At 71.4% G+C, this 113,269-nt stretch carries 102 protein-coding genes and 1 pseudogene (2 of these 103 running past the window's edge); 67 read left to right on the top strand and 36 right to left on the bottom strand.

The window, feature by feature from the left end; all coding sequences use genetic code 11:
- The 5 genes from OHS70_RS27300 to OHS70_RS27280 all read right to left on the bottom strand — a co-directional run.
- Window positions 1-2,903 carry the 5' portion of an efflux RND transporter permease subunit gene (locus tag OHS70_RS27300; RefSeq protein ID WP_328401534.1) on the bottom strand. The gene continues 235 nt to the left of window position 1, outside the view, so the window shows 2,903 of its 3,138 coding nt (coding positions 1-2,903); the start codon lies at window positions 2,901-2,903; its stop codon lies beyond the left edge, outside the window.
- A gap of 155 nt (window positions 2,904-3,058) precedes the next feature.
- The gene (locus tag OHS70_RS27295) at window positions 3,059-3,745 is read right to left on the bottom strand and encodes a response regulator transcription factor (RefSeq protein WP_328401532.1); all 687 of its coding nucleotides are present in this window, start codon (window positions 3,743-3,745) and stop codon (window positions 3,059-3,061) included.
- Window positions 3,742-4,974, bottom strand: a complete 1,233-nt coding sequence (locus OHS70_RS27290; RefSeq protein ID WP_443062664.1) for a sensor histidine kinase — start codon at window positions 4,972-4,974, stop codon at window positions 3,742-3,744. Before OHS70_RS27290 ends, OHS70_RS27295 begins: the two co-directional genes overlap by 4 nt.
- Before the next feature lie 135 nt (window positions 4,975-5,109).
- Window positions 5,110-5,388: a PspA-associated protein PspAA gene (gene pspAA / locus OHS70_RS27285; RefSeq protein WP_328401528.1), complete on the bottom strand. Its 279-nt coding sequence runs from the start codon at window positions 5,386-5,388 to the stop codon at window positions 5,110-5,112.
- A 19-nt stretch (window positions 5,389-5,407) separates the two neighbouring features.
- Window positions 5,408-6,205 (bottom strand): PspA/IM30 family protein, encoded by a 798-nt coding sequence (locus OHS70_RS27280; RefSeq protein ID WP_328401526.1) that lies wholly within the window; start codon window positions 6,203-6,205, stop codon window positions 5,408-5,410.
- Between the two features lie 284 nt (window positions 6,206-6,489).
- On the opposite strand from OHS70_RS27280, the gene OHS70_RS27275 reads away from it, so the two are divergent.
- Window positions 6,490-7,086 (top strand): DUF3043 domain-containing protein, encoded by a 597-nt coding sequence (locus tag OHS70_RS27275; protein WP_328401524.1) that lies wholly within the window; start codon window positions 6,490-6,492, stop codon window positions 7,084-7,086.
- 140 nt (window positions 7,087-7,226) lie between these two features.
- Window positions 7,227-7,937 (top strand): class I SAM-dependent methyltransferase, encoded by a 711-nt coding sequence (locus OHS70_RS27270; protein ID WP_389262606.1) that lies wholly within the window; start codon window positions 7,227-7,229, stop codon window positions 7,935-7,937.
- Window positions 7,938-8,387: 450 nt separating this feature from the next.
- Here the strand turns inward: OHS70_RS27270 and OHS70_RS27265 are convergent, their stop codons facing one another.
- From OHS70_RS27265 to OHS70_RS27255, 3 genes are all read right to left on the bottom strand, one after another.
- Window positions 8,388-10,475: a bifunctional polysaccharide deacetylase/glycosyltransferase family 2 protein gene (locus OHS70_RS27265; protein ID WP_328401520.1), complete on the bottom strand. Its 2,088-nt coding sequence runs from the start codon at window positions 10,473-10,475 to the stop codon at window positions 8,388-8,390.
- Complete coding sequence (locus tag OHS70_RS27260; RefSeq protein ID WP_328401518.1) at window positions 10,472-10,927, bottom strand: hypothetical protein; 456 nt, start codon at window positions 10,925-10,927, stop codon at window positions 10,472-10,474. The genes OHS70_RS27265 and OHS70_RS27260 overlap by 4 nt, the downstream gene beginning before the upstream one ends.
- Before the next feature lie 261 nt (window positions 10,928-11,188).
- Window positions 11,189-11,398, bottom strand: a complete 210-nt coding sequence (locus tag OHS70_RS27255) for a hypothetical protein (RefSeq protein ID WP_328401516.1) — start codon at window positions 11,396-11,398, stop codon at window positions 11,189-11,191.
- A 92-nt stretch (window positions 11,399-11,490) separates the two neighbouring features.
- On the opposite strand from OHS70_RS27255, the gene OHS70_RS27250 reads away from it, so the two are divergent.
- The 3 genes from OHS70_RS27250 (at window position 11,491) to OHS70_RS27240 (ending at window position 14,793) form a co-directional block, all read left to right on the top strand.
- Window positions 11,491-12,690 (top strand): bifunctional adenosylcobinamide kinase/adenosylcobinamide-phosphate guanylyltransferase, encoded by a 1,200-nt coding sequence (locus tag OHS70_RS27250; RefSeq protein ID WP_328401514.1) that lies wholly within the window; start codon window positions 11,491-11,493, stop codon window positions 12,688-12,690.
- A 30-nt stretch (window positions 12,691-12,720) separates the two neighbouring features.
- Entirely contained in the window at window positions 12,721-13,782 is a 1,062-nt protein-coding gene (gene cobT / locus OHS70_RS27245; RefSeq protein ID WP_328401512.1) for a nicotinate-nucleotide--dimethylbenzimidazole phosphoribosyltransferase, read from the top strand.
- Between the two features lie 120 nt (window positions 13,783-13,902).
- Entirely contained in the window at window positions 13,903-14,793 is an 891-nt protein-coding gene (locus OHS70_RS27240; protein ID WP_443062663.1) for a hypothetical protein, read from the top strand.
- Here the strand turns inward: OHS70_RS27240 and OHS70_RS27235 are convergent.
- On the bottom strand, window positions 14,742-15,500 hold the full coding sequence (locus OHS70_RS27235) for a hypothetical protein (RefSeq protein ID WP_328401510.1): 759 nt from the start codon (window positions 15,498-15,500) through the stop codon (window positions 14,742-14,744). The genes OHS70_RS27240 and OHS70_RS27235 overlap by 52 nt on opposite strands.
- 68 nt (window positions 15,501-15,568) lie before the next feature.
- On the opposite strand from OHS70_RS27235, the gene cobS reads away from it, so the two are divergent.
- Window positions 15,569-16,369: an adenosylcobinamide-GDP ribazoletransferase gene (cobS, locus tag OHS70_RS27230; protein WP_328401508.1), complete on the top strand. Its 801-nt coding sequence runs from the start codon at window positions 15,569-15,571 to the stop codon at window positions 16,367-16,369.
- Between the two features lie 56 nt (window positions 16,370-16,425).
- Window positions 16,426-17,628 carry a hypothetical protein gene (locus OHS70_RS27225; RefSeq protein ID WP_328401507.1) on the top strand — a complete coding sequence of 401 codons (1,203 nt, stop codon included), beginning with the start codon at window positions 16,426-16,428 and terminating at the stop codon, window positions 17,626-17,628.
- A 7-nt stretch (window positions 17,629-17,635) separates the two neighbouring features.
- Here OHS70_RS27225 and OHS70_RS27220 read toward each other — a convergent pair whose 3' ends face one another.
- From OHS70_RS27220 to OHS70_RS27205, 4 genes are read right to left on the bottom strand one after another with little or no spacing between them, the layout of a single operon-like run.
- Window positions 17,636-18,262 carry a spherulation-specific family 4 protein gene (locus OHS70_RS27220; RefSeq protein WP_328401505.1) on the bottom strand — a complete coding sequence of 209 codons (627 nt, stop codon included), beginning with the start codon at window positions 18,260-18,262 and terminating at the stop codon, window positions 17,636-17,638.
- 19 nt (window positions 18,263-18,281) lie between these two features.
- Entirely contained in the window at window positions 18,282-20,144 is a 1,863-nt protein-coding gene (locus OHS70_RS27215; protein WP_328401503.1) for a hypothetical protein, read from the bottom strand.
- Window positions 20,141-21,661 carry a GT4 family glycosyltransferase PelF gene (pelF, locus tag OHS70_RS27210; RefSeq protein WP_328401501.1) on the bottom strand — a complete coding sequence of 507 codons (1,521 nt, stop codon included), beginning with the start codon at window positions 21,659-21,661 and terminating at the stop codon, window positions 20,141-20,143. Before pelF ends, OHS70_RS27215 begins: the two co-directional genes overlap by 4 nt.
- Window positions 21,662-21,696: 35 nt before the next feature.
- Entirely contained in the window at window positions 21,697-23,733 is a 2,037-nt protein-coding gene (locus OHS70_RS27205; RefSeq protein WP_328401499.1) for a hypothetical protein, read from the bottom strand.
- 310 nt (window positions 23,734-24,043) lie between these two features.
- Here OHS70_RS27205 and OHS70_RS27200 point away from each other — a divergent pair, with 310 nt between their 5' ends.
- From OHS70_RS27200 to sucB, 3 genes are all read left to right on the top strand, one after another.
- Window positions 24,044-25,555, top strand: a complete 1,512-nt coding sequence (locus OHS70_RS27200) for a leucyl aminopeptidase (RefSeq protein WP_328401498.1) — start codon at window positions 24,044-24,046, stop codon at window positions 25,553-25,555.
- 303 nt (window positions 25,556-25,858) lie between these two features.
- Window positions 25,859-27,247, top strand: coding sequence for a dihydrolipoyl dehydrogenase (gene lpdA, locus OHS70_RS27195; protein WP_328401497.1), 1,389 nt, complete (start codon window positions 25,859-25,861; stop codon window positions 27,245-27,247).
- Window positions 27,248-27,300: 53 nt separating this feature from the next.
- Entirely contained in the window at window positions 27,301-29,034 is a 1,734-nt protein-coding gene (gene sucB / locus OHS70_RS27190; RefSeq protein WP_328401495.1) for a 2-oxoglutarate dehydrogenase, E2 component, dihydrolipoamide succinyltransferase, read from the top strand.
- A gap of 141 nt (window positions 29,035-29,175) precedes the next feature.
- On the opposite strand, the gene OHS70_RS27185 is transcribed toward sucB, so the two are convergent.
- The 3 genes from OHS70_RS27185 to OHS70_RS27175 form a co-directional block, all read right to left on the bottom strand.
- A complete protein-coding gene (locus tag OHS70_RS27185; protein WP_328401494.1) occupies window positions 29,176-29,382 on the bottom strand; it encodes a DUF397 domain-containing protein in 207 nt (68 codons plus the stop codon).
- Window positions 29,379-30,212 carry a helix-turn-helix domain-containing protein gene (locus OHS70_RS27180; protein WP_328401492.1) on the bottom strand — a complete coding sequence of 278 codons (834 nt, stop codon included), beginning with the start codon at window positions 30,210-30,212 and terminating at the stop codon, window positions 29,379-29,381. The genes OHS70_RS27185 and OHS70_RS27180 overlap by 4 nt, the downstream gene beginning before the upstream one ends.
- A 111-nt stretch (window positions 30,213-30,323) precedes the next feature.
- Window positions 30,324-31,586: an RNA-guided endonuclease InsQ/TnpB family protein gene (locus OHS70_RS27175; protein WP_328401490.1), complete on the bottom strand. Its 1,263-nt coding sequence runs from the start codon at window positions 31,584-31,586 to the stop codon at window positions 30,324-30,326.
- 128 nt (window positions 31,587-31,714) lie between these two features.
- Between OHS70_RS27175 and OHS70_RS27170 the strand changes: the two genes are divergently transcribed.
- From OHS70_RS27170 to OHS70_RS27145, 6 genes are all read left to right on the top strand, one after another.
- Entirely contained in the window at window positions 31,715-32,299 is a 585-nt protein-coding gene (locus OHS70_RS27170) for a hypothetical protein (protein ID WP_328401488.1), read from the top strand.
- Between the two features lie 300 nt (window positions 32,300-32,599).
- Window positions 32,600-33,223: a GntR family transcriptional regulator gene (locus tag OHS70_RS27165; RefSeq protein ID WP_328401486.1), complete on the top strand. Its 624-nt coding sequence runs from the start codon at window positions 32,600-32,602 to the stop codon at window positions 33,221-33,223.
- A gap of 729 nt (window positions 33,224-33,952) precedes the next feature.
- Window positions 33,953-36,652 carry a pyruvate dehydrogenase (acetyl-transferring), homodimeric type gene (gene aceE, locus OHS70_RS27160; protein ID WP_328401485.1) on the top strand — a complete coding sequence of 900 codons (2,700 nt, stop codon included), beginning with the start codon at window positions 33,953-33,955 and terminating at the stop codon, window positions 36,650-36,652.
- A 134-nt stretch (window positions 36,653-36,786) separates the two neighbouring features.
- Entirely contained in the window at window positions 36,787-37,605 is an 819-nt protein-coding gene (locus tag OHS70_RS27155) for a MerR family transcriptional regulator (RefSeq protein ID WP_328401483.1), read from the top strand.
- A 19-nt stretch (window positions 37,606-37,624) separates the two neighbouring features.
- Complete coding sequence (locus tag OHS70_RS27150; protein ID WP_328401481.1) at window positions 37,625-38,605, top strand: helix-turn-helix transcriptional regulator; 981 nt, start codon at window positions 37,625-37,627, stop codon at window positions 38,603-38,605.
- 11 nt (window positions 38,606-38,616) lie between these two features.
- Complete coding sequence (locus OHS70_RS27145; protein ID WP_328401479.1) at window positions 38,617-39,141, top strand: hypothetical protein; 525 nt, start codon at window positions 38,617-38,619, stop codon at window positions 39,139-39,141.
- On the opposite strand, the gene OHS70_RS27140 is transcribed toward OHS70_RS27145, so the two are convergent.
- The gene (locus tag OHS70_RS27140; RefSeq protein WP_328405928.1) at window positions 39,132-40,064 is read right to left on the bottom strand and encodes an SDR family oxidoreductase; all 933 of its coding nucleotides are present in this window, start codon (window positions 40,062-40,064) and stop codon (window positions 39,132-39,134) included. The two genes, OHS70_RS27145 and OHS70_RS27140, sit on opposite strands and share 10 nt — an antisense overlap.
- A gap of 181 nt (window positions 40,065-40,245) precedes the next feature.
- Between OHS70_RS27140 and OHS70_RS27135 the strand changes: the two genes are divergently transcribed.
- Window positions 40,246-40,767 carry a DUF4240 domain-containing protein gene (locus OHS70_RS27135; protein WP_328405926.1) on the top strand — a complete coding sequence of 174 codons (522 nt, stop codon included), beginning with the start codon at window positions 40,246-40,248 and terminating at the stop codon, window positions 40,765-40,767.
- A gap of 4 nt (window positions 40,768-40,771) precedes the next feature.
- Here OHS70_RS27135 and OHS70_RS27130 read toward each other — a convergent pair whose 3' ends face one another.
- Window positions 40,772-41,278 carry a GNAT family N-acetyltransferase gene (locus OHS70_RS27130; protein ID WP_328401477.1) on the bottom strand — a complete coding sequence of 169 codons (507 nt, stop codon included), beginning with the start codon at window positions 41,276-41,278 and terminating at the stop codon, window positions 40,772-40,774.
- Between the two features lie 44 nt (window positions 41,279-41,322).
- Between OHS70_RS27130 and OHS70_RS27125 the strand changes: the two genes are divergently transcribed.
- Both OHS70_RS27125 and OHS70_RS27120 read left to right on the top strand, forming a co-directional pair.
- Window positions 41,323-42,213 carry a TIGR01777 family oxidoreductase gene (locus OHS70_RS27125; protein WP_328401475.1) on the top strand — a complete coding sequence of 297 codons (891 nt, stop codon included), beginning with the start codon at window positions 41,323-41,325 and terminating at the stop codon, window positions 42,211-42,213.
- Between the two features lie 183 nt (window positions 42,214-42,396).
- Window positions 42,397-43,716, top strand: coding sequence for an NAD(P)/FAD-dependent oxidoreductase (locus OHS70_RS27120; RefSeq protein WP_328401473.1), 1,320 nt, complete (start codon window positions 42,397-42,399; stop codon window positions 43,714-43,716).
- Between the two features lie 479 nt (window positions 43,717-44,195).
- Here the strand turns inward: OHS70_RS27120 and OHS70_RS27115 are convergent, their stop codons facing one another.
- On the bottom strand, window positions 44,196-45,653 hold the full coding sequence (locus OHS70_RS27115) for a regulator (protein WP_328401471.1): 1,458 nt from the start codon (window positions 45,651-45,653) through the stop codon (window positions 44,196-44,198).
- Window positions 45,654-45,892: 239 nt separating this feature from the next.
- Here OHS70_RS27115 and lipB point away from each other — a divergent pair, with 239 nt between their 5' ends.
- From lipB to OHS70_RS27095, 4 genes are all read left to right on the top strand, one after another.
- Entirely contained in the window at window positions 45,893-46,690 is a 798-nt protein-coding gene (gene lipB / locus OHS70_RS27110) for a lipoyl(octanoyl) transferase LipB (RefSeq protein WP_328401469.1), read from the top strand.
- 123 nt (window positions 46,691-46,813) lie between these two features.
- Window positions 46,814-47,794: a lipoyl synthase gene (lipA, locus tag OHS70_RS27105; protein ID WP_328401467.1), complete on the top strand. Its 981-nt coding sequence runs from the start codon at window positions 46,814-46,816 to the stop codon at window positions 47,792-47,794.
- A 227-nt stretch (window positions 47,795-48,021) separates the two neighbouring features.
- Window positions 48,022-48,231 (top strand): SCO2195 family GlnR-regulated protein, encoded by a 210-nt coding sequence (locus OHS70_RS27100; RefSeq protein WP_328401465.1) that lies wholly within the window; start codon window positions 48,022-48,024, stop codon window positions 48,229-48,231.
- 19 nt (window positions 48,232-48,250) lie between these two features.
- Window positions 48,251-48,958 carry a DUF4191 domain-containing protein gene (locus OHS70_RS27095; RefSeq protein WP_328401463.1) on the top strand — a complete coding sequence of 236 codons (708 nt, stop codon included), beginning with the start codon at window positions 48,251-48,253 and terminating at the stop codon, window positions 48,956-48,958.
- A 98-nt stretch (window positions 48,959-49,056) separates the two neighbouring features.
- On the opposite strand, the gene OHS70_RS27090 is transcribed toward OHS70_RS27095, so the two are convergent.
- Window positions 49,057-49,524 (bottom strand): RDD family protein, encoded by a 468-nt coding sequence (locus OHS70_RS27090; protein WP_328401461.1) that lies wholly within the window; start codon window positions 49,522-49,524, stop codon window positions 49,057-49,059.
- 221 nt (window positions 49,525-49,745) lie between these two features.
- Between OHS70_RS27090 and glnA the strand changes: the two genes are divergently transcribed.
- Window positions 49,746-51,155: a type I glutamate--ammonia ligase gene (gene glnA, locus OHS70_RS27085; RefSeq protein WP_328401459.1), complete on the top strand. Its 1,410-nt coding sequence runs from the start codon at window positions 49,746-49,748 to the stop codon at window positions 51,153-51,155.
- 233 nt (window positions 51,156-51,388) lie between these two features.
- Here glnA and OHS70_RS27080 read toward each other — a convergent pair whose 3' ends face one another.
- The 4 genes from OHS70_RS27080 to OHS70_RS27065 form a co-directional block, all read right to left on the bottom strand.
- Window positions 51,389-53,215, bottom strand: a complete 1,827-nt coding sequence (locus tag OHS70_RS27080; protein WP_328401457.1) for a choline/carnitine O-acyltransferase — start codon at window positions 53,213-53,215, stop codon at window positions 51,389-51,391.
- Window positions 53,212-54,057 (bottom strand): class I SAM-dependent methyltransferase, encoded by an 846-nt coding sequence (locus OHS70_RS27075; protein WP_328401455.1) that lies wholly within the window; start codon window positions 54,055-54,057, stop codon window positions 53,212-53,214. The genes OHS70_RS27080 and OHS70_RS27075 overlap by 4 nt, the downstream gene beginning before the upstream one ends.
- A 75-nt stretch (window positions 54,058-54,132) precedes the next feature.
- Window positions 54,133-55,002, bottom strand: a complete 870-nt coding sequence (locus OHS70_RS27070; protein WP_328401453.1) for a HalD/BesD family halogenase — start codon at window positions 55,000-55,002, stop codon at window positions 54,133-54,135.
- Between the two features lie 271 nt (window positions 55,003-55,273).
- Complete coding sequence (locus OHS70_RS27065) at window positions 55,274-56,239, bottom strand: CapA family protein (protein WP_328401451.1); 966 nt, start codon at window positions 56,237-56,239, stop codon at window positions 55,274-55,276.
- 94 nt (window positions 56,240-56,333) lie between these two features.
- Here OHS70_RS27065 and OHS70_RS27060 point away from each other — a divergent pair, with 94 nt between their 5' ends.
- From OHS70_RS27060 to OHS70_RS27045, 4 genes are all read left to right on the top strand, one after another.
- Window positions 56,334-57,650 carry a phosphoribosyltransferase gene (locus OHS70_RS27060; RefSeq protein ID WP_328401449.1) on the top strand — a complete coding sequence of 439 codons (1,317 nt, stop codon included), beginning with the start codon at window positions 56,334-56,336 and terminating at the stop codon, window positions 57,648-57,650.
- Window positions 57,651-57,703: 53 nt separating this feature from the next.
- The gene (locus OHS70_RS27055) at window positions 57,704-57,871 is read left to right on the top strand and encodes a hypothetical protein (RefSeq protein WP_328401448.1); all 168 of its coding nucleotides are present in this window, start codon (window positions 57,704-57,706) and stop codon (window positions 57,869-57,871) included.
- Between the two features lie 158 nt (window positions 57,872-58,029).
- The gene (locus OHS70_RS27050; protein ID WP_328401447.1) at window positions 58,030-58,197 is read left to right on the top strand and encodes a hypothetical protein; all 168 of its coding nucleotides are present in this window, start codon (window positions 58,030-58,032) and stop codon (window positions 58,195-58,197) included.
- Window positions 58,198-58,314: 117 nt separating this feature from the next.
- Complete coding sequence (locus OHS70_RS27045; protein ID WP_328401445.1) at window positions 58,315-58,770, top strand: hypothetical protein; 456 nt, start codon at window positions 58,315-58,317, stop codon at window positions 58,768-58,770.
- 124 nt (window positions 58,771-58,894) lie between these two features.
- Here the strand turns inward: OHS70_RS27045 and OHS70_RS27040 are convergent, their stop codons facing one another.
- On the bottom strand, window positions 58,895-59,197 hold the full coding sequence (locus OHS70_RS27040; RefSeq protein WP_328401443.1) for a hypothetical protein: 303 nt from the start codon (window positions 59,195-59,197) through the stop codon (window positions 58,895-58,897).
- Between the two features lie 122 nt (window positions 59,198-59,319).
- Here OHS70_RS27040 and OHS70_RS27035 point away from each other — a divergent pair, with 122 nt between their 5' ends.
- On the top strand, window positions 59,320-59,682 hold the full coding sequence (locus OHS70_RS27035; protein ID WP_328401441.1) for an arsenate reductase family protein: 363 nt from the start codon (window positions 59,320-59,322) through the stop codon (window positions 59,680-59,682).
- Between the two features lie 106 nt (window positions 59,683-59,788).
- On the opposite strand, the gene OHS70_RS27030 is transcribed toward OHS70_RS27035, so the two are convergent.
- Window positions 59,789-60,265, bottom strand: coding sequence for a carboxymuconolactone decarboxylase family protein (locus OHS70_RS27030; protein ID WP_328401439.1), 477 nt, complete (start codon window positions 60,263-60,265; stop codon window positions 59,789-59,791).
- Window positions 60,266-60,312: 47 nt separating this feature from the next.
- Here OHS70_RS27030 and pdxR point away from each other — a divergent pair, with 47 nt between their 5' ends.
- From pdxR to OHS70_RS26995, 7 genes are all read left to right on the top strand, one after another.
- Window positions 60,313-61,713, top strand: a complete 1,401-nt coding sequence (gene pdxR / locus OHS70_RS27025) for a MocR-like pyridoxine biosynthesis transcription factor PdxR (RefSeq protein WP_328401437.1) — start codon at window positions 60,313-60,315, stop codon at window positions 61,711-61,713.
- Window positions 61,714-61,843: 130 nt separating this feature from the next.
- Window positions 61,844-62,797: a hypothetical protein gene (locus OHS70_RS39150; RefSeq protein WP_443062662.1), complete on the top strand. Its 954-nt coding sequence runs from the start codon at window positions 61,844-61,846 to the stop codon at window positions 62,795-62,797.
- Between the two features lie 357 nt (window positions 62,798-63,154).
- A complete protein-coding gene (locus tag OHS70_RS27015; protein ID WP_328401435.1) occupies window positions 63,155-64,570 on the top strand; it encodes a hypothetical protein in 1,416 nt (471 codons plus the stop codon).
- Complete coding sequence (locus tag OHS70_RS27010; protein WP_328401433.1) at window positions 64,567-65,754, top strand: ARPP-2 domain-containing protein; 1,188 nt, start codon at window positions 64,567-64,569, stop codon at window positions 65,752-65,754. The genes OHS70_RS27015 and OHS70_RS27010 overlap by 4 nt, the downstream gene beginning before the upstream one ends.
- Before the next feature lie 108 nt (window positions 65,755-65,862).
- Window positions 65,863-66,894 carry a glutamine synthetase gene (glnII, locus tag OHS70_RS27005; RefSeq protein ID WP_328401431.1) on the top strand — a complete coding sequence of 344 codons (1,032 nt, stop codon included), beginning with the start codon at window positions 65,863-65,865 and terminating at the stop codon, window positions 66,892-66,894.
- Window positions 66,895-66,963: 69 nt separating this feature from the next.
- Window positions 66,964-68,721 (top strand): hypothetical protein, encoded by a 1,758-nt coding sequence (locus OHS70_RS27000; protein WP_328401429.1) that lies wholly within the window; start codon window positions 66,964-66,966, stop codon window positions 68,719-68,721.
- A 292-nt stretch (window positions 68,722-69,013) separates the two neighbouring features.
- A complete protein-coding gene (locus tag OHS70_RS26995; RefSeq protein ID WP_328401427.1) occupies window positions 69,014-69,592 on the top strand; it encodes a winged helix-turn-helix domain-containing protein in 579 nt (192 codons plus the stop codon).
- Window positions 69,593-69,656: 64 nt separating this feature from the next.
- Here the strand turns inward: OHS70_RS26995 and OHS70_RS26990 are convergent, their stop codons facing one another.
- Window positions 69,657-71,096 (bottom strand): PepSY-associated TM helix domain-containing protein, encoded by a 1,440-nt coding sequence (locus tag OHS70_RS26990; protein WP_328401425.1) that lies wholly within the window; start codon window positions 71,094-71,096, stop codon window positions 69,657-69,659.
- 45 nt (window positions 71,097-71,141) lie between these two features.
- The gene (locus OHS70_RS26985; protein WP_328401423.1) at window positions 71,142-71,654 is read right to left on the bottom strand and encodes a hypothetical protein; all 513 of its coding nucleotides are present in this window, start codon (window positions 71,652-71,654) and stop codon (window positions 71,142-71,144) included.
- Between the two features lie 242 nt (window positions 71,655-71,896).
- On the opposite strand from OHS70_RS26985, the gene OHS70_RS26980 reads away from it, so the two are divergent.
- The 4 genes from OHS70_RS26980 to OHS70_RS26965 all read left to right on the top strand — a co-directional run bounded on the left by OHS70_RS26980 (window position 71,897) and on the right by OHS70_RS26965 (window position 76,862).
- Window positions 71,897-72,898, top strand: a complete 1,002-nt coding sequence (locus tag OHS70_RS26980) for an NAD-dependent epimerase/dehydratase family protein (RefSeq protein ID WP_328401421.1) — start codon at window positions 71,897-71,899, stop codon at window positions 72,896-72,898.
- 348 nt (window positions 72,899-73,246) lie between these two features.
- Entirely contained in the window at window positions 73,247-74,515 is a 1,269-nt protein-coding gene (locus OHS70_RS26975; RefSeq protein WP_328401419.1) for a sensor histidine kinase, read from the top strand.
- Window positions 74,500-75,162 carry a response regulator transcription factor gene (locus OHS70_RS26970; protein ID WP_328401417.1) on the top strand — a complete coding sequence of 221 codons (663 nt, stop codon included), beginning with the start codon at window positions 74,500-74,502 and terminating at the stop codon, window positions 75,160-75,162. Before OHS70_RS26975 ends, OHS70_RS26970 begins: the two co-directional genes overlap by 16 nt.
- A 158-nt stretch (window positions 75,163-75,320) precedes the next feature.
- Window positions 75,321-76,862 carry a DUF1996 domain-containing protein gene (locus OHS70_RS26965; RefSeq protein ID WP_328401415.1) on the top strand — a complete coding sequence of 514 codons (1,542 nt, stop codon included), beginning with the start codon at window positions 75,321-75,323 and terminating at the stop codon, window positions 76,860-76,862.
- Window positions 76,863-77,101: 239 nt separating this feature from the next.
- Here the strand turns inward: OHS70_RS26965 and OHS70_RS26960 are convergent, their stop codons facing one another.
- Window positions 77,102-77,593, bottom strand: coding sequence for a hypothetical protein (locus OHS70_RS26960; RefSeq protein WP_328401413.1), 492 nt, complete (start codon window positions 77,591-77,593; stop codon window positions 77,102-77,104).
- 239 nt (window positions 77,594-77,832) lie between these two features.
- On the opposite strand from OHS70_RS26960, the gene OHS70_RS26955 reads away from it, so the two are divergent.
- The 5 genes from OHS70_RS26955 to OHS70_RS26935 all read left to right on the top strand — a co-directional run bounded on the left by OHS70_RS26955 (window position 77,833) and on the right by OHS70_RS26935 (window position 83,631).
- Complete coding sequence (locus OHS70_RS26955; protein WP_328401411.1) at window positions 77,833-78,639, top strand: tyrosine-protein phosphatase; 807 nt, start codon at window positions 77,833-77,835, stop codon at window positions 78,637-78,639.
- A gap of 217 nt (window positions 78,640-78,856) precedes the next feature.
- A complete protein-coding gene (locus OHS70_RS26950; protein ID WP_328401409.1) occupies window positions 78,857-80,818 on the top strand; it encodes a hypothetical protein in 1,962 nt (653 codons plus the stop codon).
- 98 nt (window positions 80,819-80,916) lie between these two features.
- Window positions 80,917-81,801: a metal-dependent hydrolase gene (locus OHS70_RS26945; protein WP_328401407.1), complete on the top strand. Its 885-nt coding sequence runs from the start codon at window positions 80,917-80,919 to the stop codon at window positions 81,799-81,801.
- A gap of 1 nt (window position 81,802) precedes the next feature.
- Window positions 81,803-82,870 carry a PDR/VanB family oxidoreductase gene (locus tag OHS70_RS26940; protein ID WP_328401405.1) on the top strand — a complete coding sequence of 356 codons (1,068 nt, stop codon included), beginning with the start codon at window positions 81,803-81,805 and terminating at the stop codon, window positions 82,868-82,870.
- Between the two features lie 38 nt (window positions 82,871-82,908).
- Window positions 82,909-83,631, top strand: coding sequence for a TetR/AcrR family transcriptional regulator (locus OHS70_RS26935; protein WP_328401403.1), 723 nt, complete (start codon window positions 82,909-82,911; stop codon window positions 83,629-83,631).
- On the opposite strand, the gene OHS70_RS26930 is transcribed toward OHS70_RS26935, so the two are convergent.
- Complete coding sequence (locus OHS70_RS26930) at window positions 83,616-83,966, bottom strand: 5-carboxymethyl-2-hydroxymuconate Delta-isomerase (protein WP_328401401.1); 351 nt, start codon at window positions 83,964-83,966, stop codon at window positions 83,616-83,618. The genes OHS70_RS26935 and OHS70_RS26930 overlap by 16 nt on opposite strands.
- 39 nt (window positions 83,967-84,005) lie before the next feature.
- On the opposite strand from OHS70_RS26930, the gene OHS70_RS26925 reads away from it, so the two are divergent.
- The 3 genes from OHS70_RS26925 (at window position 84,006) to OHS70_RS26915 (ending at window position 86,637) form a co-directional block, all read left to right on the top strand.
- A complete protein-coding gene (locus OHS70_RS26925; RefSeq protein ID WP_328401399.1) occupies window positions 84,006-84,524 on the top strand; it encodes a GNAT family N-acetyltransferase in 519 nt (172 codons plus the stop codon).
- A 37-nt stretch (window positions 84,525-84,561) separates the two neighbouring features.
- Entirely contained in the window at window positions 84,562-85,638 is a 1,077-nt protein-coding gene (locus OHS70_RS26920; RefSeq protein WP_328401397.1) for a LacI family DNA-binding transcriptional regulator, read from the top strand.
- A 99-nt stretch (window positions 85,639-85,737) separates the two neighbouring features.
- Window positions 85,738-86,637 carry a phosphatase PAP2 family protein gene (locus OHS70_RS26915; protein WP_328401395.1) on the top strand — a complete coding sequence of 300 codons (900 nt, stop codon included), beginning with the start codon at window positions 85,738-85,740 and terminating at the stop codon, window positions 86,635-86,637.
- 66 nt (window positions 86,638-86,703) lie between these two features.
- On the opposite strand, the gene OHS70_RS26910 is transcribed toward OHS70_RS26915, so the two are convergent.
- Entirely contained in the window at window positions 86,704-89,694 is a 2,991-nt protein-coding gene (locus OHS70_RS26910) for a bifunctional [glutamine synthetase] adenylyltransferase/[glutamine synthetase]-adenylyl-L-tyrosine phosphorylase (protein ID WP_328401393.1), read from the bottom strand.
- Window positions 89,695-90,329: 635 nt separating this feature from the next.
- On the opposite strand from OHS70_RS26910, the gene OHS70_RS26905 reads away from it, so the two are divergent.
- The 3 genes from OHS70_RS26905 to OHS70_RS26895 all read left to right on the top strand — a co-directional run bounded on the left by OHS70_RS26905 (window position 90,330) and on the right by OHS70_RS26895 (window position 93,540).
- Entirely contained in the window at window positions 90,330-92,486 is a 2,157-nt protein-coding gene (locus OHS70_RS26905) for a PIG-L family deacetylase (RefSeq protein ID WP_328401391.1), read from the top strand.
- A gap of 71 nt (window positions 92,487-92,557) precedes the next feature.
- Window positions 92,558-93,079: a pyridoxamine 5'-phosphate oxidase family protein gene (locus OHS70_RS26900; protein ID WP_328401389.1), complete on the top strand. Its 522-nt coding sequence runs from the start codon at window positions 92,558-92,560 to the stop codon at window positions 93,077-93,079.
- Between the two features lie 29 nt (window positions 93,080-93,108).
- A complete protein-coding gene (locus OHS70_RS26895) occupies window positions 93,109-93,540 on the top strand; it encodes a VOC family protein (RefSeq protein WP_328401387.1) in 432 nt (143 codons plus the stop codon).
- Between the two features lie 153 nt (window positions 93,541-93,693).
- On the opposite strand, the gene OHS70_RS26890 is transcribed toward OHS70_RS26895, so the two are convergent.
- The 3 genes and pseudogenes from OHS70_RS26890 to OHS70_RS26880 all read right to left on the bottom strand — a co-directional run bounded on the left by OHS70_RS26890 (window position 93,694) and on the right by OHS70_RS26880 (window position 95,280).
- A complete protein-coding gene (locus OHS70_RS26890) occupies window positions 93,694-93,885 on the bottom strand; it encodes an antitoxin (protein ID WP_328401385.1) in 192 nt (63 codons plus the stop codon).
- A gap of 125 nt (window positions 93,886-94,010) precedes the next feature.
- Window positions 94,011-94,163 (bottom strand): annotated as a pseudogene (locus OHS70_RS26885) (DUF2267 domain-containing protein); the annotation flags it as partial.
- A 160-nt stretch (window positions 94,164-94,323) separates the two neighbouring features.
- A complete protein-coding gene (locus tag OHS70_RS26880) occupies window positions 94,324-95,280 on the bottom strand; it encodes a LysR family transcriptional regulator (RefSeq protein WP_328401383.1) in 957 nt (318 codons plus the stop codon).
- A gap of 114 nt (window positions 95,281-95,394) precedes the next feature.
- On the opposite strand from OHS70_RS26880, the gene OHS70_RS26875 reads away from it, so the two are divergent.
- Genes OHS70_RS26875 through OHS70_RS26850 form a run of 6 tightly spaced genes read left to right on the top strand, consistent with a single transcriptional unit; the run spans window position 95,395 to window position 102,125 of the window.
- Window positions 95,395-96,267 carry an FAD binding domain-containing protein gene (locus OHS70_RS26875; protein ID WP_328401381.1) on the top strand — a complete coding sequence of 291 codons (873 nt, stop codon included), beginning with the start codon at window positions 95,395-95,397 and terminating at the stop codon, window positions 96,265-96,267.
- A 1-nt stretch (window position 96,268) separates the two neighbouring features.
- Window positions 96,269-96,790: a (2Fe-2S)-binding protein gene (locus OHS70_RS26870; RefSeq protein WP_328401379.1), complete on the top strand. Its 522-nt coding sequence runs from the start codon at window positions 96,269-96,271 to the stop codon at window positions 96,788-96,790.
- Entirely contained in the window at window positions 96,787-99,159 is a 2,373-nt protein-coding gene (locus OHS70_RS26865) for an aerobic carbon-monoxide dehydrogenase large subunit (RefSeq protein ID WP_328401377.1), read from the top strand. The genes OHS70_RS26870 and OHS70_RS26865 overlap by 4 nt, the downstream gene beginning before the upstream one ends.
- Before the next feature lie 9 nt (window positions 99,160-99,168).
- Window positions 99,169-100,092 (top strand): XdhC family protein, encoded by a 924-nt coding sequence (locus OHS70_RS26860; RefSeq protein ID WP_328401375.1) that lies wholly within the window; start codon window positions 99,169-99,171, stop codon window positions 100,090-100,092.
- The gene (locus OHS70_RS26855) at window positions 100,085-100,993 is read left to right on the top strand and encodes an AAA family ATPase (RefSeq protein WP_328401373.1); all 909 of its coding nucleotides are present in this window, start codon (window positions 100,085-100,087) and stop codon (window positions 100,991-100,993) included. Before OHS70_RS26860 ends, OHS70_RS26855 begins: the two co-directional genes overlap by 8 nt.
- The gene (locus OHS70_RS26850) at window positions 100,986-102,125 is read left to right on the top strand and encodes a vWA domain-containing protein (protein ID WP_328401371.1); all 1,140 of its coding nucleotides are present in this window, start codon (window positions 100,986-100,988) and stop codon (window positions 102,123-102,125) included. The genes OHS70_RS26855 and OHS70_RS26850 overlap by 8 nt, the downstream gene beginning before the upstream one ends.
- Before the next feature lie 79 nt (window positions 102,126-102,204).
- On the opposite strand, the gene OHS70_RS26845 is transcribed toward OHS70_RS26850, so the two are convergent.
- Window positions 102,205-102,480, bottom strand: a complete 276-nt coding sequence (locus tag OHS70_RS26845; protein ID WP_328401369.1) for a hypothetical protein — start codon at window positions 102,478-102,480, stop codon at window positions 102,205-102,207.
- A gap of 204 nt (window positions 102,481-102,684) precedes the next feature.
- Complete coding sequence (locus tag OHS70_RS26840) at window positions 102,685-104,046, bottom strand: glutamine synthetase family protein (protein WP_328401367.1); 1,362 nt, start codon at window positions 104,044-104,046, stop codon at window positions 102,685-102,687.
- 239 nt (window positions 104,047-104,285) lie between these two features.
- Here OHS70_RS26840 and OHS70_RS26835 point away from each other — a divergent pair, with 239 nt between their 5' ends.
- The 10 genes from OHS70_RS26835 to OHS70_RS26790 all read left to right on the top strand — a co-directional run.
- Window positions 104,286-104,654: an ArsR/SmtB family transcription factor gene (locus OHS70_RS26835; protein ID WP_328401365.1), complete on the top strand. Its 369-nt coding sequence runs from the start codon at window positions 104,286-104,288 to the stop codon at window positions 104,652-104,654.
- The gene (locus OHS70_RS26830; RefSeq protein ID WP_328401363.1) at window positions 104,651-104,905 is read left to right on the top strand and encodes a hypothetical protein; all 255 of its coding nucleotides are present in this window, start codon (window positions 104,651-104,653) and stop codon (window positions 104,903-104,905) included. The genes OHS70_RS26835 and OHS70_RS26830 overlap by 4 nt, the downstream gene beginning before the upstream one ends.
- Before the next feature lie 197 nt (window positions 104,906-105,102).
- Window positions 105,103-107,283 (top strand): MMPL family transporter, encoded by a 2,181-nt coding sequence (locus OHS70_RS26825; protein ID WP_328401361.1) that lies wholly within the window; start codon window positions 105,103-105,105, stop codon window positions 107,281-107,283.
- A gap of 120 nt (window positions 107,284-107,403) precedes the next feature.
- Entirely contained in the window at window positions 107,404-107,784 is a 381-nt protein-coding gene (locus OHS70_RS26820) for a hypothetical protein (protein WP_328401359.1), read from the top strand.
- Window positions 107,785-107,883: 99 nt separating this feature from the next.
- Window positions 107,884-108,531, top strand: a complete 648-nt coding sequence (locus OHS70_RS26815) for a DUF3105 domain-containing protein (RefSeq protein ID WP_328401357.1) — start codon at window positions 107,884-107,886, stop codon at window positions 108,529-108,531.
- Between the two features lie 5 nt (window positions 108,532-108,536).
- Window positions 108,537-109,193, top strand: a complete 657-nt coding sequence (locus OHS70_RS26810; protein WP_328401355.1) for a DUF305 domain-containing protein — start codon at window positions 108,537-108,539, stop codon at window positions 109,191-109,193.
- A gap of 182 nt (window positions 109,194-109,375) precedes the next feature.
- Window positions 109,376-109,792: a CBS domain-containing protein gene (locus tag OHS70_RS26805; RefSeq protein WP_328401353.1), complete on the top strand. Its 417-nt coding sequence runs from the start codon at window positions 109,376-109,378 to the stop codon at window positions 109,790-109,792.
- A gap of 97 nt (window positions 109,793-109,889) precedes the next feature.
- Window positions 109,890-110,291: a hypothetical protein gene (locus OHS70_RS26800; RefSeq protein WP_328401351.1), complete on the top strand. Its 402-nt coding sequence runs from the start codon at window positions 109,890-109,892 to the stop codon at window positions 110,289-110,291.
- Between the two features lie 88 nt (window positions 110,292-110,379).
- A complete protein-coding gene (locus OHS70_RS26795) occupies window positions 110,380-112,047 on the top strand; it encodes a multicopper oxidase family protein (RefSeq protein WP_328401349.1) in 1,668 nt (555 codons plus the stop codon).
- A 129-nt stretch (window positions 112,048-112,176) separates the two neighbouring features.
- Window positions 112,177-113,269, top strand: partial view of an NAD+ synthase gene (locus tag OHS70_RS26790; RefSeq protein ID WP_328401347.1) — the 5' portion only. Its footprint extends 692 nt past the window's final position; only the first 1,093 of its 1,785 coding nucleotides appear in the window; its start codon is at window positions 112,177-112,179; its stop codon lies off the right edge, out of view.

Below are 113,269 nucleotides of genomic sequence, written 5' to 3'. Positions count from 1 at the left end.
ACGCCCAGCGCCATCGGGAGCAGGGCGAAGATCGTCGCCAGGGCCGTCATCAGGATCGGGCGCAGCCGGTGCCGGCCGCCCTCGACGACCGCCTCCACCACGCCCAGGCCCTGGGCCCGGTACTGGTTGATCAGGTCGATCAGCACGATCGCGTTGGTGACCACGATGCCGATGAGCATCAGCATGCCGATCATCGCCGGGACGCCCATCGGGGTGTCCGTGGCGACCAGCAGACCGATCGCGCCGGTCGCCGCGAACGGGATGGAGACCAGCAGGATCAGCGGCTGGATCAGGCTGCGGAACGTGGCGACCAGCAGCATGAAGACGATGGCGATCGCCGCCAGCATCGCGAGGAACAGGTTCTGGAACGCATCCTGCTGGTCCTCGGTCACACCGCCGATGGACGCTGTCGCGCCCTCCGGCAGGTCCAGCGCGTTGATCTTCGACTGGAGCGTGGCGTTGACCGCGCCCTGGTTGTCACCGGTCGGCTTCGCCGTGATCGTCGCGGCCCGCGAGCCGTCGATGCGGGTCATCGAGACCGGTCCCGGGACCAGCTTCACATCGGCGATGTCGCCGAGTTCGACCGGGCCGAGCCGCAGGGCGCGCAGCTCCGCGATCGTCTTCGCCGGCTTGGCCGAGGTGATGACGATGTCCCGCTCGGTGTCGTCCACGAGCGCCTTGCCGGCGGGGGTGCCGCGCACCGCCTGGGCGACGGCCATACCGAGCGTGGCGTCGGTGAAGCCGGCCTCGGCCGCCTTCGGGGTGGCCGTGACCGAGATACGCGGCACGCTCTGCGCCAGGTCGCTCTGCACGTCGGTGACGTCGTCGAGCCCCGCCACCTCGTCGCGCACCACCTCGGACGCCTTCGCCAGGACGTCCGCGTCGGCTGCCTTCACCACGACGCTCAGGTCCTGGTTGCCGAAGCCGTCGCCCGCCGCGATCGTCGTGTCACCGATCCCGTCGAGCTTGCCGAGCTCCTCGTCGATGCGGTCACGGGTGCGCTCGTAGGACGCCGAGTCGTTCAGCGTCAGCTGGTACGAGGCCTGGTTGGCGCCCGTACCACCGCCGAAGGCCGCCATGAAGCCGGAGGAGCCGACAGTGACCTGGTAGTCCTTGATCTCGTCGAGTCCGTCGAGCACCTTCTCCATCTTCTTCGCCGAGGCGTCGGCCGCCTCCAGGCTGGTGCCGGGGGCCAGCTCCTGCTTGATGGACATGACCTCCTGCTCGCCCTGGTCGAAGAAGTTGGTCTTGAGCATCCCGGCCATGCCGAAGGTGCCGAAGAGCACGGCGAGGGCGAGGACGACACTCGTGAGGCGGCGGCGGGTCGCGAAGCGCAGGACGGGGACGTAGGCCCGCTGCAGCCGGCTCTTCGCCTCCTTCTCCTCCGCCGTGCGCCGGGCCTCGTCCGGGTCCATGCCGCGCACGGCCTTCGGTGCGCGCAGGAACCAGTAGGACAGGACGGGAACCACGGTCAGCGAGACCAGCAGGGAGGCCAGCAGGGCCGCGGTGACGGTCAGGCTGAACGAGCCGAACAGCTCGCCCACCATGCCGCCGACCAGACCGATCGGCAGGAACACCGCGACCGTGGTCAGGGTGGAGGAGGTGACCGCGCCGGCGACCTCCTTCACGGCGGTGACGATGGCGCTGTGGCGCTCCTCGCCGTAGCCGAGGTGCCGCTTGATGTTCTCCAGGACCACGATCGAGTCGTCGACGACACGGCCGATCGCGATGGTCAGGGCACCGAGCGTCAGCATGTTCAGCGACAGGTCGCGGGTCCACAGCACGATCAGCGCGAGCACCACCGACAGCGGGATGGAGACCGCCGTGACAAGGGTGGAGCGCAGCGAGGCCAGGAAGACAAGGATCACGATGACGGCGAACAGCAGGCCGAGTGCGCCCTCGGTGGTCAGGCCGGAGATCGCCTTGGAGACCGCCGGGCCCTGGTCGGAGACGACCGTGAGCTCCGCACCGGAGCCGAGGTCCGCCCGCAGCTCGGGCAGCTTGTCCTGGACGGCCTCGGAGATGGCGACGGCGCTGCCGTCGTTGTCCATGGTGGCGAGGACGGCGAGGCTGGGCTTGCCGTTCGTACGGGTCAGGGAGACCCGGGTGGACTCGGTCTGCTCGACCTCCGCGACGGCACCGAGGCGGACCGGCTTGCCCTTGCCGGGCACGACCCGCAGGTCCTCGATCTCCTTCAGCGACGTGAAGGCGCCGCCGACCTGGACGGTGCGGCTCTTGCCGTCCTCGGAGAACGACCCGGCCGGGACGGTGGCACCACCCGTCTGGAGGGCCTCGGCCAGCGAGGCGGTGGTCAGGCCTGCGCGGGCGAGCTTCTTGTTGTCCGGGGTGACGGAGACCTGCAGATCCTGCACGCCGTCGACGGTCACCTGGCCGACACCCTCGATGTCCTCGAGCGCCGGGACGACGGTCCGCTCCAGCTGGCCGGCCAGCGCCTGCTGGTCCTTGTCGGAGGTCACGGCGAGCACGACGGCCGGAATGTCGTCCGTCGCACCGGCCACGACCTGCGGGTCCACATCGTCGGGCAGCTGGGCGCGGGCCCGGTTCACGGCCTGCTGGACATCGGCGACGAGCTGCTTGGCGCCGTCCCCGTAGTCGAAGCCGACCGTGATCACGGCGTTGCCCTCGCTCGCCGTGGCCGTGACGCTCTTGATGCCGTCGACGGCCTTGAGCGAGCTCTCGATCGGCTCCACGACCTGCTTCTCGACCACATCGGGGGACGCGCCCTGGTAGGGGGCGAGCACCGACACCATCGGAAACTCGATCGAGGGCAGCAGCTGCTGCTTGAGCTGCGGGATGGCGATCGCCCCGAAGAGGATCGCGACGAGCGATATCAGCCCGACAAGGGCCCGTTGCGACAGGCTGAATCTGGACAGCCAGGACATGGGGTCTCTCTTCTGTGGCGTTCGCGGAAGCGGAAGGGGGCGGGCACGGGCAGGTGCCCGCCTATACCTTCGGGCATCCCGGAAGGCCGATCCGTAGGCCCCAGGTCCCGTTCCTCGTCGCGCGCATACCGCAGCTGGAGTACATCCGGAACGACTCAGTCCACCCTTGGACGTACCAGGCCCGACTCGTACGCCGTCACCACCAGCTGGGCCCGGTCGCGGGCGCCGAGCTTGCCCATGGCCCGGTTCACATGGGTCTTGACGGTGAGCGGGCTGACCTCGAGGCGGTCGGCGATCTCGTCGTTGGAGTGGCCGCCGGCGACCAGTACCAGCACCTCGCGCTCCCGGCCGGTGAGCGCGTCCAGCCGCTCCGCGTACGCTCCCGGCTCCGGAGCGTCGTCCGAACTCCCGCCCTGCGCGAGGAATCTGGCGATCAGGCCCTTGGTCGCCGCCGGGGACAGCAGCGCCTCGCCCGCCGCCGCGATCCGGATGGCGCTCAGGAGCTCCTCGGGCTCCGCGCCCTTGCCGAGGAAACCGGAGGCCCCCGCGCGCAGCGACTGCACGACGTACTCGTCCACCTCGAAGGTGGTGAGCATGACCACGTGCACCCCGGTCAGCTCCGGGTCCGTGCTGATCATCCGGGTGGCGGCAAGGCCGTCCGTACCGGGCATCCGGATGTCCATCAGGACGACATCGGCCCTGGCCGAGCGGGCCAGGGCGACGGCCTCGGCACCGTCGGCGGCCTCGGCGACGACCTCCATGTCGGGCTCGGAGTCCACCAGGATCTTGAACGCGCTGCGCAGCAGTGCCTGGTCGTCGGCGAGCAGCACCCGGATCGTCATGCGTCCTCCCCCGTACGGGTCTTGATCGGCAGTATCGCCTGGACGCGCCAGCCGCCCCCGTACCGGGGCCCGGCGTTCACCCTGCCGCCGAGCGCGGTGACCCTCTCACGCATGCCCAGCAGTCCGTGGCCGCCGCCGGGCGCCTCGGGGCTCCCGGGCCCGGCGCCGTTGTCCAGCACGGTGATCTCCAGGCTCGCGCCCACCCGCACCACGCTCACCTCCGCCTTGGCGTCCGGGCCCGCGTGTTTCTGCACATTGGTCAGCGCCTCCTGGATGATCCGGTACGCGGCGAGGTCGACGGCCGCGGCCGGGGTGACGCCGTCGTCGGCTCGCGCGACGTCGACCGGCAGACCGGCCTGCCGGAAGGTGGTCACCAGCTCGTCGAGGACGGCGAGGCCGGGGGCGGGCTCGGTCGGGGCCTCGGGGTCGCCGGACTGACGCAGCAGACCCACCGTCGCACGCAGTTCGTTCAACGCCGACCGGCTCGCCTCCCGGACATGCGCCAGAGCCTCCTTGGCCTGGTCGGGCCGCTTGTCCATGACATGGGCGGCGACGCCTGCCTGCACATTGACCAGGGCGATGTGGTGGGCGACCACGTCATGGAGGTCGCGGGCGATCCGCAGCCGCTCCTCGGCGACCCGGCGCCGGGCCTCCTCCTCGCGGGTGCGCTCGGCCCGCTCGGCCCGCTCGCGTATGGCGTCGACGAAGGCGCGCCGGCTGCGCACGGCGTCACCGGCGGCGGCCGCCATGCCCGTCCACGCGAAGACGCCCAGGTTCTCCTGGGAGTACCAGGGCGCCGACCCGTAGAACATCGCGGCGCCGGTCAGCCCGCCCATGGTCAGCAGGCCGACCCGCCAGGTGGTGGGCCGGTCGGTGCGGGAGGCGACGGTGTACAGCGCGATCACCGCGCTCATCGCGACAGGTGCCGCGGGATCACCGGCCACCAGCTCGACCACCGAGACCGCGCCGGTGACCATGAGCACGGCCATCGGGTCGCGCCGCCGGAAGACGAGCGCGCCGGCGGCGACCAGCATCAGCAGAGCGCTGCGCACCTCGGGGGTACGGGTCCCGAAGGTGGGCCCGTGCGGCCCGCCCGGATCGGCGAAGGAGCCGGCGACCATGCAGATCAGTACGGCCACGGCCAGCCCGGCGTCGAACGCGAGCGGATGCGCGCGGAGCCAGCGCTTGGTGCGGTCGAACCGGTCGGCGAGTGAGGTCACGTCGGGCAACGTTACGGCGTGCCGCTCGCAGGCGGGTACGTCGTGACAGCCGCAGGACTTCGGCCCCGAAGCGCCGCGTGCCCCGCCCCCTCAGTTCGGAGGGCGGGGCACGCGGCGGTGTCGGAGTGGACGGCCGGCCCGGGATCAGCCGGGGATCAGACCGTCGTCGCCGAGGAGTTCGCGGACCTCCTCGAGCGTCGCGTCCGCAGAAGGGAGGATCAGTTCGGACGGTTCCAGGGAATCGTCGGGCAGGGGCTCGCCGAGCTCACGGACCTTGTCGAGCAGCGACTGCAGCGTCCGGCGGAAGCCGGGACCGTCGCCGCTCTCCATCTCCTTGAGCAGTAGGTCGTCGAGCTTGTTCAGTTCGGTGAAGTGGCTGTCGTCCAGCTCCACCTGGCCCTCCCCCATGATCCGCACGATCATGACGAGTCCCTACTGTCGGTCACTGCTTGTCGAACTTGGGCGGGTTGCTGGGCTGCTGCGCGGTGTTCTGGCTTCCGCCGCTGCCGCCCTCGATGGCCTGCTGGGAGCTCGAGCCGCCCGCGAGTTCCGCCTTCATCCGCTGGAGCTCCAACTCGACGTCCGTGCCGCCGGAGATCCGGTCCAGCTCGGCCGCGATGTCGTCCTTCGCCATCCCGGACGGGTCGTCCAGGGCGCCGGAGGCGAGCAGCTCGTCGATGGCACCGGCCCTGGCCTGCAGCTGGGCGGTCTTGTCCTCGGCCCGCTGGATCGCCAGCCCGACGTCGCCCATCTCCTCGGAGATGCCGGAGAACGCCTCGCCGATCCGGGTCTGTGCCTGCGCCGCGGTGTAGGTGGCCTTGATCGTCTCCTTCTTCGTGCGGAAGGCGTCGACCTTGGCCTGCAGCCGCTGCGCCGCGAGGGTCAGCTTCTCCTCCTCGCCCTGCAGGGTCTGGTGCTGCGTCTCCAGATCGGTGACCTGCTGCTGGAGCGCGGCCCGGCGGGAGAGCGCTTCGCGCGCCAGGTCTTCACGGCCGAGCGCCAGCGCCTTGCGGCCCTGGTCCTCGAGCTTGGACGACTGTCCCTGCAGCTGGTTCAGCTGCAGCTCGAGCCGCTTGCGGGAGGTCGCCACGTCGGCGACTCCACGGCGCACCTTCTGCAGCAGCTCGAGCTGCTTCTGGTACGAGTAATCGAGGGTCTCGCGCGGGTCCTCGGCCCGGTCAAGGGCTTTGTTCGCCTTCGCGCGGAAGATCATCCCCATACGCTTCATGACACCGCTCATGGGCTTCGCGCGCCCCCTTCTGACTATGCAGCTTCAGCAGCACTCCAACAGAACCCACAGTACGGGCCCTGCATCCATTACCGCACTGTTCGGGCACGGATGCGGTCATCCCCAAGGACGACTGCGTACCGGTTCCGATCCGGCGCAAGGAGTAGGTGGCCGTCAGGGATCCGTCACACAGCGTCCGCTCTGTTCAGCTTCTGTCCCCTACGGACGCACGCCGTTGCGGGATCGTTCCCCACGGGGCTGTGGTCCATGCTCCGCACCCCGTACCCTTGGGCTTTGTGTTCCGTAGCCGTTCCAAGGAAGAGAAGGCCCCCACCGACAAGGTGACGGCGGACCTCTCCAAGCAGCCCCGCGACCCCGAGGCCCCCAAGGGCCGCCCCACGCCCAAGCGTGCCGAGGCGCAGAATCAGCGCCGCCGCGCGTCCAGCGCGCCGGCGGACCGCAAGGAGGCGATGAAGCGACAGCGTGAAGCACGCCGCTCCGACCTGGCCCGTCAGCGCGAGGCCCTCGCGGGTGGCGACGAGCGCTACCTGCCGGCCCGTGACAAGGGCCCGGTGCGTCGCTTCGTGCGCGACTTCGTCGACTCCCGCTTCTGCGTCGCCGAGTTCTTCCTGCCGCTCGCGGTGGTGATCCTGGTCCTGAGCATGGTCCGGGTCGCCCAGCTGCAGAACATCGCGCTGCTGCTCTGGCTGGGTGTCATCGTGCTGATCGTCATCGACTCGATCGGTCTGGTGATCCGGCTCAAGAAGCAGCTCAAGGAGCGCTTCCCGGACGAGCCCAAGCGCGGTGCCGTCGCCTACGGTCTGATGCGTACGCTCCAGATGCGCCGGCTGCGTCTGCCCAAGCCGCAGGTCAAGCGCGGAGAGCGGCCCTGACCGGACACGCCTCGCAGACCGCGCCGGACCCCGGGGGCTCAGCGGGCTCGCTGCCCGCACCGCGCTCCCGCTTCAGCGGGGGCTCCGGCGCGTGGCTCGCCGGGGTGGGCGGGCTGCGCAACACGGTCCGTCAGGAGCTCGTGGCCCGTCAGCTCGACGACCAGATCACCTCCCGCTACCCGGTCGGCCGGCGCCTGCGGGTGCTGGACGTGGGCATGGGTCAGGGCACCCAGGCACTGAGGCTGGCACGCGGCGGGCACACCGTGACCGGTCTGGAGTCCGACCCCACGATGCTGGAGGCCGCCCGTGACGCGCTCGCGGGCGAACCGGCCGGGATCCGCGAGCGGGTGCGGCTGGTCGAGGGCGACGGCCTGGAAACCGGTGTGCACTTCCTGCCCGGAAGCTTCGACGTGGTGCTGTGCCACGGCGTGCTGATGTACGTCGAGGATCCGGACGCGATGCTCGCGGGACTGGCCAGGATGCTGGCGCCGGGTGGTCTGCTGTCCCTGCTCGTACGGAACGCGGATGCGCTGGCCATGCGGCCGGGCCTGGCCGGCGACTGGCAGGGGGCGCTGACCGCCTTCGACACGACCGCGTACACCAACCGGCTCGGCCTGACCGTACGCGCGGACCGGCTGGAGGCGCTGACCGCGACGCTGGCGGGGATCGCCGCGCCGCTGCACGCCTGGTACGGAGTCCGGGTCTTCACGGACAACGTGGGCAACGAGGTCGAGCTGCCCGCCGCCGACGAGCTGGACCGGCTGCTGACGGCGGAGGACCGGGCGGGGCGCACGGATCCGTACCGCGGGGTGGCGGCGCTGCTGCACCTGTGCGGAGTGCGCCGCAGCTGACACGAACACGAAACCCCCGGCACAGGCGGCCGGGGGTTTCGCACGTCCTCGGTGGCGTGAGTATCGGGACGACAGGCGGGCGCAGGCCGCCGGGACACAGAAGTGTTCCGCCCGTGAGACCTGGCGCGCGAGCCCTGTACGTACACGTCCGCCCGCACCGCCAGGTCGTGGCGCCTCGGAGCAGTCCCGGCCCTGATCGGTGCCGCGAGCAAGCGGCTGCTGCGGCGGCCGCTGAGGTTGCCAGGGACGTGACAATGCCGGTGGTCGCGCACCGGCTGTCGGCGGTGGCGCCGACCGGATCGTTACGCGTCAGTTCCCGGCAACGGCACCGGGGCCAGCCTGACCGGGCGCGGGAGCGGACCTGTGAGGGCCGGGACCATGCCCCGACCCGAGTGAGGGAGCGGCGGTTTCGGACCCGCGCATCATGTGCCGCACATGACTGCCGGCGAGTCAGGCACTCATCGCGCGACGGTCCTCCAGCACGTCCGTGGCCGAGCCGGTGCGCTGCATTCGCTGCCACCGCAGACGGTTGCCCATCAGTGCCGTGACCACCGACTGGACGACCACCAGGTACATCAGCTGCCGATAGACGAAGATCTGGAGCGGCAGGGTCCACAGGGGCTCGAACTTCTCGCGGTCCAGGCGCAGCGCGTACACCGCGCTGAAAATCTGGACCGCGGTGAAGGCCAGCCAGACCGCTGCCGCCTGACCCGCGCCCTGGAACAGCAACCCGTACAGGGCGAAGACGTCGACGAGCGGGGCCAACAACGGCAGGACCGTCTGGAACAGCAGCAGATAGGTGAGCCCGCGGCGGCCGAGCTTGCCTCCGGCTCCCCTCTCCACCAGCGCGCCGCGGTGCTTCCACATCGACTGCAGCGTGCCGTAACACCAGCGGTAGCGCTGCTTCCACAGTTGGCGCACGGTCGAAGGGGCCTCGGTCCAGGCGATCGCCGACTCCTGGTAGACCACCCGCCAGCCGGCCCGGCACAGGGCCATGGTGAGGTCGGTGTCCTCGGCGAGGGTGTCCTCGCTGACGCCTCCGACACCGACCACGGCATCCCGGCGGAACGCTCCGATCGCGCCGGGCACGGTGGGCATGCACTCCATGACGTCGAACATGCGGCGGTCGAGGTTGAAACCGATGACGTATTCGAGGTGCTGCCAGCGGCCGAGGACACCCTGCCGGTTGCCGACCTTGGTGTTTCCGCTGACCGCACCGACACGCGGGTCGGCAAGCGGCTGGATCAGACGGAAGATCGCGTCGGGCTCGAAGACCGTGTCGCCGTCGATCATGACGACAATGTCGAAGTGGGCCCAGGCGAGACCGGTGTTGAGAGCAGCGGCCTTCCCGGAGTTGGGCTGACGCACCACCATGACCCGGCGGTCGCCGATCGCCTCGGCGATCTCGAAGGTCCGGTCGGTGGAGCCGTCGTCGACGACGATGATCTGCACGGCCTCGTGGGTGGAGGCGAGCAGCGACCGCACCGTCGCCTCGATGCCCGCTTCCTCGTTGTACGCGGGGACGATCACCGAAACCGGGTCGGTCAGCGGCGGAACGCGCAGGGCGCCGCGGCGCCGGGAGCGATTGCCCCGGACCCGTTTCACATGGACACGGGCGACGGTCAGCAGCATCAGCAGCCGCGCCGCGGTGATGGCGCCGGCCGCGAGCAGGAACCAGGTCATTCCGTCGGCGAAGGCGCGGGACGCCTGCTGTGCGCGGACTACCGCGGCGCCCTTCCACTCGGCGGCCGTGCCGACGTCGTACATCGTGCCCGGGAGACCGAGACCGGCGCCGACGGTCGTGAATGTGACCTGGTCGCCGCGGTCGGCGCTCAGCAGCCGCCCGGTCTCGGCAACGGCGGCCGCCGAGCCGGTGAACTGGCGCACGGCGCCCTGGTCGGGGGTCCGGGCGGGCTCGTCGGCAACGACGACGACATAGCCGTCGCCGATGGCGCGCCGGGCGGCCTCGCCCATGTCGTCGCAGAGCGATGCGGCACCCTCGGTATGCGGAAGGCGCAGCAGATGGGTGCCGATGCCCGCGGTACCGGCGAGGACGTTCTGGGTGAGGGCGAGCTCCAGCCGGACGCGGGGCCCGGACAGATCGGCGAGGCTCGCGTCCGTATAGGTGTGCGAACCGATCTCGTGGCCTCCCTCCTTGATCCGGCGTACGAGGTCGGGGTGGGCGGCGGCGCGGGTGCCGGTGAGGAAGAAGGTGGCCTTGGCCCGGTGCTGCTTCAGCAAATCGAGCAGACGTGGGGTCCAGGCCGGGTCGGGGCCTCCGTCGTAAGTGAGGGCGACGGTGCTTGCGGGCATCCGGGCTGCGCGGACTCCGCCGGTCTTCGGGTCCTGACGCATGACGGGCCCGTTCGCGAACGGCACCTCCGGCTCCGCCGGGCACCGGGCGGTCGGCGCGGCGGTCGCGGCTATCTCGTGCCGCCCGTAACCGCTGAAGAGCAGCGCGGTGGCGACGACGGCCAGGGTGAGGCTCAGGAGCACCCAGTGGGCACGGGGATCCCGGCGCAGGGCGTGCCGGGTCACTTCGGCCCCTTGCCGTCCGCGGCAGGACTGCGCCGGGGGGCGTTGCCGGAATTTCCGGGAGGAGCGCTCGATGTCGGGGCGGACTCAGGCGGCGCCGGCGCGGCTCCGGGACCGGTTGCGTCGGCGCTGGGGCTTTGCGATGCGTCGGCGCTCTCGGTGGCGGAGGCCGAGGAGGAGGCCGCGTCGGAGACCGGTTCCGCACCGGCTTCTTCGTCGGCGGCTTCCCCGGACTCGGCCGTGGAAGGCGTTGGTTCGGCGGTGGGCGTGGCCGGATCCTGTCGGCTCTGGCTCCACGGCAGCGGCCCGCCGCTCGGCCCGGCACCGAAGAGCCCGGCCAGAACTATGACGACAAAACAGACGCACGCGGCACCTACGACAATGGACACATACCTCATGAGGCGGCGCCGACGCCCCGAGGCATCGACGAATACCGCGTTCTTCTGTCGGGTCACAGCCGCGGATTCTAGGGACTGAAGGGCTCCGTTTCGAAGCCGGGTGTGAAATCCGACATTCTTCTGTGCCGTGAAAGACGGCGGCCGGGGTCTCCACGTACACTGCCGCGGCCCACTCGCCCGCACACGGTCCGGCACAAAGGCTCGGGCCGGCCGAAGTCCCGGATCCGGGCCCTCGCCGGCTGCGCCCCAGCCTGCGTGCGCAAGCGCGACGCCCGAGGGGCCCGGGGGTCGCGTACCCCCGGCGCCCCGAGGCCCGTCCTACGCCTCGCTCGCGTCCAGGCTCATCGGGCCGTAGATCTTCGTGGCGTCCTCCGACAGCACCACCTGGTCCGCGCCGCCCTCGAGAAGTTCCTTCCAGTGCTCACCGATCCAGGACTCGGCGTCGCCCTGGGTCGTGAACTCCTCGGGCTCCACCGCCGGCTGGACCTCCGTACCGTCGGACTCCTCGAACCGCCACGTCCATGCCATGTGCGCCTCCCACGTCCCGCCAGCTGATCGGTTTGCTGCCCGCAGCGTAGCCGGGCGCGCACGCGCGAGGGGGACGCGGGAGGATCAGAGGTGTGGAACTGACTCTGCTCGGCACCGGCACGCCAGCCGGACTCCCCCGGCCCGACTGCCCCTGCGCCGTGTGCGCCACCGCACGCGGGTCATCGGCGCGGGCCGCCACCGCGCTGCTCGTGGACAGTGCGCTGCTGCTCGATCTGACCCCGGGGGCCGCTCTGGCCGCCGCGCGGGCCGGGCATTCGCTCGTCGGCGTACGGCAGGTGCTGCTGACGCATCCGCACGACGGACCGGCCGTGGATGTGCCCGCCGGGCTGCCGGCGGCCGGGCGGGTGCCGGACGGACGGGAGTTGACGCTGATCAGCGGTCACCGGGTGCGGGCCATGCCGATGGATCACCCGGGCACGGGGTACGAGGTGACATCACCCGAAGGCGAGCGGCTCCTCTACCTGCCGCCCGGCGCCGCGCCGGCCGGACTGGCCGAGGGGCTCGCCGCGTACGACATGGTCGTCGGCGATGTGATCGGACGCCCCGATGCCGTCGCCCGCCTGCGCGCCTCGGGCGCGATCGGTGCCACGACCGATGTGATCGCCGTCCACATCGACCACGATGTGCCCGGCGGCCCCGAGCTGGACCGGCGGCTCGCGGCGGCGGGCGCCCGGGCCGTGCCGGACGGGACGACGCTGATCGTGGGCGAGTACGAGGCGGTGCCGGACGTGCCGCGCCGCACGCTGGTGACGGGAGGGGCGCGGTCGGGCAAGTCGCTGGAGGCCGAGCAGCGGCTGCAGACCTTCCCCGACGTCGTGTACGTGGCGACGGGCGGCGCCCGGGACGGCGATGCGGAGTGGGCGGCCCGGGTGTCCGCACACCGCGAACGCCGGCCCGGTTCCTGGCGGACCGTCGAGACCTGCGACCTCCTCCCGCTGCTCACCGCCGACGGGCCGCCGCTGCTGATCGACTGTCTGTCGCTGTGGCTCACCGAAGCGATGGACAAGGCGGGTGCCTGGGACGACGGGCACTGGGCGGCAGGGGGCGAGACGGAGCTGCGCGCCCGGGTGACAGAGCTGGTGGCGGCGGTCCGGGCGACCTCCCGCACGGTCGTCGCCGTGACGAACGAGGTCGGCTCCGGCGTCGTCCCCGCCAGCGCCTCGGGGCGCCGCTTCCGGGACGAACTGGGCCGTCTGAACGCCGCCTTCGCCGACGAGTGCGAGCAGGTGCTGCTGGTGGTGGCGGGCCAGGCACTCGTCCTGCGCGGCTGAGCCGGGACCGGTGCCGGTACTGTTCGGCGAATGAGCAGGCTGAATCTCGACGACTTCTCCGATCTGATCGAGCGCCCCGACAGCGGCACCCGGCGTGACGCCGAAGAACGCCGGGAACGGCTGATCGTTCCGCCCGGTTCGCTGGGCCGTCTCGACGAGCTGGGCGAGTGGCTCGCGGCCGCGCAGGCCGCCGTTCCGGTCCGGCCCGTCGAACAGCCGCGGGTGGTGCTGTTCGCCGGCGATCACGGGGTCGCCGAACTGGGCGTCTCCGGCCGGGAGTCCGGCACCGCGCACGAGCTGGTACGCGCCGTGCTGGACGGCGCGAGCCCCGTCGCCGTACTGGCCCGCCGATCGGGCGTGGCGATCCGGATCGTGGACGCCGGTGTGGACTGCGACCCGGAGCTGCTGCCCGAGGACGTCGTACGGCACCGGGTGCGGCGCGGCAGCGGCCGTATCGACATCGAGGACGCGCTGACCCTCGAGGAGGCGGAGGAGGCCGTCCGCCTCGGGATGGCGATCGCCGACGAGGAGGCCGACTCCGGCACCGACCTGGTCGTGCTCGGTGATCTGAGCGTCGGCGGCACCACGCCCGCGTCCACCCTGATCGCCGCGCTGTGCGGCACGGACGCCTCGGTGGTGACCGGTCGCGGAGGGACGGCGATCGACGATCTGGCGTGGATGCGCAAGTGTGCTGCCATCCGCGACGCGCTGCGGCGGGCCCGGCCGGTGCTGGGCGACCAGTTGGAGCTGCTGGCGGCGGTCGGCGGCGCGGACCTCGCCGCGACGACCGGGTTCCTGCTGCAGGCCTCGGCACGCCGTATGCCGGTGATCCTGGACGGTGTCGTCTCGGCGGCGTGTGCGCTGGTGGCCCAGCGGGCCGCGTTCCGGTCGCCGGACTGGTGGCTCGCCGGCCAGCTGAGCGGTGAGCCGGCGCAGGCGAAGGCACTGGACCGTATGGCGCTCAACCCGCTGCTGGACCATGGCATCACCGTGGGCGAGGGCACCGGGGCACTGCTCGCCCTTCCCCTCGTCCAGGCCGCGGCGGCGTTCGCCGCCGAGCTGCCCGAGCGCACGGAGAAGACCGGGGGCTGACCCGCGGGTGCGGCCGGGCGGGACCCGGCCACCCGGCGAGCCTGCCTGCCGCGCGACGCTCCATATGATCGCGTTTCAAAGGAAAGGTCCGGTCGCCCGGCAGGAGAAGCGGACGACGAGATGTGGATCACCCATGTCCCGCTCAACTTCCCGGCACTCGCACGGGTCTTCGGACGGGAGCTCGACGCCCGGCGCGGGACCCGCGCCGGGACCGCGGCGCTCGCCGCCCGGCTTCTCACGCCGGGCGGCAGGCCGGGTTCCCGGACCGCGTCGCCTCCACGTACCGAAGTACCGAACGACCCGGAGCGGACGATGAACACTGCCTCCGCCTTCGCGCGCCGCGAGTGGGGACCGCTGTACGACGCCGTGCAGCCGGCACTCGCCACCAAGAGGTGGCGGGCGATCCCGCTGACGCTGACCGGCATCGCCCTCACGGCCCTCTTCCATCTCCTGCAGCACCAGTCCTGGGGGCTGCGGCTGGTCCATGACATCGGCTTCGTCCGCGCCGGGGACCCGCTGTGGCTCACGCTGCTGCGTACCCCCCTCTCGCTGTTCGTGCCCGCACTGGATCTGCCGGTATGGGGCGCGCTGGTGCAGATACTGCTGGTCTTCGGCATCGCGGAGATCGCGATCGGCCCACGGCGCACGCTCGCGATCGCCTACCTGTCGACCCTGGCCGGCACGACATACGCCCGGATCGGCGTCGCCGTGGGCCCGGGCGGCCCGTTCGGGCTGCCCGCGTCGGACGGCGAGATCGTGGACACCGGCCCGTCGGCGGCGGTCGTCGGACTCGCGGTCTTCGTCTGCTACCGCTATCAGTGCTGGGTCACCGCGGCCCTGGTGATCGTGGCGATGATCGTCGAGGTGATCGTCAAGCCGAACCTGGCGGGCAAGGAGCATCTGGCGGCGATCGCGGCCGTGCTGGTGGCGTGCGCGGTCGACGCGGTGTGGAAACGGCGTCAGGGTCTCGGCGCCGACCGCCGGTCGGGCCTGCCGCCGATGAGGTCCTGAAGTTTGCGGCGCGGCCGGTCCCAGCGGCGGTCGTGGCGGTACGAGCGCAGCCTGGATCGTGCGCGGGCCTTGGGTCTGCGCCGGTAGAAGCGGCGCGACCAGGGCGATCCGGGCCGGGCGAGGCGGATCGCAGCGAAGAGCGCCACCATGGGCACCAGGGTGCCGAAGATCGCCATGCGCAGCTTGCCCTTGAACAGCGCGATCAGGACGAAGCAGAAGTTGAGGCCGAGGGTGAGCAGGAAGATCCGGCGGTCCTCGCGCTCGTCGGCCGTCAGATCGTTGACGCCGAGCGGTGCGTACCCGCCGAGCATGAGCAGCAGCAGGGCCACGGTGAGCACCACGACCTCGACGCTCTTGCGGCCGGCTTCGCTCCAGTACACGTCGTCGAGATGAAGGATCAGCGCGAACTCGTCGAGCAGGAGTCCGGCACCGATGCCGAAGATCACCGCGCAGACACTGGCGCCGATGCCGCTGTGCTGGCTGGTGGCCACGGCCCCGAAGCCGCCGACCACGGTGAGGACCACGCCCGGGACGACATGGTGGATGTGCAATCCGCCGGAGCTGACGTTCCGGAAAGGGCCCTTCCCGGCTCTGATCATCCGGGTGATCGTCCGGGTGATCAGGAAGGTGAGCACGAACGAGGCCAGCGCGAGCAGCAGGGGGAGCTTCCCCGGCTCCACGATGTTGCGGTAAAACCAGTGACCCATGCCACGCGCTCCCGTTTTGTCCGTTGTGCGCAATCTACCGTCGCGGCGCACCGGCTACCCTGCGCGCGGTGACCTTCAGGACGACAAACGGCGGCCCGGTGGCCGGTATACGGTTCGCGTTCGGCACCCTGACCGTGCTGCCGGTCCGCGTCACCCGCTGGGACCGGGACGCGGCCCGCGCCGGCATGCTCTGTGCGCCGCTCGCCGGCCTGGTGGTGGGCCTGTTCGCGGCGGCGCTCGGAGGGGTGCTCACACTGCTGGGCTCCGGTCCGCTGCTCGCCGCGGTCGCCACCGCCGCGGTGCCCGCCGCACTCACCAGAGGCCTCCATCTCGACGGCCTCGCCGACACGGCGGACGGCCTCGGCAGCGCCAGACCCGCCGAGGACGCGCTGCGGATCATGAAGCAGTCGGACATCGGCCCCTTCGGGGTGATCACGCTGGTGTTCGTGCTGCTCGGTCAGGTCGCCGCGCTGTACGAGCTGTACGCGCAGAGCTGGGCGCTCGGGGCGAGCGGCGCCGCCGTCGGTGCGGTCACCGCACGCCTGGCGCTCACCCTCGCTTCCCGTACGGGCGTCCCGCCGGCGCGTCCCGAGGGCCTGGGCGCGGCGGTCGCCGGTGTCGTGCCCGTACGCATGGCCCTCCTCGCGGCGGTCCTGACCGGGGCTGCCTGCGCGGGCGCGGGAGCGCTGCTTCGGCCGTACGGGGTGCTCCACCACGCGGTGGCGGTGGCTGCCGGGCTGGGGGCGGCACACCTTCTGCTGCGGCACTGCGTGCGGCGCTTCGGCGGGGTGACGGGTGATGTCTTCGGGGCGCTGGCCGAGACGGCGGCGACGGTGACACTGGTGGCGCTGGTGCTGGGACAGGCGTAACGGATCCGTGACCGCCGGGCGGGCAACCGTACATGGTTCCGGCGGGTCGAACGCTTGTGATCATTCGCCACCGTATTCCGCTCCTCGCCGCCGCGGCGGCACTGGTGCTGACCGCCTGTTCGGGCGGCGGCGCAGCCGCCGGGAAGCCGGCACACCCCGTGTTCGACGCGCCCGTCCAGGGGCAGCCGCGCAAGGCGCTGCTGGCAACGCAGAAGGCGCGCAGTGCGAGCTTCACACAGACGCTGACGTTCACCTCCCGGCACGGTGGGACCGTGCTGACGTCCAAGGGCCGACTGGACTTCCCCGGCTCCCGGGCGTCCGGCTCCCTGGCCTGGAAGCTTCCTGCCGGTCTGCCCGGCAGCACCAAGGAGGCGCTGCTCGGCACCGCGCTGGCCGACCACACCTCCGCATCCGCGCTCCGGGTCGCGATCGATCCGGGCACCGTCCGCATACGCCCCGGCAAGGCGGACTACTGGCTCCGCTACGACGAGTCGGACCCCTGGGAAACCAGCTCGATCGACGGTCTGCGGGGTTCCGAGGCGGCGTTCGGCGGCACGCTGCTGGAGATCGTGAGCGGTGCCGGGGAGGTGAAGTGGTCGGCTGCCGCCGACGGAGGCCGGCGTTACCGCGCGCAGGTCTCGGCCTTCAACGCGCTGGACATGTTCGCGCAGGACATCAGAGCCGAACTCAACAGCTCGATCTCCCCCACCAGCACGGAGAACCGCGTCGCGCTGGATCTCACGACGGACTCCCGGGGGCGGATCACCCGCGCCGAGGCCGACCTCACACCCTTGCTCCGCAAGGAGGACAGCGCGCTCTCCTCGATGAACGAGCTGCGCGCCGTGCTGACGATGAACGGTTACGGGCCTTCCGAAGCGCCCGCACCGGCGCCGTCGGAGCCCACGCTCGCCGCCAAGGAGACCGTACGCCCGATCGCCGACGTCCCGCGCGGCGCGTGCGTGGACGGCAGCACCGGGATACGGAACCCGGAAGGGACCATGGTCGTGCAGGTGAGCTGCCAACAGCCCCACGACGCCCGGGTCTTCGCGCACCCCGGGCTGGGTGGAACGGACCACCCGGGGGAGGAGGCCGCCGAGCGGCAGGCCCATGCCGCCTGTGAGCGTGCCCACGACTCGGCGCCGTCCTCCTGGACCCGTGAGTCGGTGGAGTCCGGGGCCTATTGGCTGACCTGGCCGACCAGGAGCGAATGGGGCGTCGGCCAGGAGCCGAAGGCGACCTGCTACGTCATGTCCCGCTGACGGCGCTTCAGCGCCGGAGCCCGTGCGGGAGCGTGCCCCACGGATGCGCCCCCGTCCCGGGAACGACGCAGTGCACCGCCGCACCGGCGCGGGCGTCCGGCGGGGCGGCGTACACCAGATGGCAGAACCGCTCCGGCGGATGTGCGGCGGTCCAGGAGGGCACGCCGGATGTGCGGTACGCGTCCCAGGGGCCTTCGAACGTGACCAGCAGGTCGGCGAGTTCCGCGTACGCCGGGTCGGGGTGGACCCCGTGGTTCAGGACGAGTGTGGCCGCGCCGACCGCGCGGACCGCGATCTGAAGACGGCGGTAGTGGTCCAGGGCCTCGGGTCCGGAACTGACCTGGTCGAGGAACGCCCCGTCGGTGCCGTACCACGTGCGGTGGCGCAGCAGGTCGGCCACGACGGCGGAATGCGGGCGGCGGCCGTAGTCGGTGTCGGCGTAGCCGAGCACCCGGACGCCGGCCGCGCGCAGACGCCCGGCGACGGCGGCGAACGCAGGGTCGGGGGCGGCGCCCGGGCCGCTCGCGGGATTGAGGATCACGCCGTAGAGCCGGGGCGCCGCCGCGACGACGGCGTCCCAGGCGTCGGGGCGGGCGGCGGGATGCTCGTAATACGGGACCAGCAGTCTCTTCACGGGCGTTTCCTGGGTGGTGTCATACGCGGTGGGCGGTGGCCCGGCCCAGCAGTACGCAGACGAGCCCGGCCAGCAGCGCGGCGGCGACGGCCGCGACGCAGAGCCCGACGGTCCGTGGGCCGCCGGTGCCGGTGATCAGGGCGGCGCTCTGGACGAGCGCCGCGCCACCGCACACCGCGGCGGCGGGCGTGACCGCTCCGAACGACTGGAGCAGCAGCCCGGTCCACAGCACCGTGCCGATGAGCAGCAGCGTGGCAAGGCGTACGCCGCCGAGCGCGGGGGCCGCGGGCCACAGCAGGGTCCCCACGAGGGCGAGGGCGAACAGGACGGCGAGATACAGGGCGAGGCACTCGGCGAGCACGGCGGCGGCGATGCGCCTGAAGTCGCGCGCGGTGGTGCTGGCCCGCAGCCCGGCCAGGCTCCCGCTCCGGAAACGCAGCAGCAGCCACTCGGCGGGCCCCGTGCTCAGGGTCAGCGCCACGGCGGACGGCGCGGCGACGACAGCGCCGTCACGTCCGGCGAGCACGTCCCCGAGGGCGGTGTGGAGCACGATGAGCCCGGCCCCGAGACCGAACACGCCGTAGGGCACGGAGGCTGCGAGGCGCGGCCCGGCGGACGGTCCGCCGCCCCGGCGGTCCCTCGGCCCTTCGCCGAGACCCCGGGCACGAGGCCACCGGACGGCCCGGCGGACCGCACTCAGCAGCACCCGCGCCGGGCCCCCGTGCCACATGACACCGACGGCCGCACCACCGGAGTCCGCGGCCCCGGACGACACGAGCCCCTTGTCCCCGCGGCGGGACCGCCTCGACTCCGACACGGCGCGAACCCCGGCAGCGCCCACCGCGTCGACACCGACCGCACGGCGCCACCGGACGGCCCGACGGGCGTCACCCGGCCGCGCCCGCCCGGGACCCGGCTCGCCACGGCGCCGGGCGCGCGGCAGCGGACCCACCGCGCCGGTGACGCCGCACAGCCTCGGCCGCCCGCTCCCGGCCGCGCCCGCGCGTGGCGCCGGCGGGGCGCAGCCGGTCCGGGGCCGGCCCGGGAGCCGGCGGGACGGCTGCGACGCGTGCAGCGCCCGCGTGGCCAGTGCCGTTGCCGCCAGCAGCGACACCAGCAGCAGCGATGTACGCACCGTCGTCGGCAAGCCGTGCAGCAGGACCGCTGTCGCCCCCGCCGCCACGGGCAGCAGTGCACCCAACAGCGCCCGCTCGCGGTCCAGGACCAGCAGTGCCGTCGCCGCCGCCAGGTACAGCGCCTGGGCCGTGGCGAACGCCGCCGCCGGCCAGCGGCCCGGGGCCGTGGAGGCCTCGGCCGCCAGTGCCGCTGCCGCACCGCCGAGGAACGCGCCCGTCGGGGCGCCGCGCAGCAGGCACAGGGCCGCCGCCGGGCGGTCGCCGAGGGCCAGCCAGGAGTAGGCGCGGTGCGACAGCGCCTGGTTCCACACCCAGCCGGTCAACGCCCCCGCGAGCAGCGGGGCCAGAGTGGCGCCCTGCAGCAGCGGAGCGCCCAGCACATAGGCGAGACCCGGCAGCGCGAAGACCAGACCCCGCAGCAGGCACTCCAGCAGCCCTGCCCGCCACGGGTCCGCCGGCGGGCCGGGCGGTTCCGCGTGGCGGCGCGGGACCCGCGCGTACAACTCCTCCGCCAGTGTGAAGGAGTCCTGGCGACCGTACGTCGACCGGATGTGATCGTCCGTCATACCGTCCGACTCGAGGATCGCCGCGATCTCGTCCGGGTGAACGGCCTCTGCGATCACGTCCTCCATCCGGCAGGAGAGTTCGGCCATCGGGTCGGCCGCGGCCGACCCTCCGCGCGGCCGGGGCAGTGACGGCAGCGTGTGGCTGTGCTGTCCGGGGCCTTGCCACAGCGGGCCGCTCACCGGCGCGCCCCCGTGACCGCCGCCGGGACCGGGCCGAGGTCCGCGCCCTGCGTGTCCGCCGGCTCCTCCGTCTCCGTCAACTCCTCCGTGTCCGGAGGGAATCCGGCGAGTTCGAGGTAGATCCGGCGGAACCCGTCCACGGACCGCCGCAGGGTGAACCGGTCGATGACCCGCTGCCGGGCCCGCCTGCCCAGCTCCGCCCGCCTCGCGTCGTCCCTCAGGAGCGCGAGCGTGGCCTCGGCCATCAGCGCGGGCTCGCGCGGCGGCACCACCAGGCCGGTGTCGCCGACCGCCTCCCGCACCCCGCCGACGTCGGTCGACACCGTCGCCCGCCCGCACGACATCGCCTCGATCAGCGAGAAGGGGAACCCTTCGCTGATGCTGGAGAGCAGGACCACGCTGCCCGCCGCGTACGCCCGGGCGACATCGCTGACCCGGCCCTCCCAGGCGATGCCGTCCACGACCCCGAGATCGGCCGCGAGTTTCTCCAGCCCGGTGCGGTACTTCTCACCGCCCGCCGGCACCCCGCCGAACAACCGCAGCCGCACCTCCGGCAGTTCGGCGCGGACCATGGCGTACGCCCGGATCAGCGTCCGGAGGTCCTTGATCGGGTCGATCCGCCCGGCCCAGGCGATGGCCGGTACGTCCGGTTCGGGTCCTGCCTCGGGGAAAGCGTGCGGGTCGACGCCGTTGTAGACGGTGCGGATGCGTTCCGCCGGAGCGCCGCCCCGTTCCTCCCACCTCCGGTTGTACCGATTGCACGGCGTGATCAGGTCGGCCTGGCGGTAGCCGAGCGAGTTGAGCTCCCGGTAGAAGCTGAGCATCAGCGTCTTCACGGGAGCGCGCTGCGCCTGGACCCGGTAGCCGAGATAGCGCTCGCGCAGATAGATCCCGTGCTCGGTGAGCAGGAACGGCACCCCGTCGAAGTGCTGGGCGGTCAGCGCGGGCAGGGTGGCGAGCCCGGCGCTGACGGCGTGGGCGACGGCGTCGTCCGGGATGCGTACGGCCAGCGGCCGCAGCGCATGCTCCAGCAGATCGGTGGCCGTCAGCGCGTCGTGCACGGTGGGCCGGGCCGCCGAGGTGTCCAGGTGCGGCATGGTCCATATCCACATCAGCAAGCGCACCGCGGATTCCGAGCGCAGAGCGCCGGTCAGCAGCCCCGCCCTTGCGTAAACGGCGAGTTCGTACAGCTCCTGGCCGAAGTCGCAGTCGGCTGCCGGGTCGAGCATCGAGAGCAGCCATCGCTCGTACACGTCGAGGAAGCGCCGGCGCTCCCGGGACGGGAGCCGCCGCCGACCCGGCTCGGGCCCCCACAGCGGGACGGCCCGGTGCCGGTACACGTTCGGCGGCAGCTCCCAGGTGACCGGCTCACGGCCGCTGCCCGTGAGGGCGACGACCTGGAAGTCGACCTCCGGCATGCCCCGTACGAGCTGGTCGCACCAGGTGGACACACCCCCGTGGACGTGCGGATAGGTTCCTTCGGTGAGCATGGTCACATGGCGGCCAAGGCTCAGCATGGTCGTCGTCCCCCCAGGACAGCGGTCGGTGGCACTCAGGCCGGGAGCTTGAGCGTGATCGCCGACTGGAGCAGTTCGGGCGTGGTCCAGGCGGACCTCGCCCCGGCGTAGGCGGAGCCGAAGACCGCCGTGCTCAGGAGCAGTTGCTTCCGGGTGCCCTCGGGGGCGGTGACGGGGGCGCTGACGCCCGACGGCGCCTTGACGGTGACGGTGTCGCCGATGCGGTACGCGGTGACCTTGCCGTCGGCGAGCGCCTTGTTCCAGGCTTCGCGCCGCTGGAGTTCCGTACCGATGTCCCGCTGACGGGGGTTGACCAGCGGGGCGCTGTCGGCGAACAGGGCACGGTAGTCGGCGAGCACGTTGTCGAGCACCGGGTAGAGGATGCGCTCCTCGGCCAGGTTGGACTGGTGGACGTAGTGCGGGCGCGGGTCGCCCGCCACGACGTGGCCCAGCGCGATACGCGTCTCCTGCGGAACGATGTGGTCCGCGTAGCCGGTGGCGGTGTCGAGAGGTCCGGGCAGACAGGTGGAGGCGGGGTTGGTCTCGCAGATCCCGCTGCCCCCGTCGGCCGCCGAGGTGTAGATCCAGTTGTACTCGTCGGCCATCTCCGCGGCCGTTCCGGTGTTGTAGTACACGTTCATGGGGTGACGCGGCACGGTCAGCGCCGAGCCGACGGAACGCTGCTGCGCCTCCCGGGAGTTGTCGCTCCCGATCCACTTCACGCCGTTGTCGGCGAGGGCGCCAGCGAGGTTCGGGTTGTCCTGGGGCTGCTGCGGCAGGGTCTTCAGGCCGGAGTGCTCACCCGTGACCAGCTCGCTGCGGTCGACCGGAAGTCCCTTGCGCACGGCCCAGTCGTGGTTGTCGCGGATCTGCGAGGAGATTTCGGAGCGGCTCGTCCATCGGGTGTTGCCGGCCCCGTCCGCGGCACACTTCCAGGGCACGACCGACACGTCCTGGACACAGCCGAGGAAGGGGTGCGTGTACGTGTGGTTGATCCACCGGTACTGCGCCCGGTCCGCCAGCAGGCGGTCGGTGAGCGGGTCGCTGCCGCCGTGCTCGGCCTTCCACTCCTCGCCCGCGCCCGCGTTGTGCACCATGTCGAGGGTGAGTCCCGACGAGCGCTGCCAGGCCGCCGCGTACTCGGCGTCCGCGGCGGTCATCCGGATCGGGTCGCTCTCCTCGCCGCCGCCGACGCAGTCGATGTCGCCGGGGGTGCAGTTGCGCTCGGTGTCCCAGCGCGCGTCCGGCGCGAAGACGTCGTCGACGTGCACGGAGAAGTAGTGGCGGCTCTGGCCGAGGTGGATGCCCTGGGTGAGCCATTCGACGATTCCGCGGGCCAGCACCCGGAACTGCCGCTGATGGCGGTTGTACGCGAAGGTCACCACCAGCTCGCGGCGGCCGTCGTGCCCGTACTCGCCGATCAGGCTGGCGCGCCCCCCGCCGTCGCCGACGGGGGTGTCCAGATAGCTGGTGAAACCTTCCCTCGGCCTGCCCGCATAGCCATAGCTCTCGGTGATCAGCGGCGAGTTGTCCTCGAAGGCGACAGGGCCGTCGAGGTAGCCGAAGGGGCCGCCGCGCCCGGCGGCGGTCACCGCGCTCCCGGCACCGTCCAGTACGCCCGCGTAGCCGCCGTTGTCCGTGTACTCCAGGCCGACGCCGGGGTGGGCCCACGTGTACGCGTCCACCTGCCGGATGGCGAAGGTCCGCTCGTACGCGAAGAGCGCGGCGTTCTCCGCGGCCCCGGCGGCCGTGTCCGCACCGAACGGGTCCTCGTCGGGGACGACCACCCCCTGGTACTTGGCACGCGGGCGGCCGCTCACGGTGTCGCTGAGGAACGCGGCGTTCACGACCGGGCGGTCCGGGTCGGTCAGATCCACGGTCCGGTACGGCACGCCGGTGTTCTGAAGTTCGGAGACGATCGCGTCGACCGCGCCGCCGCCGTCGTCGACGACCAGCACCGTCAGATCGACACGCGGCGCCGGGGCGGCCGCCGCCGACGCCGGGACGGCGGCCGCCAGCGTGGCGGCCGCGAGCGCTGTCGCGGTGGCTCTCGCCACGGTGATCGCGGGCATGCGTCGTCCGTACTGCTCCATCGATGTCCCCCCTCGGACTCCTCCTCGATGCGGTCCGCGAACGAGGAGGAACTGTGCAGATGATGCAAAAGGGCGCGCGCCGCCCCTTGCCGGAATGAAGCGAGTGTGGCCGAGGTCTCACCATCTGCGGGACAAACACGAAAGAGACGCCACGGACGAGTGAACCGCCGCCGCCGTGAGCGACACATATGGCCACGCGTAGGCTCTTGTCCGGCAAGGGGTTGCCGATCCACCCCCTTCGACGCCCCTCTACGGCACCCGAACTCAACGGAAGCGAGATTTCACCACCGTGACTGCTCTCACTCTCAGCACTGCCGGCGCGGCAACGCTGCGCGCCGACGCCCTCGTCGTGGGCGTTGCCAAGGGCGCCAAGGGTCCGGTCGTCGCGCCGGGCGCCGAGGCAGTGGACAAGGCGTTCGACGGAAAGCTCGCCTCCGTCCTCGAGACCCTCGGTGCCGGCGGTGGCGAGGGCGAGATCACCAAGCTGCCCGCTCCCTCCGGCCTCAAGGCGCCGGTCGTCGTCGCGGTCGGGCTCGGCAAGGCACCGGAGGCGGACGAGGCGTACGACAGCGAGGCGCTGCGCCGCGCCGCGGGCGTCGCCGCCCGCGCGCTGTCCGGTGCGAAGAAGGCCGCGTTCGCGCTGCCGATCGAGGCCGTCGAGGACGCCGAGGCGATCGCCGAGGGCGCGCTGCTGGGCGCGTACGCCTTCACCGCCTACCAGGAGAACGGCAAGGACGCGAAGAAGCCGCTGGCCGAGGTGGCGCTGCTGGGTGCGAAGCCGCGCGACAAGGCGTTCAAGGCCGCGGCCGAGCGCGCCCTCGCGCTGACCGAGGAGATCAACCGCGCCCGCGACCTGATCAACACCCCGCCGAACGACCTCACCCCCGAGGCCTTCGCCGCCGTGGCCAGCGCCGCCGGCAAGGAGCACGGCATCAAGGTGCAGGTGCTGGACGAGAAGGCACTCGCCAAGGGCGGCTACGGCGGCATCCTCGGCGTCGGCCAGGGCTCGCAGAACCCGCCGCGCCTGGTGAAGCTGACCTACACGCACTCCAAGGACGCCAAGCACCTGGCGCTGGTCGGCAAGGGCATCACGTACGACTCGGGCGGCATCTCGCTCAAGCCGGCCGGCCACAACGAGACGATGAAGTGCGACATGAGCGGTGCCGCCTCGGTGTTCGCCGCGGTCGTGGCCGCCGCCCGGCTCCGTCTCGCGGTCAATGTCACCGGCTGGCTGGCGCTCGCCGAGAACATGCCGTCCGGCAACGCCACCCGCCCGGGTGATGTGCTGCGCATGTACAGCGGCAAGACCGTCGAGGTGCTCAACACCGACGCCGAGGGCCGGCTCGTGCTGGCCGACGCGCTGACGAAGGCCTCGGAGGAGAACCCGGACGCGATCGTCGACGTGGCGACGCTGACCGGCGCGATGGTGCTGGCGCTGGGCAGCCGCACCTTCGCGATCATGTCCAACGACGACGCCTTCCGCACCGAGATCCACGAGATCGCGGAGGAGGTCGGTGAGGCGTCCTGGCCGATGCCGCTCCCGGCGGACCTGCGCAAGGGCATGGACTCGCCGACCGCCGACATCGCCAACATGGGCGAGCGGATGGGTGGCGGCCTGGTCGCCGGTCTGTTCCTGAAGGAGTTCGTGGGCGAGGGCATCACCTGGGCCCACCTGGACATCGCGGGCCCGGCCTTCCACGAGGGCGCGCCGTACGGCTACACCCCCAAGGGCGGCACCGGCACCGCGATCCGCACCCTGGTCAAGCTCGCCGAGCGCACCGCCGACGGCGACCTCGGCTGAGCCCTGCGTCACAGCGGCCGGCCCCGGGCATACGTCCGGGGCCGTTCGTGTTCGCTTGCTACGTTCACTTTCGACGTAACGAGCACATCACCCGTACGTTCGTACGGGTCAGTAACCGTCCGGGACGGCCCACCGGCCGTCTCAGACCCCGGCCCCGCGTCCCGCCTTCCGTCAACAAGTGCGAAGATGGGTTCTCGGCAGGACAGGGCCCCCACCACAGGGCCGAAGATTAAGCGGCCGAACACCAGCCGCCGCGCGGTCAGTGAGGACCGGCGAACGGCGCACATGCATGGAGGACGTGACGTGGCGAACGACGCCAGCACCGTTTTCGACCTAGTGATCCTCGGCGGTGGTAGCGGCGGTTACGCTGCGGCGCTGCGTGGGGCTCAGCTGGGCCTGGACGTCGCCCTGATCGAGAAGGACAAGGTCGGCGGCACCTGCCTGCACCGGGGGTGCATCCCCACCAAGGCCCTGCTGCACGCGGGCGAGATCGCCGACCAGGCCCGCGAGAGCGACCAGTTCGGTGTCAAGGCCACCTTCGAGGGCATCGATGTCCCGGCCGTGCACAAGTACAAGGACGAGGTGATCTCCGGCCTGTACAAGGGTCTGCAGGGGCTGATCGCCTCCCGCAAGGTGACCTACATCGAGGGTGAGGGCCGGCTGTCCTCCCCCACCTCCGTCGACGTCAACGGCCGCCGTGTCCAGGGCCGCCACGTCCTCCTCGCGACCGGCTCCGTGCCGAAGTCGCTGCCGGGCCTGGAGATCGACGGCAACCGCATCATCTCCTCCGACCACGCGCTGGTCCTGGACCGCGTCCCGCAGTCCGCGATCGTGCTGGGCGGCGGCGTGATCGGCGTCGAGTTCGCCTCGGCGTGGAAGTCCTTCGGTTCCGACGTCACGGTGATCGAGGGCCTCAAGCACCTCGTCCCGGTCGAGGACGAGAACAGCTCCAAGCTTCTTGAGCGCGCGTTCCGCAAGCGCGGCATCAAGTTCAACCTGGGCACCTTCTTCGAGAAGGCCGAGTACACCGAGGACGGCGTCCGCGTCACCCTCGCCGACGGCAAGACCTTCGAGGCCGAGATCCTGCTGGTAGCGGTCGGCCGCGGCCCGGTCTCGCAGGGCCTGGGCTACGAGGAGCAGGGCGTCGCGATGGACCGCGGCTACGTCCTGGTCAACGAGTACATGCAGACCAATGTGCCCACCATCTCCGCGGTCGGTGACCTGGTCCCCACGCTCCAGCTCGCGCACGTGGGCTTCGCCGAGGGCATCCTGGTGGCGGAGCGGCTGGCCGGGCTCAAGAGCGTGCCGATCGACTACGACGGCGTGCCGCGGGTGACGTACTGCCACCCCGAGGTCGCCTCCGTCGGCATCACCGAGGCCAAGGCCAAGGAGATCTACGGTGCGGACAAGGTCGTCGCCCTCAAGTACAACCTCGCGGGCAACGGCAAGAGCAAGATCCTGAAGACCGCGGGCGAGATCAAGCTCGTCCAGGTCAAGGACGGCGCCGTGGTCGGCGTCCACATGGTCGGTGACCGTATGGGCGAGCAGGTCGGCGAAGCTCAGCTGATCTACAACTGGGAGGCACTGCCGGCCGAGGTCGCGCAGCTCATCCACGCGCACCCGACGCAGAGCGAGGCGCTCGGCGAGGCCCACCTGGCCCTGGCCGGCAAGCCCCTGCACTCCCACGACTAGCAGTCCCGGGCGCGACGACCACTTCCGCACATTGTTAAGGAGCAACTGAAACCATGGCGGTTTCTGTAACCCTTCCGGCGCTCGGCGAGAGCGTCACCGAGGGCACTGTCACCCGCTGGCTGAAGGCCGAGGGAGAGCGCGTCGAGGCCGACGAGCCGCTGCTCGAGGTGTCGACCGACAAGGTCGACACCGAGATCCCCGCCCCGGCCGCCGGCATCCTCGCCTCCATCAAGGTCGCCGAGGACGAGACCGTCGAGGTCGGTGCCGAGCTGGCCGTCATCGACGACGGCACCGGTGCGCAGGCTGCCGCGCCGGCTCCGGCCGAGGCCGAGACGGTCGTGGCCGAGGTCCCGGCCGCCGAGGCCCCCGCCCCTGCCGCCGAGGCACCGGCCGCCGCGCCGGCAGCGCCTGCCGGTGGCGCTTCGGGCACCGACGTCGTCCTCCCCGCGCTCGGCGAGAGCGTCACCGAGGGCACCGTGACCCGCTGGCTCAAGGAGGTCGGCGAGGAGGTCACGGAGGACGAGCCACTGCTCGAGGTCTCCACCGACAAGGTCGACACCGAGATCCCGGCCCCGGCTTCCGGTGTGCTGCTGGAGATCGTGGTCGCCGAGGACGAGACCGCCGAGGTCGGCGCCAAGCTGGCCGTCATCGGCGCCCCGGGCGCGGCTCCGGCCGCAGCGCCCGCCCCGGCCGCTCCGGCGCCCGCCCCGGCTGCCCCCGCTCCGGCTCCGGTCGCCCCCGCGGCTCCGGCTCCGGCTCCGGCTCCGGCTCCGGCTCCGGTCCAGGCAACCGCGCCTGCCGCTCCGGCGCCCGCCCCGGCTGCCCCCGCGGCTCCGGCTCCGGCTCCGGCCGCAGTGGACGCCGGCGACGCGTACGTCACCCCGCTGGTGCGCAAGCTCGCTGCGGAGAACGGCGTGGACCTCCGTTCCGTCAAGGGCACCGGCGTCGGTGGCCGTATCCGCAAGCAGGACGTCATCGCCGCCGCCGAGGCTGCGAAGGCTGCCGCCGCGGCTCCGGCTGCTGCCGCGGCTGCTGCGCCGAAGGCTCCGGCCCTCCAGGCGTCCCCGCTGCGTGGCCAGACGGTCAAGATGACCCGCATGCGCAAGGTCATCGGCGACAACATGATGAAGGCTCTGCACTCGCAGGCCCAGCTGACCTCGGTCGTCGAGGTCGACATCACGAAGCTGATGCGGCTGCGCAACCAGGCCAAGGACGCGTTCGCGGCCCGCGAGGGCGTCAAGCTCTCCCCGATGCCGTTCTTCGTGAAGGCGGCGGCCCAGGCGCTGAAGGCCCACCCGGTCATCAACGCCCGGATCAACGACGACGAGGGCACCATCACGTACTTCGACTCGGAGAACATCGGCATCGCCGTCGACTCCGAGAAGGGTCTGATGACGCCGGTCATCAAGAGTGCGGGCGACCTGAACATCGCCGGCATCGCCAAGAAGACCGCCGAGCTGGCCGGCGCCGTGCGCGCCAACAAGATCACGCCGGACGACCTCGCCGGCGCGACCTTCACCGTCAGCAACACCGGTTCGCGCGGTGCGCTGTTCGACACGGTCATCGTGCCGCCGAACCAGGCCGCGATCCTGGGCATCGGCGCCACGGTGAAGCGCCCGGCGGTCATCGAGACCGCCGAGGGCACCGTGATCGGCGTCCGCGACATGACGTACCTGTCGCTCTCCTACGACCACCGCCTGGTGGACGGCGCCGACGCGGCCCGTTACCTGACGGCGGTCAAGGCGATCCTGGAGGCGGGCGAGTTCGAGGTCGAGCTCGGCCTGTAACGCCCCAGGGCCGGTCGGAGACGACCGGTGGTCAGTAGCGCGAGTGCCTCCGCACCGGAGCGATCCGGTGCGGAGGCACTTTGCTGTCCGCCCGGGCGGCGCAGTGCGGCAGCGTCCGCGGAAGAGGACGTCCGACCGTCGTCAGAGCGTCCCGTCCTTGACGGCGGCCACGAACGGCGCCCAGCCGTCGGCGCCGAAGACGAGGGCCGGGCCCTCGGGCCGCTTGCTGTCCCGGACCGGCAGGACGGACGGGAAGCCGTCGGCCACCTCGAGGCACGCTCCGCCCTCGCCGTTGCTGTACGACGACTTCCGCCACACAGCTGCGCTCAGTTCGACTGCGGTGCTCATGGTGTCGTGTAGTCCTTCGCCGCCGACTCAATCAGGGAGAGGGACGCCTTCGGTGACAGCGCGGCGGCCCTGACCAGATCGTATGACCTCTGAAACTTGGCCACCAGCGCTGGTGCATCGATGAGTTGGCCGGTGTGGGCACCCTCGGTGTAGACAACGGACGGGGCGTCGGCGAACGCCATGATGATGGTCGTCCCGTACATCAGCGCGTGCGGGCCGGACGAAAACGGCAGCACCTGCACCATGATGCGGTGGTGGTGACGGGCGCGATCGGCCAACTGCTCCAGCTGGTCCCTCATGACTCCGGGCTCGTCCACCGGCATTCGCAGGGCAGCCTCGTGCACGATGGCCCACAGTTCCGATCCTGCGGCGGTGTCGAGGCGGCGCGCGCGTTCCAGTCGGGCGGCCACATGCCGCTCCACCACGTCGTCCGGTGCAAACGGCAGCGTCGCACGCGTGAGGCCCCGCGCGTACGCCTCGGTCTGGAGCAGGCCCGGGATCAGCATGGGCGTGTAGTCGCTGATCGTTCGGGCGTCCTTTTCCAGCTCGGCCGCGTCCGCGAAGTAATCGGGGTGCTTGGACCCCTGCGCCAGCCTGCACAGCCGCTGGAAGTGCTCGCCCGACCCCAGCACCCCGTCCAGCAGCTTCGACATCTCGGCCTGCGGCCGTCTCGTCGCCGCCTCGAAGAGCCCGATGTACGCCCCGGAGCAGAACACCCGCTCCCCCAACTGCTCCTGGGACAGCCCCGCCGCCTCCCGCAGGCGGCGCAGCTCCGCGCCGTAGAACGACCTCGGTGAGGTGTAAGGGTCCAGTTCCTTCGCGCCGGGCATGGCCGACTCCCCTCCGGTGCACGGCAGTTGCCGACTCGATCCGCCCGACGATCCTAGCTGCGCAGCATCACCCAATGCCTACGGTCCGTAACAGTCGGTCCGCCGGCGGGATCACTGAGGTTCCGCTCCGTTGACGTGCTCCCTGACCCAAGGGCCGGGGATTCCTGCCACGGTCGGCTGACCGTCTCGGTGGCTTCCTGCTTCGACGTGCTGTGCCGGGACTTTCGTCCTGGTCTTACCTGCACTCTGCAAGGCGTTTAGCCTGTCCGCCCGTCCGGCGGCCAGGGTGTTCTTGGACGCGTTGTCGTCACGGTCGTGGACGGTCCCGCACGCCCCGCACGTCCACATACGGATATGGAGGGGTTTGGGGCCGTCCTTGACGCCGCAGGCGGAGCAGACCTGGGAGGTCGGCTCGAAGCGGCCGATCTTCCCCAGGTACCGGCCGTGTTTGACAGCCTTGTACTCCAGCATGGCGACGAAGGCGGACCATCCGGCATCGTGCACGGACTTGGCCAGCCTGGTCCTGCCGAGGCCGGACACCGCGAGGTCTTCCACGTACACCGCTTGGTTGTCGCGAATGATGCGCGTGGATGCCTTGTGGTGCCAGTCGCGGCGACGATCCGCCACCTTGGCGTGCTGGCGTGCGACCTTGATGCGGGCCTTGGCCCTGTTCTTGGACCCCTTGACCTTGCGGGACAGGTCCCGCTGGAGCCGCTTGAGCTTTTTCTCGGCGCGGCGCAGGAACTTCGGGGAGGAGATCTTTGTGCCGTCAGAGAGGACGGCGAAGGTCGCAAGGCCCAGGTCGATGCCGACCTCGGTGTCGAGTTGAGGAAGGATATCCGGCTCGGTGTCCACGACGAAGCTCGCGAAGTACCGGCTCGCGGCGTCCTTGGTGACGGTCAGGGATGTGGGTGCGGTCGGCAGCGGTCTCGACCATGCCACCTTGATGTTGCCGACCTTGGCCACGTACACCGTGCCATCGTCCTGAAGAGAGAAGGCATTGCTGTTCAGCCGGATCGACTGGCGGGAGTCCTTCTTCGACTTGTAGCGGGGCGGCGCTACCTTCGGGCCCTTGCGTTTGCCCTTGATGGAATCGAAGAAGTTCCGGTAGGCCGCATCCAGATCTCGCAGGGATTGCTGGAGCACAACCGCCGACACCTCCGCGAGCCAGGCGCGCGCTTCGGTCCGCTTGGCCTGGGTGATAAGCGCACGGGAAAGCGGAGCCGACGTCAGGTATGGCAGCCCGGCCGCGTGTGCTTCCCTGCGGGCGCGCAGACAGTCGTTCCACACCACCCGGGCACACCCGAACGCCTGCGCCAGCGCACGACGCTGGACAGCGTCGGGATACAGTCGGTAGTTGTATCGCAACTGCATGCACCCGACCCTACGGTGATCGGCCTCATAGATCCGAAGATCTGACCAAAGAGGCCGTCTCGATCAGCTCGATACGGGCCATGAATATGCGGGTGTCTCGGGACCGGGACGTGCTGCATGATCGCGTCATGCCGAATCCCGCTTCATTCCGCGACCAGACCAACTGGTCTGACGGCTACTACGAGCTGGCCATCGAGGTTGGACCAACTGATGACGCCCAGATACAGGCCATCCTGAGCGCTCTGTGGTCCGCTGCAGACGTGCAGGGTTGCTTTGGGCACAGCAACCGTGAGCCGCAGGAGCAGGATCCCGCGCCGTGCACAGTTGACTCCCTGGCCGAGTACGGTCACCTTCGCGATCAGATCCGTCTACCGACCGGCCAGCTGGCTGTGTGCGGTTGCGTGGCGATCCGCGGTGGTGATGAGGGCAGCGACTGGCTGGACCTCTACGTTCCCGTAGGAGCACTGGACAAGGCGGGAATCGCGTACTGGGACGACCGGCCGTTCTTCCGGTCCGCAGTCATGGATGACTGGCTCGCCGCCATCGGGACCGAGACCTTCAAACGCGCGTCCTTCAGCTTGGGTGTCATCGGCTTCGAGGTCTCCGGGTGCACCGACGCTTCAGCTATGGAGGGCAGGCTGCCCGAAGAGCGGACCATCGGATACTTGCTGCCCCAGGGCGAGGTCCTTCACTACGGCGCCGCCAACACCTGAGTCCGGCGATTCCGGATGGACACCAACCCGCGGTCGCAGATCAGGACGCGGTTTAACTACCGCGAGTATCCCGGCAGCATGAACCGCGCCGTGCACGGACACCGTGGTCGCCGACCCGCTTCGCGCCTCACGTGTCGGCGCCCCTCTCCGCCTTCCGCTTGTAACGTCGAGCAGCAACAACGCTCCCTCCAGCCCGTGCATCAGAACATCTTGAGATAATTCATCCTCGGCCTCGAGGTCGACGCTTTCACGGAAGATCACGGTAACCTCGGCCTCGGCCATCCCGTGAGGAGCTCACCCATGACCGTCCCCGTCGTCCACTCGCTGCGCGATCAGATCCGCGAGCACATCGTGGAGGGGATCGTGAGCGGGCGCTGGAAGCCGGGTGAGCGGATCGTCGAGCGGCGTATCGCCACCGAGCTGGAGGTCTCCCAGACCCCGGTGCGTGAGGCGCTGCGTGAGCTGGAGTCGCTGCGGCTGATCGAGTCGGCCCCCAACAAGGGCGTACGGGTACGGAATCTGACCGCGGCCGACCTCGAGGAGAGCTACCCGGTCCGGGCCGGGCTGGAGCAGATCGCCGCGGAGCTGGCGGCGGGGCGGCTGGCCGAGGACTGTTCGGCGCTCGAGCCGCATGTGGCGGCGCTGCACGAGGCGGACCGGGCAGGTGACTCGGCGGCCCAGGTACGGCACACCGTGGCGTTCCACCGTGAGCTGGTGAAGGCGGCCGGCAACGGCGTCCTGCTGCACACCTGGGAGGGCCTCGGCATCGAGGTGTTCACGGCCCTGTCCATCCGCTGGCTCGGCACGGTCCAGAAGTCGTACGCCGAGGAGCACGAGGACCTGGTGGCGGCGTTCCGCCGCCGCGACCCGGAGATCGGCGCCCTGGTGAAGGCCCACGTCCTGGGCTGCGCCCCGCGCGCGTAGCGCGTCCGGCCGGTCCCGCGCCGCTCGGGCCCGGCCCGGTCCGGGAGCGTTGCCCCCTTCGGGGCTCCTGCCTGCCCCCCGGGCGCGGCCGCGTCCATGTCCTGCGCATTCGGGGCGGGCCCGACCTCTCGAGTGGGGCCCGGCCGTGACCGTGGCGTGGGCCGCTCCGGGGCGGTGCCTGGTGGGCAGCGGCCCGGGGTGACGTCCCCCGGGGCGTGGCCGGTCCGTATCGGGGCCGGGCCCCCGCGGGATCGGCCGGGTCCGTCACCGTAGCGTTGGGCCGCTCCGGGGCTCGTGTCCGGGACTGCTTTCCCGGGACTTGCCCCGCTCAAGACCTACAACGCCTTACGCCCCGGACACGACCCCTGCGCGTCCCCGGCCGGGCCGTACGACCCGGTCCCGCACTCACCCCGCGTCCCGCCGGCCGGGACCGGAGACGCTGAACCCATGGGCAGCCCCCGGAGGCGGCCCGCACGCGCCGCGCCCCCCACGCTGCACCTTCGCGCCCGAAAAACCCCATTCGCCGCGGCACCCGGTGCCCGTTTTCGCGGCACGGGATGCCAATTTCTTGGTAATAGCAACTTTTTCCCCCTGAGACTTTGATCGATCATCGATCAGCGACTTACAGTCGACCACGGGTTCACCAACCCTTCGCCCTGTCCTGCCAGACAAGGCACCCCCTTGGCACCCCCCTGTCTCCACCCCCCTCCTGTCCGGAAGGCGGCGATCATGACCGACCCCGTAGGCAAGCTTCCGAGCGAGCTCGACCAGCTCCCGGACCGTGATGCCGAGGAAACCGCCGAGTGGGCGGCGTCCCTCGACGCCGTCACGGAGCACGCAGGCCCGCACCGCGCCGCGTACCTGATGCGCCGCACGCTCCAGCACGCCGAGAAGGCAGGCGTCGCCCTGCCCCGGCTGCTGGAGACGGACTACGTCAACACCATCCCGACCTCCGCCGAGCCCGCCCTCGACGGCGACGAGGCGATGGAAGCCCGGATCACGGCCTGGAACCGCTGGAACGCGGCAGCGATGGTCACCCGCGGCTCCCGGTTCGGCGTCGGCGGCCATATCGCCACCTTCGCCTCCGCCGCCTGGCTCTACGAGACCGGCTTCAACCACTTCTTCCGCGGCAAGGAGGGTGGGGGCACCCCCCAGGCCGGAGGCTCTGGGGGAGGGAGCGGCGACCAGCTCTACATCCAGGGCCACGCCTCACCCGGCATCTACGCCCGCGCCTTCCTCGACGGCCGCATCAGCGAGCAGCAGCTCGACAACTTCCGGCAGGAGGCGGGCGGAGCCGGCCTCCCGTCGTACCCGCACCCGCGCCGGCTGCCCTGGCTGTGGGAGTTCCCCACGGTCTCCATGGGCCTCGGCCCGCTCTCCGCGATCTACCAGGCGCGCTTCAACCGCTATCTGCTGGGCCGCGGGATCAAGGACACGTCGCAGTCCCACGTCTGGGCCTTCCTCGGCGACGGCGAGATGGACGAGCCCGAGTCGACGGCCGCTCTCGCCCTCGCCTCCCGTGAGCGGCTCGACAACCTGACGTTCGTCATCAACTGCAACCTGCAGCGCCTCGACGGACCGGTCCGCGCCAACTTCAAGATCGTGCAGGAGCTGGAGGCCCAGTTCCGCGGCGCCGGCTGGAACGTCGTCAAGTCCCTGTGGGGCTCGGCCTGGGACGAGCTGTTCCAGCTCGACACCACGGGCGCGCTGGTGCGCCGCCTGCGTGAGGTCCCGGACGCGCAGTTCCAGACGTACGCGACCCGCGACGTGGCGTACATCCGCGAGCACTTCTTCGGCGCGGAGCCCGCGCTCGTGGAGCTCGCGAGGCTGCTGACCGACGCCAAGATCGCCGAGTGCTTCCACACCTCCCGCGGCGGCCACGAGGCCCGCAAGGTGTATGCGGCGTACAAGGCGGCCGTCGAGCACAAGGGCGCGCCGACGGTGATCCTCGCGCAGACGGTGAAGGGCTACACGCTCGGCAAGGGCTTCGAGTCCAAGAACGCCAACCACCAGATGAAGAAGCTGACGACCGACGAGTTCAAGGGCATGCGCGACCTGCTCGGCCTCCCGATCGCCGACAGCGCCTTCGCCGACGGCCTGGTCCCCTACGGCCACCCCGGAGCCGACTCCCCCGAGGTCCGCTACCTCCAGGAGCGCCGCGCGGCGCTCGGCGGTCCGGCCCCGGCCCGCCGGGTGCACGCCGTTGCCCTGCCCGAGCCGCAGGAGCGCGCCTTCCAGGCCCTCCACAAGGGCTCCGGCAAGCAGGAGATGGCCACCACCATGGCGTTCGTGCGTCTGGTCAAGGACCTGATGCGGGACAAGGAGACGGGCAGGCGCTGGGTGCCGATCGTCCCGGACGAGGCCCGCACCTTCGGTATGGAGTCGCTGTTCCCGTCGGCGGGCATCTACTCGCCGCTGGGCCAGACGTACGAGCCGGTCGACCGCGACCAGTTGATGTACTACAAGGAGGCCACCGACGGCCAGATCCTCAACGAGGGGATCACCGAGGCCGGTGCCATGGCCGACTTCATCGCCGCCGCCACGTCGTACGCGACGCACGGCGAGCCGATGATCCCCTTCTACATCTTCTACTCGATGTTCGGCTGGCAGCGCACGGCCGACCAGATGTGGCAGCTCGCCGACCAGCTCGGCAAGGGCTTCATCGTGGGCGCGACCGCCGGCCGTACGACCCTGACCGGTGAGGGTCTGCAGCACGCGGACGGCCACTCGCACCTGATCGCGTCCACGAACCCGGCGTCGCTCAACTACGACCCGGCGTTCGCGTACGAGATCGCGGTGATCGTCAAGGACGGTCTGCGCCGGATGTACGGGGAGAACCCCGAGGACGTCTTCTACTACCTGACGGTCTACAACGAGCCCAAGCCTCAGCCCGCCATGCCGGAGGGCGTCGAGGAGGGCATCGTCCGCGGCCTGTACCGCTTCAAGGAGGGCGTGGCCGCTTCCGCCGACTCCCCGCGCCTCCAGCTGCTCGCCTCGGGTACGGCGATCCACTGGGCGCTGGCGGCGCAGGAGCTGCTGGCCGCGGACTGGGGTGTGACCGCCGACGTGTGGTCCGCGACCTCGTGGGGGGAGCTGCGCCGCGACGCCCTGGAGGCCGACGAGGCGCTGCTGCGCGGCGAGCAGCGCATCCCGTACGTCGCCCAGGCGCTGGAAGGAGCGCCGGGTCCGGTGCTCGCGGTCAGCGACTGGATGCGTCAGGTCCCGGACCAGATCAGCCAGTGGGTCGAGCAGGACTGGTCGTCGCTCGGTACGGACGGTTTCGGTCTGTCCGACACGCGTGAAGCGGCCCGCCGCCACTTCGGCGTCGACGCGCAGTCGATCACCGTCGCCGCGCTGGCGCAGCTGGCGAAGCGCGGCGAGGTCCCGGCCTCGGCCGTGAAGGAGGCGCGCGAGCGCTACGGCCTGTAAGGGCCCGCTCCCTTCGAATCCCCGGTGGCGCCCCGCCGCCGGGGATTCGGCCGCTCCCGCTCGCTGAAGCCTGTCGTCCCTGATCGGTGATGCTTGACCCTGACACCGTGTGAACCCGTGCACTGGGAGACGTCATGTTCAGCATCGGAGACTTCGCCAGGCACGGCCGTGTGTCGGCCCGCATGCTGCGTCACTACGACGCGATCGGGCTGCTGCGTCCCGCCCACACCGACCCGTTCAGCGGGTACCGCTACTACACCGCGGCCCAGCTCGCCCGGCTCAACCGTGTGGTCGCCCTCAAGGATCTCGGTTTCACGCTCCAGCAGGTGCAGGAGATCCTCGAGGAGCGCGTCACCACGGACGAACTGCGCGGGATGCTCAGGCTGCGGCAGGCGGAACTGGAATCGGCGATGGCCGCGGCGGCCGCACGGCTGGCCCAGGTCGAGGCGAGGCTCCGTTCGATCGAGAGCGAGGGTCACATGCCCACTCAGGACGTCATGATCAAGAGCACCCCGGCGGTACGGGTGGCGGAGCTCACCGCCGTCGCCGCCGGTTACGGGCCCGAACACATCGGCCCGGTGATCAGCCCCCTGTACGACGAGCTGTTCCGGCGGCTGAAGGCGGCCGGCGTCACGCCGACGGGCCCCGGGATCGCGTACTACGAGGACGCGCCGGAGGGCGACGGCTCGATCCTGGTGCACGCGGGGTGCACGGTGGCCGCGGACCAGCAGCCCGGCCAGGACTTCGAGATCGTCGATCTGCCCGCGGTGGAGCGTGCCGCGACGATCGTGCACCGCGGGCCGATGGACGCGATCATGCCCACGGCGCAGAATCTGGCCCACTGGATCGACGCGGGCGGCCACAGCTCGGCGGGCTACGCCCGTGAGGTCTACCTGGAGTGCCCGCCGGACAAGGAGAAGTGGGTGACGGAGCTCCAGGAGCCGCTCGCCTGAGCTGCGCGATGATGGGGCCATGCGTGCTGCCCGCCTGATCAAGATGGTTCTGCTTCTGCAGGCCAGGCCCGCCATGACCGCGGCGGAGCTGGCGCGGGAGCTGGAGGTGTCGGAGCGGACGGTCAACCGGGACGCCCTGGCCCTGTCGGAAGCCGGGGTCCCGGTCTATGCCGACCGGGGCCGGGGCGGCGGTTACCGGCTGATCGGCGGCTACCGCACCCGGCTGACGGGCCTCGGCCGCGACGAGGCCGAGGCCCTGTTCCTCTCCGGGCTGCCGGGTGCGCTGCGGGACATGGGCCTCGATGACGCGGCGTCCGCGGCACGCCTGAAGGTGTCCGCGGCGCTGCTCCCCTCGCTGAGCGGTGCCTCCGACTCGGCGGCCCGGCGCTTCCATCTCGACGCCCCCGGCTGGTACCAGGAGCCCGAGACACCCGCGCTGCTGCCTCGGATCGCCGAGGCGGTGTGGGGCGACCGCCGGATCCGGGCGACGTATGTCCGCCAGGAGCGGGAGGTGGAGCGGGAGTTGGAACCGTACGGTCTGGTTCTCAAGGCGGGCGTCTGGTACTTGTGCGCCCGCGTGGAGGGAACCTTCAGGGTGTACCGGATCGACCGTTTCTCGGCAGTCGAATGCGAGGGGGACGGCTTCGCACGCGACAAGGACTTCGATCTCCCTGCGTTCTGGTCGGACCGGGCGCAGCAGTTCGCACGTTCCATCCTCCGCACGGAGGTGGTCGTCCGCCTCACCGGGCCCGGCGCGGGCCGGCTGCCGTACGTCACGGACCGCGCCGCGGCCGAGGAGTCCCTGACCGCGGCCGGCCCACCGGAGGCCGACGGCCGGGTGACGCTCACACTGCCCGTGGAGTCCCTGGACGTGGCGTTCACCCAACTCCTGTCGCTGGGCCCGGAGGTGGAGATCCTTCAGCCGCCGCAGCTGCGCGAACGCTTCGCACGGACGGCGGCGCTGATGGGTGAGCTGTATGCGGCGCCACCTGGCCGCTAGGGTTGTCGATCATGCGTTCCAGAACCGGGCTGCCGGCCCTCGCGGTGGCCATGGGCGTCTGTCTGACGGCGTGTTCGACGGACGCCGCGGAGTACCAGGACGACTACGCCCGTCACGAGCCCCTGCACGTCGTCGGCTATCCCTCCACCGGGAGCCTCGATGTGGTGCAGAGGGTCGTCTGGCGGCTCGCGGACGGTGACGCCGAGGCGCTGGCCGCGCTGGCCGTCGAGGACGGCTCGCCCGACGCGACGGCGCGCAACTGGGTCAGGGCCTTCGGTGCGGCAGCCCAGGGCGAGGTGACAGCCGATTTCTACGACGAGGGCTCCCTGCGGCAGGTCGTGGTCCTGTACTTCGCGAAGAACGGCCGTTCCAAGGAGATCGAGGCACGCATCGGCGCCGACGGCTCCTGGGGCATCACCATGGACGAGCCCGACCCCGACGAGGCCGCGGCCACGCCCGGCTGGGCCCCCGACGAGCCCGGCGGAACCGGCTCGCGTTCGGGGGCGTCGCACTCCCCCGCGGCCCCTCAGCGATAGTCCTGGACCGAGGGCTTCTCCCCGGCCTGCTCGGCGAGCATGTACCCCCAGACGTCCGGTCGGCTGCCGTCCGCGTCCGTGATGCCGTACTCCTTCGCCAGCCGGCCGCTGTCCAGCGACTGTCCGTTCCAGCGGGCCCGTTCCGCGTCGGCGGCAAGGGCGGCGACGCCCCGGCCGATGTAGAGGGGGGACTCCGACAGGGCCCAGTGCCGCTGTTTGTCGATCCCGTCGAGCCAGTTGTCCTCGGTGAGCCCGAAGACGTCGAGCATCTCCTCGGAGCGGATGAAGCCCGGGGTGACCGCCACCGCCGTGCAGCCGGTGTTCTTGAGTTCCTCGCCCAGGATGAAGGCCATCCGGATCGGGGCGTTCTTGGCCAGGTCGTAGTAGAAGTTCTCGCGGAATCCTTTGTTGGTCTCCGCCGTGCCGTCGGTGACCTCGATGACCAGGCCGCCGGGCTGCTGTACCAGCAGCGGCAGCGCGATGCTGCTCGTGATGATGTGACTCTTCACGCCGAGGTCCAGCATCCGCAGCCCGCGGTCCAGGGCGACGTCCCACATCCTGGTGTTGAAGTCGAGCAGGAAGTTTCCGCCCCAGATGTCGTTGACGAGGATGTCGAGGCGTCCGTGGTCGCGGTCGACGCGCTCGATCAGCGCCCGTACCTGATCCACCTGGAGATGGTCCGTCGGCACGGCGATGCCCTCGCCGCCGGCGGCGTCCACCAGTTCCGCGGTCTCCTCGATGGTCTCGCCGGCCCGGCCCATCTCGCTCACCTGCTCGCGAGTGGTCCGGCCGGTGACGTACACGGTCGCGCCCGCGGCGCCCAGCTGGACCGCGATGGCGCGGCCGGCGCCCCGGGTCGCGCCCGCGACCAGGGTGATCTTTCCGGCGAGTGGCTCGGCCTTCGTCGTCCGAGTCGCCGTCATGTGCTCCGTCGAGTTCTGCGCCGTGCTCTCTGTCGTCATACCAAGACCGTCGCACTGATACCCGACACCCTCTGTCGCCATTCCTGCGGGCTACGGCGAATGAAGCAGAACGGCGGCAGAAGGGGTCAAAAACGTGGCTCCGCGTGCGCCGTCTGTCCTCAACCACGATGCTTGTCCCGTGATGGACGAGACGGAGTTCTGGGAGATCATCGACAGCACCCGCGAGGCCGCCGAGGGCGACCCCGAGGATCACGCGGATCTGCTGGTCGAGCGCCTGTTGCAACTCGACCCCGACGCCGTGCTGGACTTCGCCCGCCATTTCGAGGCCCGTTACAACCGCGCGTACATCTGGGACCTGTGGGGCGCGGCGGCCGTGCTGCTCGGCGGCGCCAGCGACGACGCCTTCGACTACTTCCGCTGCTGGCTCATCGGCCAGGGCCGGGACATCTTCGAGGGCGCGGTGCACGACCCCGACGCGCTGGCCGAGTTGCTGGACGAGTTCGACGAGGACATCGACGGGGACGGTGAGGAGCTGGGGTACGCGGCGGACGAGGCGTACGAGCAGCTGACCGGCGTCGTCGCCCCGGACCTCGGCATCACGCCGCAGCCCGCCGAACCTGTCGGCACGCCGTTCGACTTCGACGACGACGCGGCGCTGGCGTCACGCTTCCCGAGGCTGTGGGAGCGCTTCGGGGCCGTGTAGCGGTCTATTCGGCCAGGCTACGGCCCATCAGCACATCGTCCACGTACCGCCCGTCGAGGTGGAACTCGCCCGGCAGCACGCCCTCCACCACGAAGCCCTCCGACTCGTACAGCGCCCGTGCGGGCTTGTTGTGGCCCAGCACGCGCAGCGTGATGCGGACCGCGCCCTGGCGTCGCGCCTCGGCGCAGGCCGCGCGCACCAGGGCACGGCCGACGCCGCGCCCGCGCGCCCGGCCGGCCACAGCGAGCCCCTGGATCTGGCGGACATGGCGGTTGCAGGCGAGCGGTGTCGGCGGCACCAGCCGGATGTAGCCGAGAAGCGAGCCGTCCGGGCCCTCGGCCACCAGATGGTGCTCGGGCCGGTCGGCCTCGTCGAAGAAGGGGTCATGGGGCGGCTGCGGCCTCGACTGCACGGAGTGCAGCGTCGACCACACCTCGACGTCCAGTTCGCGCAGCGCCGCGTCGTCGGCATGTCGTGCGGTGCGTATGTGTGACTCGGCTGACTCGGCCATGGGAGCAACTGTGTCATGCGGCAGGGGAGGGGCAGGATGGGCCCATGCGGATCGCAGTCACCGGTTCGACCGGGCTCATCGGTACGGCACTTGTCCACTCGCTCCGCGCGGACGGGCACGAGGTGGTGCGCCTGGTGCGGCGCCCGGCGCGGGCCGGGGACGAGGTGGAGTGGGACCCGGACCGGCAGTACGTCGATGTTGCCGGCCTGGTCGGCTGTGACGGCGTGGTGCATCTGGCCGGCGCCGGGATCGCCGGCCGCCGCTGGACGGATGCGTACAAGCGGCAGATCCGGGACAGCCGGGTGCTCGGCACCGCGGCGATCGCGGAGGCCGTCGCCTCCCTGGCCGCGCCGCCGCGGGTGCTGGTCTGCGGGAGCGCCGTCGGCTTCTACGGCGACTGCGGTGACCGGGTGCTGGACGAGAACTCGCCGCCCGGGGACGGGTTCCTGCCGAAGGTGTGCGTGGAGTGGGAGGAGGCGGCGGCCGCGGCCGAGGAAGCGGGCGTACGGACGGCCTTCGCGCGCACGGGGCTGGTGGTGTCCCGGCGCGGCGGCGCTTGGGGACGGATGTTCCCGCTGTTCAAGGCGGGGCTCGGGGGGCGGCTGGGAGACGGCCGGCAGTACTGGAGCTTCATCGCCCTGCACGACGAGATCGCCGCGCTACGGCACATTCTGGACACGGAGTCCCTGTCGGGTCCGGTCAATCTGACCGCGCCGAACCCGGTGACCAATGCCGAGGTGACGGCCGCGATGGGCCGTGTGCTGCACCGGCCGACGCTGTTCACGGCGCCGACGCCCGCGCTGCGCGTGGTGATGGGCGAGCTGGCGGCGGAAGTGCTCGGCAGCCAACGGGTGCTGCCGAAGCGGCTGCTGGAGTCGGGGTTCACGTTCGCCTTCCCGACCGTCGACGAGGCGATCCGGGCGGCCCTGCGGTAAGGCCGGAGCTGCCGGCCGGGGCCGGGGCGCACAGCGCGTGCGCCCCCGCGCTCCGGTGCACCGCGCTGTGCGCGATCTCCCACGGACCCACGGCTGCCTACTCTCGCATCGAACTCGGGTATTCCCGGAGCATGTTGGGGGCATGAGCCTCCCACCAGCCGCGCCGACCTCGGGGAGGGGCACGTGCTCAGCACCGCTCATCATGCGGACGTCGTCATCGTCGGGGCCGGGATCGCCGGCCTCTCGGCGGCTCATCAACTGACCAGCGCAGGCGTCACGGTCAGCGTCCTGGAGGCCGCCCCTGATGTGGGCGGCAGGATGGCCACCGAGCAGATCGACGACTTCCGGCTCGACCGCACAGGCCAGTTGCTCACCACCGCGTATCCGGAGCTGCGCCGTACGACGGGGCTCGCGGATGCCGTCCTGCGGACCTTTTCGCCCGGTGTGCTCGTGCACAGCGCCGGGCGGCTGCAACGGACGGGCGAAGTCGGGAGCTCCCCCTTCGCCCTCCGGGGCGTAGGGGGCGCATTCACGGTTGCGCGCGCTCTCGCGAGCGCCCCTCGGCCTCGCCAGCTCGACCAGGCCAGGCTCGGGGCGTCGTTGGCGCGCCTCGCCGCCGCGCCCGTGCCGAGGGTGCTGGCGCGCCCCGAGCAGCCGGCGGCGGAAGCGCTGCATACGCGCGGGCTCCCGGCTCGTACGGTGCACGGCTTCCTGCGGCCGCTGCTCTCGGCGCTGCTGGGCGCCCCGGAGCTGACGGCGACCTCCAGCCGCTGCGCGGACCTCGCCCTGCACGGCTACGCCCGCGGGCGCCTGTGCGTGCCCGCCGGCGGGGCGGCGGCCCTGCCACAACTGCTGGCGGCCGGGCTGCCGGAAGGGACGGTACGGACGGGGACACGCGTCACGGACATCTCGACGACACGCGTCACGACCGAGCAGCACGGCGAGATCCGCTGCCGTTCGGTCCTGGTGGCCACGGACGCGCGCGCGGCGGCCGAACTGCTGCCCGGCCTGCGGGTGCCGTCCTTCCACCCGGTGACCGTGCTGCACCACACGGCACCGGCACCGCCGCTCGCCGACCCGTCGCTGGTCCTGGACGCGGACCGGTCCGGGCCGGTCGCGTACACGGCGGTGATGAGCGAGGTCGATCCGTCCCGGGTGCCGGAGGGCCGGGCGCTGATCACCTCGACGGTGCTCGGCACGCCGCCTCCCGATCTGGACCGGCGGGTGCGGCAGCAGCTCGCCGGGGTCTACGGCACGCCGACCGACGAGTGGGAGCTGCTGACGGTCCACCACACCCGCGACGCGGTCCCGGCGATGCCCGCACCGCACGATCTGCGGCGCCCGGTCCGTGTGCTGTCGGGCCTGTACGTCTGCGGCGACCACCGGGCCACGTCGACGGTCCAGGGCGCGCTGTACTCGGCCCGCCGGGCGACGCGGGCGATCCTGTCGGACTTCGGCATCCAGCCGGGTTACGAGCCGGCGCGGCTGTCGGCTGCCGCGTAAGCCCTGGGGCGGGCCGCGCACACCGGGCGGCCCGCCCGTGGGCGTTGCCCGCAGCGCGCATGGCCGGTGGGCGGTGCGGGGGCCGGGCCCTCCGGTCGTTCCCGGCGGGCAGCCGCCCTTTGCGGGCCGGTGGGGCTTTGGGTCGCCGGGCGGGCCCGTACCGGGTCGTACGCCCCGGCCGGGGACGCGCAGGGGTCGTGTCCGGGACGTAAGGCGTCGTAAGCCTTGAGCGGGGCAAGTCCCGGGAAAGCAGTCCCGGACACGAGCCCCGGAGCGGCCCAACGCCACGCTCCCGGACCCGGCCAAGCCCCAAGAACCCACCGGTTCACGCCGCCCGCCCAAGGGCCCCGCCCCGGAGCGGCCCAACGCCACGCTCCCGGACCCGGCCAAGCCCCAAGAACCTCACCGGTTCACGCCGCCCGCCCAAGGGCACCGCCCCGGGGGGCGCAGCCCGCACCCGCTGCCCGCCCGAGGGCGCCTCAGCCCAGTGCCGCGACGCGGTCGCGGTACGTCCGGACCGCCGACGCGTCGCGGTACGGCTCCAGGCGGCGCTCGAACTCCCGCACATACTCCGTCGCCCGCGCCGACCGCATCTCCGACGCCTGCAGCGCCGCCTCCGCCCCCAGCGCGCACGCCTGGTCCAGTTCCCCCAGGCCCAGCCGCGCCGACGCCAGGACGACCCGGCAGAACAGCCGGCTGCGCGCGAACGCGGGCGCACGCAGCTGGAGCGAGCGCTCCGCGTGGTGCGCCGCGGAGCGGAACTGCTGCAGGTCCCGGTGGCAGTGCCCGAACTCGTCCGCGAGCTGGGCCTCGTCGAAGGAGCGGGCCCAGTGCGGCACGTCGTCCCCCTGCCGCGCCGCCTCCAGCGCCCGCTCCGCCCGCACCAGCGCCGCCGCGCACGCCCGGGCCTCGCCCAGCACCCCGTGCCCGCGCGCCTCCGCCGCATGCAGCATCGCCTGGACCAGCGGCGGCGCCGAGGCGCCCACGCCCTGCTGGGCGACCCTGGTCAGCTGCACCGCCTCACGGCCATGGCCCAGATAGACCGCCTGGCGGCTCATGGTCACCAGCACGTAGGAGCCGTACGCCCGGTCCCCCGCCGCCTGCGACAGCCGCAGCGCCTGCACGAAGTACCGCTGGGCCAGTCCGTGCGCGGCGATGTCGTACGAGGTCCAGCCGGCCAGCCTGGTCAGATCCGCCGCGGCGGAGAACAGCCGACGGCCGGTCACTTCCCCGTACATGCCGCGCAGCATCGGCTCGCACTCGTGCTCGAGGTAGCGCACCAGGGCCTGGCGGGCGTGCCCGCCGCCGTACGCGTGGTCGAGGGTGCGGAACAGCTCGCCGACCGAGCGCAGTGCCGCGATGTCACCGGCGGAGACCTTCTGGCCCGGTCCACGGTCGGTCGTCCGCTCGGGCCCGCGCTGCCGCGGCACGGAGGCCCGCCCCTGCACCGGGATACGGACCGCCGCACCGGGCACGGGCTCGCCCCGGCCCACCCGCTCGTCCGCCCGCCCGATCAGCCAGTCCCGGCTCGGCACGACCAGACCGGCGGGCGTGAACGCGATCTTGCGCAGTTCCGCATGGCTGCCGGAGTCCTTGCGCCACAGGCCGCCGACGATGTCCACGGCCTCCTCGGGTGTGGCCGCGAACTCCAGGCCCGCGTAGACCGGCGCGCAGGCGTCGAGTCCGAGGTCCTGGGCCGACAGGCGCCGGCCGAGCCGCCGGGTGAACACCTCGGCGATCAGTGCCGGTGTCGTACCGCGGGGCTGCTGGCCGCGCAGCCACCGGGTCACGGAGGTCTTGTCGTACCGCAGATCCAGGCCGTGCTCGAGGCCGAGCTGGTCCACGCGGCGGGCTAATCCTGCGTTGGAGAAGCCGGCTTCTGCGATGAGTGCGGCGAGCTGACGGTTGGGGGTGCGCTGTGGGGTGCGTTCTGACATCTGGTGTCGGGTCTCCTGCCTTCCGGGCCAGAAGCAGCCCTCATGGAACGGCGCGAATTTAGCGGCCCTTCCCGGCAGTACCGCCGCCTTCGCCCCACATTCATCCGATCGTGTGAGGATTGACGGCGGCACATGACGGAGGCCCTCCCCCTCCACCTGCCCCGCCACCGTGTTCCGGACCGCCGTACAGTGGCGGGGGCCCTGATGACTGCAGGGTGAATGCTTTAGGAGGCACAGCCGTGAGTGAGCTGCGGTTCGTCCGACTGGGATTCGGCGACGAGGCCGTCGAGTACCAGCAGGCATGGCAGAAGCAGCGCGACATCCACGCCGCCCGCTTCGCCGACGAGATCCCGGACACCTGTCTGCTGCTGGAGCACCCGCCCGTGTACACGGCGGGGCGGCGCACAGCGGACAGCGAGCGCCCTCTGGACGGCACGCCGGTGGTCGACGTGGACCGCGGCGGCAAGATCACATGGCACGGTCCGGGTCAGCTGGTGGGCTACCCGATCCTGAAGCTGCCGCGCCCGGTGGATGTCGTGGCCCATGTGCGCCGCCTGGAGGACGCCCTGATCCGCGCGTGCGCGGAGTTCGGCGTGACGACGTCACGGGTGGAGGGCCGCAGCGGCGTGTGGGTGCTCGGCGACCCGCTCGAGCAGCGCCCGTCGATCGGGGGCCTCTCGCTCGACTTCGACCCCCGCCTGGACGACGAGGAGTTCGACCCGCGCCTGAACGGCCCGGAGTACGCGCCCTCCAACGCCGGCCAGCGCCGCGAGGACCGCAAGCTGGCCGCCATCGGCATCCGTATCGCCAAGGGCGTGTCGATGCACGGCTTCGCCCTGAACGTGAACCCGGACAACACCTGGTTCGACCGGATCGTGCCGTGTGGTATCCGCGACGCGGGAGTGGCCTCGCTCGCGGGCGAGCTCGGCCGTGACATCACCATCGAGGAGGTGCTCCCGGTCCTGGAGCGGCATCTGCGCGAAGTGCTGGAGAACGCGGAGCCGCGGCCCCGCGAGATCGAGAAGGCGTCCGTCTGACGCCCCTGGCCACCGGCCAGGGGAATGGAGACCACTGGCCACAGGTTGGCCAGACGTAAGGACGCACTTTTAACGGGCGTACCCTGGTGTTCGCCGAAGAATCGAAGCTGTAGGGAGCCGGTCGTGTCCGCAGTCGCACCCGACGGACGCAAGATGCTGCGCCTGGAGGTCCGCAACAGCCAGACCCCCATCGAGCGCAAGCCCGAGTGGATCAAGACCCGGGCGAAGATGGGCCCCGAGTACAACCAGCTACAGAAACTCGTCAAGAGCGAGGGCCTGCACACGGTGTGCCAGGAAGCCGGCTGTCCGAACATCTTCGAGTGCTGGGAAGACCGTGAGGCGACGTTCCTCATCGGCGGCGACCAGTGCACCCGGCGCTGCGACTTCTGCCAGATCGACACCGGCAAGCCGCAGGCCCTGGACCGTGACGAGCCGCGCCGCGTGGGCGAATCGGTCGTCACGATGGACCTGAACTACGCCACCATCACCGGCGTCGCGCGCGACGACCTCGAGGACGGCGGCGCCTGGCTGTACGCGGAGACCGTGCGCCAGATCCACGCGCAGACGGCGGACCGGGAGGCCGGCCGCACCAAGGTCGAGCTGCTGATCCCCGACTTCAACGCGGTGCCCGAGCAGCTGGCCGAGGTCTTCTCCTCCCGCCCCGAGGTGCTCGCCCACAACGTGGAGACCGTGCCGCGGATCTTCAAGCGGATCCGGCCCGGCTTCCGCTACGAGCGCTCGCTCGAGGTCATCACGCGCGCCCGCGAGGCGGGACTCGTCACCAAGTCGAATCTGATCCTCGGCATGGGCGAGACGCGCGAGGAGGTCAGCGAGGCACTGCAGCACCTGCACGACGCGGGCTGCGAGCTGATCACGATCACCCAGTACCTGCGCCCGTCCGTGCGACACCACCCCGTCGAGCGCTGGGTGAAGCCGCAGGAGTTCGTGGAGCTCCAGGAGGAGGCCGACGAGATCGGCTTCTCCGGTGTGATGTCGGGCCCGCTGGTGCGGTCGTCGTACCGGGCCGGGCGGCTCTTCCAGCAGGCCATGGAGCGCCGCGGCGCCGTAGCCGCCGCCGGCACCACGGCCGCCGAGACTGTGTGAAATCAGGCACAAGTAGTTACTGGTCAGTAATGGCCGAATGGGCGCGGTTCGTACCCTCCCCGCAGGTCGGGGGCGGCGTACGGACCGCGTCAGTATTTTCCGGTCGCGCGAAAACGTTTCATCGGTGTTTGACCGACCAGTCACACCCTGGTAACACCAATCAGTGACTCTGGTGTCACGCACCGCTCATCCTCAACGCCGATGCCTCTCCTGAGGAGGACCTCCCCATGCAGGCCGCTCCGGTACGTCCCGTAAGCGCGACCGCCATCCCGTCCGTCACCGACGCCCTGCGTGCCATGGAGGCGCTGCTTCTGGGCAGCGGTCAGCGCACTGCCCGCCGCAACGCGTGGAACGCCGTGCTCGAGGACCGGCGCCGGGCCAAGGACCGGGTCGAGGCTCAGCATGTACTGGAGGCCGCGGCTGGCCACCGTTCCTAGGCCACGTAAACTTCAAGGCATGGCGAGGAAGGCAAACACAGACAGCGCTGACGCTGCTGCGAACACTGGGCGACTGAAGCAGATCGCCCTGACGTACAAGATGACCCGGAAGGCCGACCCGAAGGTCGGTCTTGTCGTCGCGGCTGTGGGAATCGTCACCTTCGGTGTCTTCCTCGCGATCGGTTTCTTGATCGACCACCCCATCTACCTGGGGATTCTCGGGTTCCTGCTGGCGTTCCTGGCGATGGCGATCGTCTTCGGGCGCCGCGCGGAGCGGGCGGCCTACGGGCAGTTGGAAGGCCAGCCGGGTGCCGCGGCCTCGGTGCTGCAGAACATCGGGCGCGGCTGGAGCTTCACGCCGGCGGTGGCGATGAACCGGAGCCAGGACGTGGTGCACCGGGCCGTTGGCCGGGCCGGCATCGTGCTGGTGGCCGAGGGCAACCCGAACCGGGTGAAGTCTCTGCTGGCGGCCGAGAAGAAGAGGATGAACCGCGTCGTCGTGGACGTGCCGGTGCACGACGTCATCGTCGGCAACGGCGAGGGCCAGGTGTCGCTGAAGAAGCTGCGCACGACGCTGATGAAGCTCCCGCGTGTCCTCACCGGGCCGCAGGTGACGTCGGCCAACGACCGGCTGCGCGCGATGGGCGACCTGATGAGCAACATGCCGCTGCCGAAGGGCCCGATGCCGAAGGGCATGCGGATGCCGCGCGGCGGAAAGATGCGCTGACCGATACACGGAGAACGCGGAAGGCGGCCGGGACATCGTCCCGGCCGCCTTCCGCGTTCTCCGTGTCCGTCCTCCGGCTCGTTCCGCCGCCGGATCGGCTAGATCCGCACCTGCACGGCGCGGGCGAGGCGGTCGTGCAGCCCGCGCCCGTCGCGGTCCCAGACCAGGGCCGGGATCGCCAGGCACAGCAGCAGACTGCGCACGACGACCCGGCCGACACCGAGCCGCTCGCCGTTCTCGGCGATGACGCGCAGTCCGAAGAGCCGCTTGCCGGGAGTGAAGCCGACGGTACCCACGGTCAGCAGGCTCAGGACCAGGAAGATGATCAGGGCCCGGTTCGACGTCGCCTGCTGGCCACCACCCGTGAACAGGCCGTATGCGATCAGGACGCACAGTCCCCAGTCGACCAGCAGGGCGCCGAACCGCCGGCCGAAGGTAGCCACGGAACCCGGTCCGCTCTCCGGCAGACCGAGCTGCCGGCCCCGGTACCCGAAGTCGACCCCCATGTCCTCGGCGGCCGCGCGCGGCCCGGAGAGCCATGATCCGATTGCTTGCCTCTTGTCCACCCCTACACGGTACTGGGCCAGGTTTCACCCCCCGCGGGCCGGGGTGTTTCCACCGGTTTTGACACAGCACTGACTCCGGTCCGGTTAACGTCTGCGAAACAAATGGGTCATGCTTGAGAAATCCGGTCTGCCTATGGTCGGGTCCAGCGTGTGCCACCGCACTGGCCGCACGGACGAGCTGCAACCCCACCCCTCCCCCGGGTGGGAGTAGGAGGAGTTGGATGTTCCAGAACGCCGACGAGGCCAAGAAGTACATCGCGGACAACGACGTGAAGATGATCGACGTCCGGTTCTGCGACCTTCCGGGCGTCATGCAGCACTTCACGATTCCGGCCACGGCGTTCGACCCGAACGACGAGCTCGCGTTCGACGGCTCCTCGATCCGTGGCTTCCAGGCGATCCACGAGTCCGACATGGCGCTGCGCGCGGACCTGTCGACGGCGCGTCTCGACCCGTTCCGCCGCGACAAGACCGTCAACATCAACTTCTTCATCCACGACCCGATCACGGGCGAGCAGTACAGCCGCGACCCGCGCAACATCGCCAAGAAGGCCGAGGCCTACCTCGCCTCCACCGGCATCGCGGACACCGCGTACTTCGGCCCCGAGGCCGAGTTCTACGTCTTCGACAACGTGCGCTTCAACACCACGGCGAACGAGGGCTTCTACCACATCGACTCCGAGGCAGGCGCCTGGAACACCGGCGCGGTCGAGGACAACCGTGGCTACAAGGTCCGCTACAAGGGCGGCTACTTCCCCGCCCCGCCGGTCGACCACTTCGCCGACCTGCGCGCCGAGATCTCCCTGGAGCTGGAGGCCGCGGGCCTCCAGGTCGAGCGCCAGCACCACGAGGTCGGCACCGCCGGCCAGGCCGAGATCAACTACAAGTTCAACACGCTGCTCGCCGCGGCCGACGACCTGATGCTCTTCAAGTACATCGTGAAGAACGTCGCCTGGCGCAACGGCAAGACCGCGACCTTCATGCCGAAGCCGATCTTCGGCGACAACGGCTCGGGCATGCACGTCCACCAGTCGCTGTGGCAGGGCGGCTCCCCGCTCTTCTACGACGAGCAGGGCTACGCGGGCCTGTCGGACACCGCCCGCTACTACATCGGCGGCATCCTCAAGCACGCTCCGTCGCTGCTGGCCTTCACCAACCCGACGGTGAACTCGTACCACCGCCTGGTCCCCGGCTTCGAGGCCCCGGTCAACCTGGTCTACTCGCAGCGCAACCGCTCGGCGGCCATGCGTATCCCGATCACGGGCTCGAACCCGAAGGCCAAGCGCGTCGAGTTCCGCGCCCCGGACCCGTCGTCCAACCCGTACCTGGCGTTCTCCGCCCTGCTGCTCGCGGGCCTCGACGGCGTGAAGAACAAGATCGAGCCCGCCGAGCCGATCGACAAGGACCTCTACGAGCTGGCCCCCGAGGAGCACGCGGGCGTCCCGCAGGTCCCGACCTCGCTCCCGGCGGTCCTCGACGCGCTCGAGGCGGACAACGAGTACCTCCAGGCCGGCGGCGTCTTCACGTCGGACCTGATCGAGACGTGGATCGACTACAAGCGGACGAACGAGATCGCCCCGATCCAGCTGCGTCCGCACCCGCACGAGTTCGAGCTCTACTTCGACATCTAAGAACGCCACAGGTCAGAGCGGGTTTTCGCTCTCCTGGACCGTCTGTGGGCCGTCGGCCGTGCCCTTCCTTCACCGGAAGGCCTCGGCCGACGGCCCATTGCGTTGCGCGGACGCAGTCCGATTTCCCGGACGGGACCGTACGGCCCCCCTTCCGGGCCCGTCGTCCGCCGGCCGACGACAAGCCGGAGGGGCCGCCACCCTGCTGTGGTGTGACGGCCCCTGCCGGCCGCCTGTCAGTCCGCGGACCGCTCGGACGCCAGCAGCTCCCGCATCTCCTCCAGCGCCCTGCCCAGCTCGTCGGCGAACCTCTCCATCTGGCCGGCCACCGCCTGTGGCGTGCTCAGATAGACGTTGAACCGGTCGGGCAGCAGCACATAGGCGACCCCGATGCACCGGCTGCTCGTCGATCCGAAGCCGAAGTACTGGATGTTGACGGACGGCGCGGAACTGGTGCTCAGGTAGTCGTCCCGCATCGTCAGCCAGCCCGGCGTCCGGTACAGCGCGGGCTGCTCGGTCACACCCAGTTCCGCCCCGCGCCGGCGCTGGATCAGCTCCAGCTCCCACAGGTGCTGCTCGGGCACCTGTCCGGCCTGGCAGTCCTTCGCCCGCGCCACATGCTGGGCGGCTGCGGCCCGGAGGGCGCCGCGCCGGGTGGCTGCGTCCGCCGCCGGGTCGTCCATCGCCGTGACGAACGCCTGCATCTCGGGGGTGACGACGCGCATCGCCTCGGTGCGCCCGTTGCGGTACTGACGGGTGGCGATCGACTCGTACGTGGCTCCCAGATGGCCCTTCGCGCGCTGGTGGGCGAGCTGGTAGGCGACCTGGACGAACGCGTCCGGCGACACCCCCAGTGCCTTGGCCGCGGAGCTGCCGAAGTCCGCGAACGACACCGTCCTCGTCGCCGTGGCCTCGCCGTAGGCGGCGAACGCGTCCGCCGCGGCGCGCACTTGGGCCCGCAGGGCGTCGTCCAGCTCGAACACGATCGGCTCCAGCGCCGGCTGCCCCTGGGAGAGGGCTCCCGAGCGCCGGGAGTGCTCCTCGGCCGGGGTGCCGAGCAGGGCGTCGGTGAAGCTGAGGATGGTGGTCCCGTCCAGCTCGCAGTGCTCGACGTTGATACCCGCCCGGCCGTCCGCGAAGACGATGAAGGTCACGGCCTTGTCGAACCAGCGGTTGCCACGGTCGCCGTACAGCAGCTCGTCGCAGGCGTCCTGGATGCTGTCGGGCGCGAAGTCCTCCAGAGCGACGCAGAACAGCGCGCTCTCCACGTCCTCCAGCGCTTCGGCGTTGCGGGGGTGGCAGGCGAGCAGGGCCTCCCTGGCCGTCGCCCACTCCGCACGGGCCATGGTGGTGAGGTGGCCCACCGAGGTGTCCGCGGCGGGCGGCTCGGCACCGGCCTTCATCACGGCACGCAGCCCCGCCTCGAGGTCGCCGAGGCTGTGCGGAGCGCCGTCCGGACCGAACACGTCCAGCCGGAACATGCCTCCCCGGGAGAACACCACGATGTGCCGGGCGTCGGACGGGCCCGGCCGCTCGGCGCTGTACGGGGCGCGGACGGTGTCCTGCCGCACGCCGGGGATCCGGGTGGCGGAGAAGAGGAACTTGTTCTGCACCATCGACTGGGGAACGCCGCGCTGCACCACCGGCGGGACGAGCTCCTGGTCGAGCTGCCGCTTGTGGGCGAGAGCACCGGCGATGAGCCCGGCCGCCCGCTCCACCTGGGCCCTGCCGGAGTCCTGGAACAGGAAGAAGAAGTTGGCGTTGAGGGCGATCCGGTCCCGGCGGCCCAGGTAGCGGTACGGCCAGAAGGTGTCGAGCCAGCTGTGCACGCCCTCCGTGGCGTCGTACTCCTCCAGCGCCGCGTGCAGCACCCGGCCGGGGCCGTCGGGCTCGAGGAAGGCGGCCACCTCCGCCTCGGTCGCCGCCCGTTCGTCGGCGGTCAGCAACGGCGCGCACCAGGCGAGGAACCTCGCGCAGCTCGCCTCGAGCGTGGGCAGCGGCACGCGCGGCAGGCTGTCCTCCAGGGAGAAGGTCGTACCTGCTGTGCCCTGACTGTTCTTCACTTCTGTTCTCGATTCGGTTCGTCGGAATGCTGCGTGTCGTCCGGCTGGGAAAGGTGGAGCTGTGCGTAGAGCCAGCCTTCCGCTTCCAGGCCCCTCGCATCCACCCCGGCGGCCGACATGCTGTCGAGCACGAGTGCCTGCTCCTGCGGGGAGGCGAACTGCCGCTGCTTGAAGACCTCTTCGACCCGGACGGTCCGGTAGCCCAGGCCGGCCAGGGCCCGCTCGACGGGGTCGAACGGGAACATCCGCAGCACGAAGTGCGCCATCCAGGGCCGGCGTCCGCCCTGTGCCTCGACGACCCTGGCGAGGGTACGCTCGGTGACGTAGCCGATGCAGCCCGTCGAGATGACCAGGTCCGTCCCCGCGAGCTGGTCCCGCTGGTGGGGTGTGGGCTCGTTGTTCTCCAGGTCGGCGTTGACCGCGTCGTCGAGGAACCCGGCCTCGAGGGCGTACGACAGCGCACTGCCGGAAGCGTCGAGGCCGGTGAAGCGTATGCCCTGGGCGGGCCGGCGCGAACGGGACAGCTCACGGTCGCGGGCCAGCAGGACGTCGCGGCTGTCCGCCTCGTGCTCCGGGTCGTCGTAGCGGGCGTACAGCTCGTCCATCGTCGCGTCGTACTTCAGCAGCGCGGCGTTGATCCCGTAGGAGCAGCCGATGTCCAGCACCTTCGGTACGGCCACCTGCCGGGACTCCCGGTACTCCTGGATGAACTTCGCGAAGTAGGGCTTTGCCTGCTGCGGAACGCAGTATCCGAGCGGGCGCAGCACGCGGAAGTAGGTACGCGGATCGGGCTGCGAGTAGATGTGGTCGAGCGTGACTTTTCCGGTGGCGTCGAACTGCACGGGGCTTGCTCCTCCGTGGATCGCAGAGTGTGGGAACGGGAACGGCCTGCAGCGCCTGAACCTCCTCGCCGCCTGCTAGTCCAGCAGCCGGTCCCCCCTGACGGCCCGGCCCTCGGCCGCCAGGTGCTCGGGCAGTACGCGGCCGAAGAGCTGCCGGGTCCGTGCCACGCTGCCGATGACGCCGGGGCGCTCGCTGTAGGCGAAGATCGCGGAGTGACGGGCGGTCTCGCCCCGCACCGGGCTCACCCGGTGCAGCGAGTAGCGGCCCTTGAAAAGCTGCAGGTCACCGGGCTGTAGTGGGAGGCGCCGGATCAGCCGCTCGCCGCGGCCGTCCAGGACGTCACGGACGTCGTCGAAGCGCTCGTCCTGCGCGGACCTGATGTTCGGGCAGTACTCGAAGTCGCCGCCGGACTGAGCCTGCTGGGTGAGCATGCTGACGGTGAACTCGTTGGTGTCGAAGTGCCAGGGGTGCTCCATGCCCGGCTGGACGACGTTGAGGACCAGCCCGGAGAGCGGGTCCGCCAGCTCGTGCAGCTGAGGCAGCCCGAAGCAGCGGGCGATGAAGTGCTGGAACACCGTGTGGGAGTAGAGCCGGCCGACGAGGGCGCCCTCGGGGACACGGTCGCGCGCGACGAACGCGTTGCCCCGCTGGAAGGTCCTGCGGCCGGGGTGGTCCTCCGGCAGGGCGGAGTCCACCGCGATGTTGTAGACGTTGACCGTTTCGACGTCGAAGTGCGCCCGCGGGGCGATGGCCGAACACTCCTCGCGCAGGACGTCGCGCAGGGACGGGCGGATGAAGTCGGGCAGCACGGTGCAGCCGAGGCCGGCCAGTTCGCGCCGGGCACGGGATACGACGGCCTGCGCCTCGGCGCTCTCGGGTTCCGACAGGGGGTACCGGTCCGTGTCGACCACCTGGTCGAAGGTCATGGCTTCCAGGGTGCTCATTCGATCCTCTCCACGTGCGGGCAGACCGTGCCGAGCCTGATGCCCCGTCGGCCCGCGATTCCGGTCCTCGGCCCCGCGGGGTGGACCGATGGGTTTCGCGTGGCGTCCGGTCGTCACCGTCAGCTCGTCAGCAACTCCGATACGAAGCAGCGAAGTTGAAACTCCCACAGGGTCGGTCTGGTTGTCTGTGACACGTCACACTGCGTCGACCATGCGTACGAGGGCGGCGGGGCCCGTGGCATGCGGGGCTGCGTGCGCGCGGCCTTGTCCGTCAGGCCCACCGGGCCGTCAGACAGTCGCCCTCGTCGGTCACCTTCGTGCCGAAGGGGGCGCACGCTCGGGTGAGGCGGGAGCGGATCCACGCGTACTCGTCGGGGGCGGCGGGACGGGTGTGGCAGTAGTCGAGGGCGATGGGGTACGCGTCCACGCGCCGGAGGGTGCGGCCTTCCAGAGTGGCGAGAAAGAGCAGGCCGAGGTCGTTGCGGAGGCGGGGATCGACCGCGTAGTCGTCGATGAAGTCGCCGAGGTCGAACAGGACGCGGCCGGTGAAGCCCTGGAAGACATGGGCGGAGTGGCCGATGACCAGGTCGGCGCCGGCGTCCAGCAGGGTGGGGGCGGAGCGCTCGACGTCGCGGACGGGGCGGGGGGCCATGTTCGGACCCCAGTGGGCGGTGACCAGGGTGATGTCCGTGTCCTCGCGCAGGTCGCGGACGGCTTCGGTGAGCCAGGGCGGTACGCCGTGGTGGAGGTCGGCATAGGCGGTGCCGGGGGTGTCCGGTCCCGCGGCGAACTCCTCGGGGTGGTCGGCGATGCCCAGCAGCCCGATGCGCAGTCCGCCGGCCTTCAGGACCAGCGGCGCACGGGCGCGGGCGGCGTCGGGGCCCGCTCCGACCGTCCCGATGCCCGCGTCGGCGAGCAGTGACAGGGTGTCGTCGAGAGCTTCCGGACCGTAGTCGAGCGCGTGGTTGTTGGCCAGGGTGACGACATCCACGCCAAGGAGTGCGAGGGCCTCGGCGGCGGACGGCGGCGCCCTGAAGAAGAAGGGCTTCCCAGGTATCCGGGCGCGGTGGCCGCGGGCCGAGACGCAGCATTCGAGGTTGAGCAGGAACAGGTCCGCCCGGTCCACGACGGATTTCAGCTCGGGCGCGAAGAGCGAGCCCGGTCCGAACGCGTCGAGGTGGCCGGCGACACCGCGGCCGAGCATCGTGTCGCCTGCCAGGGCGATCGTGAGGGTCATCGTCGGTCACCACCTGCCACCACCAGTGTCGGTCGCCCCGGACCGGGACGGAAGCGCAAGCTGGAGGGGGACCTTCCGGGAGGTGAGATGGACCGTGCTGTTCGTCGATCGTGAGTCGGCCGGGGACCAGCTGGCCGATGCGGTGCTGAAGCTCGGGCTGCGGGATCCGGTGATCCTGGGGCTGCCGCGTGGCGGGGTTCCGGTGGCGGCCCGGGTGGCCCGGGCGCTGGGGGCACCGCTCGATGTGATCGTCGTCCGTAAGTTGGGGGTGCCCGTCCAGCCCGAGCTGGGGTTCGGTGCCATCGGCGAGGGCGGCGTGCGGATCCTGAACGAGGACGTGGTGCGGATGGCGCAGGTCGGGCAGCGCCAGCAGGCTGCCGTGGAGGAGGCCGAGCGGTCGGTGCTGGAGCGGCGGCTGGCCCAGTACCGGGGGCACCGGTCGCGGGTTCCGGTCGAGGGGCGGACCGCTGTCGTGGTCGACGACGGTGTCGCCACGGGTTCCACCGCTGCGGCGGCGTGCCGGGTGGCGCGGGCACAGGGCGCGGCCCGGGTCGTGCTGGCCGTGCCGCTGGCTCCGGCCGATTCGGTGGCCTGGCTGCGGCAGGAGGCGGACGACGTGGTCTGTCTGGCCTCTCCGGGCGACTTCGGATCGGTGGGCCGCTGGTACCAGGACTTCTCTCAGACGTCCGACGAGGAGGTCGGAGCCTTGCTGGCCGAGGCGGCACACGACCCGACGGGTCCCGGGAGCCGGACGCCGGATCCCGAGGGCACGGCCGGCACCGACCCGGAGGTGGTGGTGCGGGCGGCCGGTGTCGAACTGTCCGGCGATCTCTCGCTCCCCCACGACGCGCCCGCGATCGTGGCCTTCGCGCACGGCAGCGGCAGTAGCCGGCACAGCCCGCGCAACCGTGCAGTGGCCGAGGACCTGCAGCGGGCCGGGCTGGGCACGCTGCTCTTCGACCTGCTCACCCCCGGCGAGGACAACGACCGCGAGCGGGTCTTCGACATCCCGCTCCTCGCCGGGCGGCTCACCGGCGCGACCCGGTGGCTGCGGACCGAGTACGGCCTTCCGGTCTGCTGCTTCGGCGCGAGCACGGGTGCGGCGGCGGCCCTGACGACCGCGGCGGAACCGGAGGCGGACATCGCCGCCGTGGTGTCCCGTGGCGGCCGCCCCGACCTGGCGGCCTCCTGGCTCGCCGATGTGCGCGCCCCCACGCTGCTGATCGTGGGCGGCCGAGACACGCTCGTACTCGAACTCAACTACCAGGCGGCTGCCCTCATGGCCTGCGAGCACCGTGTCGAGGTCGTTCCCGGTGCCACGCATCTCTTCGAGGAACCGGGGGCGCTTGAGCAGGTCTCGTCCCTGGCGGCGGACTGGTTCACCGGCCATCTGCCGTCCAGGGCGGCCTGAACCCGGTCCTGGCCGGCGCGCGCTGCCGCTTGCCTGAACCGTGGCCGGACGGCATGCTCGACGCCGCTGGCGGCGCGATCGGTGACATGCGATGCCGGGTCATCAGCGCCGAGGCCCGGATCGAGATCAAGCCGATGATGCCGGTCCGGGTCCCGGGCATGCCACGCCGGGCCAAGGACGGGGAGGACATCGCCCGGCTCCGGTCCGCCCTCGCGGGCTGAACGCACGGCCCGGCGGGCAGAACCGCCGCACGGGTCAAGCGCCGGGCCACTGCGGCCGAGTCCTTGTGGACCGACCGTGCACAGGCGGGGACATCCTGTTCGGACTGCGCCTGGTCCGTCCCACGCCGGCAGCACGGTACGAAGGAGGGGACCGTTTCGTGGTGGAGCCCGCGGACACCACCCCTGGGACCGGGTACGACACGCTCTTCGTCGTGCGTGCCGACGGCCGCCTGGAGCCGGTCACGGAGACTCAGGAGGTCGTTCCGCGCGCTGGTGACATGGTCGTGCGACTCGGCCCCCCACCGCCCGGATCGCTCGAGCCGTAAGGGTGACGACACCCGACGGCCGCCGGTCGTGCGGGTTCATGCTCCCTGCGTGGCGACCGGCCCGTCCTGCGGGTGGCCCGGGTCGCGTCGCGGGACCGCGGGGGTGACTCTGGCCGCATGAGCGAGTCGCGCAACCGGCAGGGCTGGGACACACCGCCGCCCCAGGGCCCCGCGGCCCAGCGGGGCATGCGGTGGCCGTGGGTGGTGCTGGTCGTCGCTCTGCTGCTGGCCGGCGGGTGCGTCGGCGCCGTCGGTCTGGTCGTGAGCGAGGTCTCGGACGAGGTCTGGCGGACCGCGAAGGTGCGGTACGAGGTCACCGGCGACGCGAAGAACGTGACCGTCGCGTACTCCGTCTGGACCGACGGGGACATCGTCATGGATCAGGAGACGGCCACCGCCCTGCCATGGCGCAAGGAGGTGGAGGCCGAGGGCCGCGGCCGCAGCGGCACGGTGGTCGTGACGCTCGGCGTCGGCGGTGGGCGGGCGACCTGCAGTGTGAGCGTCGATGACGGGACGCCCAGGACGGCGACCGCTTCCGGGGCCTTCGCGACCGCCGCCTGCATCGCCTCCTGAGCCCGGCCGCACATACGATCGCCCGATGGCGATCACTGTGCAGAAGCTGACCTACTACCCGGTGAAAGGCTGTGCCGCCACGGGCGGGGCGCCGGCCGAGCCGGCACCCCGCCCGTGACAGCTGTCAGCGTCCGTAGCGGATCAGCGCCCTGACCATCCGGCACGTCGTGTCGGACGGTGCGTGGATGCCGATGCGCTCCGCCGTCTCCCGTATCCGCCGGTTGTCGGCGGTCGCCGGGTGGTAGACACCCGAGTCGAGCAGCGCGATCGCCAGGCGCATGGCCTTCAGACGGCGGTTGTGCGTCACGTACCACTCGCGCGGCTGTCCGGCCGGGAGCGGCTTCTTCTTCAGGGGCTGGTACGTCGCGGATGTCGGCGTGGGCAGAGGCAGGGAAAGGGGCTTCGTCGTGACTGTGGCAACGGCCATCGGCAACCTCCTGGCGCGGTGGCGGGACCATCCCGAACTACTGTTCAGTCTACCGGCAGCCACTGACAATCGTCCCTGGCCAGGCGGTGTTTGAGCGACCGGTGAGCGGTACCGTTGCCGGTATGGAGATCTGGATCAACCCCGCCTGTTCGAAGTGCCGCAGCGCCATCGATCTGCTCGACGAGGAGGGCGCCGCGTACACCGTCCGGCGCTATCTGGAGGATGTGCCGACCCCGGACGAGATCCGCGAGGTGCTGGACCGGCTCGGGCTCGAGCCGTGGGACATCACCCGGACCGAGGAGGCCGCAGCGAAGGAGCTGGGGCTCAAGGAGTGGGCGCGCGACACCGGTTCGCGCGACCGGTGGATCGGGGCGCTGGCCGAGCACCCCAAGCTGATCCAGCGGCCTATCATCACCGCGGACGACGGGACGGCGGTGGTGGGGCGTACGGAGGAGGCGGTACGGGACGCCCTCGGCCGGGGCTGACGGCCGAACAGACAGGGCAGACAGGACGGCCCGGTCCGGTCCCGGCCTTCGCGGAAGGCTTGAGTCGGGAAGCCGATCCGGAACTGATCCGCCTGCGTTCCCGCGCTCAGCGTTCGTCGGTGCCCGCGACCTTGCCCGTTGCCAGGGCGATCCGGTTCCAGGTGTTGATCGTGAAGATCAGGGCCAGCAACTGGGCGAGCTCCTGCTCCTCGAAGTGCTCGGCCGCCTGCGCGTAGACCGCGTCCGGGACCCCGCGCTCCGCCACCAGCGTCACCGCTTCGGTGAGGGCCAGCGCGGCCTGCTCCTTGGGGGTGAAGAAGTGCCGGGCCTCGCGCCAGACCCCGGTCATGTGCAGGCGTTCCTCGCTCTCGCCGGCCTTGCGGGCGTCGCTCGTGTGCATGTGCAGGCAGTACGCGCAGTGGTTGAGCTGGGACGAGCGGATCTGCACCAGCTCGACGAGCGCCGGGTCCAGGCCCTGCCGGGCCGCGGCGTCCAGGCCGATCACGGCACGGAACGCCTTGGGGGCCAGCTTGGCGAAGTTGATGCGGGTGGTGGCCGTCTGCGAGGTCTCTGTCGTCGTCATGGGTACGAATCTAATGACCCGGGCGACCGCTTGTAAGGTGCATTTCCATGGCGGAATCATGGGTCAATTTCGCGGAGCGGCTCGGGGCCGATCTGCATCTGGAGCTGACCGGGCCGGGCAGCCGGCGTGCCGTTCTGATGCGTGCGCTGCGCGAGGCGGTCCAGAGCGGGCGGCTGGCGCCGGGCACCCGGCTGCCGCCGTACCGTTCCCTCGCCGCCGACCTCGGGATCGCCCGTAACACCGTCGGCGACGCGTACGCCGAACTGGTCGCCGAGGGCTGGCTGACCGCGCGCCAGGGCTCGGGGACGCGGGTCGCCGAGCGGGCGGCCCCGCTCACCCCCGTACGCAGCCGGCGCACCCCGGTGCGGCCGGCGAAGCCGGTGTACGACCTGGTGCAGGGGCAGCCCGATCCGTCGGTGTTTCCGCGTGCGGCCTGGCTGGCGTCGGCCCGGCGGGCGCTGACTGCCGCGCCGCACGACGCCTTCGGGCCCGGCGATCCGCGCGGCCGGCGGGAGCTGAGAGTGGCGCTGGCCGGATATCTGGCCCGGGTCCGCGGGGTGCGCACGAGCCCGGAGCGGATCGTGGTGTGCTCCGGGACCGCGCACGCCCTGCGGCTGATGGCGTCGGTCGTGGGCGGGCGATGGGCGGTGGAGTCGTACGGGCTGCCCTTCCACCGCGACCTGCTCGCCGCCGAGAAGGTGACCACCGTGCCGCTCGGTGTCGACGAACACGGCGCCAGATCAGACCAGTTGGGGGACGAGCAAGCTGTGCTGCTCACCCCCGCGCACCAGTTCCCGACCGGTGGTCCGCTGCAGGCGGCGCGCCGTACGGCCGTCGTGGACTGGGCGCGGTCCACGGGTGGTGTCGTCCTGGAGGACGACTACGACGGCGAGTTCCGTTACGACCGCCGGCCGGTGGGCGCGGTGCAGAGCCTGGACCCGGACCGGGTGGTGTTCATGGGATCGGTGAGCAAGAGCCTGTCCCCCACGCTGCGCATCGGCTGGATGGTGCTGCCCGGGCAGCTCGTGGAGGAGGTGGTGAGGACGAAGGGCGAGCGCGAGCAGTACGCGAGCGCCACCGAGCAGCTCACGCTCGCGGACTTCATCGCCTCCGGGGCGTACGACCGGCATGTGCGCAGGATGCGGCAGCGGCACCGGCGGCGGCGCGACCGCCTGGTGTCGGTGCTGGCGGAGCGGGCGCCGCAGGTCCGGGTGAGCGGGATGGCGGCAGGGCTGCACGCCGTAATCGAACTGCCGCGGGGAACGGAGCGTGCCGTGGTGAAGGCCGCCGCCTGGCAGGGACTGGCGGTCGATGGGCTGGCGGGCTACCGGCATCCCGGGTACGCGGGCGAGAGCCGCGACGGCCTGGTGGTCGGGTACGCGACTCCGCCCGAGCACCTGTATCCCGGCGCCCTGGATGCGTTGTGCCGTGCACTGCCACTGGATTGACGGTCCGTCACCTTAAGGAAAGTTAAGGAAGAGACAGGTGAGACGGCTGAATGCTTCCCTCGGGCTACTCGTACGTAGGGGCACAGGAACCATCCGGCCGCCGTTCACGGCCGGGGACAGGAGCCCTTTCGTGTCGCGCAAGAAGACCCTCAGCGGTAAGAAGAAGATCGCCCTCCTCGTCGGAGCCGCAGCCATGGTCGGCGGTACTGCGATTGTCATGACCGGGACAAGCCAGGCATCATCGGCGGCCTGTGACGGCCTCGTCCAGGCGATCCGCAACAACGAGAACTTCATCGCCGGTCAACGGGCCAACCCGGACGCCCAGTCGGCCGCGCGGATCGCCAACCGTGAGGCGGTGATCGCACAGATCAAGGTGCAGCAGAAGGCCGCAGGCTGTGCGGAGGGTGCGGGCGGCGGCGGTGACCAGGCGGCGGCTCCGGCCGAGCCCCCGGCCGAGGCGGCACCGCCCGCGGGCGGCGGCGGTGACGCCGGTGCTGCAGGAGATGTCGTCTGCGCCGGACAGAACCTCACGTTCTCCGGCGACGGCGGCGCACCGGCGGCCTCCAGCGGCCAGTTCCCGATCGGCACCCAGCTCAAGGTCACCAACCTCGACAACAACAAGACCACCACCGTCGAGGTGAAGTCGACCTCCGGAAGCTGTGCGCTGCTGAACGCCGCGGCCTTCGAGCAGGTACGCGAGGCGGGCAAGAACGTGATCCGCAACGTCCGTATCGAGAAGGTCGGCGGCGGAGCGGCCGAGGCGGCACCGCCGGCGGAAGAGCCCCCGGCCGAGGCGGCGCCGCCCGCCGCCGGCGGTGGCGACGCAGGTGCCACCGGTGAAGTCGTCTGCGCCGGCTCGACGGTGACGCTCTCCGGTGAGGGCGGCGCCCCCGCCGCCTCCAGCGGCCAGTTCCCGGTCGGCACCAAACTCAAGGTCACCAACCTCGACAACAACAAGTCGACGACCGTCGAGGTCACCTCGGCGTCCGGCAGCTGCGCGCTGCTCAACAACGCCGCCTTCGAGCAGGTACGCGAGCCCGGCAAGTTCCTGATCCGCAAGGCGCGCATCGAGCGCGTCGGCTGAGGACCCCAGGGACCGGCCCGACCCGTCGGCCGGCCCGCCCGGTCGGCCGCCCCCGAACCCTCGGCCGACCGGGCACACGCCGGACGGCCGGCCACACCTCGGCCTGCCGGGTCCACGACCCGGCAGGCCGGGGCAGGCTGATCGGACAGGCGCGGGAGCCGGCGGCCGTCACCGGCCAGGAAAATCCCGCGGAACGCAGGTCGAACGGTGTTACGTTTCCCCCGCCGGTCGCGGGACTCCGGTGCGACTTCCGGGACTTGCCTATGCAGCAGTGATTTCGCTGATCGCGCCTCCATTCCCCGGCCGGCTCCTGCATTTCCGTGCATCCGCATGGGGGGAAGCGATGGGGGACGGACCATGGCGGAGACCTTCGCCGACCTGATCGCGGCCGAGGACGTGCTGCTGTTCGTCAATGCCGCCGTCACCTCGACCGGGCAGCGCGAATTCCGCTCCCAGGCAGACGAGCAGCGGCTGTCGCTGTCCTTTCTGCACGAGTACGTCCGCGTCAACTACCGGTCCGTGTATGCCGCAGCGCTCGCGCTCGACATCAACGACCACAACGCCGCACTGATCGTGGAGCGCCTGCTGCGCACCGCGGGTGAGGCGAGCGCGGGCGAGAAGCGCACCGAGGGCGCGCTGATCGCCGCCCGGCTGACCGCCCTCCCGCCGCAGCGCGTGTACCGGATCTTCCGCGCGCTGCGCGCCGCCAAGGTCAACAACCGCCGTACCCGCGCGATCATGCGCGACTGGCTGGCGGCACGGCCGGATGCGGGCCATGACGCGGTGAAGTACCGCAGCGGGCTGACGACGCTGGCGCGCCATGCCCATCTTCGGCTCGGAGAAGACGAGTTGGGGGACTTCCTGTTCCGTCCGGGCAAGCGGGCGCGCTATGAGCACGCTTTCCTCGACGCCTACCGCCGCGCCCACTTCGAGCAGGCCGCGATCTATGAGCTGCCGTACACCGTCGCCGAGGGTTTCGCGGCCAAGCACGGCGTTGCGCGCGCGCAGTTCCTTGAGCGGATCGCGCCGCGCATGACCCGGCTCGAGCGGCTGCGCACCCAGCGCTCCGCCGGGACGTCCGCCGAGCTCGGCTTCATGCCGCTGACCCGGCTTGCCCTGTATGTGCTGGCGCTGCCGATCGACGAGCGGGTTGCCCGGCGCGCCGAGCTGACCGGGGCTCTGCGGTCAGCCGCGCGGCGCTCCGCCGGCCCGTACGCCGGCACCTGGGGCCGCGTGGCCGCCGTGCTGGACGACAGCTACTCCGCGTCCGGTTCGTCCGTGAAGCGGCGCCGTCCGCTGGCGGTCGCCCTCGGCTGCCACTTCCTGCTGGAGGCGCTGGCGGAGCCGGGGTCCTACCGGGCGCACTGGACGTCGGGTGCGCGCGATCCGCTGCTCGTACGGCCGATCGGGCCCACCCCGCTGGGCAGCCGCATCCTGGACGCGCTGGAGGATGCTCCGCAGCGGCTGGTGATCGTCTCGGACGGCTGGGACAACGCGCCGCCCGGCCTCGCCGGTGAGGTGCTGCGCGTCTGGCGCACCCGGCTCGATCCCGAGCGGCGCACCAGTGTGGTGCATGTGAACCCTGTATACGACGCCGACGTCTTCGATGTGCGCCGCCTCGCGCCGAGCGTGCCGACGACCGGTATCCGGGACGCGGAGGACCTGGCCGCGCTGGTGGAGATCGCGCAGTTCGCCGAGGGCCGCACCGGAGCGGCCGAACTGCAGGCGTACCTGGACGAACGGACCGACCGCTTCCTGGAAGGAGCATCGTGAACAGACTGGACATGACCGGGCTGCGCACCATGCCCGCCCAGGTGTGGGGCGGCATCCGGCTGGTGCCGCTGGTGCGCGAGGAGCCGGTGGCGGGACTGCGGCTGCACCGCCGCGTCCACGAGGGGTACGGCCGGGTCCAGGTCGCGCCGCGCACGGAGTACTGCTCCTACATCCCGCACGGCTTCGTCGCCGACTGGTCGGGCGAGGACGGCGAGCGGGCGGCGTACGGCACGCAGCTGGACGGGCCGGCCGGCACCCGCGTCCCGGACTGCATCCCCGTGCGGCGCCACCACCGGATGGCCAAGCGGGTCCGCTCCAAGGGCGTGACGGAGAAGCGGCTGCTCCGTGGCGGAGCCACAAAATGTCGCTTTCTGCCGCTGCACCTCGCGCTCGAGGGGTATCTGGCGCTGCACTTCCGCGGACCGTCGATCGTGTGGGACGAGTGGTCCCAGCAGGCGGTACGGCAGGGTCTGTCGCCGCGTTCCGAGGCCGCGTACGGCGGCTGGGCGGTGAGCGGCCTCGCCGAGGTGCTGCGCATCTTCGAGATCCACCCGGGCCAGTGCGGTGTGCTCGTGTACGCCTCCGACGCGCTCGCCGCCGCTTTCGTGGTGCCGCACCCCGACGACTACCGGACCCTGCACCCCACCCTGATCGAGGACATGTACGGGGAGCTGGTGTACCAGTACGCGCACTTCGGGATGCCCGTGGCCGACTTCGCGGCGCACATCCGGGACAGCCCGCTGCTGCGGACGGTCGCGGATCTGCGTACGGCGGCCCGTGCGCAGGAGCGCCTGTGGGCCGAGAACCACGGCACGTTCATGGCGGACCGGCTGCTGGACAGCAGCTACGCCTTCCAACGGGTACACCGGATGGACGCGTTCACCCTGTGGCGCTTCCTGCCGTCGTTCCGGCGCGGTCTGCCGGAGCAGCACATCGGCGAGGTCATCACGGACCACAAGGGCTGTGTCGCGTATCTCAAGACCTTCCGGCTCTCGGCGGCGCAGATCCGGCGCGGCCATCTTCTCGGCACCCTGCACGACAACGACTGGCACCTGGAGAGGACCGCCGCCGCGCTGGGCAGCAGTCATGACGCGCTGGTGGCCCGCATCCGGGACGCGGGCCTCGGATCGCTGCTCGACGCACACGAGGTGGCCCGCCGGTCGCGCCTGGCACGCCGCCGCTGACCGCTGTGTTTGCCACGTAACGTGGGGTTCACACATGGGCAACGGCCGGGAAATCGCGAATTGCGAAGCTGCGCGCCATACCGCTGCACCCGCAAAGGATGAGGCCCCGTGACCTTCAAGGCTGAGTACATCTGGATCGACGGCACCGAGCCGACCGCCAAGCTTCGCTCGAAGACGAAGATACTGACGGGTTCCGCCGCCGGCGTCGCCGAGCTGCCCATCTGGGGCTTCGACGGGTCCAGCACCAACCAGGCCGAGGGTCACGCCTCCGACCGGGTCCTCAAGCCCGTCTTCTCCTGCCCGGACCCGATCCGCGGCGGCGACGACGTGCTGGTGATGTGCGAGGTCCTCAACACGGACATGACCCCGCACGCCTCCAACACCCGCGCCGCGCTGGTCGAGGTCTACGAGAAGTTCGCCGCGCAGGAGCCGATCTTCGGCATCGAGCAGGAGTACACCTTCTTCAAGGGCTCGCGCCCGCTCGGCTTCCCCGAGAGCGGCTTCCCGGCCGCGCAGGGCGGCTACTACTGCGGTGTCGGCTCGGACGAGATCTTCGGCCGTGACGTCGTCGAGGCGCACCTGGAGAACTGCCTCAAGGCGGGCCTGGGCATCTCCGGCATCAACGCCGAGGTCATGCCCGGCCAGTGGGAGTTCCAGGTCGGCCCGCTGGCGCCCCTCGAGGTCGCGGACCAGCTGTGGGTGGCCCGCTGGCTGCTCTACCGCACCGCCGAGGACTTCGACATCTCCGCGACGCTGGACCCGAAGCCGGTGAAGGGCGACTGGAACGGCGCGGGCGCGCACACCAACTTCTCCACCAAGGCGATGCGCGAGGGCTACGACGCGATCATCACCGCGTGCGAGTCGCTCGGTGAGGGCTCCAAGCCGCTCGACCACGTCAAGAACTACGGCGCGGGCATCGACGACCGCCTCACCGGTCTGCACGAGACCGCCCCGTGGAACGAGTACAGCTACGGCGTCTCCGACCGCGGTGCCTCGGTCCGTATCCCGTGGCAGGTCGAGCAGGACGGCAAGGGCTACATCGAGGACCGCCGCCCGAACGCCAACGTCGACCCGTACCTGGTGACCCGCCTGATCGTGGACACCTGCTGCTCGGCGCTGGAGAAAGCCGGCCAGGTCTGAGCCGAAGGCTTCAGGGCAGAGGGGCGTCCGCCGATCCGGCGGACGCCCCTCTGCCGTAGGGTCTTGTCCGTGCTGGAGGGGATCGACGACATCGACTGGGCGGGGCTCGAGCACGCCTACGGGCCCGCGGACGATGTGCCGGACCTGCTGCGTGCCGCGCAATCGGCTGACGAGGACGAGCAGGAGCAGGCGTTCGAGGACCTGTTCTCCTCGCTCTGTCACCAGGGGTCGATCTACTCGGCCACGGCCGCCGCGGTGCCGTTCCTCGCACACCTCGCGCTGCACGGGTCCGGTGACCGGGTACGGATGCTGTGGCTGCTCGGCGGCGCGGCGGACGGCAACGGGCGCGAGTACCTCCAGGTGCGCCGGGCGGTCGCGGAGGTGATGCCGTCCCTGCTGGGCCTTGCCGCGGACGGGGAGGACGCCGTACGCAAGGCCATGGTGTGGCTGATCAGCGTGTGCGACGACTACGCGCTGCCGCTCCTGCCCCTGCTGCGGGCCCGGCTCGACGAGGAGAACGACCCCGGGATCCGGGCGGACATCGTCACGGCGCTCGGTCTGCTGGACCCTTCCGACGACGCCCGTACCGCCCGGGCACGCGCCCTGCTGGCCGCTCCGGAACCGCTGGTGCGCCGGGCGGCCGCCGTCGATCTGCTGCGTACGGCACCGCTCCCGCTCCCGGTGGACCTGGTCGACCTCGCGCTGGACACGTACGACGGCGAGCCCGCTCTCGAGGCCGACGCACCCTGGCCGGAGCACTACCGGTCCCTGGACGAGCGGCTGTTGGACGACCCGGACGCGGCACTGCGGGCGGTCGCGCGGGGGATGCCCCTGGCTTCGGCGATCACGCGCATCTGGCGCGACCGCGAGCAGGATGTGCTGCCGTGGCTCGTGGCATCGGTGGAAGGCCCGTACGACCTGCGGGACATCGCGCGCGAGGCGGCCGCGGTGGACGGCGGCGAACCCGCCCCCTGGCTGGAGGTGCATCTCCGCTCGCCGCAACCGCAGATGCGGGTGGCGGCAACCCTGGTGGCGGTACGGCTGCGGGTGCCGGACGCACTCGGACTCGTGCTGCGGCTGATGGATGAGATACCCGGGACCGAGGGTGTGGCCGACGCCGTACGGGCGGCCGTGGAGGTGTACGGCGCGGCGGCGGAGCCGGTCGCGCTGCGGGTCCTGGCCCGGCCCCGCAGCGAGTGGCTCGGCGTGCTGGGCGACTTCCCGGCACTCGCCGCCGCCTCGGTGGACGACCTCGTCCGACTGCTGCCGCACTCCGCCGGCGTGCTGGGCTCACTCGGCGCCGACGCGGGCCCCGCGGCGACGCGCGCCCTCCTCGGGCATGCGCGCAAGGGCAGCAAGGAGTCGGCGCTCGCCTACGCCCGCGTCACGGCAGACCCGTCGGTCGTGGTGGCGGCCCTGCGCACCGACCTGGCCGAAGGCAACGGCGTGCACACCGCCGGCGCACTCGGGCCCTTGGCTGCCGGGCTGCTGCCGGAGATCGAGGCCCAGCTGGCCAGGCCCTGGTGGCATGTCCAGGCGGCGGCCGCGCTGGCGATCTGGCGGATCACCGGCCGCACCGAGGACACCGCCCCGGTGCTGGCGGAACGCCTCGCCCGCACCGACCAGTTCGCCCCCCATCACCTGGAATGGCTGCGGGCGCTGCGCGACATGGCGCTGCTCCCGGACATCGCCCGCCCCACGGTGGAGCGATTCGCGTACTCCGCCCGGCGCGTCATGTCACCCGACATCCTGAACGGCGCGGCACCGCATGCCGATTACGAGGCACGGGCGCTGGCGCGGGAGCTGCTGGCGGCGGTCGCACACTGACCACAGATGCCGACAAGATCACGTATCAACGTGTGGAAGCACCCTGCGGTGACGGCGGGGGGTCTGCTTCAATGGGGACATGGCCAGCTTCCAGCACATCGCGACAGGTCGCAGCGACCTCGAGCCGTTCTGGCCGTCCCGGCAGCATGACGACTTCGACCGGGTGTGTTGCCGCGCGGTGAACGCGCAGGCCCTCTAACACCGCTCACCCCGGTCTTCGGCCAGCGCGCACGACGTACGTCCGTCTCTCGACGACTCGACGACCTCCTCCGCGCGAAAGAGCTGACCTCTCATGGCGAACACCCGTATCTCCGCCGGATCCTTCTCCACCGCTGCCGCCCCTGCCACTGCCGCGACCGCGCAGGCCCTTGCGGGCCGCCACCGACTGCGTGCCGTCGACCGTGACGAGGTCGTCGATGTCGTCGATGTCGCGAACTTCCTTCCGCCGGGGGCCACCTGGCTGCCCGCACCCCAGCACACCCTGCCCGCGCTGCCGGGCCGGCCGCCGATGGTCGGCTATCTGGTGCTCGTGCCGGCCGATCAGCAGCCCGCACTCGTGCCCGCACCGCAGCCGCAGGCTCCGGCCGGTGACGGTCCGGTGCTGATCGACACGGTGCAGCGCACCGCCGAGGTGGACGGGCGGACGCTGGACCTGACGTACCTCGAGTTCGAGCTGCTCGCGCATCTCGTCGCCCATCCCCACCGGGTGCACAGCCGGGACCAGTTGGTGTCGACCGTGTGGGGCTACGGACATGTCGGCGACGGCCGGACCGTCGATGTCCATGTGGCCCGGCTGCGGCGCAAGCTGGGTGCCGATCACCGGCGCACCATTCAGACGGTGCGGCGGGTCGGCTACAAGTACACACCCTGATACGGCAGACGGGCCTGGTCCCGGATCCGTGCGGATCCGGGACCAGGCCCGATGGCCCTTCCGGCTATGCCTTGGCGCGTGCCTTCGCCGTCACGCCCAGCGCGATGTCGATCACGAGGAACGCCAGCAGGCTGATGCCGAGCATCGGGATGAACCAGCCCACCACGACGGTGACCGCGGCGACCGGAAGCAGCGCCGTCGCCGGCAGCTTGCGCCAGGCGCCGCGCGGCATGGGCCGGCCCGCGCTCAGCTTGCGCTCCTTCGTCGGCCTGCGCAGCCACCACATGCGGTAGCCCCAGACGATGAGCAGGATCAACGCGAGGGCGAGAGCGGCCAGGGCGAGCTGGTTGGCGAGGCCGAACGTCACGCCCATGTGGACGTCGATCCCGAACCGGGTCAGCTTGGCGAGCAGCGGGTAGTCGGCGAACCTGAGCTCGTCCATGACCTTGCCGTCGGCCGGATGGACGGCGACCGAGTCGAGATGGACCGGGAACTGCTTGTCGGTCTCCTTGACGACATAGCCGCTGCCGTCGGCGGGCAGGATGACCGAGATCTGCCCCTCGACGCCCTTGGCGGCCGCCGCCTCGACCACCTTGTCGATGCCGACGTCCGGGCCCTGCTGGGCGACGGAGTCACCGCCACCGCCGTGGCCCTCGTGTCCGTCGCCCTCGCCGCCGCCCGGCGAGAGTTCGGCCGCCACGGACGGGGTCGCGCCGCCGAGCTGCGTCTGGAGCGTGTCGATGTTCTCGCCCGCGTACTTGGACCAGGTCAGACCCGTCGCGGAGAGCACGAGCAGTCCCGCGACCGCCCACACGCCGACCGCGCCGTGCCGGGTCAGGGTCTTGCGGCGGCCCGTGGCGCCGCGCTCGGGAAGGATCAGCTCACGCTTGGAGCGCCGTCTGCGGCCCAGCCACAGCAGCAGACCGCCGAGTGCGACGACCCACAGCCAGCTGGCCGCCATCTCGCTGTAGTTGCGCCCGAAGTCGCCCATGTGCAGGTTGGAGTGGAGTCCGCTGAGCCAGGCCCGCAGCGGAAGAGCCCCGAAGGAGTCGACCAGCTCGCCGCGTATCTCCCCGGTGTAGGGGTTGACGAAGACGGCGAGGGACTCACCCTCCTCGACCTCGGGGGTGGTCATCAGGACACGGGTGGTCGCGCCGTCCTCGTGGGAGGGCCACACGGCGGTCACCTCGCCCTCGGGGTGGGCGGTGCGGGCGGCCTCGACCTGGGCCGAGAGGGGGACGGAACTCTCGCCCGTCGGGACCTGCAGCTCACGGCTGTAGACGAGCTTCTCGGCCTGATGGGAGAGCGCGTAGAGGAAGCCGCTGACGGCGGCGGCCAGAAGGAGCGGGGCGATCAGCAGTCCCGCGTAGAAGTGGAGGCGGAGTACGAGGGGGCGCAGGGCGCTCCACAGACCGGCCTTGGTGGTCTCGGGTGCGGCGCCGCCGGTGGCGGTACCGGTCCCGTCCGCAGGTTCGGTGCCCTTGCTGGGGACGTCGATGGACATGGTGGTCCTAGGGAGTCGGCGTTGACATGGGGAGGCGGCCCCAGGTCAGACGGCTGCTCCGGGGGCCGTGATGCGGGGGACGCGGAGCGCGGGCGGACCCCGCCGCACGAGGGTGTGCGCGAGGACGACCCCGTGCAGCGGGCGCGGGGCGGGCGAGAGGGGGCGCGGCGCACGGTACGTCGCGGGCCCGGGCAGCAGGACGGCCCCGAGCAACAGGCGCACCGGGGTGAAGGCGGCCGCGGCGACGGCGTACGCGAGCTTGAGGAACGCCCTCTCGCCGTGGGCGAGCCACAGGGCGCAGCCGACGGCGGCGAGGACGTGGACGGCGATCATGCCGGCGTCCGCGGTGATGCCCGCGGTCAGGGCATCGGTGCCGTCGTGTTGATGGTGGGCGGCCTCGTGCTGCGGGGCCGGCCAGCGCCCGGTCGTGAACAGCAGATGCAGGACGCCCTGCACGGCGAAGAGTCCCGACCCGAGGGAGCGGACCCCGCGGCGCCGGCCGGCCGCGAGCCAGCCGGCGGCGGCGGTCACCGCGAATGCGGTGAGCAGCGCGGGCACAGGTATGTCATGCGCAGACAGGGACGAATGCCCCACAGCCGCCAAAAGGACAGCCACGGCCGCGAAAAGCGCGGCCCGAAAGGCGCGCAGGGGCGACCGGGCATCCGTCATGAGCTCACATGCTGCCATCCGTACCGTGGGTACGGGGAGAGGGGCCGTTCCTGATCGTTCTGCCGGCAGATCGTTCTCCTCGCAGCGGAATCACTGGTCGTGCCAGGTGAGGGCCGTGCACAGTCGGCCTCATGAGACTTCTGATTCTTGGTGGGACGGAGTTCGCCGGCCACGCGGTCGCCGAGGCGGCGCTGGCCCGGGGGTGGGAGGTGACGGTCTTCCACCGGGGGCGGCACACCGCGCCGGACGGCGTGACCGAACTGCTCGGAGACCGTACGGACGAGGGCGGCCTCGCCGCCCTCGCGGACACAGCGGCCGGGTGGGACGTGGTCGTCGACACCTGGTCGGCGGCGCCGGCCGCGGTGCGGGACGCGGCACGGGCGCTGGCCGGGCGGACCGGTCGCTATGTCTATGTGTCGAGCTGCTCGGTGTACACCTGGCCGCGGTCCGCCGGCTATGACGAGGGAACCCCGGTGGTGGACGGTTCACCGGACGCGGTCGATGTGCCGTATCCGCAGGCCAAGCGCGGCGGTGAACTGGCCGTGCTCGACGCCTTCGGCGAGGAGCGCTCGCTGCTGGTGCGCGCGGGCCTGATCCTCGGTCCGCGGGAGAACATCGGCCGGCTGCCGTGGTGGCTGAACCGGATCGCACGCGGCGGTCCGGTCCTGGCCCCGGGTCCGCGGGACCTGCCGGTGCAGTTCATCGACGTGCGCGATCTGGCCGAGTGGATCCTGCACGCGGCGGAGCACGGGCTGAGCGGCCCGTACAACCTGGCGAGCGAGGCGCGCCATACGACGATCGGGGAGCTGCTGGAGGCGTGCGTACGAGCCACGGGCTCGTCGGCCGAGCTGCGCTGGACGCCTGCGGAGTCGGTGCTGGCGGCGGGCGTCGAGTCGTGGACGGATCTGCCGATCTGGGTCCCGCAGGACGAACTGCCGGAGCTGTACGCCGCGGTGTACGGCCTGGACGTGGCGCGGGCGCTCGGGGCGGGGCTGAGGTGCCGGCCGGCCGGGGAGACGGTGGCCGACACCTGGGCGTGGCTGGAGTCGATCGGCGGGGCGGCACCGCAGCGCCCGGACCGGCCGGTGCTGGGTCTGTCGCCCGAGGTGGAGGCGAAGATCCTGGGCGGGTGAGGCCGGACACCCCCTCGACCCGTCGCGGCGGCCCGGCTGCCGGGCCGCCGCGACGGGTCCGCTCACCACCCGCTCCTCGAACAGAGGAGGCACCGAAGGCCAGCGGCACTCACCGGGTGCGCCGCCGGCGCCGGCAGCACCGCGAGCGAGGCGAAGGCGAACTGCTTCGGCCGGGAGAGGACGGGCCCGAGCACCGCACCCGCGACCGCGCCGCTCTCGTGCACACCCTTCCTGCAACGGCGGTTGAGGTGGTGTCAGGTACACCCCTGTCCGGTGTCAAAGACCAGTGCCTGCGGGCGCCGGCTCCGGCGACACTGGTTCCCGGAACCGGACGGCGAGGGGAAGACGATGAAGGCGACGAAGGCACGCGACGCGGTGGTGGCCGGGGCTCAGGGGTTGGCGCTGACCTTGCTGGCACTGATCGGATCGGTCACGGTCTTCGTCCTGGCAGTGGTCTCGATCGCGCTGATCACCGTGGGTGTGGGTGTGTTCACCACCCCCCACGCCCTGGCCCTGGTGCGGGCCCATACCGGCCGCCGCCGACTGCTGGCGGCGCGGTGGTCGGGCGTACGCATCCCCGCGAATCACCGCCCCTTTCCCCGGGATCTGCGCTCCGGCATCACCGGCCAGGTCGAGCGCTGCGCGCTGATGCTGAAGGACCCGGCGACCTGGCGGGACATGCGGTGGCTGCTGGCGGACATGACCGGGGGCGCGATCGTGGCGATCCTGCCGCCGGCGATGATCCTGGACGGCATCTTCGGGTTCGTGCTCCTCGCGGGCGTGTGGCAGCCGATCGTCGAGGCCGACGGCACGTACTGGTACTCGTTCGTGCCGGTCGACAGCCGGGGCACGGCTGGGCAGGCCGCGCTGCTCGGAGTCGCGTGGCTGATCCTCGCGTTCCACGTCAACCCGTACCTGGTGCGCACCCACTTCCGGCTGGCCGGCACCCTTCTCACCCCGAACCGCGAGGAGGAGCTGGAGCAGCGCATCGGCCGGCTCACCGAGACCCGGCACGACGCCCTGGACTCGTCGGCCGCCGAACTGCGCCGTATCGAGCGGGATCTGCACGACGGCGCGCAGGCCCGGCTGGTGGCGATGGGGATGAACCTCGGCACCGTCGAGGCGCTGATCGAGACGGACCCGGCCAAGGCGAAGGAGCTCATCTCCAAGGCTCGCGAGTCCTCCGCCGAAGCGCTGACCGAGCTGCGCGACCTGGTGCGCGGTATCCACCCGCCGGTGCTCGCCGAGCGGGGTCTGGGCGACGCGGTCAAGGCGCTGGCGCTGCGGCTGCCGGTTGCGGCCGAGGTGGGCGTGGACCTGGCCGGGCGCGCGGAGGCGCCGGTGGAGTCGGCGGCGTACTTCGCGGTGAGCGAGTCGCTCACGAACGCGGTCAAGCACTCGGGAGCGGACCGGGTGTGGGTCGACATCGCGCACACGGACGGCTCGCTGCGTATCGCGGTGACGGACAACGGCAAGGGCGGCGCGGCGGTCGGGGCCGGTTCCGGTCTGCGCGGCATAGAACGGCGGCTGGGTACATTCGACGGTGTCCTGGCCGTCAGCAGCCCTGCGGGCGGTCCCACCATGGTCACCATGGAGATCCCTTGCGTGTTGTTCTAGCCGAAGATCTGTTCCTGCTGCGGGACGGCCTGGTCCGTCTGCTCGAGGCCTTCGGCTTCGAGATCCTGGCCGCCGTCGAGACCGGGCCGGAACTCACCAAGGCGCTCGCCGAGTTGGAACCGGACGTGGCCGTCGTCGACGTCCGGCTCCCGCCGTCGCACACGGACGAGGGGCTGCAGTGCGCGCTGGCGGCGCGCCGGGCACGGCCGGGGCTGCCGGTGCTGGTCCTGTCGCAGCATGTGGAGCAGCTGTACGCACGGGAGTTGCTGGCCGACGGGAACGGCGGGGTCGGCTATCTGCTCAAGGACCGGGTCTTCGACGCCGAGCAGTTCGTCGACGCGGTACGGCGGGTGGCGGCCGGCGGTACGGCGATGGATCCGCAGGTGATCTCCCAGCTGCTGTCGCGGCGTTCGAAGGACACGCCGATGGCCGGGCTGACCCCGCGCGAGCTGGAGGTCATGGAGCTGGTGGCCCAGGGCCGTTCGAACGCGGCGATCGCGACCCAACTGGTGGTCACGGAGCGTGCGGTGGCCAAGCACACGTCGAACATCTTCGGGAAGCTGGACCTTCCGGTGTCGGACGACGACAACCGCAGGGTGCTGGCCGTGCTGGCGTATCTCGACCACGGCCGTACGGCGGGTGACTGACGGTACGCCAACGGCACCACAGACCGAACTCACGGTAACCGGCAGGATGCACCTTTTGGCGCTGGAGATTTCTACGATTTCGCTGCACGACTGAACACGGCCCACACCCGGCCCGTATGGAACGACGCGCTACTTCCCTCCCCCGGGATTGGAGTTCCATGGGACGCAATTCGAGAAAACGCTCAACGCTGGCCAACCGGGCGATCGCCGCTTCGGCTGCCCTGATTCTGGGCGGGGGTGGTCTGATAGCCGCCAATTTCTACGCCTCAGCCGGCGAAGGCTGGTACGGCCGCAGCCCCAGCGACAACCAGGTCAAGAACACGGCACAGTCGGTGTCCACGATCGACTGCCCCGATGTCGGCAATGCGATTCCGCAGGTTCCCCAGCAGGAACGGCAGTCGGTCGACCGTGAACTGGCCACGCTGGACACCCAGATCACCACGGCGTACCAGCGGTTCGCCGACAACAAGGAGCGTGTCCAGAGCGATCGCTCCTTCGCCCAGAACCAGCTTCTGACGCCGCTGAAGAACGAGCGGCTGGTGATCATCCAGCGGATCGTCGCGATGATCGACCGCGGCGCCGAGCGCCCGCAGGGCCTTGAGTCCATGGCACCGTGCACGCTGCGCGCCGACGAGAACGACAACGGCCAGGACCAGGACCAGGGTGACGGCCAGGATCAAGGTCAGGACCAGGGTGACGGCCAGGACCAGGGCCAGGACCAGGACCAGGGTGACGGCCAGGACCAGGGCCAGGACCAGGGTGACGGCCAGGACCAGGGTCAGGGCCAGGCGGGCAACGGCCCCGAGGCCGGCGACTTCGTCGACATCGAGTCGGTGCAGCCGAATGTCCAGAACCCCCGCAAGCTTCGTAACGCCTCCCGCGGCACCTTCTCCACGAAGTGCGGTGTCAACGCGAACGGCAAGTTCAACCCTGACAATGTGATCGTCGCCCCGGGCGTCAGCAACGGCGCGCACCACATGCACGACTATGTCGGCAACCAGGCCAATGACGCGTTCGCGAGCGACGACGACCTGGCAGGCGGCCAGACCACCTGCAACAACCAGGGGGACAAGTCGACGTACTACTGGCCCGTGCTGCGTCTGCAGAACGGCCAGAACGAGAACGACGCGGAGGCGGACGGCGGCGGCAAGGACCAGAACGTCGGCGAGATCCAGACGCCTTCCCAGGTCACGCTGAACTTCGTGGGAAGCCCGGTCGGCAAGGTCACCGCGATGCCCCGCTTCCTGCGGATCATCACCGGTGACGCCAAGGCCTTCGTCAACGGGAACGCGAATGCCAATGCCTCCTGGAGCTGCACCGGATTCGAGAACCGCCAGCTGAAGGACAAGTACCCGATCTGCCCCGAGGGCAGCCAGGTGGTCCGTAGCTTCAAGTTCCAGAGCTGCTGGGACGGTCAGAACATCGACAGTGCCAACCACCGCACGCACGTGGCCTTCGCCGACCAGAACGGCAACTGCCCGAACGGCTTCCAGGCCATCCCGCAGCTGGTGCAGCGGATCGTCTACGACGTGCCGCCGCCGGTCTTCGACGGCGAGAACACCTCGGTCTTCGCGGTCGACTCCTTCCCCGAGCAGCTGCACAAGCCGGTCACCGACCACGGCGACTTCATCAACGTCTTCGACGACAACCTCATGGGGAAGGTGGTGAACTGCATCAACACCGGCCAAAGGTGCCGCTAGTCCCGCTGTCGCCGGAGACGACATAGCAGGACACGCCAGTCAGTCATCAGCAGTCAGAACCATTCAGCACAACGGGACAAACCAAGCGAAGAGCGCAAACGACCGGAGCGATCGGGTCGGCCCGAAGGAAGCGGGCCGGCCCGATCGCGGCTGTACGGCCGTGACTGCCCGCCTGGAACTTGCCGGACGCGGGAGAGGGCCGGTCCCGAACCCCGGCCCTCTCCCGTGGACTTGTCCGTTCAGCCCTTGTGCCCCTCGTGCCCTTCGTGGCCCTCACCGGTGCCACCGCTGCCGTCATGGCCGCCGGACTGATGCTGGGTGCCGGTCTCCACCGTGCCGCCCAGCCGGCCACGCAGAGCCGTGATCGCCTTCTTGTCCCCGGAGGCGACCCACTTGCGGCCGACGAGATACACGCCGCCGTAGTCGTTGGCCTCGTTGATCCACTCGCGCTGGCCGCGGTCGGTGGAGAAGGTCGTCAGGATGTACGCGCCGTCGGCCGTCTTGCAGTTCGCCTGCCGCAGCTCGGCAGCGTCCGTCTGTATGTTCGGCTTGCACGTGGCCTGTTCGGCCAGCTGCTCCAGCGTGCCCGTCGCCGTCTTCGGTTCCTTGCCGTCCGCGCCCTGCCCGTCCTTGTCGCCACCCGAACTGCAGGCCGCCGTCAGGGCCAGGACCACAACCGCCAGTCCTGTCCGCGCCGCCTGCCACGTGCTGATTCCCGTACTCGTCCGCATCCGGCCATGGTGCCCTCCCTCCCCCGCTTCGCGCGACAGAACCCCGGGTATCGCGCGCTCCGCACACCGGCGGTCACACCCCGCAACGCGCAGGGAGCTGCGGCCCGGTGGTCGGTCACGGCCGGTGCCGCGGTCGTCGGCTACCGTGGCCTACAAGACAGGACACAACCGGAGAATTGCTTAGATATCACTCCATGTGACCCCACAGGCAGTCCGAGCCGTCAGGGAGCCGCCGCGCCATGAACGCGATCCCCGCCACCACCGTCGCCAATCTCAGGGACCTCGGCGGCACGCCCCTGGCCGACGGCGGGTCCGTACGCCACGGGCTGCTCTTCCGCTCCGGGCAGCTCGACCGCCTGGACACCGTGGCCGACCCGGCCGTCGCCGCACTCGGGGTGCGTACGGTCGTCGACTTCCGCACCCGGGAGGAGCGCAGCGCCCGCCCGGACCGGATCCCGGAGGGCGGGCGGCTGCTCCTCGCGGATGTGCTGGCCGACCAGGTGACGTCGGGCCGCATGCCGCCGGCCGCCCGGCTGCGGCAGCTGCTGGGCGATCCGGCCGCCACCGAGCAGGAGCTGGGCGGCGGCCGGGCGCGCACGCTGTTCAGCGACATCTACCGCTCCTTCGTCACCGCGGACTCGGCGCGGGCCGCCTACCGGGCGTTCCTCAACGAACTCGCCGAGCCCGACGTCGGGCCGCTGCTGTTCCACTGCACGGCGGGCAAGGACCGTACGGGCTGGGCCGCGACGATCGTGCTCACCCTGCTCGGCGCGACGCCGGAGACGGTCGAGGCGGAGTATCTGTCGGTCAACAGGGCGGTCCGGCAGGCCTTCGCGCCGATGGTGGAGGGCTTCACCGCACAGGGCGGGGACCCGGACACCGCACTGTCGATCGTCGGAGTGGTCCCGGACTATCTGGCCGCGGCGCTGGACGAGGTCGATGCGCGCTACGGCTCCATGGAGAAGTACGTGCGCGAGGGACTGGGCGTCCCGGCGCAGGCGATGGCGCGTATCCGCGCACGCCTCATCGGCGCAGCGGCGCCCTGATGAACGTGCGCCGGGGGCGTCGGCGGTGCTGTCGGCAGGCACGGCGGCCCCCGAGCGCAGCCATCGGTGCAGCGGCCCCGTGATCAGCGCGTGCCGGGCCGGGACGGTGGCTGCCGGCGGGCGGAACGCCGGGCGCGGACCGCACGTGCGCGGTGCCAACCACGGTCCGTGGAAGACCACTTGGTGACCGCAGGGCGATTCGCTCGTTCTGCTGAACGTGCGCCCACAGGATGTCCTCAACACCCCTGCCCCGTCCGCGGCCCCACCCGCCCCCGGCCCCGTCGAGGTCGAACAGGCCGAGGCGGCGCTGATCGAGCACTACCCCCGGCTCGTACGGATCGCCTACCTCGTGCTGCCGCCGTCGCTCGGCCGCAACCGGCGGGTGCTGACCGCGCACGCCATCGCCCAGCGCTCGCTGCCGCGCGGCCGTGCGGCCGCCGGGCCGGCGGCCGTCCCGCGTCCGCGCGGCGCCACGGGCACCGCCGCCGGGCCCGGCTACGCGTTCGTACGGAGCCGGGTGCTGCGCCAGGCGCTGGAGGCCGGACTGCCGCTGCGGCGCCTCGCGAGGCCCCGGCGCGCCCAGCTCCCGCCGCTGCTGCCGCACGTGTGGGGCCTGCGGGTCTTCCCCCGGTCCGGAGGCGCGGACGAACTCGCCCTGGACCAGCGGCTCTCCGCGCTCTCCGGCCCCGCACGGGCCGCTTTCGTGCTGCGCGTGCTGGAGGGGCTGGCCGACGACGAGGTACGGGAGGTGCTGGCGGCCGCCGGGGTCGACGACGTACCGGCGGCGCTGGCGGACGCGGACGGGCTCCCGGACGGGGGCCGTTCCCGGGCGCTGCTCACCTCGTCCGAGTTCGACGTCTGCTCGCTCCAGGTGCGGCCCACGGATCTGATGCGCCGCCGCCAGCACGCCAAGGCGGGCGTGGTGGCGGCCCTGGCGCTCGCGGTGTGCGGGGCGCTGCTCGGTCTGCCGGGCGGCGGCTGGGGCCGGGACGGCGCGGCCGCCCCGCCGTACGCACGCAACCCCGCGGCCGAGGCTGCGCTGGACCCCGGGCAGCTGGCCCGGGTCCCCGCCACGGCGTGGCAGGCCTCGGCCCGCCGCGACTTCTCGGTCTGGCCGGCCCGCGGCTCGCTCACCGGCGACCGCGCGCTGCTGCGCCGCGCCCTCGCGGTCTGGGCGAGGCCCGGCGCCGGCGTCCAGGTCTCCGCCACCCCCGGCACCCAGTCCGGGCCGCCCATGGGTCCGCCGCAGCTGCTGTTCGCGGGCGAGGTGGACCAGGCGCGGGTGGTGCTGCTGTACGACGGGCTGCGGGTGGCCCGGTACGCGGAGGCGGCGGGCGCCGACAGGGGCGGCGCGGCGCTCGACTTCGCACGCACGGACGGCGCGGACACGGCGTCCGCGAGCGCGCTGGTGGCCGGCCGCACCGACGGCAATGTCCGCTATGTCACCGCTCCATGGGTGCGCCGGGCCGCCGTACGCGACCTGCTCGACCCGGCAGGCGCCGCCCGCCCGCTCGACCGCGACGCCGACGGGGTCACGGCCCCGATGCCGAGCCCGGCCCAGGCCCGCGGCTGCCTGGGCTGGGACGCGCTCGAGGTCGACGACGGGAGCGCGGCCCGGACGCTGACGGACCTCGGCGAACTGACCCCGGCCCGGCTCACCTACGGCCCGCCGGCCGCGCCGAAGGACATCTCCGGCGCCGCGGCCCGCGCCTCCTGGGCACGTACGGCCTGTCTGCTGCCCGGCATGCGGGCCCACGGGGTGCGCGACGTGAACTCCTGGCAGTATGCCCAGCAGTCGCTGCCGGAGGCGAACGGCACCGCGGCGTGGCTGTGCACACGCGCGGAGACCTGGCGGGGCATGGGCAGCCGGGTCATGACCCAGTTCCAGGCGCCCGCCGCACGGCCCGGCGCACCCGGCGCCGTCGCGGCCCGCGCCGAGGACTCGCCGTCCTGCGGAGTGCGCGAGCCGCGGGTGCTGGCCGGGGTGCTGTGGAAGTCGCAGGCCGGACAGTGGTACGTGCTGGCGGCGGGCAGCGCACAGTTCGCCTCGCTGGCCGTCTCGGGCGGGCTCGAGGGCGAGACGGCGGGCCGGGTGCTGGCGGTGCGTGCGAAGGCGGGAGCACGGGCGGAGCTCAGCGGCCGCCTCCCGGACGGGAGCCGGGTCGGCGCCCTCGGCTGAACCCGCGCCCGCGGCTTCGCCATTGCCGGGGACGGACGGAGGGCGGAACCTGCCGCACACCTCTGGCCCCGGGCCTTACCCCTCAGTACATTGACACCATGTCTAATACCCAGCCACGTCCGGTCGCGACCGAGCGGATACCGCTCAAGGCACGCAAGGTCGCCTTCGAGTGGTCGGACACACCGTTGCACTGGGTACCCGGAGAGCCCTTCGCGACACACACGATGAATGTGCTTCACCTACTGCTCCCGGCGGGCGAGCGATGGTTCGTCCATGTCTACAAGCAGGTGCTGCCCTACATCAAGGACGATCGGCTGCGCGAGGACGTCATCGGGTTCATCGGGCAGGAGGCCGTGCACTCCCAGGCCCACGACGACGTGCTGCCGCACCTTCGGGAGCTCGGTCTGGACCCGGAGCCGTACACGGCGCAGGTGGACTGGCTGTTCGAGAAGCTGCTCGGGGACCGGACGCTGCCACCGGGCAGGGCGCGCACGTGGTGGCTGATGGAGCGCGTCGCCCTGATCGCGGCGATCGAGCACTACACCGCGTTCCTGGGCGACTGGATCCTGGGCGCCGAGGAGCTGGACCGGCGGGGCGCGGACCCGGTGATGCTGGACATGCTGCGCTGGCACGGTGCGGAGGAGGTCGAGCACCGCTCGGTCGCGTTCGAGCTGTTCATGCACGTGGACGGCAGCTACCGCCGCCGGGTGCGCACCTGGGCGATCGCCTTCTCCACACTGGTCTTCCTCTGGCAGCGCGGCGCCCGCTTCTTCATGGAGAACGACCCCACGCTGCGGGACGGGCGCGCGAGCGTCGGCCAGTTCTACCGCGCGGGCCGCCGCGGCGTGCTGCCCAGCACGCCCGCGATGCTGCGCTCGATCCCCCGGTACCTCAGCCACGCCTACCACCCTTCCCAGGAGGGCAGTACGGCCCAGGCGGTGGCCTATCTGGCCTCCTCACCCGGCGCGAACGGAGGCCGCTGACGTGCCCCGGCTGCGTACCGCCGTCCTGGTCGCCGGCGCCGCCCTGCTCACCAGGCGCGCGCTGCGCCGCCGTGTCCGGCGCTCCCCGCTGTGGCCGCTGCCGGCACTCCCGACACCCGTCTCCGGCCGGGCACCGAGGCGCAACGCCGCATTCCGTGCGCTGGTCACCGAGCGCACCGAACCCGCCGAAGGCGTCGTCCAGCTCAGGCTGGAGGCCGCCGGGCTGCCCGCGTGGCAGCCGGGCGCGCACATCGACGTGGTGCTGCCCTCGGGGCTGGTCCGCCCGTACTCGCTGTGCGGCGACCCGTCCGAGCCGGGGACGTACACGATCGCCGCACGCCTGATCGAGGACGGCCGCGGCGGCTCCCGCGAGGTGCACGAACAGCTCCAGGAAGGCGTGGACATCGAGATCCGCGGCCCGCGCAACCGGTTCCCGCTCGCCGATTCCAAGGCGTACGTGTTCGTCGCGGGCGGCATCGGGATCACTCCGATCCTGCCGATGGTGCGGGCACTCGCGGCCGCCGGCGCCAACTGGCGGCTGCTGTACGGCGGCCGCTCGCGCGCCTCGATGCCGTACGTGGACGAGCTGGCGAAGCTGGGCGCGGACGGCGACCGGGTGCTGGTGGTCCCCGAGGACGAGTCGGGCCTGCCGGACCTCGCCGCCTTTCTGGCCGGTACGGCCCCGGGCACGGCGGTCCACTGCTGCGGACCCGACCCGCTGATGGACGCGGTCGCCGCGCTGCTGCCGGCCTCCTGCACCCTGCATCTCGAGCGTTTCGCCCCCGGGGCGGCCGGGCCCGGCGACGACGTGCCGTTCGAGGTCGAACTGCGCCGCAGCGGCAGGATGGTTCAGGTCGCGCCAGGCCGGTCGGTGCTCTCGGCCGTCCGTGCCGAGCTCCCGGACGTCCCGTACTCCTGCGAGCAGGGCTTCTGCGGCACCTGCCAACAGCGCGTCCTGGAAGGTGAGATCGACCACCGCGACGAGCTCCTGACGGACGGGGAGCGCGACGACTCGATGCTGATCTGCGTCTCCCGCTGCCGGGGCGGGCGGCTGGTGATCGACCTGTAAAGGACGGCGCCCTTCCGCTCAGTCGGTAGGGTGTTCGCATGACGACCGGGGTGCGGCGACGAATGGGCGTCGAGGAGCGCAGGCAGCAGCTCATCCAAGTGGCGCTGGAGCTGTTCAGCCTCCGCTCCCCCGACGAGGTGTCGATCGACGAGATCGCGGCGGCCGCCGGGATCTCGCGGCCGCTGGTCTATCACTACTTCCCCGGCAAGCAGAGCCTGTACGAGGCGGCGCTGCACCGCGCCGCCGAGGAGCTCGCCGCTCGGTTCCACGAGCCGCACGAGGGGCCGCTGGGGGCCCGGCTGCTGCGGGTGATGGGCCGGTTCTTCGACTTCGTCGACGAACACGGGACCGGGTTCTCCGCATTGATGCGAGGCGGACCCGCCGTGGGTTCCACGGCCACCAATGCGATGATCGACGAGGTCCGGCACGCGGCGTACCGGCAGATCCTGTCCCATTTGCGGATCGAGGAGCCGTCCCCGCGGCTGCAGCTGGTGGTGCGCTCCTGGGTGTCGCTCGCCGAGTCGACGGCGCTGCTGTGGCTGGACGGGCGGCGGGTGCCGCGCGCCGAGCTGGAGTTGCAGCTGGTGCACGACTTCGCCGCGCTGACCGCGGTCAGCGCGGCGTACGACGACGAGATGGCCGACATCCTCATCGGCATCCTGGCTGACGAGCCGGCCGACGGACCGTTCGGTGATCTCGTCGGCCGGCTGACGACGCTGGCGCCCGCGATGGTGAAAGTTCCCGCTCAGCGCCTGCGGTAGGACGCCTCCAGGTCCCGCACCTCGGCCGATGCGACCGGCGCGACGCCGCCCGCCGGCCGCAGATACTCGGCCAGCAGATCGAGCACGACCTCGGACAGCTGCGCCTTGACCTCCTGGCTGCGGCCCGGCAGCAGCGCCACCGCGATGTGGACGACGGCGGCCTGGGCCGTGCCGTCCGCGACGACGGTCTCGTCGACACGGCGGAACCGGGTTTTGCAGGCCGCGAGTTGGGTGTCGGCGGTCTTGGCGATCAGCGGGTGCAGCGCGAGCGCGAAGCCCTGGCGGTCGAAGGAGGACTCCACGGAGTGCGAGTAGTCGACGGTGATCTGCGGCATGGCATCGCTCCGGTGGCCGGTCGGTCGTAGTGTCTTCCCATGATCACCGACTCTGCCTTCCGGCTCGCCGCGGACACCGAAGCCGACCTGACCGCGCTGGTCGGCCTCCACGACGGCGCGGCGCGCTGGATGGTGCGGGGCGGCATCGACCAGTGGAAGCCGGGCGACAAGGACACGGAGCACTTCCGCCGCCGGATCGGGGCGGGTGAGGTCTGGCTGCTGGGGCACGGTGGCCGGGCCGCCGGAGGGTACGAGCTGTGGTGGGAGGACGAGCCCGCCTGGGGAGTTCAGCCGCCGGTCGCCGGTTACGTGCACCGCCTGATGACCGACCGGGCCAAGGCTCCGGCCGGATCGGGACGGGCGATGCTCGCCCATGCCGAGCGGCGCATCGCCGCCTCCGGGCGGGAGTTGGCGCGGCTGGACTGCTTGAGCCGCAACCCGCGGCTGCGGACGTACTACGAGGCGGCCGGGTACCGCGTGGTCGGCGAGCAGCCCGTCAAGGTGGCCGCGGACGGTAGCCGTTACGGGGTGCTGTTGCTCGAGAAGTCCCTTGTGTGATGGGCAGCCCGAGCGCCGACCGGTACAGTCCGGTCCTGTGACCGCTCCCGCGCGCCTGGCCGACATCGCAGCCCAGGCGGGGGTCAGCGAAGCGACGGTGAGCCGGGTGCTCAACGGGAAACCGTCGGTCGCGGAGACCACCCGCCAGTCCGTACTCGCCGCGCTCGACGTGCTCGGCTACGAACGGCCCGTGCGGCTGCGGCGGCGCAGCGCCGGACTGGTCGGGCTGATCACCCCGGAGCTGGAGAACCCCATCTTTCCGGCTCTCGCCCAGGTCATCGGGCAGGCGCTGACCCGGCAGGGCTACACCCCGGTGCTCGCGACCCAGACCCCGGGCGGGTCCACGGAGGACGAGCTCACCGAGATGCTGGTGGACCGCGGGGTCTTAGGCATCATCTACGTCTCCGGGCTGCATGCCGACAGCACCGCCGATATGCGGCGCTACGACCGGCTTCGTTCACAAGGCGTCCCGTTCGTCCTGGTCGACGGATTCTCCCCGGAGGTACAGGCGCCGTTCATTTCCCCTGACGACCGGGGGGCGATGCATCTCGCGGTCACACACCTCGTCTCGCTCGGTCACACCCGGCTCGGCCTGGCGCTCGGACCACGGCGTTTCGTGCCCGTGCAGCGGAAGATCGAAGGGTTCGTCGAGGCGGTGCGGGACCGGCTGGGGCTGGATGCGCACACCGTCGGGACGGAATTGATCGAACATTCCCTGTACACCCTGGAGGGCGGCCAGGCGGCCGCGGCGCAGCTGATGGACCGCGGCTGTACGGCGGTTGTATGCGCGAGCGACATGATGGCTCTGGGGGCGATACGGGCGGCGCGGCAGCGCGGGCTCGAAGTGCCCGACGACATCTCGGTCGTGGGTTTCGACGATTCGCCACTGATCGCCTTCACGGATCCACCGCTGACCACGGTCAGGAAACCGGTGCCCGCGATGGGCCAGGCCACGGTCCGCACGCTGCTGGAGGAGATCGGCGGCAACGGGACGTCCGAGGCGCAGCGGAGGGCTCCGGTTCACGGCGAGTTCGTCTTCATGCCGGAGCTGGTGGTTCGCGGTTCAACGGCTTCGGCGCCGGGCTCGGCCCGGATTTCTGCACCCCCACGGTGACCAGGGAACGTAAGTCGTCCGTAAGGTGTACCGAGTGCGGCCCGAACCCGACTGCGGGATGATCTGGGGTGGGCCGTGTTTCTGGCAGACTCTCGTCCCATGGGTGAAGCGACCGTGAAGACTCTGGAAGGCCGAACGGCAACCCCGTCACCCATGGTGGACGACGAGGTCGATGCGCGTGCGCCGCGCAGTCGGCAGCGCACCGCCCGGTCGCCGCGCCGCCCGCGGATCTGGTTCGAAATCCTCTTGATCGCGGTCAGTTACTGGACGTACTCGCTCATCCGCAACGCCGTGCCGGAGCAGAAGAGCCAGGCGCTGCGCAACGCGGACTGGATCTGGGACGTCGAGAAGACGCTCGGCATAGCAGTGGAGCAGACGGTCAACCACGCCGTGAACTCGGTGACATGGCTGATCGTGTCGATGAATTACTACTACGCCACGCTGCACTTCATCGTGACCATCGGTGTGCTGGTGTGGCTCTACCGAGGGCACCCGGGCCGCTACGCGGCAGCCCGGCTCGTCCTGTTCTCCACCACGGGTGTGGCACTGGTCGGTTACTACCTGTACCCGCTCGCACCCCCTCGGCTGATGAACGGGCAGCACTTCATCGACACGGTGCTGGTCCATGAGACCTGGGGCTCGATGGCCTCGGGCAACTTCAAGAACATGTCGAACCAGTACGCGGCGATGCCCTCCATGCACATCGGATGGTCGCTGTGGTGCGGCCTGATCATCTGCACGCTGGCGGCCGCTCCGTGGGCGAAGATCCTCGGCGCGCTGTACCCGACGACGACACTGGTCGTCATCGTCGCCACGGCGAACCACTTCTGGCTCGACGCGGTGGGCGGCATGATCTGCCTGGCGTTCGGCTTCGCGGTCTCCTACGCGTGGTACCGGGCACTGCCGCACCAGCTCCCGCAGCTGCCGGCGCAGCCTACGAGCCTTCCCCGTGACCCGAACGGCGGCCTCCGCCGCTTCCTGCCGGCGGCGCGGACCTGACCCGGGGCCCCGCGACGCCGCCGCGTCCATGGGCGACGGCACCGGGGCCGGCCGCCCGCTCGAGGGCTACGCGCCGTAGAACAGTTCCTCCATCACCGCGCGCGCTCGGCGTGTGATGCGGCGGTAGTCGTCGAGCATGTCGCCGACGTGGCCGGGGCCGTAGCCGAGGTAGCGGCCCACCGCGCCCAGTTCGCGGCCGTCCGAGGGGAAGGTGTCGCCGGCCCGGCCGCGGACCAGCATCACGGCGTTGCGCACCCGGGTCGCGAGGACCCAGGCCTCGTCCAGGATCTGCGCGTGCTCGGTGTCCATGAGGCCCGCGGCATGCGCGGCGGCGAGCGCCTCGCGGGTGCGGGTGGTGCGCAGCCCCGGTTCGGCCCAGCCGTGGTTCATCTGGAACAGCTGGACCGTCCACTCGACATCGCTGAGCCCGCCACGGCCGAGCTTCGTGTGCAGCGTGGGGTCCGCACCCCGGGGCAGCCGCTCGGACTCCATGCGCGCCTTCAGCCGGCGGATCTCGCGCACCGCGTCCTCGCCGAGGCCCTCGGCCGGGTAGCGCAGCGGGCCGATCAGCTCGATGAACCGGCCCGCGAGCTCCAGGTCACCGGCCATCGGGCGGGCGCGCAGCAGCGCCTGGCTCTCCCACACCAGCGACCAGCGGCGGTAGTAGGCCTCGTACGAGGCGAGGGTGCGCACCATGGGACCGCTCTTGCCCTCGGGCCGCAGATCGGCGTCGATCAGCAGCGGCGGGTCCGCGGTGGGCAGCTGCAGCAGCCGGCGCATCTCGGTGACCACTGTGTTCGCGGCCTTCGCCGCCTCCTGCTCGTCCACGCCGTCGCGCGGTTCATGGACGAAGAGCACATCGGCGTCGGAGCCGTAGCCGAGCTCGTGCCCGCCGAAGCGGCCCATTCCGATGACCGCGAACCTGGTGGGCAGCGTGTCGCCCCACTGCTCGCGCACCGCGGCCCGCAGCGCGCCCGCGATGGTCGCGGCGGTCAGGTCGGTGATCGCCTTGCCCACCCGGTCCACCAGCGCGCCCGTGTCGACCTCGGCGGGGCTCTCCTCGGTGCCGTACGAGCCGATGAGATCGGCGGCGGCGGTACGGAACAGCTCCCGGCGGCGCACCCCGCGGGCCGCGGCGACCGCGCCCTCGGCGCTGTCCGCGCGCCCGACGGCCGCCAGCACCTCCTGCTCCAGATGGTCGCGGTCGCGGGGCGCCAGGCCTTCGGGGTCGCCGAGGATGGCGACCGCCTCCGGGGCGCGCAGCAGCAGGTCGGGAGCGAGACGGCCGGCGGAGAGCACCCGGGCCAGGTTCTCGGCGGCGGCGCCCTCGTCGCGCAGCAGCCGCAGGTACCAGGGCGTCTTGCCGAGCGCGTCGGAGACCTTCCGGAAGCCCAGCAGTCCGGCGTCCGGGTCGGCGGAGTCCGCGAACCAGCCGAGCAGCACGGGCAGCAGTGTGCGCTGAATCGCCGCCTTGCGGCTGACGCCCGAGGACAGCGCCTCCAGGTGACGCAGGGCCGCGGCCGGGTCCGCGTAGCCGAGTGCCTCCAGACGCTGTCCGGCCGCCTTCGGGCTGAGCCGGGTCTCGCCCGGCGTGAGCTGGGCGACCGCGTCGAGCAGCGGCCGGTAGAAGAGCTTCTCGTGGAGCCTGCGCACCACCGAGGCGTGCCGCTTCCACTCCTTGTTGAGCGTGGCGACGGGGTCGGTGCGCATACCGAGGGAGCGGCCGAGGCGGCGCAGATCGGCCTCGCCCTCCGGCACCAGATGCGTACGCCGCAGCCGGTAGAGCTGGATGCGGTGCTCCATGGCGCGCAGGAACCGGTAGGCGTCGTCCAGCTGGGCGGCGTCGGCCCGGCCCACGTACCCGCCGGAGGCGAGCGCCCCCAGCGCGTCCAGGGTGGTGCCGCTGTGCAGGGTGGCGTCGCTGCGGCCGTGCACGAGCTGGAGCAGCTGTACGGCGAACTCGACGTCGCGCAGCCCGCCGGGGCCGAGCTTGAGCTCGCGTTCGATCTCGGCCACGGGGATGTTGTCGACGACGCGGCGGCGCATCTTCTGTACGTCGGGCACGAAGTTCTCGCGCTCGGCGGCCTGCCACACCAGCGGGGCCAGCGCCTCGATGTACTCCTCGCCGAGCGCCGGGTCGCCGGCCACCGGTCTGGCCTTGAGCAGCGCCTGGAACTCCCAGGTCTTGGCCCAGCGCTGGTAGTAGGCGAGATGGCTGGAGAGGGTGCGCACCAGCGGTCCGTTGCGGCCCTCGGGACGCAGATTGGCGTCCACCGGCCAGATCGTGCCCTCGACCGTGGTCTCGGAGCAGATCCGCATCAGATGGGAGGCGAGCCGCGTCGCCGCCTGGAGGGCCTTGGCCTCCTCCGCGTCGCCGTCCGCGGGCTCGCCGACGAAGATCACGTCCACGTCGGAGACGTAGTTGAGCTCGTGGCCTCCGCACTTGCCCATGGCGATCACGGCCAGACGGCAGGCGGCGGCGTCCTGCGGGGCTGCGGCACGGGCGATGGCGAGCGCGGCACGCAGGGTCGCGGTGGCCAGGTCGGCGAGCTCGGCCGCGGTCTGGGCGACATCGGTTGTGCCGCACACGTCACGCGCCGCGATGGACAGCAGACAGCGGCGGTAGGCGACCCGGAGCGAGACGGTGTCGGTGGCGTCCGCGAGACAGCGTTCGAACTCCGCGACGCCGGGGTGCAGATCGGACGCCTCGTAGGTGACCAGCGCCTGCCAGTCCCGCGGGTGGCGGGCCAGATGGTCGCCGAGCGCCTCGGACGCGCCGAGGACACCCAGCAGCCGGTCCCGCAGCGGCTTCGCGGTGACGACCGTGTCGAGCAGTCGCCGGCGCTCGCCGGGTTCCTGGGCCTCGACCATGCGCACGAGGGAACGCAGGGCGAGATCGGGGTCGGCGCTCGCGCCCAGGGAGTCGAGGAGCACCGGGTCACTGCGGACGGAGGACATCTCGGGCAGGTCCAACAGCCGCCCGGCGGCGGAGGGGTCCGTGAAGCCGTGCCGCAGCAGTCGGGTGAAAGTGCTGCTCCTGCGCCCCGGCCCCGTCATCCCGGTCTCCGTTCTGTCCGAAACGTCCGAACTGCCCGAACTCTGCGAACTCTTCGATCAAGGTGCGGATTCGAGCCTAGCCGCCGGACGCCCCATCGCACCCTGCGGGCCACGCCCGGCCGCCCGGCACGGGCCCGCGGGCGACGCTGCACCGGGCCGGCACACACATGTCCCATGGCCGGTGCGAACCGGGGGCCGGTGCCGACCGGGACTGCCCGTGCGCAGCGGCTCCGGGGTGCGGCGCCCCGCGCCACCCGAGGGGTGGACGGACGCAGAGCCCGCGCGCCCGGGTCGTACCGGACCCGGCGGGGCAGCGTTGGCGGCGTCCGGTACGACCTGGGACGAGTGGCCACGGCGGGCGGCGGCGGCGCAGGCCGCACGGAGGGACGAGGCCGCAGCGTGGTGCCGTGACGAGGTTTCACCGCGCCCCGAGGACGGCGGACTCGGTGGCCGGCCGGCCGGTCGGCGCCGTCGGCCCCCACCGGCCGGAACGCCGCGTGAGATACGCCATGTTCATTGCCCTTCGACGTTTCCGACCCGCATGCTCTGTATTCCGCTTCCACGGCAGGCTCGCGGCGATCACCCCGATCCCGCGGGCCCGATGCTGCTCTTTTTGACATCGAAGGCAATTCCGCATGCGCACGTCCGGGCCTCGCCGCCGCTCCGCCCTGCTGTCCCGTCGGGGCACCAAGGCCGCCATGATCCTTGCGCCGCTCGTCGGCATCGCCTGGATCTCCGGTGCCGCGATCGCCTCGTCCGACACGCAGTCGGCAGCGGGTTCCTCGGACGCCCGGCGCAAGACCGGCCCCGCGCACTCCTGGCACACGCCTCCCGCGCCACGGCCCGCCCCCGCCGCATCGGTGATGCAGATCGTCTCCCACCCGGACGACGACCTGTTCTTCATGAACCCGGACACCCGCCAGTCGATCACCTCCCGCCGCAGCCTCACCAGCGTGTACCTCACGGCAGGCGAGTCGGACGGGGTCAACGCCGCCCGTACCGGCCCGCTGGCCCCTGCCACGCCGCCTCCCGCGGACAAGGCCCGTTACGCGGAGGCGAGGCAGAACGGCATCCGCGCCGCGTACGCGGAGATGGCCACCGGCGACCGCACCAGCCCCTGGCAGCGGACGGCGATCCCGACGGCCGGCGGCGGCAGCGCCGAGCTGGACACCCTGCGCGCCCGCCCCGAGATCCGCCTGGTGTGGGTGCAGCTGCGCGAGGCGGGCTCCATACTCGGCGACCGTCCCAGCAGCCTGCACGGGCTGTGGGACGGCCGTGTGGACCGCCTCGGCGCACAGCTGTCCTCCGGCACCCCGGTGACGGCGCCCTTCGCGTACACCAAGCAGCAGATGATCGACACGGTGGCCGGCCTGCTGGAGCGTTTTGGGCCCACGCATGTGCGGATGCTCGACCCGACGCCCGGCAAGGTCGAGGAGACGGGCCACGCCTCGGACCATCAGGACCACATGTACGGGGCCCGCTTCACGCAGGCCGCGCTCGAGAGGTACGCGCTCTCCCGGGACCACCACGCCTTCAGCGTGCAGAACTATCTCGGCTACCGCACCGGCGGACTGCCGCAGACGCTCGACGCGGCGACCGCCGCGGCGAAGCTGCACACGCTCAAGACCTACGCGTGGACCGACACCGCCAACTACTGCGCCGACCCGGCGGGCTGCGGCGACCGCAAGACGGCCGCGCGTCCCGAAGGCCACGGCTGGGCGTACTCCGTGCGCTACACCCGGGGCGAGTCGACGTCGTGGATGCAGCCGGGCCGGGACGGCGGGCTGTGGGCGTTCTCGGTGCTCGACACCCGGCTCGCCGTCTGGCACAAGGCGGCGGGTGCACGGGAGACATGGACGGGGCCGAAGCTGCTCGGCGGCGGGGGCATCGACAGCGGTGTCACCTCCGTACGGCTGGCCGACGGCCGGATCGCGGTTTTCGCCACCCGTACGACGCTGGGGCAGGCTCCCGGCGACTACCGCAGGGATGTGGTCACGGCCGTGCAGAACGCGCCCGACGGCGCGTTCGGGCCGTGGCTCTCGCTCGGCACACCGGAGCCGGACGACGCGAGCGGTCTCTCCGACATCAGCGCCCCCGCCGCGGCCGTGGACAAGGCCGGGCGGATGACGGTCTATCTGCGCAACGGCCACCACTCGCTCAGCTCCGCGGCCCAGCGGACGGACGGCTCGTGGATGCCGTGGCGCGAGCGCGGCGGCAGCGATCTGCACGGCGACCCGGTGGTGGCCTCGGACGCCGCGGGCCGTCAGCACGTCTTCGTCCCCACCCCGAGGTCGGTGCTGTCGTGGACCCAGGCGGCCCCGGGTGCACCGCTGAGCGGCCCGACGCCGACCGGTCTGCCGCCGACGACCGTCGCCCTGAGCGCGGTCCCGGACGGGGACGGCGTACAGCTCTGGTTCCGCAGGCCCGGTTCGGGCGCGGTGGGCACGGTCCGGTTCTCCGGACCGCTGGCCTCGCCCGTCCGGGATCTGGGCGGTCCGGCGGGCTTCGGCCCGGTCAGCGCATCGGGGCCGGGCAACGGCGTGCTCGCGCTCCGGTCCGGGACGGGCGTCCCGGGCACGGCGCTGCCCGCCCCCGACGACACCGGGCGGACCGGGCCCGCCGAGGGTCCCGCGGCCTGGCAGGTGGCCGGCCCGCAGTTCGTCGGTGCGCCCGCGGGCGCACCGACCGGCCCGCAGGGCACGACGCTGGCAGCGCTGGGCCAGGACGGCCGGCTGTACTGGGCCGAGACGGACGGCCGCGCTTCGCTGTCCCGGTGGCGTCCGGCGGGCTGAGCCCCGACCGATGACTAGGGGCGGCGGACGCGGTCTACCCATGCGGTGATCCGCGACGAGAGGACCGTGCCATGTCCGTGAAGCAGTCCCTTCCCCTGACCGAGCTCGATGCCCGCTACAGCGACCCGAAGGCCGCGGCGGCCGACTGGACGGAAGCGGTCGGCCGGCTACGGTCGGCCGAGACGTACTGGCTGACAACGGTCCGCCCCGACGGCCGCCCGCACGTCACCCCGCTGATCGCCGTCTGGCACGACGAGGCGCTGCACTTCTGCACCGGCGCCGACGAGCGCAAGGCGCGTAATCTCCGCCACAATCAGGAAGTCGTCCTCACGACGGGCGTCAACTCCCTGAGCGAGGGGTCGGATGTGGTGATCGAGGGCGAGGCGGTCCGGGTGACGGACGAGTCGCGCCTGCGGTCCCTGGCCGGGGCGTATGTCGAGAAGTACGGCAAGGAGTGGGCGTTCGACGTCCGTGACGGCGTGTTCGTGGGCGACGGGGGCGAGGCCCTGGTGTTCCAGGTGGCGCCGCGGACAGCGTTCGGCTTTGCGAAAGGCGAGGTGTTCGGCCAGACCCGCTGGCGGTTCACCCAGTGATCCACCCATCCACTGCAGGGAGTTCACCGATGGACATGACCCTTGAAGTGATCCCGGTCCCGGTCTCGGACCTGGACCGGTCGAAGAAGTTCTACGAGGAGGGCTGCGGGTTCAAGGTCGATCTCGACGACGAGGTGGCGCCGGGGATGCGCATCATCCAGCTCACGCCGCCGGGCTCCCGCTGCTCGATCGCCATGCTGTCCGGCATGCCCGCACACGCCGACCAGCAGCTCATGGCTCCGGGCACGCTCCACGGTCTGCAGCTGTGCGTCACGGACATCGCCGCGGCCCACGCCGAACTCACGGCCCGCTCGGTTCCCGTGACCTCGATCCAGCACGTGGGCGCGACGGGCTGGGAGGAGGGGCCGGGCGAGACGTGGAACTCGTTCATGTTCTTCAAGGACCCTGACGGCAACAGCTGGTGCGTGCAGGAAGCCCCGGCGCCGCTCTCGGAACGCTGAGGCCACCGCGCGGACCGCGGCCCCGTGGCTGACTTCTGCCACAGGGTCGTGGTCTTCGACGGGAACGTCCCGTGCGGCCCCGAGCGGCGCATGTCGGGCGAGGGACGAAGGGTCCGGCTCAGGGTTCAGCGCTCGGACCTCGAGGCTCAGCACTCAGGGTTGCGGCGGCTCCTGCCGGCCCGGTGAACCGTACTGGTCCTTCAGCTTGTCCTGGGCCGTGTCGACCTGGCTCTGGTACTTGCCCTGCGTCTTGTCGTCGGCCATGTCGCCTGCCTTGTCGACCCCCTTGTCGGCCTGCGACTCGTGGCCCTTCAGCATGCTCTTGATCTTGTCCATCATGGACATGGGGTTTTCCTCCTCGCCAGATGGGACCCGTCTCTCCAGGGTCACCGCACCTGCCGTGGTTCGCATCCGCAGGGCACGCGGCAGCCGTCGCGACGGCATCCGACCTGATGGGGGTCGGCGAGGGCTCAGATCTGCTGGGGATGACCGAAGAGGAAGTCGTAGCCCGGAGGCAGCTGAAGCAGGATGCGCCGCGGCAGGTCCGCACCCGCCGCGTCGGAGGCCACGCCGAGTACGGCTCCGACGTCCCACTTGGCGGTCTCCCCGGTGGTTCCCTCGAGTCGGACACCGACACCGACCTGACCTGCTCGACCGCCGAGGAGATTGCCGCCGCTCAGGAGGACGTCGCCGGAGACATGGGCCGGTGACATCGCCACGCTCGGACAGGTCGAACCTCGACGGCAGGTGGTGTCACCACACCGGTGACGTCAACGGGCAAGCTCAGCCGCCCCAGAGCGTGACGTACACCGGGGGCCGGAACTGGGAGGGCGGGACGCCGGCACCGGGCGCGCGCATGATGCGGGTCGCCCCCGGGGTGTGCAGGAAGTGCAGGAATGCGTCGGTGGCCGGGGAGCGGTGCTCGGGCCGCAGGACGGTGGCGTGCCACGTGGCATCCGACGGTGTGGCCGAAGTCTCCAGCATGCGCAGCTCGTCACGCCGGATGCGGGGCGACACCAGATGGACCAAGGCCGGGGCCACACCCGCGCCCTCGGCGGCGGCGGCCCAGGTCGCGGTCTGGTTCGGGAACACCCGCACGTGCCGTTCGGGCACGTCCAGCCGACGCAGCAGCCGCCCGGAGTCCGCCTCCGGATCGGTCCCGGAGGAGTCGACCAGCCACGACCACAGCGGTGGCGGACCGGGAGGCCGCGGCACCCTGGCGCCGGTCACCACGACCAGCTGGGCGCGGAACAACGGCTCGCTGACCAGTTCGCCCCCGCGGACGGCAGCGAGATCCGGCCCGAGCGCCACATCGGCCAGCCGGTTCTCCACCAGCACGCGCATCTCGTTGCCGACGGCCACCCCGAAGGAGGTCTCGGTCCTGCGCCCCGCACGGACGGCGAAGGCCTCCATGAGCGACGGGAGTACGAACTCGGCCAGCGTGCTCGTGGCGACGACCCGCAGTTCGTCGGGCGCACCCCGCGCCGCCCGTACCGCGACCTCGGCATCCGCGCTCAGCGCGACCATCCGCGAGGCGACCGGCAGGAGCCGCGCCCCCGCGGGCGTCAGGCGCATGCCACCGCCGCTGGTGCGCCGGATGAGCGGATCGCCGAAGTGGATGCGCAGCGCGCCGATCGCCTGCGACACGGCTGACTCGCTCACGCTCAGGGTCTGCGCCGCGGCGGCCACCGAACCGAGCCGGGCAACCAGCACGAAGGTGCTGAGCTGCGTGACGGTCACGAACCGATTTTCCTTCATTTGCAGTGATAAGTGAATGCTTATTGTCCCCTTGTACGGCTGGCGCCGACGAGCGCAGCATCGCGACAGGGCGGGGGCAGCGTCCCGGGAGGCCCGATGCAGGTTCCAGCCGCGTTCCAGTACGAGAAGGCCACCAGCCTCGATCACGCGATCGAGCTGCTCACTCGGTACGGCCCCGAGGCCCGTGTGGTGGCGGGCGGCCACAGCCTGCTGCCGATGATGAAGCTGCGGCTGGCCCAGCCCGAGGCGCTGATCGACATCAACAGCCTCGATGAGCTGGCGCTGATCCGGGTGGACGGGCACGAACTGGCCGTCGGAGCGATGGTCCGCCACGCGGAGCTGCTGGCCTCGCCCGTCGTCGGCGAGCACTTCCCCATCCTGCGGGACGCCGAACGGGTCATCGCCGATCCGCTCGTGCGCAACCGCGGCACCGTGGGCGGCTCGCTGTGCCAGGCCGATCCGTCGGAGGACCTGTCCGCGGCGTTCTCGGCACTGCGCGCAACCCTTGTCGCCCAGGGCCCCGGAGGCAGACGCTCCATCGCGATCAGGGAGTTCTTCCTCGGCCCGTACGAGACCGCGCTGGACGACGCGGAGCTTCTGGTGGAGATCCGGGTACCCATCCGTTCGCACGCCAGCGCCTACCGCAAGGTCGAGCGCCGGGTCGGCGACTGGGCGGTCGTCGCCGCAGGAGCGGTGCTGGAGATCTCGGGCGGAGTGATCACCGAGGCCGGTATCGGGCTGACCGCGGTGGGCGCCCGACGGTTCGTGGCCGAGCAGGCCGAGGACTTCCTGCGCGGCGGGCGGCCGGACGACGAGGGCTTCGCCGAAGCGGGCCGGATCGCCTCGCAGGAGTGCCGGCCGGCAGCCGACCAGCGCGGCCCGGTCGACTACAAGCGGCATCTGGCCGGGGAGCTCACCACGCGGGCGCTGCGCGCCGCCGCCGCCCGCGCCCAGGGGCAGGAGGCGTGACATGCGGATCACCGTGACCGTGAACGGCGAGCAGCACACGAGGGACGTGGAGCCCAGGCTGCTGCTGGTGCACTTCCTGCGCGACGAACTCGGGCTCACCGGCACCCACTGGGGCTGTGACACCTCCAACTGCGGGGTGTGCGCGGTCTGGTTGGACGGGACACCGGTCAAGTCCTGCACCGTGCTGGCGGTGATGGCCGACGGCCATGAGGTGCGGACCGTCGAGGACCTGGCGCACGGGGCCGAACTCGACCCGGTGCAGCAGGGATTCGTCGCCTGCCACGGGCTGCAGTGCGGCTTCTGCACGCCGGGGATGATGATGACCGCCCGCTGGCTGCTGGACCACAACGCGGATCCGTCCGAGGAGGACATCCGCGAGGCAATCTCCGGACAAGTGTGCCGCTGCACCGGTTACGAGAACATCGTGCGCTCCATCCGCTGGGCCGCCGAGCACGGCGGCGGGGCGCGGACCGCCGACGCGGGCACCGAACAGGCGCCCGGCCGCGAGGAGGTGCGGGCATGACGACCACCGGGGAACGGCCGGTCGGCTTCGGACGGATGCCCCGCAAGGAGGACGCGCGGTTCGTCCGCGGCCACGGAACCTACGTGGACGACGTCCGGCTGCCCGGGATGCTGTACGGAGCCGTCCTGCGCAGCCCGCTCGCGCACGCCCGGATCGTGGCCGTCGACACCAGCGCCGCCGAGGCGCACCCGAAGGTCAAGGCCGTGATCACCGGGGAGACTCTGGCCGGTCTCGGGCTGGCCTGGATGCCCACCCTCTCGTACGACACCCAGGCCGTGCTCGCCACCGACAAGGTCCGCTTCCAGGGCCAGGAGGTCGCCTTCGTCGTCGCCGATGACCGGTACGCGGCCCGTGACGCCCTCGAGCTGATCGACGTGGAGTACGAACCCCTCCCGCCGGTCATCGACGCCCGCAGGGCGCTCGCCCCGGACGCACCAGTCATCCGCGACGACAAGGAAGAGCAGACCGACAACCACATCTTCGACTGGTCGGCGGGCGACAAGGAGCGCACCGACGAGGTCTTCGCGGCCGCCGACGTCGTGGTGAAGCAGGACATGCTGTACCCGCGGACGCACCCGGCGCCGCTGGAGACCTGCGGCACCGTGGCGGACATGGACGCCATCACCGGGAAGCTGACGGTGTGGTCCACCACCCAGGCCCCGCACGCCCACCGCACGCTCTACGCCATGGTGTCCGGCATCCCGGAGCACAAGATCCGGATCATCTCCCCGGACATCGGGGGCGGCTTCGGCAACAAGGTCGGCATCTACCCCGGTTACGTGTGCGCGGTCGTCGGTTCGATCGTCACCGGCAAGCCGGTCAAGTGGGTGGAGGACCGCTCGGAGAACCTGATGAGTACCTCCTTCGCCCGCGACTACCACATGCACGGGGAGATCGCGGCGACGAAGGACGGGAAGATCCAGGCCCTGCGGGTCCATGTGATCGCCGACCACGGCGCCTTCAACGCGACCGCGCAGCCGTCCAACTTCCCCGCCGGTTTCTTCGGCGTCTTCACCGGCTCGTACGACCTGGCCGCCGCGCACTGCACCGTGACCGGCGTCTACACCAACAAGGCGCCCGGCGGTGTCGCCTACGCCTGCTCGTTCCGCGTCACCGAGGCCGTGTACCTGGTCGAGCGGATGGTCGACCTGCTCGCGGCCGAGCTCGGCGCGGACCCGGCAGAGCTGCGGATGCGCAACCTGCTGCGACCCGACCAGTTCCCGTACCAGTCCCAGACGGGGTGGGAGTACGACTCCGGCGACTACCCGCGGGCCCTGCGGCTGGCGATGGACATGGCGCACTACGAGGACCTGCGCCGGGAGCAGGCCGAGAAGCGCGAGCGCGGCGAGCTGATGGGCATCGGGGTCAGCTTCTTCACCGAGGCCGTCGGCGCCGGCCCCCGCAAGCACATGGACATCCTCGGGCTGGGCATGGCCGACGGCGCCGAGCTGCGCGTCCACCCGACCGGCAAGGCGGTCCTGCGGATCTCCGTACAGACCCAGGGCCAGGGCCATGAGACGACCTTCGCGCAGATCGTCGCCGAGGAACTCGGCATCCCACCAGAGGACGTCGAAGTGGTGCACGGCGACACCGACCAGACCCCGTTCGGGCTCGGCACCTATGGATCCCGCTCGACGCCCGTGTCCGGGGCGGCGACCGCGATGGTCGCCCGCAAGGTGCGCGAGCGCGCGAAGATCGTCGCCTCCGCGATACTCGAAGTAGGCCCGGACGACCTGGAATGGGAGAAGGGCCGCTGGTTCGTCACCGGCGACCCCGACCAGGGAAAGACCATGGCCGAGATCGCCCTCGCGGCGCATTCCACCCTCGAACTGCCGGAGGGCGTCGAGGGCCACCTGGACGCGACCTGCGTGTACAACCCGCCGAACCTCACCTTCCCCTTCGGCGCCTACATCTGCGTGGCCGACGTGGACGCGGGCACCGGTCAGGTCAAGGTCCGCCGGTTCGTCGCCGTGGACGACTGCGGCAACAGGATCAACCCCATGATCGTCGAGGGGCAGGTGCACGGCGGGCTCGCCGACGGCGTCGGCATGGCGCTCATGCAGGTCATCGCCTTCGACGAGGACGGCAACTGCCTCGGCGGGTCCTTCATGGACTACCTCCTGCCGACCTCGGTCGAGTGTCCGTCCTGGGAGCTCGGCGAGACCGTCACCCCCTCCCCCCACCACCCGATCGGCGCGAAGGGTGTCGGCGAGTCGGCCACCGTGGGCTCGCCCGCCGCGGTGGTCAACGCTGTGGTCGACGCACTGGAACCGCTCGGCGTACGCCACATCGACATGCCCCTGACCCCCGCCGCGGTATGGCGGGCCGCCCAGGGCCGGCCGCTGCGCACCGATCTGGCGATCACCTGAGGCCGCGTGATGACGAGCACCGAACTGCTGACCCGCGCGGACGCACTCCGGCACGGCCGGACCCCGTTCGTTCTGGCCACGGTCGTCCGCGCGGAACGGCCCACGAGTGCCAAGCCCGGGGACAGCGCGCTGGTGCTGCCCGACGGCACCGTCGAAGGCTTCGTGGGCGGCACATGCGCCGAGACGACGGTGCAACTGCAAGGTCTGCGTCTGCTGGAGACCGGCGAGTCGCTGCTGCTGCGGATCACGGCCGCCGCGGACGCCGGGGCCGAAGACGCGGAGGCGACGGGCCAGGGCCTGGTGACGGTGGCCAATCCGTGCCTGTCCGGCGGGACGCTCGACATCTTCCTGGAGGCCAACCTCCCGCCGGCACTGGTGCACGTCTACGGACACGCGCCCATCGCCCGAGCCCTGCTCGACGTCGGTCGCGTGCTCGGCCTCGACACTCGGCCCGCGTCGCCCGGGGAGCCGTTGCCGCCCGATCTGGACGTCGTCGTCGTTGCCTCGCACGGCCGCGACGAGGAGCCCGTGCTGATCGAGGCCGTGCGCGCCGGGGTCCCGTACATCGGGCTGGTGGCCAGCCGCAGGCGCGGCGCGGCGGTACTCGCCGGGCTGGGCCTCACCGAGGAGCAGCGCGCGCGCGTCCGGACCCCGGCCGGCCTGGACATCGGCGCACGCACCCCGGCGGAGGTAGCGCTGTCGGTGTACGCCGAGATCACCGCGTTGCGGCGCCCGCGCGCCCGGGCCGTGCGGCCCGCAGGCGCCGCCGGGGCACCCGCCGTCGTCGAGGCGGTCGATCCCGTGTGCGGCATGACCGTCGCGGTCACCCCCGCCACCCTCTCACTGGACCGGGACGGCGGCACGGCGTACTTCTGCGGGCCGGGGTGCCAGCACGCCTTCGCCGACGACCCATCCCGTTACGCACATGCCTGACCTCGACGCCCTCGTACCGGATGTCCCCGCCCTGCGCTCGCGGCTGGACGCCGTCGGCTACCTGGCGGACGACGCCCTGGCCACGGCGCTGCTGCTGGCCGTGCGCATGCGGCAGCCGATCCTGCTGGAGGGCGAGCCCGGCGTGGGCAAGACCGAGGCGGCCCGCGCCCTCGCCGCCGTACTCGACACCCCGCTGATCCGTTTGCAGTGCTACGAGGGGCTCTCCTCGGCCGAGGCCCTCTACGAGTGGAACTATCCGCGGCAACTGCTGGCCATCCGGCTGGCCGAGTCCCGCGGGGAGTCCCTGCAGGACACCGACCTGTTCGCCGAGGACTATCTGCTGCCACGGCCGCTGCTCGCAGCGATCTCCCACCCGGGACCGCGGCCGGCCGTGCTGCTCATCGACGAGGTGGACCGCGCCGACGACGAATTCGAGGCGTTCCTGCTGGAGCTGCTGGCCGATGCCGCGGTCACCATCCCCGAACTGGGGACCCGGAGGGCCACGGTGCCGCCGGTGGCGGTACTGACCTCCAACCGCACCCGGGATCTGCACGACGCGCTGAAACGCCGCTGCCTCTACCACTGGATCGACTACCCGGACACCGCGCGGGTCGCCGCGATCATCCGCAAACGGGTGCCGGAGTCGGCCGGGTGGCTGGCCGCGCGCGTGGCGCACGGTGTGGCGGCGCTGCGTGCCCGGCAGGAGCTCACCAAGCCGCCCGGCATCGCCGAGGCGATCGACTGGGCAGGCGCGCTGCAGGCGCTGGGGCTCTCCGTTCTCGACGCCGATGCCGCGGACCGCACCCTGGGGGCGGTGCTCAAGTATGCCGAGGACCTGCAGACCGTGCGCCGGGCCGGGCTGGCGGAGCTGGTCGATGCGGAGACCGGCACCGATGCCTGACCTGCCGGAACTGGCCGCCTCGTTCACCGTGGCCCTGCGCGACGCCGGGATCGCGGCCGGCCCCGACCGCACACGGTGCTTCGCCCGGGCCGTCACCCTGCTGGCGCCGTCGACGACGCGCGAGTTGCGGCACTGCGCGCTCACCACCCTGGTGTCCGACCGCGAGCAGATCGAGCTGTTCGGCGCGGTCTTCCGCGAGGTCTTCGGCGGCCCGGCCGACCGCGGAGCACGGCGCGGGCAGCCCGGCGACCCGCCCCGGTCGCTCCCGGGCACCGTCCCCGGCGCCGACAGGAAGGCCACCGCGGACGGAGACGGCCGGGAGGGCGACGCGCAGCCGCGGGAGGTGGCCCTACCCCTTGCCGCCAGTCCCCTCGACCACCTCGCCACCCGCGACTTCGCGGCCCTGTCCGCCGAGGAACTGGCGCGCCTGGCCGAGCTGATGCGCACCGTCGCGCTTCGCACCCCGACGCGGCCGTCCCGTCGGCGCCGTCCCGCGCCCCACGGCGAGCAGGTCGACCTGCGCCGGACACTGGCCGTCAGCCGACGCACCGGCGGATATCCCCTGCGGCTGCGCCGCTTCGTACCGCGCACCCGTCCCCGCGATCTCGTCGTGCTCTGCGACATCTCCGGATCGATGGAGCCCTACGCCCGCGCAATGCTGCAACTGCTCTACTGCGCCTCGCGCGCAGCCCGGGCCGAGGTGTTCACCTTCGCCACCCGGCTCACCCGCCTCACGCCCGTCTTCCGGCGGGCCGGGCCGTACGACGCCCTGGAACGGGCCGGGCGGGCAGCCCCGGACTGGTCCGGGGGCACCCGGATAGCAGACTGCCTCGCGGAGTTCAACGAACGGTTCGGCCGACGCGGCATGGCGCACGGCGCCGTGGTTGTCATCGTCTCCGACGGCTGGGACACGGGCGCGCCCGCCGCCCTCGCCACCCACATGGCGCGGCTGGCCCGCGTCGCCTACCGCATCGTATGGGTCAACCCCCGTACGGCAAGCCCCCGTTACCGTCCGCTCGTCGGCGGCATGGCCGCCGCACTGCCCTACTGCGACGCCGTCGTCAGCGCCCACAGCTTCGCGGCCCTGGACGACTTCACCGCCGCCTTGTCCGCCCCTGGCCGCCGACGGTGACCCGGCGCCCCTCCCGTGCCGGTCCCATGACGTTTCGAGGTGGCGGCCCGGCGTCGGGGGGTCGGACATCCGGCGGGCCTCACGCGCGCGGCGTGAAGCGCCAGGCCGTGAGCGCCGCGTCGTCGCGCTTGCGCAGCGCAGCGTTGAGATCGCCGAGCGCGCGGATCACCTCGAGGTAGCCGTCGAGCTCGAGCGCGACGAAGTGGTCGATCACCACGCGGCCACCGGGCTCAACCGCGCGCGTGATCACCGACGCACCGGACAGGAACGTCTGCTGGGGCGCGGCCGGAAAGCCGGTGCGGGCGAGCGCCACCAGCAGCGCCTCGATCCGCGTCGGATCGACCCGGCCGCGCACGCTGCGGACCTCGCCCTCGGCCCGCTGCTGGTAGCCGAGCGTGCCGGCGGTCGTCAGGGTCAGGATCTGCCGGCCCCCGGCGCGTCGGCCGCAGTCGGGTGGCCCACAGACGGCCCAGAGGGCATGAAACGGTGCCGGGCCAGAGACTGACCGTCTCTGGCCCGGAACCGTTTCGGGGCTGGCTCTACCCGCTCCGACCAGCGGCTACAGCACCGGCAGGCTCTTGCGCAGCTCGAAGGCCGTGACCTCGGAGCGGTACTCCTCCCACTCCTGCTTCTTGTTGCGCAGGAAGAAGTCGAAGACGTGCTCGCCCAGCGTCTCCGCGACGAGCTCGCTGCGCTCCATCAGGTCGATCGCCTCGCCCAGGTTCTGCGGCAACGGCGTGATGCCCATCGCGCGCCGCTCCGCGTCGGACAGCGCCCACACGTCGTCGTCGGCACCGGCCGGGAGTTCGTAGCCCTCCTCGACGCCCTTGAGGCCCGCCGCGAGCAGGACCGCGTACGCGAGGTAGGGGTTGGCGCCCGAGTCGAGGGAGCGGACCTCGATGCGGGACGAGCCGGTCTTACCCGGCTTGTACATGGGGACGCGGATCAGCGCGGAGCGGTTGTTGTGGCCCCAGCAGATGTACGAGGGGGCCTCGCCGCCCGCGCCCGCGCTGCGGGTCGAGCCGCCCCAGATGCGCTTGTAGGAGTTGACCCACTGATTCGTGACGGCCGAGATCTCGGCGGCGTGCTTGAGGAGGCCGGCGATGAAGGAGCGGCCGACCTTGGAGAGCTGGTACTCGGAGCCCGACTCGTAGAACGCGTTGCGGTCGCCCTCGAAGAGCGAGAGGTGGGTGTGCATGCCGGAGCCGGGGTACTCGCTGAACGGCTTCGGCATGAAGGTGGCCTGCACGCCCTGCTCCAGCGCGACCTGCTTCATGACCAGGCGGAACGTCATGATGTTGTCGGCCGTGGACAGCGCGTCGGCGTACCGCAGGTCGATCTCCTGCTGGCCCGGGGCGCCCTCGTGGTGGCTGAACTCCACCGAGATCCCCATGGACTCGAGCATGGTGATCGCCTGGCGGCGGAAGTCCATGCCGACGTTCTGCGGGGTGTGGTCGAAGTAGCCGGAGCTGTCCGCCGGGGTGGGCCGGCTGCCGTCGACCGGCTTGTCCTTCAGCAGGAAGAACTCGATCTCCGGGTGTGTGTAGAAGGTGAAGCCCAGGTCGGAGGTCTTGGCCAGGATCCGCTTCAGCACAAACCGGGGGTCCGCGAAGGACGGGGAGCCGTCGGGCATCAGGATGTCGCAGAACATCCGGGCCGTGCCCGGCGCCTCGGCCCGCCAGGGCAGGATCTGGAAGGTGCCCGGGTCGGGCTTGGCGATCATGTCGGACTCGTATACCCGGGCGAAGCCCTCGATCGCCGAGCCGTCGAAACCGATGCCCTCGTCGAAGGCCTGCTCGAGTTCGGCGGGCGCGACCGCGACCGACTTCAGGAAACCGAGTACGTCGGTGAACCACAGGCGCACGAACCGGATGTCGCGCTCCTCGAGTGTGCGGAGCACGAATTCCTGCTGCTTATCCATTTCCACCCATCCTTGCCGGTCACGCCGCCGCCCTGCCTGCCTGCCTGCCACCCTCGAGCATGCCATCTGTGGGTTTCCGGCGCGTTGCGCACCGCGGCTGAGGCCATTGTGGGTCAGGGCACACCCCGAGACGACCCTGAGGGGTCCCTCACTCCACCCCGACATGTGTCAGCTTTCTTTGACACACGTCAGCGGGGTGCGTCAGCCTTGACTCACGGACACCGACGAAGGGGGCCGCGATGGGCGAGTTCCCGGCCGGCGGGCAGCGCGGGGACGGGCCCGACGGCGAGGCATTGCTGAAGGTGCTCACCGCCCTCGGCAACCCGCACCGGATGCGGATCGTCGCGGCGCTGCTGGGCGGCCGTAACTACGTCAGCCGGCTCGCCCGTGAGCTCGGCATCGGCCGGCCGCTGCTCCATATGCATCTGCAGCGGCTGGAGGCGGCGGGGCTGGTCATCGGGGAGCTGGAGCTGTCCGAGGGCGGCAAGGCGATGAAGTTCTTCGAGCTCACGCCGTTCTGCTACGCGCTCACACCCGAGGCCGTCGCGGCGGCGGCCCGCACGCTCCCCGAGGAAGAGAAGGACGCGATGAAGGAGACGGCCACATGAACGCGAATCTGGTGGGAGCGGTCGGAGCCGGCGGGCTCTTTCTCCTCCTCATCGTCATCGTCTGGCAGGTCGCCGCGACCTGGCGGGCTCGCGCGCTGGCCGCCCGTGACGAGCAGTACCGCCAACTGGCCGACAAGTACGCACGGTTGCTCGACGACAGCACCGAACTGCACAGGCGCACCCTCGACGAGCTGACACAGGCCCGGCTCTCGCTGACCTCGATGGAGAAGATGATGCGCGAGGTCGAGTGATGCCCGGCTCGTAGCAGACCGGCTCGTCGACGACCCGGCTCGCACAGGAGCGGTACGGCCAGGAGCTGCAACTCCCGGCCGTACCCATGGAGAACAGATCCCAGGCACGGCCACCCCTTCACCGCGGCAGGTCTTCACACCCTCACGCCACGGTGCGGGTCCCGTGCGCCCCGAACTCCACACACAGGAGATTACTCATGAAAGCGCTGCTCAAGCGCCTGGCCGGTGCGCCGGGCGGCAGTCGCACCAAATGGTTCGTCCTCGTCGGCTGGCTGATACTCGCCGCCGCGCTCGGCCCTCTCGCGGGCAAACTGGGCGAGGTCGAGGAGTCCGGCCCGAACGCCTTCCTGCCGCGCGGCGCCGAGTCCGCGCAGGTCAACACGGAGCTGGAGAGGTTCCGTACGGACGCGGTGATGCCTGCGGTCACGGTGTACAGCGCCGCCGGTCCGGGTGCGACGATCGGCGCGGCCGAGCGGGCCAAGGCCGAGGCGGACCGGACGGCCTTCGCCCGGTACGCCGCCGACGGCGAGCAGGTCTCCCGGGTGCTGCCGTCCGACGACGGCAGGGCCCTGATGCTGGTCGTCCCGCTCTCCTCCGAGGACGGGATCAGCGACAAGGTCGAGGAGATCCGCACGGTCGCCGGGGCAAACGCCCCACCCGGCCTCGATGTCGAGGTCGGCGGACCGGCAGGCTCGCTGGTCGACCAGATCGCGGTCTTCGACTCGCTCGACTCCACCCTGATGATCGCCACCGGCATCGTGGTGGCCGTCCTGTTGCTGATCACCTACCGCAGCCCTGTCCTGTGGCTGTTCCCGCTGCTGTCCGTCGGCTTCGCCGCCGTTCTCACCCAGGTCGGCACCTATCTGCTGGCCAAGTACGCCGGGCTGCCGGTCGATCCGCAGAGCGCGGGCATCCTGATGGTGCTCGTCTTCGGCGTCGGCACCGACTACGCCCTGCTGCTGACAGCCCGCTACCGCGAGGAGCTGCACCGCCGCAAGGACCGGCACACGGCGATGAGGCTCGCGCTGCACCGCTCGGGCCCCGCGATCCTCGCCTCGGCCGGCACCGTCGCCGTAGGCCTCGCCTGCCTCTCCCTCGCCGACATCAACTCCTCGCGCTCCATGGGTCTGGTCGGCGCGGTCGGTGTGGTCTGCGGCTTCCTGGCAATGATCACGATCCTGCCGGCGCTGCTGGTGATCGCGGGCCGCTGGGTCTTCTGGCCCTTCGTGCCGCACGTCACGCGGGCGCCGGTAGCCGGTGCCGCGGACCCGGCCGGCAGGTCGGTCACCGTCTGGTCCCGTATCGGCACGGCCGTCGCCCGGCGCCCGCGCTGGTCCTGGCTGATGTCCGTCGCCGCCACCGGTGTGCTCGCGGTGAGCGCCCTCGGTATCGACATGGGTCTGCAGCAGTCCGAGATGTTCCAGGACAAGCCCGAGTCGGTCGTGGCCCAGGAGCGGATCTCGGCCCACTACCCCTCGGGTGCCTCCGACCCGGCGACGATCGTGACGGACGCCGGCCGCGCGGGCGCGGTCGAGGCGGCGGTCTCGGAGGTCTCGGGCGTGGCCAGGGTCGAGGACGGGGAACGCACTCCGAACGGCAGGCTCGCCACCCTGTCGGTCGTGCTCGAGGACGCCCCGGACAGCCAGGCCGCCAAGGACACGATCGATGTGCTGCGCTCCGAGGTCCGTACGGTCGAGGGGGCAAAGGCCCTGGTGGGTGGTACGACCGCGCAGACGCTGGACACCCAGCGGGCCGCGGACCGTGATCTGCGGACCGTCATCCCGGTGGTGCTGGTGGTGGTCCTGCTGGTGCTGGTGTGGCTGCTGCGGGCGATCGTCGCCCCGGTGCTGCTGCTGGCCACCGTCGTGATCTCCTACTTCGCGGCGCTGGGCGCCTCCAACCTCCTGTTCGAGCACGTCTTCGGCTACGCCGGTGTGGACTGGTCGATCCCGCTGATGGGCTTCGTCTTCCTGGTGGCCCTCGGTATCGACTACAACATCTTCCTGATGCACCGGGTCAAGGAGGAGTCCGTCCGGCTCGGTCATGCCCGCGGTGTGCTGGAGGGCCTGACGACCACCGGCGGCGTCATCACCAGCGCAGGTGTCGTACTCGCCGCGACGTTCGCGGTCTTCGCGGGGCTGCCGCTGGTGACCATGGCGCAGATGGGCGTGATCGTCGGAATCGGAGTCCTGCTCGACACCTTCCTGGTGCGGACGGTGCTGGTGCCGGCGCTCGCCCTCGACCTGGGCCGCTGGTTCTGGTGGCCGGGACGGCTGTTCCGGGCCGCCGGGCCGGACCAGCGCGAGACACCGGAGCACGAGCCGGAGCAAGAGCTGGAGCAGAAGCAGGAGCCGGAGCGCGCGCCCGAGCGGGTCTGACCTCCCGACGCGCCCCCGCGGACCCGTCGCCTCGTCGCGGCGGGTCCGCGGCTTGTTCGCACCGCGCATTCCAGCCCCACATGGCGTACACGGCGCGCGCGCCTACTACGATCGGCCGCCATGGAGGGTTCGCGGACCAGCCGCCTCGATCGCACCGAGCGTCCCACGGCTCTGCTGAGCGCCGTGGCGACGCTGCTCGGTGCGCTCTTCATCTGCCTGGGCCAGGCCGATCCGGGTCCGCACCACCCCACCGCCACCGCCGAACGCGGTGCAGCGGCCGCGCCCGTGACCGCGTACACCTGTCCGTACGACGACGGCGCCTGCGGTCTCCTTCCGGTGCTGAGCCCCGCCGTGCTCACCGCGCCGCCGCTGGATGCCCCGCTCGAGGCGGGCGTCGAGCCCCGATACCCCGGCGAGCCTCAGGCCGCAGGCCGTCCGGACCGCTCCCAGGCGCCCGCCCGCGCTCCCGACCTGCACGTCCTTCAGGTGCTGCGGACGTGACGTAAGGCACCACCGCCCGCACGCTCGCGCGCGCCTGCGCGCGCATCCGAACGCAGATTTCCGCGACTTCCGCAGACCTCACGAAGGACGATGTCCACCATGGCTTCTCGTCAGACGACCAACGACCGCCGGGCCCGAATAGAGCAGATGCGCCGTGCCGAGCAGGCCCACGAGCGACGCAACCGCATCATCACCATCAGCGTCAGCGCCCTCGTCGTGGCCGGCCTGGTCGGCTTCGGCGCCTTCGTCCTCAACAAGAAGTCGGAGGAGAAGGAGCAGGAGGTCGCGGCGGCCAAGGCACCCATCGAGGACGAGCAGTCCTGGGACGCGAAGAAGCTGACCAACAAGCACGTCAAGACCCAGGTGAAGTACCCGATGAAGCCTCCGGTCGGCGGCGACCACAACGAGGTGTGGATGAACTGCAACGGGGACGTCTACAAGGAGGCCGTCCCCGACATGAACGCCGTCCACTCGCTGGAGCACGGCGCTGTCTGGGTGACGTACACCGACAAGGTGTCCAAGGCCGATGTGGACAAGCTCGGCGACCGGGTCAAGAGCACGCCGTACTCGCTCATGAGCCCGTACAAGGACCAGAAGGGCGCGATCATGCTCAGCGCCTGGGGCAAGCAGGTGACCGTTGACTCGGCCGACGACCCGCGGGTGGGACAGTTCTTCACCAAGTACGTGAACGGCCCCCAGACGCCGGAGAAGGGCGCGGCGTGCACGGGCGGGCTGAGCGGGGAGTGACGGGCATGACGCGCACGCACTGGGCCGCCATCACGGCCGTCGTGCTGGCTCTGCTGTTCGCCGGGGCCGCCACGGTCGCCACCGCGGGCAGCGGCGACCCGGCCGCAGCCCGTACCCCGACGGCGGACTCGGCGGACGCCGGCTTCGCCCGGGACATGTCGGTCCATCATCAGCAGGCCGTGGAGATGTCCTTCATCGTCCGGGACCGCACACGGAACGACCAGGTGCGCAGGCTCGCGTACGACATCGCCAACACCCAGGCGAACCAGCGCGGCATGATGCTGGGCTGGCTGGACCTGTGGGGTCTGCCGAAGGTCGCCGCCGACGAGGCGCCGATGGCCTGGATGAAGGGGAAGGGCACGTCCGGGCACGGCGGCCACGGCACCCAGGAGGCCGAGGACGGTCCGCTGATGCCGGGCATGGCGACCAAGGCCGACCTCGAGCGGCTGGGCGGGCTGAACGGCAAGCAGGCCGAGGTCTTCTACCTCCAGCTCATGATCAACCACCACAACGGCGGCGCGGCCATGGCCGAGGAGTGCGCGAAGCTGTGCACCGTGGACACCGAGCGCAGACTCGCTCAGGACATGGTGGACGCCCAGCGCTCGGAGGTGGAGCTCATGGTCGACATGCTGCACCAGCGCGGCGCCGAGGTGCTGACCTGAGGCACGCCCCCGCGTGACCTTCCCGGGCCCGCCCGGTCCGCCGCCGCGCGGACCGGGCGGGCCCGGGGCGTTTCACGGGAACGGGTGGTCCGGGCGTCCGGCGGCTGCGGTCGCGTACCCCGAACGGCCCAACGACAATGGGTTGCGCTCGGGGCCGTACGGCATCCAGGAGGCACACACCCATGACCACCGCCAAGGACATCATGCATCCCGGGGCTCAGTGGATCCCCTCCCACGAGACCCTCGACAGGGCCGCGCAGCTGATGCGTGAGCTGAATGTGGGCTCGCTGCCCATAGCGGACGAGAACGAACGGCTGTGCGGCATCCTCACCGACCGCGACATCGTCATCGGCTGTGTCGCCATGGGTCACGATCCGTCGCAGGTCACGGCGGGCGACATGGCCAAGGGCACGCCGCGCTGGATCGACGCGGGTGCGGATGTGGACGCGGTACTGCAGGAGATGCAGGGCCATCAGATACGCAGGCTTCCGGTGATCGAGCGCAAGCGCCTGGTCGGGATGATCAGCGAGGCCGATCTGGCCCAGCACCTGACGGAGGAGCAGCTCGCCGGATGGTGCGAGCGGGTCTACGCGACCTGACCTGCCCTTCGGATGCGCAACGGCGCCGGCGGCCCGCCGGGACGGACCGCCGGTGCTGCACATGCCATGCATACCCTGAGGGGGTAGGCTCCGGTTCATGGCCGATCATCGGGGTACGCGCTGGGGGCAGTTGATACTGCTCGTTGCGCTGCTCTGCGGGATCGCCGCCATGCACACCACGGGCCATCCGTCGGCGGAATCCGGGCACGCGGCTCACCGGCCCGCGCACACCGGCCACACCTCCGTACAGCCGTATCACGCCCGCGTGGCGGATGTACCGGCCGTCGAGGAGCACGCACCCGTCCCCGCCATGGACCCCGCCTCGGTCTGTCTCGCCGTGCTCGGCGCGTGGGGTCTCGCGCTGCTGGTCGTACGGCGGGCGCTGAGCGGCCGGGTCGATCTGTCGTCCGCGTCCTGGGCCTGGTTGCCGCACACGCTGCGGGCGAACGCACCACCGGTGACGGGTGTGCTCGCCCGGGTGTCGGTGCTGCGGATATAGGAGCGCGTCCACCGCTTGCGCAGGAGCGCAGGCGGGGCACGCGCTTCCTCCGCACACCCTTCGACACCCTCACGAGGTGCAATCAGTCATGCGTAGGCACATCACGCGCCGCTCCGTGCTCGGAGCATCGATCGCCGCGGCCTGTACGGGATTTCTGGCCGCCTGTTCATCCGCCGACGACGGCCACGGAGCAGCTGGCCGGCGCCCCGCGCACGGCCCCTCCCACGGCCCCTCCCACGGCTCCCGCCACGACTCCCCGCCCAACGACGGAGTGGCCAGGCCGAACGGTTATGTCTCCCCCGACGGCAAGGAGGTCCAGGCGGCCGAGGCTGAACGCCACAGCTCGGGCCGGGTACGGAAGGTGCGGGTCACGGCCACCGCGACCACGGTCGAACTCGGCGGCGGCCGGACCGTCAGGACCTGGGCCTACGGGGACGATCTGCCGGGCCGGGAGGTACGGGTCACGGCCGGGGACATCCTCGACCTCACCCTCGCCAACCATCTGCCCGAGGACACCACGCTGCACTGCCACGGCATCAGGATGCGCAACGACATGGACGGTGTGCCGCATGTGACGCAGGCGCCGATCCGGCCGGGTGAGCAGTTCAGGTACCGCTTCACGGTGCCCGACCCGGGGACGCACTGGTTCCATCCGCACACGGGTGTGCAGCTGGACCGCGGGCTGTACACCCCGCTGATCGTCGAAGACCCGAAGGAGCCGCTGTCGTACGACAAGGAGTGGGTCGTCGTCCTTGACGACTGGGTCGACGGGGTCGACGGCTCGACTCCGGACGAGGTGCTCGCCGATCTCAACAAAGGCATGGACCACGCGGGCGGCGGCCACGGCGGCCACGGGGCCGCCAAGTCCGGGTCCCGGGCCGCGTCACCCTCGGCGCACCCCGGCCGGCGCGGCCCGTCCCGGGTGCTGACGGGGTCCCGGAGCAAGCTGCTCGGCGGTGAGGCGGGCGATGTCGACTACCCGTACTTCCTGATCAACGGGCGGACGGCGGAGGACCCCACGCAGTTCCGCGCCAACCCCGGCGACCGCATCCGGCTGCGCATCATCAACGCGGGCGGTGACACGGCCTTCCGGGTGGCGCTGGGCGGTCACCGGCTCACGGTCACCCACACCGACGGCTTCCCGGTCAAGCACGTCACGACCGACGCCCTGCTCCTGGGCATGGGCGAGCGGTACGACGTGCTGGTCACCGCCAAGGACGGAACCTTTCCGCTCACCGCGGTGGCCGAGGGCAAGAAGGCGTCGTCGATGGCCGTCCTGCGCACCTCGGGCGGGGCACGCCCGGAGTCCGGGGCACGTCCGGCGGAGCTCGGCCGGAAGGTGCTGCCGTCGGCCTACACGCTGGAGCCCGACGAGTCGGTGGCCCTCGACCGGCGGGGCAAGTACGACCGCCTCATCAAGATCAAGCTGACCGGCGGCATGAAGAAGTTCGACTGGGCGTTCGACGGGAAGCCCTACTCCCCGGACCGGCGTATCCCGGTGCGCTCCGGAGAGCGGGTGCGCGTGGTGTTCATCAACACCACGGACATGTGGCATCCCATCCACTTGCACGGCCACACCTTCGCGGTGACGGGCGTCAACGGCCGCGGCGCCCGCAAGGACACGGCCGCGATCCTGCCGCACCGGAAACTGGTCGCGGACTTCGACGCGGAGAACCCCGGCCTGTGGATGCTGCACTGCCACAACCTCTACCACGGGGAGTCCGGGATGATGACGACTCTCGCCTACCGCTCGTAGCCCCTGGGGGAGGGGCACGGCACTCCGCCCCTCCCCCAGCCACTCGCCCGGCAGCGGGAGCGTAGGGGGCCGAGGTGGCCCTCACCACACGACGGGACATTGCGTCAGTCAGACGATTACACTGTTTGCGTGCCTCAACTTCGCCTCGCTCTGAATCAGATCGACTCGACCGTCGGCGATCTCGCCGGCAACGCCGAGTCGATCGTGCACTGGACCCGGCACGCCGCCGAGCAGGGTGCGCATCTCGTCGCGTTCCCCGAGATGGTGCTGACCGGCTACCCCGTCGAGGACCTCGCCCTGCGCTCGTCCTTCGTGGAGGCCTCCCGGACCGCTCTGCGGGCGCTCGCCGGACGCCTCGACGCCGAAGGCTTCGGCGAGCTGCCGGTCGTCCTCGGGTATCTGGACCGCTCCGAGTCCGCCCAGCCCAAGTACGGCCAGCCCGCCGGCGCCCCGCGCAACGCGGCCGCCGTGCTGCACCGCGGCCAGGTGGTCCTCACCTTCGCCAAGCACCACCTGCCCAACTACGGCGTCTTCGACGAGTTCCGCTACTTCGTGCCGGGCGACACCATGCCCGTGATCCGGGTGCACGGCGTCGATGTCGCGCTCGCGATCTGCGAGGACCTGTGGCAGGACGGCGGCCGCGTGCCGGCCGCCCGGTCCGCCGGGGCCGGGCTGCTGATCTCGATCAACGCCTCGCCGTACGAGCAGAACAAGGACGACACCCGGCTCGAGCTGGTGCGCAAGCGCGCCCAGGAGGCCGGCTGCACCACCGCCTACCTGGCCATGATCGGCGGGCAGGACGAGCTCGTCTTCGACGGCGACTCGATCGTCGTCGGCGCCGACGGCGAGGTCATCGCGCGGGCGCCGCAGTTCGCCGAGGGCAGTGTCGTCCTCGACCTGGAGCTGCCCGCGGCCTCGGCCGAGTCCTCGACGGCGGGCGGCGGAGCCGCTCATGGACGCATCGTCGACGACGGGCTGCGCATCGACCGTGTCGTCCTCTCCGAGGAGCCGCTGCCCGCGTACGAGGCCGAGCTGGCCGGCGGCTACGCCGAGCGCCTGGACGACGACGAGGAGGTGTACTCGGCGCTGGTGGTGGGCCTGCGCGCGTACGCCGCCAAGAACGGCTTCCGCTCCGTGCTGATCGGTCTGTCCGGCGGTATCGACTCCGCGCTCGTCGCCGCGATCGCCTGCGACGCGCTGGGCGCGCAGAACGTGTACGGCA

The sequence above is a fragment of the Streptomyces sp. NBC_00390 genome, from assembly GCF_036057275.1.
Taxonomy (GTDB): Bacteria; Actinomycetota; Actinomycetes; order Streptomycetales; family Streptomycetaceae; genus Streptomyces.
This window is presented reverse-complemented; position numbering and strand designations above follow the sequence as displayed.

What these genes read in the sequence shown, in the direction of transcription:
- OHS70_RS27295 (WP_328401532.1), bottom strand. Translation starts at nt 3,745, where the DNA reads ATGACGATCCGGGTGCTGCTCGCCGACGACCAGGCACTGCTGCGCAGC.
- pspAA (WP_328401528.1), bottom strand. Translation starts at nt 5,388, where the DNA reads ATGATCGTGCGGATCATGGGGGAGGGCCAGGTGGAGCTGGACGACAGC.
- OHS70_RS27280 (WP_328401526.1), bottom strand. Translation starts at nt 6,205, where the DNA reads ATGAGCGGTGTCATGAAGCGTATGGGGATGATCTTCCGCGCGAAGGCG.
- OHS70_RS27255 (WP_328401516.1), bottom strand. Translation starts at nt 11,398, where the DNA reads ATGGCATGGACGTGGCGGTTCGAGGAGTCCGACGGTACGGAGGTCCAG.
- cobT (WP_328401512.1), top strand. Translation starts at nt 12,721, where the DNA reads ATGAGCAGGCTGAATCTCGACGACTTCTCCGATCTGATCGAGCGCCCC.
- OHS70_RS27240 (WP_443062663.1), top strand. Translation starts at nt 13,903, where the DNA reads ATGTGGATCACCCATGTCCCGCTCAACTTCCCGGCACTCGCACGGGTC.
- OHS70_RS27235 (WP_328401510.1), bottom strand. Translation starts at nt 15,500, where the DNA reads ATGGGTCACTGGTTTTACCGCAACATCGTGGAGCCGGGGAAGCTCCCC.
- pelF (WP_328401501.1), bottom strand. Translation starts at nt 21,661, where the DNA reads ATGCTGAGCCTTGGCCGCCATGTGACCATGCTCACCGAAGGAACCTAT.
- OHS70_RS27205 (WP_328401499.1), bottom strand. Translation starts at nt 23,733, where the DNA reads ATGCCCGCGATCACCGTGGCGAGAGCCACCGCGACAGCGCTCGCGGCC.
- sucB (WP_328401495.1), top strand. Translation starts at nt 27,301, where the DNA reads ATGGCGGTTTCTGTAACCCTTCCGGCGCTCGGCGAGAGCGTCACCGAG.
- OHS70_RS27185 (WP_328401494.1), bottom strand. Translation starts at nt 29,382, where the DNA reads ATGAGCACCGCAGTCGAACTGAGCGCAGCTGTGTGGCGGAAGTCGTCG.
- OHS70_RS27180 (WP_328401492.1), bottom strand. Translation starts at nt 30,212, where the DNA reads ATGCCCGGCGCGAAGGAACTGGACCCTTACACCTCACCGAGGTCGTTC.
- OHS70_RS27175 (WP_328401490.1), bottom strand. Translation starts at nt 31,586, where the DNA reads ATGCAGTTGCGATACAACTACCGACTGTATCCCGACGCTGTCCAGCGT.
- OHS70_RS27170 (WP_328401488.1), top strand. Translation starts at nt 31,715, where the DNA reads ATGCCGAATCCCGCTTCATTCCGCGACCAGACCAACTGGTCTGACGGC.
- OHS70_RS27165 (WP_328401486.1), top strand. Translation starts at nt 32,600, where the DNA reads ATGACCGTCCCCGTCGTCCACTCGCTGCGCGATCAGATCCGCGAGCAC.
- aceE (WP_328401485.1), top strand. Translation starts at nt 33,953, where the DNA reads ATGACCGACCCCGTAGGCAAGCTTCCGAGCGAGCTCGACCAGCTCCCG.
- OHS70_RS27155 (WP_328401483.1), top strand. Translation starts at nt 36,787, where the DNA reads ATGTTCAGCATCGGAGACTTCGCCAGGCACGGCCGTGTGTCGGCCCGC.
- OHS70_RS27150 (WP_328401481.1), top strand. Translation starts at nt 37,625, where the DNA reads ATGCGTGCTGCCCGCCTGATCAAGATGGTTCTGCTTCTGCAGGCCAGG.
- OHS70_RS27145 (WP_328401479.1), top strand. Translation starts at nt 38,617, where the DNA reads ATGCGTTCCAGAACCGGGCTGCCGGCCCTCGCGGTGGCCATGGGCGTC.
- OHS70_RS27140 (WP_328405928.1), bottom strand. Translation starts at nt 40,064, where the DNA reads ATGACGGCGACTCGGACGACGAAGGCCGAGCCACTCGCCGGAAAGATC.
- OHS70_RS27135 (WP_328405926.1), top strand. Translation starts at nt 40,246, where the DNA reads ATGGACGAGACGGAGTTCTGGGAGATCATCGACAGCACCCGCGAGGCC.
- OHS70_RS27130 (WP_328401477.1), bottom strand. Translation starts at nt 41,278, where the DNA reads ATGGCCGAGTCAGCCGAGTCACACATACGCACCGCACGACATGCCGAC.
- OHS70_RS27125 (WP_328401475.1), top strand. Translation starts at nt 41,323, where the DNA reads ATGCGGATCGCAGTCACCGGTTCGACCGGGCTCATCGGTACGGCACTT.
- OHS70_RS27115 (WP_328401471.1), bottom strand. Translation starts at nt 45,653, where the DNA reads ATGTCAGAACGCACCCCACAGCGCACCCCCAACCGTCAGCTCGCCGCA.
- OHS70_RS27100 (WP_328401465.1), top strand. Translation starts at nt 48,022, where the DNA reads ATGCAGGCCGCTCCGGTACGTCCCGTAAGCGCGACCGCCATCCCGTCC.
- OHS70_RS27095 (WP_328401463.1), top strand. Translation starts at nt 48,251, where the DNA reads ATGGCGAGGAAGGCAAACACAGACAGCGCTGACGCTGCTGCGAACACT.
- glnA (WP_328401459.1), top strand. Translation starts at nt 49,746, where the DNA reads ATGTTCCAGAACGCCGACGAGGCCAAGAAGTACATCGCGGACAACGAC.
- OHS70_RS27070 (WP_328401453.1), bottom strand. Translation starts at nt 55,002, where the DNA reads ATGAGCACCCTGGAAGCCATGACCTTCGACCAGGTGGTCGACACGGAC.
- OHS70_RS27065 (WP_328401451.1), bottom strand. Translation starts at nt 56,239, where the DNA reads ATGACCCTCACGATCGCCCTGGCAGGCGACACGATGCTCGGCCGCGGT.
- OHS70_RS27055 (WP_328401448.1), top strand. Translation starts at nt 57,704, where the DNA reads ATGCTCGACGCCGCTGGCGGCGCGATCGGTGACATGCGATGCCGGGTC.
- OHS70_RS27045 (WP_328401445.1), top strand. Translation starts at nt 58,315, where the DNA reads ATGAGCGAGTCGCGCAACCGGCAGGGCTGGGACACACCGCCGCCCCAG.
- OHS70_RS27040 (WP_328401443.1), bottom strand. Translation starts at nt 59,197, where the DNA reads ATGGCCGTTGCCACAGTCACGACGAAGCCCCTTTCCCTGCCTCTGCCC.
- OHS70_RS27035 (WP_328401441.1), top strand. Translation starts at nt 59,320, where the DNA reads ATGGAGATCTGGATCAACCCCGCCTGTTCGAAGTGCCGCAGCGCCATC.
- OHS70_RS27030 (WP_328401439.1), bottom strand. Translation starts at nt 60,265, where the DNA reads ATGACGACGACAGAGACCTCGCAGACGGCCACCACCCGCATCAACTTC.
- pdxR (WP_328401437.1), top strand. Translation starts at nt 60,313, where the DNA reads ATGGCGGAATCATGGGTCAATTTCGCGGAGCGGCTCGGGGCCGATCTG.
- OHS70_RS27015 (WP_328401435.1), top strand. Translation starts at nt 63,155, where the DNA reads ATGGCGGAGACCTTCGCCGACCTGATCGCGGCCGAGGACGTGCTGCTG.
- OHS70_RS26995 (WP_328401427.1), top strand. Translation starts at nt 69,014, where the DNA reads ATGGCGAACACCCGTATCTCCGCCGGATCCTTCTCCACCGCTGCCGCC.
- OHS70_RS26990 (WP_328401425.1), bottom strand. Translation starts at nt 71,096, where the DNA reads ATGTCCATCGACGTCCCCAGCAAGGGCACCGAACCTGCGGACGGGACC.
- OHS70_RS26980 (WP_328401421.1), top strand. Translation starts at nt 71,897, where the DNA reads ATGAGACTTCTGATTCTTGGTGGGACGGAGTTCGCCGGCCACGCGGTC.
- OHS70_RS26975 (WP_328401419.1), top strand. Translation starts at nt 73,247, where the DNA reads ATGAAGGCGACGAAGGCACGCGACGCGGTGGTGGCCGGGGCTCAGGGG.
- OHS70_RS26965 (WP_328401415.1), top strand. Translation starts at nt 75,321, where the DNA reads ATGGGACGCAATTCGAGAAAACGCTCAACGCTGGCCAACCGGGCGATC.
- OHS70_RS26960 (WP_328401413.1), bottom strand. Translation starts at nt 77,593, where the DNA reads ATGCGGACGAGTACGGGAATCAGCACGTGGCAGGCGGCGCGGACAGGA.
- OHS70_RS26955 (WP_328401411.1), top strand. Translation starts at nt 77,833, where the DNA reads ATGAACGCGATCCCCGCCACCACCGTCGCCAATCTCAGGGACCTCGGC.
- OHS70_RS26945 (WP_328401407.1), top strand. Translation starts at nt 80,917, where the DNA reads ATGTCTAATACCCAGCCACGTCCGGTCGCGACCGAGCGGATACCGCTC.
- OHS70_RS26935 (WP_328401403.1), top strand. Translation starts at nt 82,909, where the DNA reads ATGACGACCGGGGTGCGGCGACGAATGGGCGTCGAGGAGCGCAGGCAG.
- OHS70_RS26930 (WP_328401401.1), bottom strand. Translation starts at nt 83,966, where the DNA reads ATGCCGCAGATCACCGTCGACTACTCGCACTCCGTGGAGTCCTCCTTC.
- OHS70_RS26925 (WP_328401399.1), top strand. Translation starts at nt 84,006, where the DNA reads ATGATCACCGACTCTGCCTTCCGGCTCGCCGCGGACACCGAAGCCGAC.
- OHS70_RS26915 (WP_328401395.1), top strand. Translation starts at nt 85,738, where the DNA reads ATGGGTGAAGCGACCGTGAAGACTCTGGAAGGCCGAACGGCAACCCCG.
- OHS70_RS26910 (WP_328401393.1), bottom strand. Translation starts at nt 89,694, where the DNA reads ATGACGGGGCCGGGGCGCAGGAGCAGCACTTTCACCCGACTGCTGCGG.
- OHS70_RS26905 (WP_328401391.1), top strand. Translation starts at nt 90,330, where the DNA reads ATGCGCACGTCCGGGCCTCGCCGCCGCTCCGCCCTGCTGTCCCGTCGG.
- OHS70_RS26900 (WP_328401389.1), top strand. Translation starts at nt 92,558, where the DNA reads ATGTCCGTGAAGCAGTCCCTTCCCCTGACCGAGCTCGATGCCCGCTAC.
- OHS70_RS26895 (WP_328401387.1), top strand. Translation starts at nt 93,109, where the DNA reads ATGGACATGACCCTTGAAGTGATCCCGGTCCCGGTCTCGGACCTGGAC.
- OHS70_RS26890 (WP_328401385.1), bottom strand. Translation starts at nt 93,885, where the DNA reads ATGTCCATGATGGACAAGATCAAGAGCATGCTGAAGGGCCACGAGTCG.
- OHS70_RS26875 (WP_328401381.1), top strand. Translation starts at nt 95,395, where the DNA reads ATGCAGGTTCCAGCCGCGTTCCAGTACGAGAAGGCCACCAGCCTCGAT.
- OHS70_RS26870 (WP_328401379.1), top strand. Translation starts at nt 96,269, where the DNA reads ATGCGGATCACCGTGACCGTGAACGGCGAGCAGCACACGAGGGACGTG.
- OHS70_RS26865 (WP_328401377.1), top strand. Translation starts at nt 96,787, where the DNA reads ATGACGACCACCGGGGAACGGCCGGTCGGCTTCGGACGGATGCCCCGC.
- OHS70_RS26860 (WP_328401375.1), top strand. Translation starts at nt 99,169, where the DNA reads ATGACGAGCACCGAACTGCTGACCCGCGCGGACGCACTCCGGCACGGC.
- OHS70_RS26855 (WP_328401373.1), top strand. Translation starts at nt 100,085, where the DNA reads ATGCCTGACCTCGACGCCCTCGTACCGGATGTCCCCGCCCTGCGCTCG.
- OHS70_RS26850 (WP_328401371.1), top strand. Translation starts at nt 100,986, where the DNA reads ATGCCTGACCTGCCGGAACTGGCCGCCTCGTTCACCGTGGCCCTGCGC.
- OHS70_RS26840 (WP_328401367.1), bottom strand. Translation starts at nt 104,046, where the DNA reads ATGGATAAGCAGCAGGAATTCGTGCTCCGCACACTCGAGGAGCGCGAC.
- OHS70_RS26835 (WP_328401365.1), top strand. Translation starts at nt 104,286, where the DNA reads ATGGGCGAGTTCCCGGCCGGCGGGCAGCGCGGGGACGGGCCCGACGGC.
- OHS70_RS26830 (WP_328401363.1), top strand. Translation starts at nt 104,651, where the DNA reads ATGAACGCGAATCTGGTGGGAGCGGTCGGAGCCGGCGGGCTCTTTCTC.
- OHS70_RS26825 (WP_328401361.1), top strand. Translation starts at nt 105,103, where the DNA reads ATGAAAGCGCTGCTCAAGCGCCTGGCCGGTGCGCCGGGCGGCAGTCGC.
- OHS70_RS26820 (WP_328401359.1), top strand. Translation starts at nt 107,404, where the DNA reads ATGGAGGGTTCGCGGACCAGCCGCCTCGATCGCACCGAGCGTCCCACG.
- OHS70_RS26815 (WP_328401357.1), top strand. Translation starts at nt 107,884, where the DNA reads ATGGCTTCTCGTCAGACGACCAACGACCGCCGGGCCCGAATAGAGCAG.
- OHS70_RS26810 (WP_328401355.1), top strand. Translation starts at nt 108,537, where the DNA reads ATGACGCGCACGCACTGGGCCGCCATCACGGCCGTCGTGCTGGCTCTG.
- OHS70_RS26805 (WP_328401353.1), top strand. Translation starts at nt 109,376, where the DNA reads ATGACCACCGCCAAGGACATCATGCATCCCGGGGCTCAGTGGATCCCC.
- OHS70_RS26800 (WP_328401351.1), top strand. Translation starts at nt 109,890, where the DNA reads ATGGCCGATCATCGGGGTACGCGCTGGGGGCAGTTGATACTGCTCGTT.
- OHS70_RS26795 (WP_328401349.1), top strand. Translation starts at nt 110,380, where the DNA reads ATGCGTAGGCACATCACGCGCCGCTCCGTGCTCGGAGCATCGATCGCC.